Origin of the sequence: Anaerosalibacter sp. Marseille-P3206 (genome assembly GCF_900155565.1) — a bacterium.
Taxonomy (GTDB): domain Bacteria; phylum Bacillota; class Clostridia; order Tissierellales; family Sporanaerobacteraceae; genus FUHM01.
Map to the genome: position 1 here is coordinate 230,686 of NZ_FUHM01000002.1, position 115,343 is coordinate 346,028.

At 29.5% G+C, this 115,343-nt stretch carries 127 protein-coding genes, 1 pseudogene, 2 riboswitches and 2 other annotated features (2 of these 132 only partly in view); of the genes and pseudogenes, 10 read left to right on the plus strand and 118 right to left on the minus strand.

Translation table 11 applies throughout. The annotated features are described in order from the left end of the window. The 34 genes from nusB to aroE all read right to left on the minus strand — a co-directional run. On the minus strand, positions 1 to 21 hold the beginning of the coding sequence (gene nusB, locus BQ9840_RS02370; RefSeq protein ID WP_077367678.1) for a transcription antitermination factor NusB. It extends 393 nt beyond the left edge of the window; 21 of the gene's 414 nt are visible here — the first part of the coding sequence; the start codon lies at positions 19 to 21; the stop codon falls past the left edge of the window. Between the two features lie 49 nt (positions 22 to 70). Beyond that, positions 71 to 304: a DUF2273 domain-containing protein gene (locus BQ9840_RS02375; protein ID WP_200804851.1), complete on the minus strand. Its 234-nt coding sequence runs from the start codon at positions 302 to 304 to the stop codon at positions 71 to 73. A 19-nt stretch (positions 305 to 323) separates the two neighbouring features. Then, a complete protein-coding gene (gene amaP / locus BQ9840_RS02380) occupies positions 324 to 872 on the minus strand; it encodes an alkaline shock response membrane anchor protein AmaP (RefSeq protein WP_077367682.1) in 549 nt (182 codons plus the stop codon). A gap of 62 nt (positions 873 to 934) precedes the next feature. Beyond that, complete coding sequence (locus BQ9840_RS02385; RefSeq protein WP_077367684.1) at positions 935 to 1,324, minus strand: Asp23/Gls24 family envelope stress response protein; 390 nt, start codon at positions 1,322 to 1,324, stop codon at positions 935 to 937. Between the two features lie 72 nt (positions 1,325 to 1,396). Then, on the minus strand, positions 1,397 to 2,053 hold the full coding sequence (locus tag BQ9840_RS02390) for a SpoIIIAH-like family protein (RefSeq protein WP_077367686.1): 657 nt from the start codon (positions 2,051 to 2,053) through the stop codon (positions 1,397 to 1,399). A gap of 12 nt (positions 2,054 to 2,065) precedes the next feature. Continuing rightward, entirely contained in the window at positions 2,066 to 2,650 is a 585-nt protein-coding gene (locus BQ9840_RS02395) for a sporulation stage III protein AG (RefSeq protein WP_077367688.1), read from the minus strand. A 1-nt stretch (position 2,651) separates the two neighbouring features. Continuing rightward, positions 2,652 to 3,284, minus strand: a complete 633-nt coding sequence (gene spoIIIAF, locus BQ9840_RS02400; protein ID WP_077367690.1) for a stage III sporulation protein AF — start codon at positions 3,282 to 3,284, stop codon at positions 2,652 to 2,654. A 14-nt stretch (positions 3,285 to 3,298) separates the two neighbouring features. Further along, positions 3,299 to 4,474 (minus strand): stage III sporulation protein AE, encoded by a 1,176-nt coding sequence (gene spoIIIAE / locus BQ9840_RS02405; RefSeq protein WP_077367692.1) that lies wholly within the window; start codon positions 4,472 to 4,474, stop codon positions 3,299 to 3,301. Positions 4,475 to 4,487: 13 nt separating this feature from the next. Beyond that, positions 4,488 to 4,874, minus strand: a complete 387-nt coding sequence (gene spoIIIAD, locus BQ9840_RS02410) for a stage III sporulation protein AD (protein WP_077367694.1) — start codon at positions 4,872 to 4,874, stop codon at positions 4,488 to 4,490. 23 nt (positions 4,875 to 4,897) lie between these two features. Beyond that, the gene (spoIIIAC, locus tag BQ9840_RS02415; RefSeq protein ID WP_077367696.1) at positions 4,898 to 5,095 is read right to left on the minus strand and encodes a stage III sporulation protein AC; all 198 of its coding nucleotides are present in this window, start codon (positions 5,093 to 5,095) and stop codon (positions 4,898 to 4,900) included. 13 nt (positions 5,096 to 5,108) lie between these two features. Next, a complete protein-coding gene (gene spoIIIAB / locus BQ9840_RS02420) occupies positions 5,109 to 5,633 on the minus strand; it encodes a stage III sporulation protein SpoIIIAB (RefSeq protein ID WP_077370075.1) in 525 nt (174 codons plus the stop codon). Between the two features lie 13 nt (positions 5,634 to 5,646). Then, the gene (spoIIIAA, locus tag BQ9840_RS02425) at positions 5,647 to 6,624 is read right to left on the minus strand and encodes a stage III sporulation protein AA (RefSeq protein WP_077367698.1); all 978 of its coding nucleotides are present in this window, start codon (positions 6,622 to 6,624) and stop codon (positions 5,647 to 5,649) included. 114 nt (positions 6,625 to 6,738) lie between these two features. Further along, positions 6,739 to 7,086 (minus strand): CD1247 N-terminal domain-containing protein, encoded by a 348-nt coding sequence (locus BQ9840_RS02430; RefSeq protein WP_077367700.1) that lies wholly within the window; start codon positions 7,084 to 7,086, stop codon positions 6,739 to 6,741. A 33-nt stretch (positions 7,087 to 7,119) separates the two neighbouring features. After that, positions 7,120 to 7,677, minus strand: coding sequence for an elongation factor P (gene efp, locus BQ9840_RS02435; protein ID WP_077367702.1), 558 nt, complete (start codon positions 7,675 to 7,677; stop codon positions 7,120 to 7,122). A 15-nt stretch (positions 7,678 to 7,692) separates the two neighbouring features. Further along, positions 7,693 to 8,136: a type II 3-dehydroquinate dehydratase gene (gene aroQ, locus BQ9840_RS02440; protein WP_077367704.1), complete on the minus strand. Its 444-nt coding sequence runs from the start codon at positions 8,134 to 8,136 to the stop codon at positions 7,693 to 7,695. 48 nt (positions 8,137 to 8,184) lie between these two features. Beyond that, the gene (locus tag BQ9840_RS02445) at positions 8,185 to 8,715 is read right to left on the minus strand and encodes a shikimate kinase (RefSeq protein WP_077367706.1); all 531 of its coding nucleotides are present in this window, start codon (positions 8,713 to 8,715) and stop codon (positions 8,185 to 8,187) included. Between the two features lies 1 nt (position 8,716). After that, entirely contained in the window at positions 8,717 to 8,992 is a 276-nt protein-coding gene (locus BQ9840_RS02450; protein ID WP_200804852.1) for a late competence development ComFB family protein, read from the minus strand. A gap of 34 nt (positions 8,993 to 9,026) precedes the next feature. After that, positions 9,027 to 10,043, minus strand: a complete 1,017-nt coding sequence (locus BQ9840_RS02455; protein ID WP_143254307.1) for a hypothetical protein — start codon at positions 10,041 to 10,043, stop codon at positions 9,027 to 9,029. Between the two features lie 14 nt (positions 10,044 to 10,057). Further along, a complete protein-coding gene (locus BQ9840_RS02460; RefSeq protein ID WP_077367710.1) occupies positions 10,058 to 10,663 on the minus strand; it encodes a PilW family protein in 606 nt (201 codons plus the stop codon). Next, a complete protein-coding gene (locus BQ9840_RS02465) occupies positions 10,620 to 11,057 on the minus strand; it encodes a hypothetical protein (RefSeq protein ID WP_077367712.1) in 438 nt (145 codons plus the stop codon). Before BQ9840_RS02465 ends, BQ9840_RS02460 begins: the two co-directional genes overlap by 44 nt. After that, complete coding sequence (locus tag BQ9840_RS02470) at positions 11,050 to 11,532, minus strand: prepilin-type N-terminal cleavage/methylation domain-containing protein (RefSeq protein WP_077367714.1); 483 nt, start codon at positions 11,530 to 11,532, stop codon at positions 11,050 to 11,052. Before BQ9840_RS02470 ends, BQ9840_RS02465 begins: the two co-directional genes overlap by 8 nt. A gap of 57 nt (positions 11,533 to 11,589) precedes the next feature. Then, entirely contained in the window at positions 11,590 to 13,587 is a 1,998-nt protein-coding gene (locus BQ9840_RS02475) for an S-layer homology domain-containing protein (RefSeq protein WP_077367716.1), read from the minus strand. 17 nt (positions 13,588 to 13,604) lie between these two features. After that, on the minus strand, positions 13,605 to 15,041 hold the full coding sequence (locus BQ9840_RS02480; protein ID WP_077367718.1) for a LysM peptidoglycan-binding domain-containing protein: 1,437 nt from the start codon (positions 15,039 to 15,041) through the stop codon (positions 13,605 to 13,607). Further along, positions 14,968 to 15,588: a PilN domain-containing protein gene (locus BQ9840_RS02485; protein ID WP_077367720.1), complete on the minus strand. Its 621-nt coding sequence runs from the start codon at positions 15,586 to 15,588 to the stop codon at positions 14,968 to 14,970. The genes BQ9840_RS02480 and BQ9840_RS02485 overlap by 74 nt, the downstream gene beginning before the upstream one ends. Continuing rightward, the gene (pilM, locus tag BQ9840_RS02490; protein WP_077367722.1) at positions 15,585 to 16,679 is read right to left on the minus strand and encodes a pilus assembly protein PilM; all 1,095 of its coding nucleotides are present in this window, start codon (positions 16,677 to 16,679) and stop codon (positions 15,585 to 15,587) included. The genes BQ9840_RS02485 and pilM overlap by 4 nt, the downstream gene beginning before the upstream one ends. Before the next feature lie 3 nt (positions 16,680 to 16,682). Then, positions 16,683 to 18,302: a pilus assembly PilX N-terminal domain-containing protein gene (locus BQ9840_RS02495; protein ID WP_077367723.1), complete on the minus strand. Its 1,620-nt coding sequence runs from the start codon at positions 18,300 to 18,302 to the stop codon at positions 16,683 to 16,685. Positions 18,303 to 18,312: 10 nt separating this feature from the next. Then, positions 18,313 to 18,933, minus strand: a complete 621-nt coding sequence (locus BQ9840_RS02500) for a PulJ/GspJ family protein (protein ID WP_077367725.1) — start codon at positions 18,931 to 18,933, stop codon at positions 18,313 to 18,315. A 6-nt stretch (positions 18,934 to 18,939) separates the two neighbouring features. Continuing rightward, on the minus strand, positions 18,940 to 20,319 hold the full coding sequence (locus tag BQ9840_RS02505) for a type II secretion system protein (RefSeq protein ID WP_077367727.1): 1,380 nt from the start codon (positions 20,317 to 20,319) through the stop codon (positions 18,940 to 18,942). A gap of 24 nt (positions 20,320 to 20,343) precedes the next feature. Next, positions 20,344 to 21,099 (minus strand): prepilin peptidase, encoded by a 756-nt coding sequence (locus tag BQ9840_RS02510; RefSeq protein ID WP_077367729.1) that lies wholly within the window; start codon positions 21,097 to 21,099, stop codon positions 20,344 to 20,346. Positions 21,100 to 21,156: 57 nt separating this feature from the next. Beyond that, complete coding sequence (locus tag BQ9840_RS13010; protein ID WP_077367731.1) at positions 21,157 to 21,615, minus strand: type II secretion system protein; 459 nt, start codon at positions 21,613 to 21,615, stop codon at positions 21,157 to 21,159. Between the two features lie 166 nt (positions 21,616 to 21,781). Next, a riboswitch (cyclic di-GMP riboswitch) is annotated at positions 21,782 to 21,873 on the minus strand. 79 nt (positions 21,874 to 21,952) lie between these two features. Then, positions 21,953 to 23,161, minus strand: coding sequence for a type II secretion system F family protein (locus tag BQ9840_RS02520; protein ID WP_234978603.1), 1,209 nt, complete (start codon positions 23,159 to 23,161; stop codon positions 21,953 to 21,955). A gap of 14 nt (positions 23,162 to 23,175) precedes the next feature. Next, positions 23,176 to 24,228: a type IV pilus twitching motility protein PilT gene (locus BQ9840_RS02525; RefSeq protein ID WP_077367735.1), complete on the minus strand. Its 1,053-nt coding sequence runs from the start codon at positions 24,226 to 24,228 to the stop codon at positions 23,176 to 23,178. Positions 24,229 to 24,238: 10 nt separating this feature from the next. Beyond that, positions 24,239 to 25,918 carry a type II secretion system ATPase GspE gene (gene gspE, locus BQ9840_RS02530; RefSeq protein ID WP_234978604.1) on the minus strand — a complete coding sequence of 560 codons (1,680 nt, stop codon included), beginning with the start codon at positions 25,916 to 25,918 and terminating at the stop codon, positions 24,239 to 24,241. A gap of 28 nt (positions 25,919 to 25,946) precedes the next feature. Then, on the minus strand, positions 25,947 to 26,828 hold the full coding sequence (gene aroE / locus BQ9840_RS02535) for a shikimate dehydrogenase (protein WP_077367739.1): 882 nt from the start codon (positions 26,826 to 26,828) through the stop codon (positions 25,947 to 25,949). 174 nt (positions 26,829 to 27,002) lie between these two features. On the opposite strand from aroE, the gene BQ9840_RS02540 reads away from it, so the two are divergent. Continuing rightward, entirely contained in the window at positions 27,003 to 27,596 is a 594-nt protein-coding gene (locus BQ9840_RS02540) for a YhcN/YlaJ family sporulation lipoprotein (RefSeq protein ID WP_159436060.1), read from the plus strand. A 56-nt stretch (positions 27,597 to 27,652) separates the two neighbouring features. Here the strand turns inward: BQ9840_RS02540 and sigK are convergent, their stop codons facing one another. The 22 genes from sigK to BQ9840_RS02645 all read right to left on the minus strand — a co-directional run bounded on the left by sigK (position 27,653) and on the right by BQ9840_RS02645 (position 49,272). Further along, complete coding sequence (gene sigK, locus BQ9840_RS02545) at positions 27,653 to 28,360, minus strand: RNA polymerase sporulation sigma factor SigK (RefSeq protein WP_077367743.1); 708 nt, start codon at positions 28,358 to 28,360, stop codon at positions 27,653 to 27,655. A 62-nt stretch (positions 28,361 to 28,422) separates the two neighbouring features. Then, entirely contained in the window at positions 28,423 to 30,051 is a 1,629-nt protein-coding gene (locus BQ9840_RS02550; protein ID WP_077367745.1) for a peptidoglycan D,D-transpeptidase FtsI family protein, read from the minus strand. Positions 30,052 to 30,115: 64 nt separating this feature from the next. Further along, on the minus strand, positions 30,116 to 30,736 hold the full coding sequence (udk, locus tag BQ9840_RS02555) for a uridine kinase (RefSeq protein WP_234978605.1): 621 nt from the start codon (positions 30,734 to 30,736) through the stop codon (positions 30,116 to 30,118). A 5-nt stretch (positions 30,737 to 30,741) separates the two neighbouring features. Then, positions 30,742 to 31,971, minus strand: a complete 1,230-nt coding sequence (locus BQ9840_RS02560; RefSeq protein WP_077367749.1) for a peptidase U32 family protein — start codon at positions 31,969 to 31,971, stop codon at positions 30,742 to 30,744. After that, entirely contained in the window at positions 31,972 to 32,625 is a 654-nt protein-coding gene (locus BQ9840_RS02565) for an O-methyltransferase (RefSeq protein ID WP_097677457.1), read from the minus strand. It lies immediately after the preceding gene. Between the two features lie 76 nt (positions 32,626 to 32,701). Further along, on the minus strand, positions 32,702 to 33,748 hold the full coding sequence (gene mltG / locus BQ9840_RS02570; protein ID WP_159436061.1) for an endolytic transglycosylase MltG: 1,047 nt from the start codon (positions 33,746 to 33,748) through the stop codon (positions 32,702 to 32,704). A gap of 176 nt (positions 33,749 to 33,924) precedes the next feature. Beyond that, positions 33,925 to 34,260, minus strand: a complete 336-nt coding sequence (locus BQ9840_RS02575) for a YlbF family regulator (RefSeq protein ID WP_077367752.1) — start codon at positions 34,258 to 34,260, stop codon at positions 33,925 to 33,927. Between the two features lie 93 nt (positions 34,261 to 34,353). Next, the gene (locus BQ9840_RS02580; protein WP_077367754.1) at positions 34,354 to 36,018 is read right to left on the minus strand and encodes a ribonuclease J; all 1,665 of its coding nucleotides are present in this window, start codon (positions 36,016 to 36,018) and stop codon (positions 34,354 to 34,356) included. Between the two features lie 101 nt (positions 36,019 to 36,119). Next, the gene (locus BQ9840_RS02585) at positions 36,120 to 36,557 is read right to left on the minus strand and encodes a Fur family transcriptional regulator (RefSeq protein WP_200804853.1); all 438 of its coding nucleotides are present in this window, start codon (positions 36,555 to 36,557) and stop codon (positions 36,120 to 36,122) included. 73 nt (positions 36,558 to 36,630) lie between these two features. Next, the gene (locus tag BQ9840_RS02590; RefSeq protein WP_077367756.1) at positions 36,631 to 36,882 is read right to left on the minus strand and encodes a DUF1292 domain-containing protein; all 252 of its coding nucleotides are present in this window, start codon (positions 36,880 to 36,882) and stop codon (positions 36,631 to 36,633) included. Continuing rightward, complete coding sequence (gene ruvX, locus BQ9840_RS02595) at positions 36,883 to 37,314, minus strand: Holliday junction resolvase RuvX (RefSeq protein WP_077367758.1); 432 nt, start codon at positions 37,312 to 37,314, stop codon at positions 36,883 to 36,885. 32 nt (positions 37,315 to 37,346) lie between these two features. After that, entirely contained in the window at positions 37,347 to 39,509 is a 2,163-nt protein-coding gene (locus tag BQ9840_RS02600; RefSeq protein ID WP_077367760.1) for a hypothetical protein, read from the minus strand. Between the two features lie 12 nt (positions 39,510 to 39,521). After that, positions 39,522 to 39,767: an IreB family regulatory phosphoprotein gene (locus BQ9840_RS02605; protein ID WP_234978659.1), complete on the minus strand. Its 246-nt coding sequence runs from the start codon at positions 39,765 to 39,767 to the stop codon at positions 39,522 to 39,524. Between the two features lie 127 nt (positions 39,768 to 39,894). Further along, the gene (alaS, locus tag BQ9840_RS02610; protein ID WP_077367764.1) at positions 39,895 to 42,519 is read right to left on the minus strand and encodes an alanine--tRNA ligase; all 2,625 of its coding nucleotides are present in this window, start codon (positions 42,517 to 42,519) and stop codon (positions 39,895 to 39,897) included. A gap of 153 nt (positions 42,520 to 42,672) precedes the next feature. Then, positions 42,673 to 43,845 carry an AI-2E family transporter gene (locus BQ9840_RS02615; protein ID WP_077367766.1) on the minus strand — a complete coding sequence of 391 codons (1,173 nt, stop codon included), beginning with the start codon at positions 43,843 to 43,845 and terminating at the stop codon, positions 42,673 to 42,675. A gap of 41 nt (positions 43,846 to 43,886) precedes the next feature. Further along, entirely contained in the window at positions 43,887 to 44,054 is a 168-nt protein-coding gene (locus BQ9840_RS12475) for a hypothetical protein (RefSeq protein WP_159436062.1), read from the minus strand. Between the two features lie 44 nt (positions 44,055 to 44,098). Continuing rightward, on the minus strand, positions 44,099 to 44,638 hold the full coding sequence (locus BQ9840_RS02620; protein WP_077367768.1) for a PRC-barrel domain-containing protein: 540 nt from the start codon (positions 44,636 to 44,638) through the stop codon (positions 44,099 to 44,101). Between the two features lie 80 nt (positions 44,639 to 44,718). Continuing rightward, on the minus strand, positions 44,719 to 45,153 hold the full coding sequence (gene nifU / locus BQ9840_RS02625) for a Fe-S cluster assembly scaffold protein NifU (protein WP_077367770.1): 435 nt from the start codon (positions 45,151 to 45,153) through the stop codon (positions 44,719 to 44,721). Next, entirely contained in the window at positions 45,135 to 46,331 is a 1,197-nt protein-coding gene (nifS, locus tag BQ9840_RS02630; protein WP_077367772.1) for a cysteine desulfurase NifS, read from the minus strand. The genes nifU and nifS overlap by 19 nt, the downstream gene beginning before the upstream one ends. Before the next feature lie 11 nt (positions 46,332 to 46,342). Further along, positions 46,343 to 46,783, minus strand: coding sequence for an RrF2 family transcriptional regulator (locus BQ9840_RS02635; RefSeq protein ID WP_077367774.1), 441 nt, complete (start codon positions 46,781 to 46,783; stop codon positions 46,343 to 46,345). A gap of 108 nt (positions 46,784 to 46,891) precedes the next feature. Beyond that, on the minus strand, positions 46,892 to 47,515 hold the full coding sequence (locus BQ9840_RS02640) for a hypothetical protein (RefSeq protein ID WP_077367776.1): 624 nt from the start codon (positions 47,513 to 47,515) through the stop codon (positions 46,892 to 46,894). 341 nt (positions 47,516 to 47,856) lie between these two features. Continuing rightward, on the minus strand, positions 47,857 to 49,272 hold the full coding sequence (locus tag BQ9840_RS02645; RefSeq protein ID WP_077367778.1) for a DDE-type integrase/transposase/recombinase: 1,416 nt from the start codon (positions 49,270 to 49,272) through the stop codon (positions 47,857 to 47,859). A 215-nt stretch (positions 49,273 to 49,487) separates the two neighbouring features. Between BQ9840_RS02645 and BQ9840_RS02650 the strand changes: the two genes are divergently transcribed. Next, a complete protein-coding gene (locus BQ9840_RS02650; protein WP_077367780.1) occupies positions 49,488 to 50,762 on the plus strand; it encodes a hypothetical protein in 1,275 nt (424 codons plus the stop codon). Here the strand turns inward: BQ9840_RS02650 and BQ9840_RS02655 are convergent. Further along, positions 50,746 to 51,027 (minus strand): DUF3343 domain-containing protein, encoded by a 282-nt coding sequence (locus tag BQ9840_RS02655; RefSeq protein ID WP_077367782.1) that lies wholly within the window; start codon positions 51,025 to 51,027, stop codon positions 50,746 to 50,748. The genes BQ9840_RS02650 and BQ9840_RS02655 overlap by 17 nt on opposite strands. A 113-nt stretch (positions 51,028 to 51,140) precedes the next feature. Between BQ9840_RS02655 and BQ9840_RS02660 the strand changes: the two genes are divergently transcribed. The 4 genes from BQ9840_RS02660 to BQ9840_RS02675 are packed head-to-tail and all read left to right on the plus strand — an operon-like array spanning position 51,141 to position 55,811. After that, positions 51,141 to 51,920: a glycosyltransferase gene (locus BQ9840_RS02660; RefSeq protein ID WP_077367784.1), complete on the plus strand. Its 780-nt coding sequence runs from the start codon at positions 51,141 to 51,143 to the stop codon at positions 51,918 to 51,920. 45 nt (positions 51,921 to 51,965) lie between these two features. After that, on the plus strand, positions 51,966 to 53,222 hold the full coding sequence (locus BQ9840_RS02665; RefSeq protein ID WP_077367786.1) for a nucleotide sugar dehydrogenase: 1,257 nt from the start codon (positions 51,966 to 51,968) through the stop codon (positions 53,220 to 53,222). 12 nt (positions 53,223 to 53,234) lie between these two features. Further along, complete coding sequence (locus tag BQ9840_RS02670) at positions 53,235 to 54,002, plus strand: glycosyltransferase (RefSeq protein ID WP_077367788.1); 768 nt, start codon at positions 53,235 to 53,237, stop codon at positions 54,000 to 54,002. A 15-nt stretch (positions 54,003 to 54,017) separates the two neighbouring features. Continuing rightward, complete coding sequence (locus BQ9840_RS02675; protein ID WP_077367790.1) at positions 54,018 to 55,811, plus strand: glycosyltransferase family protein; 1,794 nt, start codon at positions 54,018 to 54,020, stop codon at positions 55,809 to 55,811. A 6-nt stretch (positions 55,812 to 55,817) separates the two neighbouring features. On the opposite strand, the gene BQ9840_RS02680 is transcribed toward BQ9840_RS02675, so the two are convergent. The 31 genes from BQ9840_RS02680 to BQ9840_RS02830 form a co-directional block, all read right to left on the minus strand. Then, positions 55,818 to 56,615 carry a polysaccharide deacetylase WbmS family protein gene (locus BQ9840_RS02680; RefSeq protein ID WP_077367793.1) on the minus strand — a complete coding sequence of 266 codons (798 nt, stop codon included), beginning with the start codon at positions 56,613 to 56,615 and terminating at the stop codon, positions 55,818 to 55,820. 112 nt (positions 56,616 to 56,727) lie between these two features. Beyond that, complete coding sequence (locus BQ9840_RS02685; RefSeq protein WP_077367795.1) at positions 56,728 to 57,684, minus strand: L-threonine 3-dehydrogenase; 957 nt, start codon at positions 57,682 to 57,684, stop codon at positions 56,728 to 56,730. Between the two features lie 85 nt (positions 57,685 to 57,769). Then, positions 57,770 to 58,597, minus strand: a complete 828-nt coding sequence (locus BQ9840_RS02690) for a DegV family protein (RefSeq protein WP_077367797.1) — start codon at positions 58,595 to 58,597, stop codon at positions 57,770 to 57,772. Between the two features lie 40 nt (positions 58,598 to 58,637). Continuing rightward, positions 58,638 to 61,049 (minus strand): leucine--tRNA ligase, encoded by a 2,412-nt coding sequence (gene leuS / locus BQ9840_RS02695; RefSeq protein WP_077367799.1) that lies wholly within the window; start codon positions 61,047 to 61,049, stop codon positions 58,638 to 58,640. A gap of 47 nt (positions 61,050 to 61,096) precedes the next feature. Beyond that, positions 61,097 to 61,307, minus strand: a binding site (T-box leader). Positions 61,308 to 61,383: 76 nt separating this feature from the next. Further along, the gene (asnS, locus tag BQ9840_RS02700) at positions 61,384 to 62,775 is read right to left on the minus strand and encodes an asparagine--tRNA ligase (protein WP_077367801.1); all 1,392 of its coding nucleotides are present in this window, start codon (positions 62,773 to 62,775) and stop codon (positions 61,384 to 61,386) included. A gap of 63 nt (positions 62,776 to 62,838) precedes the next feature. Further along, positions 62,839 to 63,072: a binding site (T-box leader), on the minus strand. A 25-nt stretch (positions 63,073 to 63,097) separates the two neighbouring features. Beyond that, positions 63,098 to 64,423, minus strand: coding sequence for a replication-associated recombination protein A (locus tag BQ9840_RS02705; RefSeq protein WP_077367803.1), 1,326 nt, complete (start codon positions 64,421 to 64,423; stop codon positions 63,098 to 63,100). 29 nt (positions 64,424 to 64,452) lie between these two features. Continuing rightward, positions 64,453 to 64,656: a laccase domain-containing protein gene (locus tag BQ9840_RS02710; RefSeq protein WP_077367805.1), complete on the minus strand. Its 204-nt coding sequence runs from the start codon at positions 64,654 to 64,656 to the stop codon at positions 64,453 to 64,455. 38 nt (positions 64,657 to 64,694) lie between these two features. Beyond that, entirely contained in the window at positions 64,695 to 65,150 is a 456-nt protein-coding gene (gene nrdR / locus BQ9840_RS02715; protein WP_077367807.1) for a transcriptional regulator NrdR, read from the minus strand. 71 nt (positions 65,151 to 65,221) lie between these two features. Then, positions 65,222 to 65,464 carry a YlmC/YmxH family sporulation protein gene (locus BQ9840_RS02720; protein ID WP_077367809.1) on the minus strand — a complete coding sequence of 81 codons (243 nt, stop codon included), beginning with the start codon at positions 65,462 to 65,464 and terminating at the stop codon, positions 65,222 to 65,224. Positions 65,465 to 65,551: 87 nt separating this feature from the next. Further along, positions 65,552 to 66,325, minus strand: coding sequence for an RNA polymerase sporulation sigma factor SigG (gene sigG, locus BQ9840_RS02725; protein WP_077367811.1), 774 nt, complete (start codon positions 66,323 to 66,325; stop codon positions 65,552 to 65,554). A 121-nt stretch (positions 66,326 to 66,446) separates the two neighbouring features. Next, positions 66,447 to 67,169 (minus strand): RNA polymerase sporulation sigma factor SigE, encoded by a 723-nt coding sequence (gene sigE / locus BQ9840_RS02730; protein ID WP_077367813.1) that lies wholly within the window; start codon positions 67,167 to 67,169, stop codon positions 66,447 to 66,449. 15 nt (positions 67,170 to 67,184) lie between these two features. Then, the gene (spoIIGA, locus tag BQ9840_RS02735; protein WP_200804854.1) at positions 67,185 to 68,081 is read right to left on the minus strand and encodes a sigma-E processing peptidase SpoIIGA; all 897 of its coding nucleotides are present in this window, start codon (positions 68,079 to 68,081) and stop codon (positions 67,185 to 67,187) included. A 164-nt stretch (positions 68,082 to 68,245) separates the two neighbouring features. Then, on the minus strand, positions 68,246 to 69,316 hold the full coding sequence (gene ftsZ, locus BQ9840_RS02740) for a cell division protein FtsZ (RefSeq protein WP_369800214.1): 1,071 nt from the start codon (positions 69,314 to 69,316) through the stop codon (positions 68,246 to 68,248). A gap of 266 nt (positions 69,317 to 69,582) precedes the next feature. Beyond that, the gene (locus BQ9840_RS02745; RefSeq protein WP_077367819.1) at positions 69,583 to 69,927 is read right to left on the minus strand and encodes a small basic family protein; all 345 of its coding nucleotides are present in this window, start codon (positions 69,925 to 69,927) and stop codon (positions 69,583 to 69,585) included. Position 69,928: 1 nt separating this feature from the next. After that, positions 69,929 to 70,654, minus strand: coding sequence for a DUF881 domain-containing protein (locus BQ9840_RS02750; RefSeq protein WP_159436063.1), 726 nt, complete (start codon positions 70,652 to 70,654; stop codon positions 69,929 to 69,931). Between the two features lie 16 nt (positions 70,655 to 70,670). Then, the gene (locus tag BQ9840_RS02755; RefSeq protein ID WP_077367823.1) at positions 70,671 to 71,402 is read right to left on the minus strand and encodes a DUF881 domain-containing protein; all 732 of its coding nucleotides are present in this window, start codon (positions 71,400 to 71,402) and stop codon (positions 70,671 to 70,673) included. Between the two features lie 10 nt (positions 71,403 to 71,412). Continuing rightward, entirely contained in the window at positions 71,413 to 72,174 is a 762-nt protein-coding gene (locus BQ9840_RS02760) for a cell division protein FtsQ/DivIB (RefSeq protein WP_077367825.1), read from the minus strand. Between the two features lie 57 nt (positions 72,175 to 72,231). Continuing rightward, positions 72,232 to 73,485, minus strand: coding sequence for a UDP-N-acetylglucosamine 1-carboxyvinyltransferase (murA, locus tag BQ9840_RS02765; protein ID WP_077367827.1), 1,254 nt, complete (start codon positions 73,483 to 73,485; stop codon positions 72,232 to 72,234). Between the two features lie 91 nt (positions 73,486 to 73,576). Beyond that, positions 73,577 to 74,680: an undecaprenyldiphospho-muramoylpentapeptide beta-N-acetylglucosaminyltransferase gene (murG, locus tag BQ9840_RS02770; protein ID WP_077367829.1), complete on the minus strand. Its 1,104-nt coding sequence runs from the start codon at positions 74,678 to 74,680 to the stop codon at positions 73,577 to 73,579. A 5-nt stretch (positions 74,681 to 74,685) separates the two neighbouring features. Further along, positions 74,686 to 75,789 (minus strand): putative lipid II flippase FtsW, encoded by a 1,104-nt coding sequence (ftsW, locus tag BQ9840_RS02775; protein ID WP_077367831.1) that lies wholly within the window; start codon positions 75,787 to 75,789, stop codon positions 74,686 to 74,688. 2 nt (positions 75,790 to 75,791) lie between these two features. Next, positions 75,792 to 77,153 carry a UDP-N-acetylmuramoyl-L-alanine--D-glutamate ligase gene (gene murD, locus BQ9840_RS02780; RefSeq protein WP_077367833.1) on the minus strand — a complete coding sequence of 454 codons (1,362 nt, stop codon included), beginning with the start codon at positions 77,151 to 77,153 and terminating at the stop codon, positions 75,792 to 75,794. Positions 77,154 to 77,175: 22 nt separating this feature from the next. After that, a complete protein-coding gene (gene mraY / locus BQ9840_RS02785; protein WP_077367835.1) occupies positions 77,176 to 78,141 on the minus strand; it encodes a phospho-N-acetylmuramoyl-pentapeptide-transferase in 966 nt (321 codons plus the stop codon). 28 nt (positions 78,142 to 78,169) lie between these two features. Next, complete coding sequence (locus BQ9840_RS02790; protein ID WP_077367837.1) at positions 78,170 to 79,633, minus strand: UDP-N-acetylmuramoyl-L-alanyl-D-glutamate--2,6-diaminopimelate ligase; 1,464 nt, start codon at positions 79,631 to 79,633, stop codon at positions 78,170 to 78,172. 61 nt (positions 79,634 to 79,694) lie between these two features. Then, on the minus strand, positions 79,695 to 81,869 hold the full coding sequence (locus BQ9840_RS02795) for a stage V sporulation protein D (protein ID WP_077367839.1): 2,175 nt from the start codon (positions 81,867 to 81,869) through the stop codon (positions 79,695 to 79,697). 12 nt (positions 81,870 to 81,881) lie between these two features. Next, positions 81,882 to 82,337, minus strand: coding sequence for a cell division protein FtsL (locus tag BQ9840_RS02800; RefSeq protein WP_077367841.1), 456 nt, complete (start codon positions 82,335 to 82,337; stop codon positions 81,882 to 81,884). A 30-nt stretch (positions 82,338 to 82,367) separates the two neighbouring features. Beyond that, positions 82,368 to 83,300: a 16S rRNA (cytosine(1402)-N(4))-methyltransferase RsmH gene (rsmH, locus tag BQ9840_RS02805; RefSeq protein WP_077370079.1), complete on the minus strand. Its 933-nt coding sequence runs from the start codon at positions 83,298 to 83,300 to the stop codon at positions 82,368 to 82,370. A gap of 20 nt (positions 83,301 to 83,320) precedes the next feature. After that, positions 83,321 to 83,752 carry a division/cell wall cluster transcriptional repressor MraZ gene (mraZ, locus tag BQ9840_RS02810; RefSeq protein WP_077367843.1) on the minus strand — a complete coding sequence of 144 codons (432 nt, stop codon included), beginning with the start codon at positions 83,750 to 83,752 and terminating at the stop codon, positions 83,321 to 83,323. 223 nt (positions 83,753 to 83,975) lie between these two features. Further along, positions 83,976 to 84,713: a prolipoprotein diacylglyceryl transferase gene (lgt, locus tag BQ9840_RS02815; protein ID WP_077367845.1), complete on the minus strand. Its 738-nt coding sequence runs from the start codon at positions 84,711 to 84,713 to the stop codon at positions 83,976 to 83,978. Positions 84,714 to 84,777: 64 nt separating this feature from the next. Continuing rightward, positions 84,778 to 86,064, minus strand: coding sequence for an EF-P 5-aminopentanol modification-associated protein YfmH (gene yfmH, locus BQ9840_RS02820; RefSeq protein WP_077367847.1), 1,287 nt, complete (start codon positions 86,062 to 86,064; stop codon positions 84,778 to 84,780). A gap of 11 nt (positions 86,065 to 86,075) precedes the next feature. Then, complete coding sequence (yfmF, locus tag BQ9840_RS02825; protein ID WP_077367849.1) at positions 86,076 to 87,359, minus strand: EF-P 5-aminopentanol modification-associated protein YfmF; 1,284 nt, start codon at positions 87,357 to 87,359, stop codon at positions 86,076 to 86,078. A 95-nt stretch (positions 87,360 to 87,454) separates the two neighbouring features. Continuing rightward, positions 87,455 to 87,943, minus strand: a complete 489-nt coding sequence (locus tag BQ9840_RS02830; RefSeq protein WP_077367851.1) for a YhcN/YlaJ family sporulation lipoprotein — start codon at positions 87,941 to 87,943, stop codon at positions 87,455 to 87,457. Positions 87,944 to 88,122: 179 nt separating this feature from the next. On the opposite strand from BQ9840_RS02830, the gene ychF reads away from it, so the two are divergent. Further along, positions 88,123 to 89,217: a redox-regulated ATPase YchF gene (gene ychF, locus BQ9840_RS02835; protein ID WP_077367853.1), complete on the plus strand. Its 1,095-nt coding sequence runs from the start codon at positions 88,123 to 88,125 to the stop codon at positions 89,215 to 89,217. Positions 89,218 to 89,263: 46 nt separating this feature from the next. Here the strand turns inward: ychF and deoC are convergent, their stop codons facing one another. The 13 genes from deoC to cysK form a co-directional block, all read right to left on the minus strand. Next, positions 89,264 to 89,920, minus strand: coding sequence for a deoxyribose-phosphate aldolase (gene deoC / locus BQ9840_RS02840; RefSeq protein ID WP_077367855.1), 657 nt, complete (start codon positions 89,918 to 89,920; stop codon positions 89,264 to 89,266). Between the two features lie 13 nt (positions 89,921 to 89,933). Further along, a complete protein-coding gene (gene pduL / locus BQ9840_RS02845) occupies positions 89,934 to 90,506 on the minus strand; it encodes a phosphate propanoyltransferase (protein ID WP_077367857.1) in 573 nt (190 codons plus the stop codon). A gap of 71 nt (positions 90,507 to 90,577) precedes the next feature. Beyond that, complete coding sequence (gene aroA, locus BQ9840_RS02850; RefSeq protein WP_077367859.1) at positions 90,578 to 91,864, minus strand: 3-phosphoshikimate 1-carboxyvinyltransferase; 1,287 nt, start codon at positions 91,862 to 91,864, stop codon at positions 90,578 to 90,580. Further along, complete coding sequence (aroB, locus tag BQ9840_RS02855; protein WP_159436064.1) at positions 91,861 to 92,910, minus strand: 3-dehydroquinate synthase; 1,050 nt, start codon at positions 92,908 to 92,910, stop codon at positions 91,861 to 91,863. The genes aroA and aroB overlap by 4 nt, the downstream gene beginning before the upstream one ends. A gap of 4 nt (positions 92,911 to 92,914) precedes the next feature. Further along, positions 92,915 to 94,039, minus strand: a complete 1,125-nt coding sequence (aroC, locus tag BQ9840_RS02860) for a chorismate synthase (protein WP_077367863.1) — start codon at positions 94,037 to 94,039, stop codon at positions 92,915 to 92,917. A gap of 49 nt (positions 94,040 to 94,088) precedes the next feature. Continuing rightward, positions 94,089 to 94,682, minus strand: coding sequence for a flavodoxin family protein (locus BQ9840_RS02865; RefSeq protein ID WP_077367865.1), 594 nt, complete (start codon positions 94,680 to 94,682; stop codon positions 94,089 to 94,091). 9 nt (positions 94,683 to 94,691) lie between these two features. Continuing rightward, positions 94,692 to 95,453 carry a folate family ECF transporter S component gene (locus tag BQ9840_RS02870; RefSeq protein WP_077367867.1) on the minus strand — a complete coding sequence of 254 codons (762 nt, stop codon included), beginning with the start codon at positions 95,451 to 95,453 and terminating at the stop codon, positions 94,692 to 94,694. Positions 95,454 to 95,520: 67 nt separating this feature from the next. Further along, a riboswitch (THF riboswitch) is annotated at positions 95,521 to 95,615 on the minus strand. Positions 95,616 to 95,664: 49 nt separating this feature from the next. Then, positions 95,665 to 96,600, minus strand: a complete 936-nt coding sequence (locus BQ9840_RS02875; RefSeq protein ID WP_077367869.1) for a restriction endonuclease — start codon at positions 96,598 to 96,600, stop codon at positions 95,665 to 95,667. Beyond that, the gene (locus tag BQ9840_RS02880) at positions 96,578 to 97,240 is read right to left on the minus strand and encodes a TIGR01906 family membrane protein (protein ID WP_077367871.1); all 663 of its coding nucleotides are present in this window, start codon (positions 97,238 to 97,240) and stop codon (positions 96,578 to 96,580) included. Before BQ9840_RS02880 ends, BQ9840_RS02875 begins: the two co-directional genes overlap by 23 nt. A gap of 60 nt (positions 97,241 to 97,300) precedes the next feature. Next, positions 97,301 to 97,465: a hypothetical protein gene (locus BQ9840_RS12670; RefSeq protein WP_097677458.1), complete on the minus strand. Its 165-nt coding sequence runs from the start codon at positions 97,463 to 97,465 to the stop codon at positions 97,301 to 97,303. Between the two features lie 103 nt (positions 97,466 to 97,568). Then, positions 97,569 to 98,315 (minus strand): YebC/PmpR family DNA-binding transcriptional regulator, encoded by a 747-nt coding sequence (locus tag BQ9840_RS02885; protein WP_077367873.1) that lies wholly within the window; start codon positions 98,313 to 98,315, stop codon positions 97,569 to 97,571. A 92-nt stretch (positions 98,316 to 98,407) separates the two neighbouring features. Next, entirely contained in the window at positions 98,408 to 99,127 is a 720-nt protein-coding gene (nadE, locus tag BQ9840_RS02890; protein ID WP_077367875.1) for an NAD(+) synthase, read from the minus strand. A gap of 18 nt (positions 99,128 to 99,145) precedes the next feature. After that, the gene (gene cysK / locus BQ9840_RS02895) at positions 99,146 to 100,063 is read right to left on the minus strand and encodes a cysteine synthase A (RefSeq protein WP_077367877.1); all 918 of its coding nucleotides are present in this window, start codon (positions 100,061 to 100,063) and stop codon (positions 99,146 to 99,148) included. Between the two features lie 114 nt (positions 100,064 to 100,177). On the opposite strand from cysK, the gene BQ9840_RS02900 reads away from it, so the two are divergent. Next, positions 100,178 to 100,537, plus strand: coding sequence for a sulfite exporter TauE/SafE family protein (locus BQ9840_RS02900; protein ID WP_077367879.1), 360 nt, complete (start codon positions 100,178 to 100,180; stop codon positions 100,535 to 100,537). Continuing rightward, a complete protein-coding gene (locus tag BQ9840_RS02905) occupies positions 100,534 to 100,890 on the plus strand; it encodes a sulfite exporter TauE/SafE family protein (RefSeq protein WP_077367881.1) in 357 nt (118 codons plus the stop codon). The genes BQ9840_RS02900 and BQ9840_RS02905 overlap by 4 nt, the downstream gene beginning before the upstream one ends. Positions 100,891 to 100,915: 25 nt before the next feature. On the opposite strand, the gene BQ9840_RS02910 is transcribed toward BQ9840_RS02905, so the two are convergent. The 5 genes from BQ9840_RS02910 to yunB all read right to left on the minus strand — a co-directional run bounded on the left by BQ9840_RS02910 (position 100,916) and on the right by yunB (position 104,860). After that, positions 100,916 to 101,563: a YigZ family protein gene (locus BQ9840_RS02910; protein WP_077367883.1), complete on the minus strand. Its 648-nt coding sequence runs from the start codon at positions 101,561 to 101,563 to the stop codon at positions 100,916 to 100,918. A 78-nt stretch (positions 101,564 to 101,641) separates the two neighbouring features. Then, entirely contained in the window at positions 101,642 to 102,091 is a 450-nt protein-coding gene (locus BQ9840_RS02915; RefSeq protein ID WP_255371020.1) for an NUDIX domain-containing protein, read from the minus strand. 109 nt (positions 102,092 to 102,200) lie between these two features. Beyond that, positions 102,201 to 102,851: a HEAT repeat domain-containing protein gene (locus tag BQ9840_RS02920; RefSeq protein ID WP_077367887.1), complete on the minus strand. Its 651-nt coding sequence runs from the start codon at positions 102,849 to 102,851 to the stop codon at positions 102,201 to 102,203. A gap of 4 nt (positions 102,852 to 102,855) precedes the next feature. Further along, positions 102,856 to 104,142, minus strand: coding sequence for a GTPase HflX (gene hflX, locus BQ9840_RS02925; RefSeq protein WP_077367889.1), 1,287 nt, complete (start codon positions 104,140 to 104,142; stop codon positions 102,856 to 102,858). 73 nt (positions 104,143 to 104,215) lie between these two features. Beyond that, positions 104,216 to 104,860, minus strand: coding sequence for a sporulation protein YunB (gene yunB, locus BQ9840_RS02930; RefSeq protein WP_077367891.1), 645 nt, complete (start codon positions 104,858 to 104,860; stop codon positions 104,216 to 104,218). 166 nt (positions 104,861 to 105,026) lie between these two features. On the opposite strand from yunB, the gene BQ9840_RS02935 reads away from it, so the two are divergent. Then, positions 105,027 to 108,050 carry a penicillin-binding protein 1A gene (locus BQ9840_RS02935; RefSeq protein ID WP_077367893.1) on the plus strand — a complete coding sequence of 1,008 codons (3,024 nt, stop codon included), beginning with the start codon at positions 105,027 to 105,029 and terminating at the stop codon, positions 108,048 to 108,050. Between the two features lie 14 nt (positions 108,051 to 108,064). On the opposite strand, the gene spoVAE is transcribed toward BQ9840_RS02935, so the two are convergent. The 12 genes and pseudogenes from spoVAE to BQ9840_RS02985 form a co-directional block, all read right to left on the minus strand. Further along, the gene (spoVAE, locus tag BQ9840_RS02940) at positions 108,065 to 108,421 is read right to left on the minus strand and encodes a stage V sporulation protein AE (RefSeq protein ID WP_077367895.1); all 357 of its coding nucleotides are present in this window, start codon (positions 108,419 to 108,421) and stop codon (positions 108,065 to 108,067) included. 10 nt (positions 108,422 to 108,431) lie between these two features. Beyond that, positions 108,432 to 109,451 (minus strand): stage V sporulation protein AD, encoded by a 1,020-nt coding sequence (gene spoVAD / locus BQ9840_RS02945; RefSeq protein ID WP_077367897.1) that lies wholly within the window; start codon positions 109,449 to 109,451, stop codon positions 108,432 to 108,434. 1 nt (position 109,452) lies between these two features. Next, positions 109,453 to 109,899, minus strand: coding sequence for a stage V sporulation protein AC (gene spoVAC / locus BQ9840_RS02950; RefSeq protein ID WP_077367899.1), 447 nt, complete (start codon positions 109,897 to 109,899; stop codon positions 109,453 to 109,455). Between the two features lie 13 nt (positions 109,900 to 109,912). After that, complete coding sequence (locus BQ9840_RS02955) at positions 109,913 to 110,335, minus strand: stage V sporulation protein AB (protein ID WP_159436065.1); 423 nt, start codon at positions 110,333 to 110,335, stop codon at positions 109,913 to 109,915. A 14-nt stretch (positions 110,336 to 110,349) separates the two neighbouring features. Next, a complete protein-coding gene (locus BQ9840_RS12810; protein WP_234978606.1) occupies positions 110,350 to 110,628 on the minus strand; it encodes a hypothetical protein in 279 nt (92 codons plus the stop codon). 90 nt (positions 110,629 to 110,718) lie between these two features. Beyond that, positions 110,719 to 110,979 (minus strand): annotated as a pseudogene (locus BQ9840_RS13040) (stage V sporulation protein AA); the annotation flags it as partial. Beyond that, on the minus strand, positions 110,976 to 111,140 hold the full coding sequence (locus BQ9840_RS12480) for a hypothetical protein (RefSeq protein WP_159436066.1): 165 nt from the start codon (positions 111,138 to 111,140) through the stop codon (positions 110,976 to 110,978). The pseudogene BQ9840_RS13040 and the gene BQ9840_RS12480, both read right to left, overlap by 4 nt. A gap of 77 nt (positions 111,141 to 111,217) precedes the next feature. Continuing rightward, complete coding sequence (gene sigF / locus BQ9840_RS02965; protein WP_077367903.1) at positions 111,218 to 111,982, minus strand: RNA polymerase sporulation sigma factor SigF; 765 nt, start codon at positions 111,980 to 111,982, stop codon at positions 111,218 to 111,220. 5 nt (positions 111,983 to 111,987) lie between these two features. Beyond that, positions 111,988 to 112,410, minus strand: a complete 423-nt coding sequence (spoIIAB, locus tag BQ9840_RS02970) for an anti-sigma F factor (protein WP_304528583.1) — start codon at positions 112,408 to 112,410, stop codon at positions 111,988 to 111,990. A gap of 25 nt (positions 112,411 to 112,435) precedes the next feature. After that, a complete protein-coding gene (locus BQ9840_RS02975) occupies positions 112,436 to 112,780 on the minus strand; it encodes an STAS domain-containing protein (RefSeq protein WP_234978607.1) in 345 nt (114 codons plus the stop codon). 116 nt (positions 112,781 to 112,896) lie between these two features. Then, entirely contained in the window at positions 112,897 to 113,745 is an 849-nt protein-coding gene (locus BQ9840_RS02980) for a bifunctional 5,10-methylenetetrahydrofolate dehydrogenase/5,10-methenyltetrahydrofolate cyclohydrolase (RefSeq protein WP_077367907.1), read from the minus strand. 119 nt (positions 113,746 to 113,864) lie between these two features. Continuing rightward, a protein-coding gene (locus BQ9840_RS02985; RefSeq protein WP_077367909.1) for a Na+/H+ antiporter NhaC family protein crosses the window boundary here: on the minus strand, positions 113,865 to 115,343 show its 3' portion. Its footprint extends 213 nt past the window's final position; only the last 1,479 of its 1,692 coding nucleotides appear in the window; its start codon lies beyond the right edge, outside the window — the gene reads right to left on this strand; its stop codon occupies positions 113,865 to 113,867.

Genomic DNA, 115,343 nt, shown 5'->3' on the forward strand with positions numbered 1-115,343 from the left:
TCTTGCTATCTTTCTACCCATATTTTTCCTCCTTATATCTAATTCAATAATTTTTAAAAAAATAGGATTATTACTCTTTGCTTGGAGGAAGTATTCTTTCAATTATCTCTTTTATGTTCTCTTGATTATCTGATTTTTTACCAATATAATATCCTAGCCAAGTACAAAGGACAATAAATAGTGTTTTAAAAAAACCTATAGTAAGTACTAATATAGCAATAATGAATCCCAATAAAGTACCAATTGTTTTACCTTTATTTTTAATAAGGACTTGTAAAAATTCCATTAATTTTTCCTTAGCCAATTTAAAACACCTCAACATTTCATTTTACAACTCTAGTTGATGCTGTTACGTTGCTAATTTCCACCTGCACTTCGCTTACTTCCACTCCTGTACATTTTTCCACATGTTCTTTTACTTTGTTTTGTAATTCTATAGTAGTTTCAGGAATATTTATTTCAGGAGAAACTTCCCCTTTCAATAAAATAGTTATTATACCTTCAACTATATTTACTGTAGTTTTTATATTTTTAACACCTGAAAACTTTTCTACTACTGACTGAACTAAACCTTCTATTGTCAAAGAAGAAATTTTTAATTCACCATAATTAGTATGTCTTACTAAGTATGTTTCTCTATGTTCTTTTTTTCTTCCTGAAATTGAATATATGAAAAACCTAATACTCACTAATAGAAAAGCAAGTCCTACAATAGTATAAGCATAATTACCTTTTATATGCCATAAATATCCTTGTACACTATCTAAAGACAAAAAATTAAATTGTTCGTATGGAAAAAGCATCAATACTATAGAAAATACAGCTAAACAAAGAGTGTAAATTAATAAAATCAATCTATCTATAATATTCATAAACTCATCCTACCTCCTAAAAAGTAGTAAATTTACCCTCTGAAATTTCAGAGGGTAATGATTTATTTTACTCTTGGTTCCTCTTCTATCTTAGGCTCTTTAGGTATATTAACACCCTGTACATTAACATTTACTTCTACAACATCTAACCCTGTCATCGTTTCAACAGTATTTTTTACATTTTCTTGTATTGAGTTAGCCACTGATGATATCTTTGAACCATATTCTACTATTACAAATATATCTATAGCACATTCTTTTTCTCCTACCTCTACTTTTACACCTTTAGATAGGTTTTTCATTCCAAGCATTTCGGTGATTCCACCAGTGATTCCACCACTCATGCCAGCAACACCTTCAACTTCAGTAGCAGCTAAGCCTGCAATAATAGCAACTACTTCATTTGCTATTTTAACACTTCCATGTTCCATATTGTTGTTAGTATCCGTCATGTTTAGACACCTCCATATATATATAATCTATATGCTTATTATATCAGAAGTGTTTTCTATTTACAAACATTTCTAAAGCTTTTTCATTATTTTAATCTGAGATGTTTCAAAATTTGTCTCGTTTTTTACTACATCTAATATCTTTATTACATCTTGTTCAGTTAACTCATCTACAGACACAACTACTTTGACTTCATCTTCTTTTAAAAATACTAGTGCATCATCAAATCCTTTAGCTTTGATAAGCCCCTCCATATACAACTCACTTTCTGCCAGTTCTCCGATTCGCATTATTTCATTTTGAGCCTTATCTATCATCTCGCTACTACTTTTCTCATTTGTTATTATTTCTTTTAACCTTTCCACTAAATTTCCCCTCATTTTATCCCTAGACAATCTATACTCAACAAAATAGTTAGCACTTTGAAGATTAGTCTCTTTGCTTATAGCCTCTTCAATATTTTCATTTATTTCTTCTGTTAATTGAGAAACATCTTTATTTATTTCCCCTTCAACTATCTCTAGCTCATCTTTATTTTCTGATACGGTTTCTATAGTAGATTTATTTGTATTGTCAATTGCTTTTTCCATTTCCATTTCCTCATGTTTTTGGTAGTCACTTGAAATTCTAGACATAGACTTTTGAGTTAGTTGATGATTAATATACCCAGTTAGCACTAAAAGTACAATCAAAATAGTTATAATAGCAGGTCTCTTTACATTAAACATTAATATACCCCCTTATTTACTAGAATATACTTCAACCCTATTCCCAGATACACCCAAAACAGTTTTTACAGCTTGATATAGTTTTTCTTTTACTTCCATGTCAAAAGCTCCTTCTGCTACTACAATCACACCTTTTACATTAGGTTCTATTTCCTTTAAAACTATTAATGAACCATCACTTCCTTTTGTAGCTATCTCTACATTTGAATCTTCTCTATTTATATCTCTAACACCCCCTTGAGAATCTTTTTCACTTGTTTTTTCATTGCTTTGATTAGAATTAGTTGCAGGAACTTTTTCACTTGTTTCTTCTAATGTTATCATTACCTTTACTTTTCCCGCTCCTTTAATTTCACTTAATATATTCTCCAATCTTCTTTCCAGTAATTGCCCATAATCTTCTGTAAAATTGATGGTACTGGATTTTTCATTTTTATTTTCCCTTTTATTTGTTTCTTTTTCTGATACATTATCATTAAAAATACTGGTAGCAATCAAAATTATTATGCCTACTATAAATATAATGAGAAGATTGTTAATATATTTTTTGTCTGTTATCTTTTTTGATAACTCTTTTAATTTCTCCTTAAAATTCATATTATTCACCTTCCGTTTCTCTATTTAATGAAATCAAAATATTATCTTCTGATAAACTATATTTCTCGCTTATGATCTTTTTTATTTCACTACTTTTTTCAAATTCATCCTCTTTTATAGATTTACTTTTACCACATTTGACATTTACAACTTCAACATCCTCAATATTTACTACTTGATTATCTTTATTTGAAGATATATTTTTTTTATCTATTTCTAACTGTACCTTTTCCACTGTTCCAAAATCTTCACTTTCTATATCATCTTTTATTTCTACATAAGTTCTTAAAACCATAAAATCGGTTTTTTCTTCCACCAAGTTTTTTACATCTTCCTGAAGTTTCATTACATAGGCATTTTTCATTTGCTCTTGTTGTAGATTTAACATTTCTTTGTCAACCTGATACTCACCTACCATTTTTTCTGAAGAAGTAAAAATATTTCTTTCTATATCTATATCTTTAAATATAAATTTTATGAATGGATTTATTATTACTATTATTATTAATAATCCAATAATCATATCTATATATTTTTTCATCTGACCATTGGGTAGAACTATTTCTAGAAGTGATACAAATATAAATGTAGACACTATTTGAATGAGCCATTCTTTCAAGAAACTATTTACCATAATATACCATTCACCTACCTTAACATCATAGTTACATTACCAGCTTGCACAATGATTGTAATTGTAATAAACAATAACATAGACACAGATAACAAACTTGCAAGAACAAGCAATAGTGATTTATTTACTTCTTCTAAACTTTCACAAACTCTTAAACTAGAAATTGGCTGAGTTACTGCTATTATCAATTTATACATAAATATTAATGCTACTATTTTGATAATTGGAGCAATACATATAAACAATAATGCAAATAAACCTAATCCACCAACTGCATTTTTAAGTATAAGAGAACATCCGACAACCGTATCCATAGCATCTGATAAAAACTTACCTACAATAGGTATAAATCTATCTACTGCAAATTTAGCTGTTCTTGCTGTAACTCCATCAACTGTAGAAACTACACCATATATTGACATGATTCCAATAAATATTGTAAGGAACCCCCCTAGTAATGTAACTATTACTTGTCTTATAAGTCCTGCTAGCTTTGAAAACTGAATTCTTTCAGATACTCTACTGATAATTCCAATGATAAAAGAAAAGAAAATCATAGGAAGTATCAAATCTTTGATTAAAATACCTATAATATTTACCGAACCTAAAACCATAGGGTGGAAAAATGTACTGGAATTAAGTCCACCAACTGCAACCAAAAGTGTTAGCAATGTAGGTAAAATTAACTCCATAAATTTCACCATACTGTCTATTGTGTATTTACTTAATTCCATAACTGTATTAAAACTTTTAATAACTAATGTAATAATAAGTAAATATGAAATATAGTATGCAAGCTGGCTTACTGTAGTACTCTCAAAGGAAGTCTGGATATTAGTTAAAATTGCACAAATAATTGTTATAGAAAAAATTTGTATTAGTATTGGAACATTTTCATAGACTTCTCTTAAAAAAATTTTCCCTATACCCTTAAATATTGCTTTACTATCGATAATATTTTCTCCCCTTAATGAAGCAAGTATATATTCTTTTATACTAAACTTTGGAAAGTTTTTTTCTGTTGTATCAATATTGAGTATAGCATTCTCAATTTCATCTATATTCAACATATCATACTGTTCTATTATAAAATCATAGTTATCCCTATCTTCAGTTGAACTATCTCCATAAACTTCAACTGGTAAAACAAATAATAAAATTATAATAATAAGTCCAATTTTTTCTTTCATAATTATATCCACCCTAAGGTATAATATTTAAAATCAAATCCATAAGAGATACTAAAATAGGTATCGCTAAAACCATTATTGTAACCTTACCTCCTAATTCAATTTTAGAAGCAATAGACTCTTCTCCTGCATCCCTTGATATTTGCGATCCAAATTCAACTAAGTATGCAATACCTATTATTTTTAAAATAATAGTATAATAAATAAAATCAACATTGGCTTTTTTAGCTATATCAGTAATAACATCTACAACAAGTACTAATTTATCAATGATTATATAAAAAATAACTATACTAGTAGCAATACTAACCAATATGGCAAATTCAGGCTTGTTCTCTTTTAAAAGAAGAATGATCACTGTAGCCACTATTCCTATACCAATTATCTTAATTACTTCCACTGTATCACTTCCAATCTACTGTATTAATAAAGCCGGAACAATGTTTTTATAGTTTCAAATAATTCGCTTATATACTTTAAAACCACACCTAAAACTATTACAACCCCAAATAGAGTTGCAATAAAACCAAACTCTTCTTTACCTGACTTAGCCAATACTGTATGAAGTACTGCTGTCAATATTCCAATGCTTGCAATTTTAAATAATAAGTCTATATTCATTTTTACCTCTCCCTTACAATAAGATAATGACTATAGCTAAACCTGATAATATCCCTAAACTTTTATACAGCTTTTCATTTTTCTCCTTTGATAATTGAGCCTCAACTTCTAAAGTCTTTATTTGTGTAAGAATTAGTTTGAAGTTTTTTTCTTGATCAAATCTATCAGAAGTGCCAATAGTCCTACCAAGCGTTAAAAATAATTCTATATCCTCATCTTTGAAACATAGTTCATCCCTCGATATATTGACTACAGACTCAAAACATTCATAAACAGTTCCTGATTTATTAACTACAAGTTCATCTGCTATCCTTTCAAAAACATATGAAACCTTTTGATTTCCTTTTCTATATACGTTCATTAAAGCTTCTGGCAAGGGATTGGCAGCATATATAATTTCTGTTTCTAATAATTTAATACAGTTTTCTAATAAAACTAGATTATTAACTCTATCCCTATAACGTATGCCATACATGTAACCCATTAAACTAGAAGATAATATGATTAACAAACTACCAAATATTTTTAAAGTTGTCATGTTTAACCCTCTTTCAATGGAAAATAGACCTAAAAGTATAACCATCTAAAATATCTCTTATAGTACCAACACCTTTTGAATTATCTAAAATAATAATTCTTCTAAAAATTTTTTCTTTAATTATTTGATCTAAATTTTTCTTTGTAAATACATCTTCCAAATCATCACCATGAACTGTTGAAATAAGTTTTACTCCAGTTTTTAAAGCTTCATGTATAGATACAATATCCTCTACACTACCTAGCTCATCAGTAGCAATAACATCAGGTGACATAGCACGTATTAAAATAATGATTCCATCACTTTTAAGACATCCGTCTAATATATCTGTTCTTAAGCCCACATTGTTTTGAGGAATACCATTATAAACCCCAGCTATCTCAGAACGTTCATCTACTAAACCTACTTTTAATCCATTAAAACCATACCTAGGCATACCATCACTAATATTTCTAACTATATCCCTTAAAAGTGTTGTCTTTCCGCATTGAGGAGGTGAGATTATTAAAGTGTTATAAATTGTGTTAGGCTGTTTTAAAATGTATTTCATAATATTATTAGAAACACCAGTTATCTCATGAGCAATTCTTAGATTTAATGAAGATATATTTTTAATAGTTTCTATGCCATTAGGACCATAAACAACCTTACCAGCTAATCCTACTCGATGTCCTCCTTTTAATGTTATAAATCCACTTTTAATTTCTTCTTCAAAAGCATATACAGAGTAATTGCTAATAATTTGAAATGTCTTTTGTAGCTGTTCTTTTGTTATATATACAGATTCCTTATAATCCTTTATGAATTGCCCTGTTTCTGATACAAAATAATCAAATCCATTACAACAAATTATAATTGGCATATTATTTTTTAGTCTTATTTCCTCTATCGCATCTTTTTTTTTGTCTGAAATTTTATATAATATATTACTTATATCTGGAACCAAATATTCTAACAATTTATCAAATACCATTGAATTACATTTTTCCATAACCTGTCCCTCCTTTTATATATAAGTATGTCCACATAAAAATTATATGCTTATTTTTTCAAAAAAAATAAAACCTGAAACATCACTGTTTCAGGTTTTATAATCAATTCAATTTTATTCTTCATCACCAATAAAATCATCTGAACCACAATTGCATTCAGGACATTCAATATCCATTGAATCATAATCTTCATCAAAAAAATCATCTTCATATAGATAATCATCTTCATCATCTAAAAATCCAAAAACTTCTTCTTCAACATCAGCTAAATCCTCATCCATGAAGTCAACATATTCATCTACATCGTCAATTTTTTCATTTAAATCATCAATTGCATCAGCAAAGTCTTCCAATGCATCAATCATGTATAGAAGTAATTTGCCTTCCTTTGATGATTCATCAATTTCTAAACCTTCAGCTAATCCTTGTAGATATGAAACTTTTTGGTATAAATAATCCATATTATCCCTCCTAATATTTTATTTAATTATTCCCTAAACTCTAGATAAATACTCACCAGTTCTGGTATCAATTTTCAATTTATCTCCTTCATTAACAAACAATGGCACATTGATTATTGCACCAGTTTCAAGTGTAGCTGGCTTTGTTGCTCCTGTAGCTGTATCACCTTTAACACCTGGTTCAGTATGAGTTACAACTAACTCAACAAAATTTGGTGGAACAACCTCAAATGGTTTCCCTTGATAAAATCTTATAATTGCAACATCATTTTCTTTTATGTAGATTATTGCTTCTTCTACATCTTCTTTTACTAGTGGTAATTGTTCAAAAGTTTCATTGTCCATGAAATAATATAATTCACCATCATTATATAAGTATTGCATTTCTCTAGTTTCAATATGTGCCTTTGGAAACTTATCATTTGGGTTAAATGCAATCTCTTTACTAGCTCCTGTCATAACACTTTTTATCTTTGTTCTAACAAAAGCTGCTCCTTTACCTGGTTTAACATGTTGAAAATCTACAATTTGATATACATCTCCATCCATTTCAAATGTTACACCTTTTCTAAAATCACTTGCTGAAATCATTTAAAAAACCTCCTACTATATGAAATTTCTTTGTAATAGCACTATTGCCTCTAATGCTAAAATGTAACTAAATGGCCCAAATCCAGTTATTTGTCCTGTACAAACTGGAGCAATAATAGATTTGTTACGAAATTGTTCTCTCTCATAAATATTAGAAAGATGAACTTCTATAACAGGAATTTGTACTGATTCAACAGCATCCCTAATAGCTATACTATAATGGCTATATCCTCCAGGATTGATAATAACTCCTGAATAGTTTGTCTGTAATGTGTACTGTAACTTTGATATTATATCTCCTTCATAATTTGACTGAAATATTTCTACCTGAACATTTAACTCTTTGGCTTTTGATTCAATCATATTATTTACTTCTTCTAGGGTTTTGCTACCATAATATTTTTCATTCCTATAGCCTAATATGTTTAAATTTGGACCATGAATAACAAGTACCTTCATTTTTTGCTCCTTTTATCCTTTATATCAATTCAATTATAACAATCCTTTTTAATTACTACAAGATAAATGTTTCTTATAATAAAATATTATTTCATCAGCTATTTCATTTATTCCTTTACAATCTACGTTAATAATATAGTCTGAACTAGATATGTACAATTCTTTTCTCTCTAAATACATACTTTTTACATTTTCAAAACAGTCTTTATTATTTCCAATCAAAGGTCTTTTATCACTTGAATTCTTTAAATTATTAATTATAGTTTCTATATTACCGAATAACAAAAATATAATTCCATTAGTTCTCAAATTTACAATATTCTCTTTATTTAAAACAACTCCACCACCAGTAGATATAACGATGCTTTTGCTACTTGAAATACCTTTAACGACATTACTCTCCAGTTTTCTAAAATATCCTTCTCCATATTTTTCAAATATTTCACTTATACTAATATTATAAGTACTTTTAATTAAATTATCAGTATCAATATGTTTAAAACCATATTTTTTAGAAATATGTACTCCTATTGTAGTTTTACCTATTCCGCTAGGACCTATTAACACTATATTTTTCATTTTATTCTTGCTTATTATGATGTGGTGAATTTTTAACTATATTTATAGCTTTTGTTACTTCTGTAATAACGTCAACATCGAATTGGTAACTCATATTTTCAACTTTTCCATATAGTTTACCTTTCTCTGTAACAACATATCTCGGTGGCAAAACATTTAAAACAATTGCTGCAATATCTAACTTACATTTGTCACAAGTGCACATATCTTTTCTATCACTTAATAATTTATTAACAGTGTACATAACTTCGTCTTCCATTAAGTTTTTTAAGCCCAAAATAATCACCTTCTTATTTTTGTCACTATCACTATTATTGCTTAATCACATAAATTTCAGGTTTGATAAAATTTGGTAGAAATATACCGTAGTATTCTAAGAAGAATCTATCCTTAGTAAGAGTTATTTTTTCTTCTATACTATCTTCTTCTTTACATTCATTCAATATTAAAAGACCATTGATTTTAGGTTTTGCTTCTGAATATACATTTAATTTACCACCATCAACGCCTATTATACCATTAAAGTTAATATTATCATAGAAATTTAAATCTCCTTGGACATATATTATCCCCATTAACATTTTATCTAACTCATTACCTTCTTGAAAAATTGATAATGAGCAATTGTTTACATCATCATTTTTTATTACTAGAAACATTTCATTTTTTGTTAAATATTTGATCTGTGAAGGTTTATCTTGTCCGTATCTATAAAATTCAATTTTAACTTTATTAGTACTTTTGTCTGTTACATATAGATTTACCATATCATAATTTTTGACTTCTATAATTTCAGCTTTGTTTTCGAAATCTGATAATGTTAAATCACTAAAATCATTAAAGAACTCACTATCATCAATTTTGCTACTTGATATAATAGGCGAACTTACATTGTATATAGGATTGATTACATTGAATACAGCGATAGCAGTTTTATTAACATTTTGATAACAACTATTGGCCTTGATAGATCCTTTTAAAATTCCATTTTCCCTAAATATTTCTAAATCTAAAATATTCAAAGAATCCCACGTTTCTAAATCCTTTTTATCTAATACAATTTTATTTTTATTAATATGATTGCTAAACCTTTTATATTTTATATAATGTTTTAATCTAGGTATTAAATCATCATCAAAATATTTCTTGTCTCCAAAACAAAGATTTATTTTGTCCTCAGCACTGTAAGAAGCCTGAACCTTTTTAATGCTTGTATTCATTATTTTATTATCCAATGTTGAAGAATAAAGTAAATATGTAGCTAATGTCATAATTACACTGCCTAGAATCAATGAAAAGACAATAACGGAACCCCTTTGGTTTCTCAATATAAACACCTCGATTAATTGTTAATTGGTGCTCTAATGCCTATTTCCGTATTAAACTCTAATTCTTCACTCCACTCTCCATTAAAAATCAAACTAATAACTATTATTTTCCTATCAAAATCTGTATATGATTTATCAATAGATTTTATATTTCCCACAATTGTATTATTTCCTTCAAATTCACTCTGATAAGGCAAATTTTCCGTTTTCTTTGTTGCTACATCTCTTCTAAGATAATTCTCATTAATATAATAAATAATGTATTTATTTTCATATTCCCTTTCAATAACACCTTTTTTATCAGTTCCAATCTCAATTTTTTTCTTTATTACAAATCCAAAATTTTTACTATATTTTTTATTATAATTTTCAATTTTTTCTATAGATATTATTTCATCTGCCGATTTTATTTCATTTTTAATATATTCAATTGCGTACCTTCCATTAAGTATTCTATCTTCTTTTTCTTCTGATATTCGGCTAGAATTTATGCAATAACTATATACTGAATAAAAAGATACAATTAATATTGAACAAATAGATATTCCCACTAATAATTCAATTAATGTGAAACCATTATTGCTTATACGGTTTTTGTAATAACGACTTAAAGCACACATTTTTTAGCCTCTCAGAATTATTTTTTGATATAATTGTAATCTCAACATCCCATAGCTTCTCACATCTATTTTTCTTTTCTATTTTTACACAATAATCAAATTCACTATCTCCTGAGATAGGAAGTGATATATCTACATAATCTTCTTCATTGAACATATCAATAATATCTACCATAGACATGTCTAATACATACTCTTCACTATCATTAAAATAATCAAACGCTTTAAATCTCTCCATAATTGTTTCACCATAATACTTCATATCATTTTTAGCCTTAAGTAAATAAAAATTATAATTGGTATAAGTAAATATAGGTAGAAAAGTAACAGTAATCAAAGCTAATATTGCTAATCCTAATAATGTCTCAATTAATAAGTGACCTGATTTATTCATCCTGTTTTTCTCCATCAATATAAGTATTTACCTTGCCTGTAGCTACTTCTATTGTCAACTTAATATTTTGACACTTACTGTTTTTCAACTGTATATTTCCTCCCATACTAGGCGCTCCAGTTATGCTAAAGAGTAATTGTCCAAACTCATTATTGTTAGAACCATTAAAATTAACAAAAATTATTTTTAAATTGCTTTCAAATACCTTCTTCTTTATTCGACTTATTTGTTTTTCATTGTCATGTTTGTTAATATAATAATATCCTTTTTTCGGGTATACTTCTAAGCTATAACGCTTTACATCCATTATTGACATATTTCTTGCATATAATATATCTCTCTTAAGCTCCATTAAATCTTTTCTTTCTTTAAAATTTAAAGCAATAGTAGTTTTTGGTAATGCAATTAAAAAAATTATAGACATTATGGCAATTACAGTAATCAACTCAATAAATGTCATACCCTTTTTATCCATTTATATCATCCCTAGATTAAATTCTACATAAATTTCGTTTTTCCTTCTTTTTATTTGTTAATTTTTCCATTCATTTAATAAATATAACATATATATTGCTTCGGATCTAGTAATTTTGTTATTATAACTATTGAAACTTTTGCATCTAACACCTTTTTTATATAGTATTTTATTTGATGTATTGCTCCACTTAAAATTGTTACTCTTAGTTACCTTCCTCATAAGAGCTTCAACTTCTTTATAAGTAATAGGTGAATCTAAATTCAATTTATTCTTATTATCAGCTTTAATGTATCCATTGTTTAAACTATATTGAACAACCTTTTGATAATTTTTAAATTGATTATAATCTTTATATTTTTTAACGCTAGATACATCCTCTGGTAAATCCCATTTGTATACTTTATTTAACACCATTAGTAATTGCCCTTTTGTCATATAACTATTAGGCTTGAAAGTATTATCTTTATAAGCAGAAATATGTTTTCTTCTTAAATAAGTATTTATTTCATCTTTCGCCCAATGACCTCTTATATCATGAATCTTATGTGCGCTTTTATCTATAAATACTGCATAATCAGAACCCTCTTCTTTTATTGAACCTGGTACAACAAAGGTTTTAATTACCCCTTCTTCAATTATACTTGGCATATAAAGCCATTCTCCATTTACAAATTTATATATTCCTCCATTATCAGGTCCATGGTATTCAAAGGAAAGTTCAATTAAATTTTCTTTATTATATTCTTTTATCTTATTATGAATTGAAATGTTAAAAATTTCAGATATCCTTTTTATATTTTTAGTAGTACTTCTATATTTATCATCGTTTAAACTGCTAATTTTAACAATTATCTCATCATAATATGTGCCACTTAGTACATTAACTTTAAGTTCATTATCTCGAAACTCAAACTCGCCACCACTTGACGGTACTAAAAATGACTCTTCTTTTTTTATAGCTACTTCTTTGTTTAATTCTTGGAATCTCTTAATATATCCTTCAGCAAAACCATCCCTAAAACCGGTAATAAACCCATCCTTATATCTATTATTATCTAAGTATAAATTATAATCATTTATTATTTGGGAATTTGAAAGATAATGTCTGGAAATATCAGCACTCTTTCTTAAATAATAGTCTATTTCCGCAAAATTATTTCCTCTATTTAAACCAACATCATTCCCATCATTAAAACCATTTTCACTTTTAATTAAATTTAATTCTTTATTCCCTTCCCGAAAGCCTTTTTTATACGATTCTTCGTATGCTTTTTTGAATCCTGTAAAAAAACCATCCTCATATTTATTATAATCACTATTTAACCCGAATTCACTTCGCAATTTTACTTCAGTAGGAAAATTTCTTTCCCAATTACTAATTTTCCCTTCAAAATAATCTTTTCTGCCATCATTTTCTCCAAATAATTTTCCAAAGACTTCACCATCTTTTAATCCATCCTCGTAGGAAATTTTTTTTGGTTCAAAATTAGCTTTTCTATAGGATTCTTCATAAGATTTTTGAAATGAATGTTTAAAAGCATTCAAAAATTCATTCCTATAACTAGATGTCTCTATACTTAAATTAAAAATACTAATTATTGTTTTATCAGTTGGCTTTGCTTTAGACCAATTATTTTTATTCCCTTTGTAAAAATCTCTTCTTCCATATACTTCACCTAATATTAAGCCAAAAGCTTCTCCATAATTTGATTCTTCCTTTTTCCCTTCCTTATTATCAGGCAGTACTTCTAAATAATACCCTTCTATATAACCCTTTACATAACCAGCTTTATAGCTATTTAATATCTTTAGCTTTATCTCGTTATCTTTATTATATTCTTCATACTTTTTCTCTACTGTTACAGTATCTATTTTATTAATATTTATAGGATAATCTCTATTTTTATCTAAATAACCTTCTGTTTTGCCTATGTTATATCCGTATTCAAAAACTTCATCTAATAATTTATCAATATTTTTATCAGCAAATATGGGAACTGAAGTTAATAATATACTTATAATTAAAATAATAAAAGCACTAATCTTTTTCATTATTTTCACCTCTTTCTTTATCTCGGTACAACTAATATCTTTCCAGGTTTTAAATCCTTATTTCCTGATATATAATTTTGATCCATAATCAATTTTTTCTTTGATGATTTTCCATAGTGTTTTATAGCTATAGATTCAAGAGTATCTCCTTGTTTTACAATATAAAAAGAATAGTTAACTTTTGTATTATCACTATCGGTTTCATTTTGAGGATATACACATTGCAATCCATCTAAAAGTATTACACCAAAATCTTCTCTACCTTCACTAAGTTCTAAATAAAGTTTATCAATTTTAATTGGGTATACAGAAATATCAGCAGGTGGTTTTGCCTCTATATATCTCCATCCTTGCCAATTGATTCCCTTCGAAGCCTCTGCATCATATATTTCACCCATTTGATCTATAAATCTTAATCCTATTGTGATAGGTGAATAATCATAAGAATAAATCCAAAGTCCAATGCTATCTGGTGGATACTTAATCGCTATATTTTTTTCTTTTATATCAACATACGCTCTATTTTCTTCTTCTACAGCTAAAATATTGTATTCAAATCTTAAAGAATATTTTCCTTCTTTAGATTTTGTAGCTCTTGAAATATTGCCTTTTACATTTAAGCTGGAAGGCATAAAATATGTTTTTCCAGATTCAAATCCTTCAATCAATTGACCTTTAATTGTTTCTTCAGATACAGAATTTAAATCCTCAGAATATCCATTAATATTATTTGTATTATTATCTAATGATTCATCTTCAACTTTTTCTGCATATTCTTCAAATGGAGCAAAAGGATTTTGTTTTTCAATATTAATGACTGTATCTATAGCAACAACGTCCCCTTCATCATCAAATATTCCCTCTAAACTATGTACTTTAATTCGTATTTGACCTAGAATACTATCATTTTTGTCATTGTAATCCATTATTAAATTTGTTACTAAAAGCTTTCTAGGACTAGTTCTCAACTTACTTAAAAAATCTATTAACTCATCATATTTACCTTCATATGGCAGTGTAATATCCATAGTTTTCATAGGAATTCCTAAAATGTCTTCTATCTGTGGTTCACTAAAATCTAAATTAAGTATTTTTAAATTAGAACTATCAATAATATCATTTAACAAATAAATTATTTGTGCTTGATCTATTTTAGGAAAATACTCTAATAATAATTTGTCTTTTTGTCTATTTAAATTAAGATAATCTTCATGAATACTACTTTCGTTAGCTAATATAGCATCTATTCTAATCTTCTCTTCCTCATAATAAATTTTCTTTTCTTCAAGACTATTTATTTTATCTCTCTGAGGTAAAAAAATAAATCTATTAAACAACCAAAACATTATTATTACTGCTAATAAAATCAAAAGAATCTTCTCATTCTTCGTCAGTTTTATTTGATTCTTCAGATTGAACTTCTTCTTCTGTTTCAATTTGGTCTCCGTAATCATTCTCGTCACCCCTAAACTTAATATTTAAAGAAAAATTATAATAACTATTATCTAAATATATATTTGAAATAAAGGTTTCAAGAAAACCTTCAGTGTCTTTTAAACTATATTCGAATTCAGCTATAGAATACTTATCTCTTGAAGTTCCTTGAATTGATATAGAACTAGTATCTATATCAACTGAATTCAAAAAAATATTTTCTGGGGTTCTAGATGTAATAGTTTGAAGAAGAAACTCATTTATAATATCATTTTCTGTAATATACTCATCTACTCTTTTTAAATTTTCCACCTTTTCTTTTAAATAATTAATATCATCTTCTTGTGACTTTAAAACTTCTAGTTTTTTCATTTTTTCTTCATCTTCAACTTCAGCCTTTAAATTGGAAACACTTTTATTTAATCTACTAATTTTTATTTGATTTGAAATACTAAAAACTACAATAATAAAGACAAATATTGCCCCTAATGACAATAATACAATTTCCTTATTTATATGAAATTCTTTTTTCTCTATATAGGGTTCAAAAAAGTTTAAATCTTTCATTTTCTTTGCTCCTCTATTCTTATTAATGAACCAATGCAATTTATATATTTATTTAAATCTTCACTTAAAAATATTTTATCTAGCTTGTCTATTTTTACTGTAGTGATATTGTAATAATTTGAAAAAAGGTTATCTATACCATTGATATTAGATAATCCTCCATATAATAATATCATCTGGATATCATTGCCTTTTTCCCTTGAGTTGTAATATCTAAATATTGTATCGGTTTTGTCCATAATTCCTTTAATACTAGTCTTTGCAATGTTAAGAAATCTGTTATCTTCTGTATAATCCTCTTCAATTCTATTGATGTTATCAATGCTTTTTTTCTTTTCTTCTATTTGTGTTTTACTATATTCAAAGAAATTTAGAATATTTTTGTCTAAATCATCTCCACCACCATCGACAGTACGACTCACTTGTATAAAACCATTTTTTGCAATAGTGACATTTGTATTATAAAATCCTAAGTCAATAGCAGCAATTGTACTATCTTCAGTTTTATATCTTCCGTTTATAAGAAAATTATAATTTAAAAGCTTAGCAACTCCATTAGATTGAAAGTCTAATACGGAGGGCTTCAATTCTAAATCCTTTAGTAACTTAAAATGACTTTCCACAATTTCCTTAGGAATAGCAATCAATAGTACATTAAGTTTAGCAATTCCATCCTCTTCAATTTTGCCAATAGTTCTATGTTGCACTACATAATCCTTAGGATCAACAGGTAAATACTCATCTATTTGAAACCTCAATATACCTTCAATTTCATCATCACCAACAGCTGGAAGTACTACTTCTCTGGTAATAATTGCAGAACTCTTAATGCTAATGTATCCAATATCTGATGTTACCTTGTTTTTCTTTAGTTCTTCCTTAAGGATATAGTATAAAAGCTCTTTGTCTACTATATAGCCATTTTCATAGGAACCTTCTGGAGTAAAAAAAGAAAAATGCTTGTCTATAACTATTCCGTTGTTGGTTAATTTTGCTTCAATTATTTTCGTTTCATAAGAACCTATGTCAATGGAAACTATTTTTTTTGGTATTAAAGTTGGCAATTTCATAATTGGCATTTTTATATTCATAGTTTAATCTTCCACCTCCTCATTTATATTTATTTCTTTCCACTCTATAACTTCCCAACCAACATTAGTTGGTTCAAGTATGTGAGGTGGATAATCATAGAACATTCGTGGGTCATGAGCATATCTTTTTTTGTAACCAGTTCTATTGTTTCCACTATTTATGTCAAATGTCCCCACTTCTTTTCTTTCCCTTTGTGTTATGTTTCCCCATAACGTTATATTTCCCTTTTTAACTCCACTTCTATATTGCTCAAATCCAAATCCTCCATTAACTGCAAATACTGCTGCATGTATTGTAATGTTTTCGGGAGCTACATTAATTTTGTAAGGTACTTTAACCCATCTGTGCCCAAAAAAATAGTATTCCTTCTTCCAATGGTAAAGAAAAGGTTCATCATTAGGATCATTTTCATTTTTATACTTAAACCATCCATAATGCATCACCATAATATCATTGTTTGCAACTAATCCTAACATATCTTTACCATCAGCTCCTGTTTCCCCATTTCGCATAGCATATCTAGTATAAATTCCTTTTTCTCTGTCCAAAGCTGACATTTCTTCATCCCCTGTTCCAGTACTATCTTTTTTACCATTAAATTTGGTACCATAGTATTCAATACCTTTAGCTGTGTATTGACTCGGTACATCCCATATTGTAGGATCACTTGCTGTAATATATATATTGTTTTTTGCAGCTATTGTCAACCTGCCCTTTAAAGTACCAGATATAAAGACATTGCCATAATTCAAATCAAACTTTTCATAAAAATTTCTATATTCACTTTTTTCTTCTTTTCCTTCAACATAGATAACACCATTTTTTATATCATTAGATATACTATACAACATTACTTTTTCTGAATTACCATTTCTGATTTCAACTTTATCCCCATCTAAATATATACATGTTCTCCCTTGAAAAACCATATTATCTTTTGCAGCCCACTCTTTTAAATCCTCATTGTTCATTGGAAATTCTAATTTTTCAACTTCTTTAGGATCCCCTGCTTTATATACATATTTTTTATCACCTTTTATCTTATTATCGTCAATACCACTTGAATATGTGACAGTATCAAAAAATTGGGGGTTTTTTTGAACCCTTAAGGTACCATTAGTATGATAAGGTCCATGACATTCGTCTCCTGTTGTCCACCAAATATTAGATCCATCACTATCACTAACATAAACTTGATGGACAAATTGTTTTTTTCTTATTTTAGCAACCACAGTTCGCTTATTGGATGGATCTGTTTTAGTCCAACCAGTAGAAGTAATTTTCACATATCTATCTGTATCTGATGGCTTTTCAGCATTTACTTTATAAAAGCCATCTCTAAATTCTATATCTTCTCCATTTACAAGTGCTCTTGTATCTTCATCTAATTTATCAGTATCAATACTGTAAAAGTTCACATCATCATTTAAATGCCAAAGATATGCATTGTATCCTGCTTCAGCATATTGTAATGCTTTTTTTGATTCTTCATCTCTTTTATTTAGTTTTGTTTCATTATCAGTTGTATTTATCATGGAAAAACCTAGAATAAGCATAATTGAAAAAACAATAACTACAATAGGAAGTACTATACCTTTCTCGTTTTTATAATTGTTTTTCATATTCTCTCACCTACTCAAACTCAACTTTACTTTTTGTAAAAAGATAATGTTTATAAACTTTATTTTTTATCATAAAATTTAGATTCACACTTTTTCTTGTTTCTTCATATTCCTGCCAATTATTAGATTCTTTTTCTATGAATTTTATATTATCAAATATATCCTCTAATTTTTGTCCTTCATCTAAATTTCTCAATACTACTTTAGGATAAGTGAAATCTTTAAAGTTTTCATAGGGATATGCTAAATCAGTAGTTGCAGATTGTCTTCTAACTAAATTACCATCTTTCAAATAATACTGTACTAATTCTGGTTTGCCATCATTGTTTAAATCTACATATATACTAAACTTTCCATCTTCCATAAATATTGGTCCTGCTTTTCCCTTTGCTTTTTTCCCATCAATATATAAGTCATTAGCTTTTCTAGCTTGACTTATCTCTTTTTGAATAGTAACTAAAAAAATACGAACCTCTCTATTTATTTCAACATCATTAGATATGTTATAATAATTCTTTGTTGAAATGAAAAACATATTATAGATAATCAATAAAACTACTCCTATCAATGAAATTGTAATTAATAATTCTACAAGGGTTATCCCTTTATTGTTTCTAAGTAGTCTTTTCAAGTCTAACTACTCCCTATTTATAATTTTTAAAGATGATTTATTTAAACTTTTTGCAAGTTTTATACCGTACTTGTCCACCAACACCTCAGGATTTTTAATTTCTATTGTACTATTATCATCTATTATTAGATTATTTGCTTCATCACTAAATTTAATGATAATTTTTTTAGAATAACCATCATTATAAATGTTCTGGATTTCATATTCATTTTCTATTGGACCATCATTAATACTAAACTGAAGTTCACCTATCAATTTTACTGGTGCTGAAAATTCTAATCCCATAACAATTTGTCTATCCCCATTCAAGTTTAATATTTCCACTTCAGTTTCAGGATTTAGACCCAAGCCAAGATTAACCACCTTAACATTATTTTCATCTCTAGGCTCTTCAAAAGAACCATCCCATAATTCATTAGATTCTTTATCAAGTAAAAAATATTTGTTATCAGTATTCTGTTGATAAACCTCATATTTATATTCCCATTTCCACCATAATTTGGTATTGTTAATACTAGTTAAAGGCTTTGTAATTTTCATATAATCATCTATCTCTTCAGGAAGTATATTATCAGGTGGTGTTATTGAATTTTCATCTGGCTGTAACCAAATATATATATCTTGAAAATTTTCATTGATATTTAGAAATACTGGATATTCCCCATAGAATTTTTCTTCTCTGCTATCTTTTTTTATACTTACTATTGTACTTGTAAAATAATTGTTATCTATTACTTCTGTTGGCTCAAACATTATATCGTCTTTTGCTTCTGGAATAATTGTATATTCACCATCTCCCAAATCTCCAAAGGTAGCTAGTCCTTCCCTATCGGTAAGTCTTTTTTTATTAGAATTTTCTAGTTTTATGTTTAAACCAGGTACTGGATTATCATTGTTTTTCATAAATACATATACATATACATTACCTGGTTTTTGAGGCTCTCCTTCATGCTCATATGTAATTAATGTATCTAGTGCAGCACATTCATCATTGTTGTTTTTTAAATATACTGTAACCTCTACTTTCTTTGTAGCCTCTCCTATTTCCCCCTGAAGAAGTGATGTAGCTTTTTGCCATGTTACATTTGTATTTATGGTATATTCTATGCCGTTTAATTGTATTGTCTCACTTTTGTTCATATACTTATTTTCTTCAATTATTCCATTAGGACTACAACCAATATCATCATATTTTAACCCCTTTATCCATTCCATTTGACTATATGCTATATTCATTGCATTCATTTTTACTTCATTTCTCTTATTTGATCTAGTAGATAGCACAAACATAGGTAATAATGATATGGATATTATCCCTATGAGAGCAATAGCTACTATAACTTCAACTAATGTCATTCCTCTTTTGTTGTTGTATTTTAATTTCAATTAAAACTCCTCCATATTAAAATACTAAATATTATTTAAATACCAAAATATAATATTCTCTCCACATATTGTAACTATCATAAAAGCTATACATATAAATGGTCCAAAGGGGATGGGGTCTTTTCTTCCCTTTATTTTGAATAATAATAAAAATATTGATATTATTGCACCAAGAATGAATGATAAAAATATGTTTAATAATGAAAATTTAATACCTAAAATAAATCCAAGTACACCAATGAGTTTTATATCTCCCCCACCCATTCCACCTTTTGATAATATAGCTATGAGTAAAAATAGTCCACCTGAAATAATTAGTCCTAGTATACTATTGAAAATGTTTGGAGATATATCATACAATGTATATTGAAGTATTTTAAATATAATAGCAAAAATAAGTATGAGTATATTAAGTGAATCTGGAATGATTTGAAACTTAAAATCTATGAAACTTATAACTAATAAAATACTGAAAATAATCGAATAAAATATAAAATCTATACTAAGTCCAAAAGAATAATATAGCAATAAATATATGAAACCATTTAATAATTCAACAGTAGGATACTGTAGGGAGATTTTCTCCCCACAGTAGCTACATTTTGCCCTTTGATAAATATAACTAAATATAGGTATCAAATTGTACCACTTTAAAGGAGTACCACAGCTTGTACAATGTGAAGATGGAAAAACTACAGACTTTTTCCTTGGTATTCTATATATACATACGTTTAAAAATGAACCTATGATTGTGCCTATTATGAATATGAGTATAGACATATGTAGCCTCCTTTGTTATATAATTCAAGTGGGATCTGTTAAGTTATTCTTGTTTAGCTATTTTGTTTTGTTGATAATTTTTCCAGTTTTGGTACTTCCAGTTTGAACTTCAATTGTACCATTTTTATAAATTATAACTTTATAATTTTGATTAATTGTAATCCCAACTGTATCATCTTCAGATTTTAACCATGTTTTGCCTACTAATGATTCGGGAACAGTTGGCCATTCTTGAATATAATCTTCCCATTTATAAGCTTCACCCGATGTTTTAGTACCACCCCATGTGATATCTGTTTTAGGTTTACCTTCTTCTGCAATACACATACTTGCAGCACTTTCAAGAGTTCTAACATTTGCGTTATGTGCACTAACTGCTGCTTTATCCGTTGTGCCAGCTAATTTAGGTACTGCTATAAAAGCTAAAATTGCTAATATAGCAATAACTACTACCAACTCAATAAGTGTAAATCCCCTATTATCCTTACACAACTTCTTTACAAACCATTCAAACATCTTTTCTTCCCCCTTATTTCATGTTTTTATAATCTTAATTATTAGTGCTGAGCATATATTTTTTAACATCACCTCTTTTCATCGTTTATAATGTGAAGACTTTAATGCTTATTAAATATTTTTATTTTAAAAAAAGCTGCATAAACATATACAATACATATATAATTTATGCAGCCGAACGATCATAGCTATTAATATTCATAGCTTTAGACTCAGACTTTGCGTCACTATCTTTCAATAGCTTTGCCCTGATATTTATTATTTTTAATATTAATTAAATCATTTTAATCATATTAACACATTTCGCCTTTTTTTTCTATGCTTTTTTTTGAAAATTCTACATTTCTATTGTATTAACCATATCAAACATAGGCATTGCCATAGCTATAACTATAAAGCCAATAATAAAAGCCATTATTACTATTAATATTGGTTCTAACATTGTAGTCATCTTTTCTAATGATGTCTCTACCTCTTCATCATAGAAATCTGCAGTTTTTAGAAGTATTTCATCAAGAGAACCGGATTCTTCTCCAACATTTATCATAGAATATACCATAGGTGGAAATACTCCTATTGCTCTAATGGTACTTGAAAGGGATACTCCCTTTTTGATATCCTCAATTCCCCTCTCCAATCCCTTTGCCACGATTACATTTCCTACTACTCTACTTACAACTTCTAGTGATTGTATAAGAGGTATACCACTTGATAACAATGTTGAAAGCGTTCTAGTAAATCTTGAAGTTATTATCTTAATATTGGTCTTCTTTAAGCCTGGTAATTTGATTTTAAGTGAATCAAAAAGCATTTTTCCTGATGGTGATTTTGCATAAAATGCAATTCCTGCAATTACTAAAGGTATAACTATTGCATATATAAACCAATAATTCTCAAGTCTTTCGCTCATATTCAAAAGGTATCTAGTTGGACCTGGAAGTGCTGATCCACTACTTTCAAACATACCTATGAAGGTAGGCATTACTTTAGTCAATAAAAATATTACCACAGCTACTGACACAATGATGAGTATTATTGGATATGTAAATGCAGACTTTACTTTGTTCTCAATTTTATTTTCTTTTTCATAATGTATTGCCATTCTGTCCATTATGATATCAAGATTTCCACTAACCTCTCCAGCTTCTACCATATTAACTAATAGTATAGGAAAAATCTTTTTGTGTTTTTTCATAGCTTCTGACAATGTCATTCCCTTTTGTACATCTTCATATGATTTTCCTATTGCTTTTTTCAATAGCTTGTTTTCTGTTTGCTTTTCTAGTATATCTAGACAATTCACTATACTTATACCTGCATTAAGCATAAAATAGAATTGTCTACAAAACACTGCCATATCCTTTTTCTTAACATTCGTTCCTAAAGTTATTCCACTGTTTACTTCTCTTTCATTTAGCTCTTCAACTGAAATAGGTAGGTAATTATTTCCTCTTAACATAGATATAACTTCATCAGTATTCTGTCCCTCAAAAGTTCCCTCTAGAGTTTCCCCTGTATCAGTTACTGCTTTGTATTTAAAAATCAATATATCTCACCGCCTTATAGGATATATCTCTTCATTAACTCAGAATTAAAAGCTTGGTTTAAAGCTGTATCTCTAGAAATCAATCTCTTTTTATACAACTCCAATATTGAATTGTCCATTGCTTCCATTCCAAACTTTCTACCGGTTTGTATTGCAGTGTCAATTTGATGGCTTTTTTCTTCTCTAATTAAATTTCTGATTGCAGGAGTTGAAACCATAATTTCAAAAGCTGCAACTCTCCCACTTTCATCACTCTTAGACAATAATTGTTGAGATATTATTCCCTGTATAACTGAAGCAAATTGAATTCTTATCTGCTGTTGTTGATGGGGAGGGAAAACATCAATTACCCTATCTATTGTTTTAGATGCTCCTAATGTATGGAGTGTAGACAATACTAGATGACCTGTTTCTGCCGCTGTTAAAGCTATACTTATGGTTTCCAAATCTCTCATTTCACCAACTAATATTACATCTGGATCCTGTCTCAATGCTGCTCTAAGTGCATTTGAAAAATTAATTGAATCAATACCAATTTCTCTTTGATTTACTACACTTTTATTGTGACTATGTAGGTATTCTATTGGATCTTCTAGAGTTAATATATGGCAACTTCTTTCACTGTTTATCAAATCAATTATAGAAGCTAGTGTAGTAGACTTACCACTTCCTGTAGGACCTGTTACTAGTATAAGTCCACGAGGTACTCTTGCTAATTCTTTAACTATTTGAGGCAATCCTAACTCATCAATAGTGGGTATTCTAAGTGGAATAATCCTTAGTGCCATACAGTAACTACCTCTTTGTTTATATGCATTGACACGAAATCTACCTACTCCTGGGCTAGAGAAAGATGTGTCTACTTCACCTTTTTCATTTAATTCTATTAGTTGTTTTTCTTCTAATACAGCTTCAACAAGTTTTTTTGTATCATCTGGTCTTAAACTTTCTTCTCCATATTCATGTAATTCTCCATTTATCCTAAAAACAGGAGGTACTCCAACTGTTATATGAATATCAGAAGCATTCTTACTAGTACCTGTTCTTATCAAATCAATAAGCTCCATTTTTATCCTCCTATCCTAATGTATATCCTACCCTTAAGACTTCATCAATAGTAGTTGTTCCATCCAAAGCTAGTTGATTAACTTTATCTAATAAAGTTGTCATTCCCTTTTTTATAGCTGTATTTTTGATTTCATCAGTAGTTGCTCTTCTATCAATTAGCTCCCTTATTTCTTCATCTATTGGCATTACTTCATGAATAGCAGTTCTACCCTTATAGCCATTATTACAATTATTACAACCTTTTCCTTTATATAATACTAAGTTTTCATTAGTATTTATGCCTAATATTGCTTTTTCTGTACTGTTAGCCTCATAAGGAATCTTGCAATTATTGCAAAGTCTTTTTACAAGTCTCTGGGACAATATTCCAATTACTGCAGAAGATATTAAATATGGTTCAATCCCCATATCTACAAGCCTAGCAATACTTGAAGCAGTATCATTAGTATGAAGTGTAGATAATACTAAATGCCCTGTTATGGCTGCTCTTACAGCTATCTGAGCTGTTTCTGAATCCCTTATTTCTCCAACCATTATGATGTCTGGGTCTTGTCTCAATATTGATCTAAGTCCACTTGCAAAGGTTAACCCAGCTTTATTATTTACTTGAACTTGATTGATTCCTTGAAGTTTATACTCTACAGGATCTTCAACTGTGATAATGTTTTTTTCTGGACTATTTAATTCTCTTAATACAGTATACAATGTTGTAGTTTTTCCACTTCCTGTTGGACCTGTCACTAGAATTATCCCATAAGGTTGTTTCATGATCTTATTTACTATTTTTAAATCTGAAGGAACAAAACCTAATTCCTCTTTTGAATACATAAAACTACTTCTGTCTAATAATCTGATTACTATTTTCTCTCCATATACTGTAGGTAATGTGGAAATACGCATGTCTATTTCCTTTCCTTGAATAATGCTTTCTATTCTACCATCCTGAGGGACTCTCTTCTCAGCAATATCCATTTTACCCATTATCTTAACCCTAGTAATTATAGCAGATAAGCTTTTTTTAGGTAATATCATTATTTCTTGTAAATCTCCATCAATTCTAAATCTTACTTTTATTTCATTGGCAAAAGGTTCTATATGTATATCGCTAGATTTCATTTTTACAGCTTGACTAATAATTGAATTAACCAACTTTACAACAGGCGCACTATTGACATCAAGTAACTCCTCTTCTGCAATTTCTTCTATTTCAGATGTATAGTAGGAGTCTTCAAACTCTTCAAGTAGTTTTTTAGTGGTTTCTTCTTTATAATATTTCTCGATAGCATTTATAATATATTTTTTATCTGATATAACAGGTTGAATTTCATAGCCAGTAGATATTTTGATATCATCTATTGCAAATATATTTAATGGATCTACCATAGCTACTATTAAATAATCTCTTTTTTTATCTAAGGCAATTAACTCATATCTTCTAGCTAAATTTTCTGGTATCATTTTAGCAATATTAGGATCTATACTATATTTTTCTAAATCTACATGAGGTATTCCAAGTTGAAACTCCAATACTTCGATAATATCTTTTTCAGTTACAAATCCCTTATTAACTAATACTTCTCCTAATCTTTTATAAGATTTTTTTTGTTCATTTAAACTCTCTTTTAACTGTTCATCTGTAATTTTCCCAGCATAAACCAGTAAATCTCCTAATTTCATATTATTATTCATCATTTTTTCACCTTTATATTAATAAATTTTATAATAATTTATTTACAATATCTTCTACATTACTGTCTAAAAATCCTTCTATTTTTTTAAAATTTTTTGAATAATTTTCTACATCATTTAACCAAATCTGCTGACTTAAAATAGCTTGATTTATAAGCATTGAAATACCACCAATAGTCTTTAATTTATTTCTTTTAGCATCTTTTAAAAATTTTGTCTCAATAGGTTTATAAATAATATCATAAATAACTGTATCTTCATTTAATATTGTAGAATCTATGGGAGATATATCTTCATTTGGATACATCCCAGCTGAAGTACAATTTACAACAATATCACTATCAAGATATTTAACTACATTGTCTAAAGAATCCCAAGTAACTTGTGTATTTTCAAATTTATCTTTAATATTTTTGCCTAGTACTTCGGCCTTTTTTATAGTTCTATTCAGAATAACTATTTTTTTTGCTCCTTCTATAGCTAACTTTGTAGAAATAGCATGACTTGCACCACCAGCACCTAATATTAAAAAATTTCTATCCTCAATTTTTATTCCTTCTTCAGTTAATGATCTAGCAAATCCTAAACCATCAGTATTATAGCCTATCAGCTTTCCATTTACATTTTTTACAGTATTGACTGCTCCTAATAATCTAGCTTCTTTTTCTATTTCATCTAAATGATCCATTATTTTTATTTTATATGGTATTGTCACATTAAATCCTTTAATATTTAGTGCTTTAAAGCTATTTATAATAGCTTTAAAATCTCTATCTTCTACTTTGAAAGCTAAATAAATACAATTTTTATTATTAAATTCAAAAATATAATTATGAATTCTAGGTGATAAACTTTTACTTACTGGATTTCCAATAAGACAATAGATATCAGTATTCCAATCAATATTCATTTTTTCACTCCTTATTCTTTTAAGTTAGTAATAGTATATCATTTTTAATTTAAAAATAAATATATCAATTATGATAACATCCATTATGATATATATGTGCAAATACATATTTGAAAAAAATCCCTTCATAAAAAAAATATTATTTGAAACAATAATCATTAGGAGGTGAAAAATTTGAAAAATAAAAAAATAGCTATTTTTGCGGTTTTTGTTTTAGTTTTTACTTTAGTTGGAGCTGCTTGTCAAACTAGAACATCTCAAAAACCTAATGTTGGAAATGAAAGGATTCAAAACAGACTTGCAAGAGATAATAACAGAACAAGAAATAACAATAGACTCAATACCAATATTGATAATGACTTAAATAATGACTTAAATAATGATTTAGATAATGACATTAGAAATGACAATATGACTAGAAACACAAGATTTAACACAGCATCAAATAGAGCAGAAAAAATAGCTAAAAAAGTTTCAAATTTAAATGAAGTAAATAGTGCTACTGTTGTACTCTCTGGCAACACAGCTTTGGTAGGAATTAATATGAAAAATAACTTAGAAGGAAAAATGACAAATAATCTAAAAAATAAAGTAGAAAAAATAGTTAAAGACACTGATAATAATATTAAGACAGTAAGTGTAACAGCAGACGCAGATTTATATAAAAGATTAAGCAATATGGCAAGGGACATACGTACTGGAAAACCTGTTTCAGGATTTGCTAGGGAAATTCAAGAAATACTTCGTAGAATAACACCAAGTATGTAATATGCACTAACAAGTCCTCCTATATATTTAAATAAAATCCGGCATTGCCGGATTTTTTATATATTTGGGTTTTCAAAAGCTTTGCTCAATTTTTTAATAGCTCTTTTTTCAATCCTTGATACATATGATCTAGATATTCCTAATAATTCAGCTATTTCTCTCTGTGTCTTATTTCCTCCATCTACCAACCCATACCTTAGTTCTATTATTATTTTTTCTCTTCCCTTTAATACCTTATTAATCTTAGAATATAGTTTTTTTACTTGCAATTTTAAATTTACTTCATCAATAACATCATCTACATCTGTACCTAAAATATCTATTAAAGATATTTCATTGCCTTCCTTATCAACCCCAATTGGTTCTTGAAGAGATACTTCAACTTTTGATTTCTTGTCTGCCCTAATAGTCATCAAGATTTCGTTGTCAATACATCTAGCTGCATATGTGGCTAATCTTGTGCCTTTGGTTCTGTCAAAAGTTGATATAGCTTTTATAAGTCCAATAGTACCAATGGAAATCAAATCATCTACATCTTTACCAATATTATTGTATTTTTTAACTATATGGGCGACAAGTCTTAAATTTCTTTCAATAAGGATGTTTCTAGCTTCTTCATCTCCTGCTTCAAATAGCTCTAAATACTTTTCTTCTTCTTCTTTTGTAAGTGGCATTGGAAAAGAATTTGTACTTGAAATATATCCTGAAAATATTAAAAAGGGTTTTATAAACCCTCCCAAGGATAACAACAATGTCATATCCATAAAGGCACCTCCACTTTCCCCATACTAAAGTATATGAAGAAAGCCGAGTATTCGTGCCAGTCCTATCTATTTTTTTGTGAAATCTCTTTTACTATATTTTCAAAAATGGGAACTGCCGACATAGAACCTGAATTAACTTGTTCAGCAAAAACTGTTATTACATATTTAGGATTATTCTCAGGAAAATATCCAGAAAACCACCCATGAATTGTTTTTTCTCCATTTAATACTGCTTGTGCAGAACCAGTTTTTCCACAAGCTCCTCCTACATCCTCTAAGTCCATACTTCTACCAGTACCTGTTTTTACTACTTTACCCATTAGATCATCTAAAATTTTTGCATTTTTAGCAGATATTATCCTCTCTTCACTATCTTTTCTAAACTCCTTAACCATATATCCATCTTCTGTTACTATGCCTTTAATTATTGATAATTTCTTATTAATCCCTTCATTTGCTAAGGTTAACATCATATTAGTTACTTGAAGAGGCGTTACTTCAATCTTCCCCTGTCCTATGGATATATTTCCAATGGAAGGACCTAATAGTTCTTTACCACTTGGTAGATTCCCTTCAGTTTCTTCAAATAGTCCAATATTTATTTTCTCACCAAATCCTAGTCTATAAGCCATATCTATAATTTTTTTACTTCCTATTCTTTGACCAATTTGAATAAAAGTTGAATTACAAGACTTAGAAAATGCTTCACTTAAAGAAATATATCCATGTCCTTCTTCTTTGTTACATTTTATGATTACATCATTTATCTTTTCATAACCATTGCAATAAAATATTTCATTGACTATACTTGGTTCTTCTTCAAGAGCAGTAAGCAGCACAACTATTTTAAATAACGATCCCGGTGGATAAGAAACCTGTATTGCCTTATTATATAATTCCATATTATCCTTATTAAAATAAGCATCAATATTATCTTGATCAAAGTTTGGTCTACTAGCCATAGCTACTATCTCACCAGTCTCTACATCTGCTACAATCACAGCGCCCTTTATTTTTCTCTTATCCATTTCATTTTCTACAATTTTTTGTATATGATAATCTATCGTAAGTTGTACACTATTAGGAAAACTTGATTTCTCGTCTTTTACTACAGCATAACCCCCTCCTGGAATTATTCTTCTTTTATTGTCTACTTCAAAGAAAATAGAATTTAATTTATGGTTTTTTAAAACTTCATCAAATACTTTTTCTATACCACTTTCTCCTCTATTTTCACTTTTTTTAATATAACCTATTACATGAGACAATAAATTATTTTTATCATACCTTAAAGTCTTATCATATACATAAGCACCTTTAGGCAGTTCTTCCTCATTTATCTCTTTTTCTAATTCAATACTTTTTATCTTATTATTGTTTTTATCTTTTTCTTTTGTATATGTATTATTATTCCTTAAGTATTCATCGAAGGAACTATCATCTGTAAAATAGACTGTAGACACTCTATCCCTATTAGTTAGAGGAATAAGATTTCGATCATATATAATTCCCCTATCTGGATAAAGTTTTACTTCTTTTCCTCTTTGCTTTAGTGCAGCCAATTTATATTCATCACTCTTAATCACTTGAAACCAAAACAATCTTCCAACTAATAACATTACAGTACAAAATACTACTAAGGAAAATTTAATTATTCTATTTTTCAATGGGTTCTTCCTATTTCTTCTCATAAAAAAACCTCCATAATATTGGTCAATATTAGTATTGCCAAATAATAATAGAGGTATAAGTTTATTATTTATTTAATATTGAATTTATCTTAGCAACCATTATATCAATAGCTACCTTATTATACCCTCCTTCAGGTATAATGATATCTGCATACTTTTTAGTAGGTTCAACAAATTGCATATGAGCTGGTCTTACTGTAGTCATATATTGATCAATAACAGAATCCAAGCTCCTTCCCCTATCCTTAATATCCCTAGTAATACGTCTAATAACCCTAACATCAGAATCCGTATCTACAAATATTTTTATATCTAGTAAATTCCTTATTCTCTCGTCATTAAGTATCAATATACCTTCAAGAATAATAATTTCCTTTGGATTAACAGTTATAGTTTCTTTTCTTCTATTGTGATTTTCAAAATCATATATAGGTTTTTCTATAATTTTTCCTTCTAATAGCATATTTAAATGTTCTATGAGCAAATCATTATCAAAAGCAAAAGGATGATCATAATTTGTCTTCTTTCTTTCTTCAAATGTTAAATGACTTTGATCTTTATAATATGAATCTTGCTCAATAATCACAACATTACTTTCATCAATGGAGCTAAAAATCTCCTTGGAAACAGTACTTTTTCCTGAACCTGTCCCTCCTGTAATTCCGATGACAATAGGTTTTTGCAATAGTATCATTCCTTTCTAGCTTTTCTTATAATATCCCAATTTCCTACGGGTTGAGTCATTTTCATCTTGATAATCTGTTGTGGATGAGGTGCTACATTTATTTCTTCCCCATCTTCATTCCACATCATATCAATCTTTTGAGTGAAAAACTCTTTATTTGGGCCAAATATCTCTATTTCATCTCCAACAAACATTCTATTTCTCTGTTCAATTGTAGCTATTTTTGTTTCACTGTCATAATCTAAAACAAGACCTACAAAATCATATTCACGAATATATGAACTATTAGTATATACTTGCTCATTACCTGTTGGCTTATCAAAATAAAAACCAGTAGTAAAGTCCCTATAACTAGCTTTCTTTATTTCGTCAAGCCATTCTTCTTTATATTGATATTTTTCACCTTTCTCAAAATACTCATCAATTGCCATTCTATAAGATCTTACAACTGTAGCTACATAGTATTGACTCTTTACTCTACCCTCTATCTTAAAACTTGATATACCTGCTTCAACTAAATCTGGAATATGGTCTATCATACATAAATCTTTTGAATTAAAAATAAATGTACCTTTTTCTGTCTCATATATAGGATAGTACTCTCCAGGCCTTTTCTCTTCCATCAAATAATATTTCCATCTGCATGGATGAGCACATTCTCCCCTATTTGAATCACGACCTGCCATATAATTGCTTAATAAACATCTTCCTGAATAGGAAATACACATAGCTCCATGAACAAAAGCTTCTATCTCTAAATCCTCAGGTAGCTTTTCCTTTATTTCTATAATTTCCTTCAAAGATAACTCTCTAGCTACAACTATACGTCTAATACCTAAGTCGTACCAAAATCTAATTGTTTCATAATTTGTTGCACTCGCCTGTGTACTTAAATGAATAGGCATATTTGGCGCAACTCTCTTCACAACAGAAATAACTCCTGGGTCTGCTACTATTACTCCATCAATACCTAAGTTATCTAATTTAACTACGTACTCATCTAATCCTTCTAAATCTTCATTATGAGGAATAATATTTAATGTAACATATACTTTTCTTCCTCTATCATGGGCAAAGTTCACCCCTTCTTCTATTTCCTCTATGGTAAAATTCTTAGAAGCCTTTCTAAGACCAAACTCTTCTCCTCCAAGATAAACAGCATCCGCACCATATACTACAGCCATTTTTAACTTTTCTAAATCTCCTGCTGGTGCTAACAACTCTGGTTTGTTCATCTAATTCACTCCTTCCTTATAAGTAATAGCTACTCCATCCCCTAATGGCAAAACACAAGATGAAAAACCCTTTAAATTTGAAATATATTTTAAATATTGTCTCATTCTCTTTACTATAGTTTTCTTTCTTCTTATTACCAATTCATCACTTGCAACCATGCCTTTATAAAGTACATTATCAGAAACTATGATGCCTCCACTATTTAATATATTGGAACAGGATTTAAAAAAATCTAAGTAGTGGCCTTTTGCAGCATCTAAAAAAATAAAATCATATTTTTCTTTTAAATTAGGTAGTATTTCCTCTGCATTGCCTGGCATTATTTTTATTCTATCTTTATATATTGAATCACTTATGTTTTTATTTGCAATTTGAATCATATCTTCTCTTTTTTCTATAGTATAAATTTCTGTATCATTATTTGTTGAATAAGCCATAACCATTGCTGAATATCCTATAGCAGTGCCAACTTCCAGAATTCTTAGTGGCCTTTTCATTTTGAGCATAACCATTAAAAATTGAGCAACTTCTGGATGAATAATAGGTACATGATTTTCATGAGCATAACTTTCCATTTCCAACATGAAATCTGGCCTCTTAGGTAGTATGCTTCTTATATATTCTTCAACATATTCTTCATTTATATTATTCAAATGTATCTCTCCTTTACTTCCTTACATAAATAATACGTGGAAATATACCACGTATTATATCATTTATTCAAAAATACTAATGATTGTTTTTATTCTTTGCATCAAGATGGTCTTTAAAATTTGTCGTAAATGTATGAGTTCCATCTCCATTTGAAACAAAAAATAGATAATCTACATTAGCAGGATTTATTGCTGCTTCAATTGATTTTAATCCAGGAGATGCTATAGGTCCAGGAGGCAAGCCTTTATGTTTATAAGTATTATAATCTGACTCTATTTTTAAATCATCAAAAGTCAATTTTTCCTTTCTCTCTCCAAGTGCATATTGTACAGTAGCACAAGATTCTAAAGGTTTTCCCTGTTTTATCCTATTGTAAAATACAGCAGCTATCAATGGTCTTTCCTCATCTACTTTTCCTTCACGTTCTACTATAGAAGCCAGTGCAACAAGTTCATTTAAAGACAATCCAGTATCTTTAATACCATTCTTAATAGTAGTCTTATATATTTCCCCAAAAGTGTTAAGCATTTTTTCAATAATCACTTCTTCACTAGCACCACTTTCTACATCATAAGTTGATGGGAAAAGATAACCTTCCAAACTACTACCTTCAGGCGCTTCTTTGAGAAAATCATACTTGTCCGCAAATTTACTAGCATCTTCAGTAAGATTAATAAATCTCTCTTCATCTACTAGGCCATTTTCAGATAATCTTCTTGCTATTTGTTTTAATTCATATCCTTCTGGTATTGTAAATTTAACTATATTTGTGTTTTTGCCACCTTTTGAAAGACTTTCAACAATTTCTTCTACATTCATTCCAGAATTCAAAGTATATTGTCCAGCCTTTAACTTACCATCCAAGGCATCTTTTCTAACTATATATTTAAATATAAGTTTACTATTGATGAGCCCATTACTTTCTAAAATATCACTCACCTTTGATGTAGAACTTCCCATAGGTATTTCAAAACTTACCTCTACTGGGTTTTCTAGTGATACTGGCCCAATTCCTCTTTTATAATGAGCTCTACCAAATAAAATGATTAAACATATTAAACACAAAATTCCTATTCTATTTTTCTTTTTATTTGCTTTTTTTTTCTTTGCAGTTTCAACCACAAAATCTCCACCTTTAACTGATATTTACTTATTTCATTATACAATTATTATCAGTTTTATACAAGAATAATGTCTAATATACTCTGATTTTAATTACTCTTAAAAACAAAGTGATATGTTATATAAGTATAATATTCCCAAAAATAGTGATATATATTGATTTATAATAGATAATATTATTTTTCAGATACATTTATAGCTCCATCAAGAATCTTATATACATCCGTTATCATCTGGGAAAACCTCATCTCAGAAATGAAAAAATCTTTTATATCAGGATTTAGCATCAATATATCTTGTAGTTTTCTCAATTGCTCTAGCTTTTCTTCAGATACCTCTTTACCTGATAATTGTTCCATCTGAACTTCCATAGCTTTTTCCCTAAAATCATCTACCATTTTTTGATTTCTTTCATCTGCCATTATTTTCCCATGTCTATCAATATACTCCTTGTATTCTTCAGAATCCTTTATAGCTTTTGCCAATCTATGTGCTTCATCATATACGTTCATATTATCTCCTCCAGTTTAAAATTTTATCATATAATGAAGTATTTATTTATTATTATACTATAAAAACCGTAGTTTCTCTACGGTTTTTATTAATTAAACTTCCATAATAATAGGAAGAATCATAGGATTTCTCTTTATCTTCTCATAAATAAATCCTCTAAGTGCTTCTCGTATATTTGATTTTAAAGTTGCCCAATCTGTAATATGATTCTTAACACATTCATCAAGGGCTTCTTTAACCACCTGTCTAGATTCCTCCATTAAATCTTCTGACTCTCTAACATATACGAAACCTCTAGAAATAATATCTGGACCAGCCATAACAGTTCCATCTTGTTTACTTATAGTAACTACAACAACTATTAAACCATCCTCTGAAAGGTGTTTTCTATCCCTTAATACTATATTTCCCACATCTCCTATGCCAAGCCCATCAACTAATATCCTTCCGGAAGGTACACTTGGACCAAAAGAAGCAGAATTCTTAGTAAACTCTACTGTAGAACCATTTTGTGCAATAAAGATACTATCTTTATCCATTCCTAGACTTTCAGCTAATTCTGCATGTCTCTTAAGATGTCTGTATTCCCCATGAACAGGTATAAAATATTTTGGCTTAACAAGAGTATGAATTAATTTAAGTTCTTCCTGACAAGCATGCCCAGAAACATGGACATCTGCAAGAGCTTCATAAATAACATTTGCACCTTTTGCCATCAATTGATTAATAACTCTTGAAACAGTTTTTTCATTTCCAGGAATAGGTGATGCAGAAATAACTACTAAATCTCCAGGTATCAACTCTATTTTTCTATGTTCTGAGTAAGCCATTCTAGTCAACGCTGACATTGGCTCGCCTTGACTGCCTGTAGTAATAATTACAGTTTTATCATAAGGGTAATTATCCATTTCATTTATATCAATAAGAGTTCCCTCTGGAATATTTAAATATCCTAATTCTAAAGCCACATTGATAACATTTATCATGCTTCTTCCAGAAACCACCACTTTTCTGTCTACCAAAACAGCCGAATCTATAATCTGTTGCAATCTGTGTATATTTGAAGCAAAAGTTGCTACTATTATTCTTTGTTTTGCTTTTTGGAAAATATCATTGAATGTATCTCCAACCGTTCTCTCAGACATAGTGTACCCAGGTCTTTCTACATTTGTACTATCTGCCATCAATGCTAATACACCTTTACTGCCTAATTCCGCAAATTTGTATAAATCAATAACATTATCATTGATTGGCGTATAGTCAATTTTAAAATCACCAGTATGAACAATTATACCTACAGGTGTATGAATAGCCAATGCTACAGAATCTGGTATACTATGACCAGTTTTAATGAATTCAACTGTAAAACATCCTAATTTTACTGAATCATTTGGTTTTACAACATTTTGTATTATATTCTGCATATTATGTTCTTTTAATTTATTTTCTACTAATCCTAAAGTCAATTTTGTTCCGTAAATTGGCACATTTATTTTTTTAAGAATATAAGGTAATGCACCAATATGATCTTCATGACCATGTGTTAACACAATAGCTCTTATTTTTTCTTTATTTTTTATAAGATAGGATATATCAGGTATAACTATATCTATACCTAACATTTCATCTTCAGGAAATATGAGACCACAATCTATAATTATAATATCATCATTATACTCTATTACTGTAATGTTTTTTCCTACTTCTCCTAATCCTCCAAGAGGAATTATTTTTAACTTATTCGGTTTTCTTGCCAAACTTTATCATCTCCTTCATATATTAATCTCTCCAATTCTTCTTATTATTAGTATGGATGAATGTAATAATATTAAACAAAAAAATATCCCCTAAAGGGGATCTATTCTTGACAATCACTACAATATCCAAAAAATTTTACGTTGTGATCAACTATCTTAAACTTCCCTTCCTTTTCTATTTCCTGTTCAAGGCTCTCCAATAAATCCAATTTTACTTCAATGACTTTTCCGCAATTTAAACAAATTAAATGATGATGGTGGTGATCACCAGAATTGCTATTTAACTCATATCTATTACATCCGTCATCAAAATTCAATTTACACACTATTTTCAACTGTTCAAAAAGTTGTAGTGTTCTATAAACCGTAGCCAATCCAATCTCTGGATACCTTTCCTTGACTAAGTCATAAATCTCCTCTGGACTTAAGTGGCTTCCCCTATTCTCTACAATTGTATCTAGTATTGCTCTTCTCTGAAATGTTAATTTATATCCCTCTTCCTTTAAAATATCTTTTATGCTATCAACATTTATATCCATCTCTTCACCTGCTCACACATTCTATATATAGAATACAGACATATACAATAAAAGTCAACTATTCAAATGCTTTTTATTCATTTTCTTCTTTAATAAAAGTCTCATAAGTAAAAATTACATCTTCTAATTCTTGTTCATCATCTATTCCAGTTAATATCATCTCCCCTTTATCATCATATTCTATTTTAAGAATAAATGCATCTCCTTCCACATGATCTATTGGGAAAAGAACTGCATATTTACTCTCATCTAATCCAAAAGTTGCTGAAACTTCGAATTCTACTTCATCACCATTTTCATCTAACAATAAAATTGTATCCTTCATTTATTGTTCACCTTCTTTTTTCTGATTTTTATCTAAATACGCTTGGAGTATATAAGTAGCAGCTACTTTATCAATAATTTCTTTTCTTTTTTTTCTACTCACATCTCCCTCAATTAACATTCTTTCTGCCGATACAGTAGTTAATCTTTCATCTTGTAATATTATATCCATTTTAAACTTATTTTCTATCTTTTTTACAAACTTCAAAACCTTTTCACCCTGAGGTCCAATAGTATTATTCATGTTCTTTGGAAGTCCCACAACTATTTTATTAACACTATATTCATCAATTAATCCTTCTAACTCTTCTAAATCTTTTTTTATTCCTATTCTTCGAATAGTTGTCACTCCTTGTGCTGTAATTCCAAGAGGATCACTTACAGCAACTCCAATAGTCTTATCACCTACATCTAGTCCCATTATTCTATTCATAATTTTCTCTCTCCATTTTAAATTACTTTATACTAAATCTGATATTCCTTCAATATATGATCTATCAATGTATATATGAAAAACAATGTAATAAATACCATAGCAATAGAAGCTAGTATAATCCCAGAATCATTAGCTAAAAATCCCATAATACTTCCCACTACTCCACTTGATAGTCCAATATATACATATTTTTTATCTTTAAATATTTGCCTTAAAGAATCTCCCCAAGTTATGAGAATAAGTCCTTGACTAAACATATTAACAAATAATACCTTTGTCCAAATAGAAGAACCAACTAGCTTAATATTCATCAATATTTTCCTTATAATAATATTGTTTGCTATACTTTTACCTTCACTATTCATTTCCAAAATCATTCTCCCTAAATGAGTAGGATTTGGATTAAATCTAATATCTATAAATGCCATAATAAGTATAAAAACAATTACTCCTATGCCTATTCCAAATATTTTTCGCAAATTAATATCTATATCCATACTCTCAACAATAAAATATAGTATAGCAAATAATATAGCTATGGAACCTCCAACATTTGCTCCTAGCTTAGGATATCCAACCAATATTCCAGACAAAATAAGCAATAAATATGAAAGGCTTTTTTTCCCTGTTTTATTAATAATCATGCTAGTAAAAATAACAGTTACTCCCAAAAATAGCCCTACTAGTTCATTTCCCAATCCAAAATATCTAGCTCCAATAGCTGGGTCATGGCCTAGTGCAGAATATCTAATTAGATTTCCACCTGTCATAACATCTACAACAATTAAAGTATAAATTGCTCCTGAAATTAATAATACTGTATACGTATTCCTCAACTTATAAAAAATAAATACTAATATTACTGAAAGTAATATTATAGTTATAATATTACTAATATAACTTTCCCATTTAAACAATGAAGACAATATAAAAGAAATAGGTAATATTCCAATGACAATTAAAAAGAATTTTAATATTCTATACAAATTACCTTTTATTTTTATTTTTAAAGCTAATAGCATAGTAGCAAATATTATCCCAATAATAATTATTATACTATATATGGTCAAAATATTAAAACGGCTATTAGATACTATATTTATTCTATTTAAAATTGATGTAATATAATTAAAGCTATCTTCTTTAGTAATATAAACTAAAGAATTTCCAGACATATGCTCTTTTGAAGCTCCTAAATATTCTAAAATCGTTGGCCCAATATCTATATTTGCTACAACACCATCTCTTTTAGTAGTAGCCGAAGTACATATACCCTTGTCTACACCTTCTCCCCAACATACTAAAGGTGTTAATTTGCTTTTATCTATTCTTTCCTCACATCTATTTGGACTTAATATTATTAGAAGTGAATTATCTTTATCAATATTTCTCTTCAACTCTCCAAAGAATCCATCTATTTTCTCTATAATATTATGCCTATGCTTTTCAAACATTTCATCAGTTAGTTCACTACTATAACTACTTAATCTATCTAAATCGCCAGTATCAATAACTATTAAAGAAGCGTCTTCTTTTACTGCATTTACTTCTTCAATTAACTTTTCATAATCTGTTCTAAATCCAAATGGATATTTGTTGACATCAATTAATGTATCTTGGACATTTCCAAAGTCAATCAATCCTTTAGAGTCCATAGGTATTAAACTACTATACCTTGATATTTTATCAACTATATCTGCATTTCCAAAAACAGCTGTTTTTAAGTTTGCATTATGTAAATTGTCTCCTAGCGCTCCTATATATGGTTTATAGCTATTATTCTCGTTGTGTTTAATAATCTTGCTTAAATCTAAGTTTGCAATACTAAATTCCCCATATATTTTTCCAAATCTTCTTTCATATACTTTCATGCTATTTTGATTTAGATTATAAAACTCTGCACCTTCTGTAGTAGTGAAAGCTTTTTTTGAAGAATTGATTGTAAGATAACTTTCAGGCCCACTATAACTATAAAGGCCTCTAGTATTCATAAGTCCTATACTACCTTCTTCTATTATTTTCTTTAAATTAGGCATCTTATCGATATCTTCTAATGTATATTTGTTTACAACAATTAAATAAGCAGTCTTATCCTTTGCATTAGTCGCAAAGGATAAATTCACTTGACCAAAAATTTGAGCAAAAATAACTAGTAGTATTGTAAGACTGATTAAAAGCTTTGGTTTGTTCAAGTCAACTCTCTCCTACTTCTCTTTATTTTCATTTTCTAAATAGCTTCTAAGTAATTCTTCTATAAGTTCATCACGTTCTAACTTTCTTATTAAACTTCTAGCATTTTTATGGCTTGTTATATAAGTTGGATCTCCAGACAATATATAACCAATCATTTGATTAATTGCATTATAGTCTTTTTCCCTTAAAGCATCATATACAGTAAAAAGTATTTTCTTAGCTTCGTTCTCGTTATCTTTTGGTGGTTCAAATTTCATTGTCTCATTGTAACAGTTGTTCACATAAAACACCTCCTTATATATATATACCATAAACATACCATTATATACACATGTTAAACAAAATATTAGCCAAATATTTGGCTAATATTTTGTTTTATATATATTATATTAATTTGTCAACTAATTCTAAAGCTTCATTAACCTTTTTAGGGTCTTTTCCTCCAGCTTGTGCCATATCTGGACGACCACCACCTTTGCCTCCTGTAACAGCAGATACTTCTTTTATTATTTTCCCTGCATGATAACCACTATCAACTAAATCCTTAGTAACCATTGTCACAAAAGATACTTTGTCATCTGACACAGAAGCTAATACTATAATTCCTGATTCTAAAGAATTCTTAACTTCATCACCTAGATTTCTTAGTTCATTCATATCCATATTTTGAACACTATAAGTTACAACATTTATTCCATTAATTACTCTTTTTTCATTTATAATCTCATCTGCTAAAGAAGAAGCCATCTTACCTTTGTAAGACTCTATTTCTTTTTCCTTTTCCTTTAATTCCTCAGTTAAATCCTTCGCTTTTTCAACTACATCTTTTCTATTTGTTTTCAATACTTTTGATACACAATCTATTTGTCCTTCTGTTTCTAATAAATATCCATACACAGCTCTACCAGTTATCGCTTCAATTCTTCTTACACCTGAAGCTATGCCTGACTCACTAAGTATTTTAAACAATCCTATTTTCCCAGTATTGTCAATATGTGTTCCTCCACATAGTTCCATACTGTAGTCATCCATTTTTACAACTCGTACTTTTCCACCATATTTTTCATCAAATAGAGCTGTAGCTCCCATTTTTTTAGCTTCTTCAAGTGTTGTCTCAATAGTAGATACTTCTAGCTGTTCAAGTATTTTTTCATTTACAATTTGTTCAATTTTAGCTAGATCATTTTCATTTATCCCTTCAAAATGAGTAAAGTCAAATCTCAATCTATTAGGTAATACTATTGAACCAGCTTGATTTACATGATCTCCTAATACATCTTTTAATGCCTTGTGTAGTAAATGAGTTGCAGAGTGATTTCTTGCTATATCATTTCGCCTACTTATATCTACTTGAGAAACTGCTTCTTTTCCATCTTCTATCTCTCCACTTAGAACTTTTACAAAGTGGAAAATAACATTGTCCTTAGTCTTTTTTGTATCTAAAACCAATGCTTCAAAATTATCTCCTTTAATTGTACCAGTATCTCCTACTTGGCCTCCTCCTTCACCATAAAAAGGAGTTTCATTTAAAAGAATAATTCCCTCTTCACCTTCACTTATTTTAGATACCTTTTCATCTTCTAGAAATATACCAAGGACCTCTGAGCTAAGTTTTATATCTTCATATCCTCTAAAAGTAGTATTGAAGGATTTAAATCTATGGGAAAAATCATCCTTACTCCAAGCACCGTTTCCAACACCTTCCCTAGCTTTTCTTGCTCTATTCCTCTGTTCTTCCATTTCTATATTAAATTCATTTTCATCAACTTTTAAGTTCTTTTCTTCTAAAATTTCTCTAGTTAAATCCAATGGGAATCCATAAGTATCATATAATTTAAATGCTTTATCACCGCTTAAAACAACTTCACCTTTTTCTTTCGTCTCTTTTATATAAGCATCAAGTATATTTATACCTTGATCTATAGTTTCTTGAAACTTTTCTTCTTCAACCTTTATAACTTTCTTTATTTTTACCTCATTTTCCCTTAATTCAGGATAGTCTTCACTCCACAATTTTATAATGAACGAAGAAAGTTCAGATAAAAAAGCTCCCTCTATACCAAGAAGTTTTCCATGTCTAGCAGCTCTTCTAATAAGCCTTCTAAGTACATATCCCCTACCTTCATTGCTTGGTAGTACTCCATCAGATATTAAAAAAGTCATGGCACGTATATGATCTGTTACAACTCTTATAGATTCATCTGTCTTTTTATCTTTTCCATAAGAAATACCTGTTGTCCTTTCAACTTCACTAATAACTTTTTTAATTTCTCCTACTTCAAAAATATTATCTGCTCCTTCAAGAACAGCAGCCATTCTCTCAAGACCCATACCAGTATCAATGTTTTTATTAGTTAGATTGTTGTAATTACCATTTTCATCTTTATCAAATTGTGAAAAAACTAAATTCCAAACTTCAACATATCTATCACATTCACAACCTGGTTTACATGTTTCCTTACCACAACCATGTTTTTCGCCTCTATCTATATATATTTCAGAACAAGGTCCACAAGGCCCTACTTCTAGTTCCCAGAAGTTATCTTCTTTGCCTAGTCTTACTATTTTTTTGTCTTCAATTCCGATTTTCTCATTCCAAATCTTAAATGATTCATCATCATCTTCAAAAATAGTTACCCAAATCTTATCCTTTGGTACTTCAAGCCTTTCAGTCATAAACTCCCAAGCAAACTCTATTGCCTCTTCCTTGAAATAATCCCCAAAGGAAAAATTACCTAACATCTCAAAGAATGTTGCATGTCTATCTGTTTTTCCTACATTTTCAATATCACCTGTCCTTACACATTTCTGGCAGGTAGCCATTCTCCTTCTTGGTGGCTCTACTTCTCCTGTAAAATAAGGCTTTAATGGTGCCATTCCAGCATTTATCAACAACAAGCTCTTGTCATTTTTAGGAACAAGAGAAAAACTTTTCTCAACTAAATGGTCTTTTTCTTTAAAAAAATCTAGAAATTCTTTTTTTACTTCATGTAGACCTAATTTTTTCATATTATCCGCACCTTTCTTTTAGGTTAAACTGTTTATATATATTTAAACATTCTCATTCGTTAGTTTATAAAAAAACCGTCCCATCATAAAAAGGACGAGTATATTTCACACTATAACTAGGATTATAATTGAAAAACAGCTAATTGTCAATATTTAACCCCTGTTTATGTTTTCTATTAAATATGAATATAACACCTTTAAAATGCCTACAACTGGGATTGCGAGAATCATTCCTGTAACTCCAAAAAAACCTCCTCCTATTATCAAAGATAATATTACTGTTACTGGATGAATGCCCACACTTTCTCCAACAATTTTAGGTGTTATAATATTGCTTTCAATTTGCTGAATAATAGTAAATATAATAATTACCCATAGCGCTCTAATAGGACTCTTTAGTAGCGCAAAAAAAACCGCAGGTATTATACCTATTACAGGGCCAAAATAAGGTATAATATCAGCTATACCAGCCATCAATCCAATAATTAAGGCAAAATCAATTCTCAAAAAAAACAATGATATAGTAGTAGTAATGCCAACGAACATTGCAACAAGAACTCTTCCTTTAATAAATTGACTAATAACTTTATTGACATCTTTAGACAATTTTAACACATGATTTCTATAATCCTTTGGAATACAAAAATATATTTTCTTTTTAAAATACTCTTTATCATTTAAAAAATAAAACGATAGAATTGGGATAAGTACTATTGTAAATATCTTTGAAAATATATCAATAGTCTTATCTGTAAATTTTTTAATCCATTTAGTAACTATTTTTTCAATTTCACTAACATTATCTTTGAATATTCCTTTAACTCCATCTAATTGTGGTGGAATGTTGTCAATATTTTTAATATATTTATCATAAATTGAATCAAAATATCCAAAGACTCTATCTAAATACCTAGGTAGAATAGAACCTAAATTCTTAAACTCCTTCATGATATTTGGCCCAAAAACAAATATTAGTAAAAAGATTATTACTGCGAGTATAAGATATATTAACACTACACTTAAAAATCTAGATAAACCTTTCTTTTCAAAATAATTGACTATAGGATTTAAAAGATAAGAAAATATTATTGCCATAAAAATAGCATAAATTGATTCTGATAAAAAAGAATACTTTTTTATTATAAAAAAAAATAAGAATACAAATATTAAAAAACCAAGTGTTTTGAAGGTCTTGGTATTATCTATTTTTATTTTTTTTCTTTCTTCTACATATTTATTTCCAATATTTATTATATAATAGATGATGACTATAATTAATATCACCATTAACAATTGTATTATTTTACCAAGATTTGTCCAAACCATTTCATGTCTCCTTTAAAACAAAGTAAGGCAGCTAAAGCTGCCTATCCCCAAAGTGAAGTTACACCATTTTTTATATTTGAGAAAGCTCTTCTAGTATTTCTCATCATCTTTCTTTTTTGTCTTGGATCCATCCTTGATGTTGCAAAAATACCAACACTAGCTCCTAGTATACTACCCATTAAAGCACCTTTTCTAAACCAACTATTCATATAAATCATCTCCTTTTTAAGGTTTCTATTTATATTCTGCCACTTTAACCATCCTCTAATTCTAGAAGTTTTTTGTAATATTCTTTATTTTTAACAATTTGGTCCATTATCATGTCATTCATAACTATATTTTCTCCACCAATTTGAATATTTTCCATATTGGGTATGAAACTTCTACCATTAAATATTTCTTCAAATATTCCCTCTGTCATAATAAATCCTATAAGTATGCCATTTGAAGGATTTATTATGACATCTTTAACGTAACCTATTAGTTCTCCATCTTCTTTCAATACACCTTTTTCTATAATATTTACATCTTCTCCGATAATTAATTTCTCTATATTTAATTTTTCCATATTCAAACATTTATCCTTGCAAACTAAAATTTTATCATCATCAACTGAAACTATTGTCTCAAAAGGTATTAAACATTTATCCTTTATCAATTTTCCACTTTCAACTATTATATTGGTAATTTTATGTAAATCATTTGAAAATACTAAATCAGCAACTTTTCCAAGTTCCTCACCTTCATTTTTATCTAAAATACTGCATTTTAACAATTTTGTATATCTAATCATATAATTACCTCTCTTTTTCTTTTACTTATATTTATTATTCCTCAAATTAATATAAAAAAAACTGCTGAATTTTTCAGCAGTTATTCTTCAATTTCATGATCGTGTGGATCTTCTTCAGGATCAAATCCTTCAAGTCCAGATATATGAACATTATTTTTCTTTGAATAATCTAATAGTGCAGATTTTATAGCTTGTTCTGCAAGCACTGAACAGTGCATTTTTACAGGTGGCAATCCATCTAATGCCTCAGCAACAGCTTTATTAGTAACACTCATCGCTTCTTGAATAGTTTTTCCTTTTACCATTTCTGTTGCCATACTTGATGAAGCTATAGCAGAACCACAACCAAAAGTCTTAAACTTTACATCCACAATAACTCCATCCTCTATTTTTAAATACATCTTCATGATATCTCCACATTTTGGATTACCTACTTCACCAATTCCATCTGCATCAGGTATTTCACCAACATTTCTAGGATTTCTAAAATGATCCATTACTTTTTCTGAGTACATTTTTCTTCCCCCTTTACATTTTCATATAGTGGTGACATAGCTCTAAGTCTATCTACAATCTCCACAAGTTTCTCTACTACATAATCAACTTCCTCTTCAGTATTAAAATCGCCCAATGAAAGTCTAAGTGAACCATGAGCTATTTCATGGGGAAGTCCAATGGCTAACAATACATGTGATGGATCTAAAGAACCTGAAGTACAAGCTGAACCACTCGATCCTGCTATTCCTTCTATGTCTAAACTTAGTAACAAAGATTCCCCTTCTATAAATCTAAAACAAAAGTTTGCATTCCCTGGCAATCTATTAGTTGGATGACCATTTAATCTCACATAGCCAATATTATCCATCACCTTATTTATAAGTCTGTTTCTTAACTTTTCAAGTTTTGCATTGTGATCATCAATATTTTCATAAGCAAGTTCAATAGCTTTTCCAAGTCCAACTATTGCTGGAACATTTTCTGTCCCCGCTCTTTTATTTCTTTCTTGAGCTCCACCTTCAATTAAATTGTGCATCTTAACCCCTTGTCTAATATATAATGCACCTATTCCCTTTGGTCCATACAATTTATGAGCTGAAAGAGATAATAAATCTATATTTAATTCATTTACATCTATTTTTACATTTCCTATAGCTTGAACTGCATCTGTGTGGAAATATATTCCCTTTTCTTTTGCTATCTTTCCTATTTCCTTTATGGGTTGGATAGTTCCTATTTCATTGTTAGCAAACATTATAGAAATGAGAATAGTTTCATCTGTTATTGAATTTTTAAGCTGTTCTAGATCTACTGTACCGTATTCATCTACATCAAGATAAGTAATCTTGAAACCTTGCCTCTCTAAATATTCACATGTGTGAAGTATTGCATGATGCTCTATTTTTGAAGTAATAATATGATTACCTTTATTTTTATTTGCAAAAGCTACTCCTTTGATTGCCCAGTTATCAGCTTCTGAACCACCGCTAGTAAAAAAAATCTCCTTTGGATTTGCTCCAAGTGCATTTGCTACCCTTTCTCTAGCTTTATCTACTGCAATTTTTGACTGTCCACCTAAAGAATATATACTCGATGGATTTCCATACTTTTCATTGAAATATGGTAACATTTCTTCTAGTACTTCTGATTTAACTGGAGTTGTAGCTGAATTATCCATATAAATGTATTTTCTCATAGTTTTTCCTCCTAAATTAGTGATTTTTTCGCCATTATAGTATTGTGCTCATCTACCATATCTTGTAATGTAATAGAGTCTACTACATCATTTATGCTATCTCTTATCTTGGTCCAAACAAGTTTTGTAACACAATACTCGGCTCTTTCACAATTAGTATCATCACTATCTATAACACAATCTGCAGGCGCCATATTGCCTTCCAAAACCCTCAAGATATTGCCTACAGTTATTTCACTAGGTGATTTAGCTAGGTAATAACCACCTTGAGCTCCCCTTACACTTTCTAGCAATCCATTCTTTTTTAGTGTGGCAACAAGTTGCTCAAGATAATTCTCTGAAATTTTCTGTTCTTCAGCCACATTATTTAATGGAATAGGACCTTCTCCATAATGTAATGCTAACTCAAACATTGCTTTTAGTCCGTATCTTCCTTTTGTTGACAGCCTCATTTTTTCACCTCTTTTAATCCCAACCAAATCACTTGGTTTTCTTTTATAAGTATATTATACCCTAGCGTTTTTGTCAACATTAAAAAAAGAAGAGCTTTTAGCTCCTCTTTAGTCATCAAATGCGTCTTCATACTGTGGTGGGAAAAAGTCTGGGAATGGTTCATATTCAAAGTTTTCACAAACATCTTTTGGTGAGAAATCCTCACACTCAATAGGTTCTGGACAGAATCCAAATGTAGGAATCAAAAGTTGAACTCTTCCAACAACCTTAACTATTACAAATATTCCTACTGCAAAAGAAACTTTACCATTAGTAACTATAGGCATACCTAAAGTTCTTGAAGATGTTTCTATAACAATTTCAAAAGTAAATTCATCCCTTGCATCAGGAATGAAAAGTACAATATCCTTAAGTATATCAGGTAAAAATTTCTCTTCACTAGTACCATCAGTGTATATAATGTCGTAAGGAATCCTTAAAGTAAACATAACTCTTCTAAACTGTGGCCTATTCTCTATATCTGTTATCGCCAATGTGCCAGGAACTATAAAACCAGGTTTAAAACGTATTTCTTTAAAAGTCTTACCACTTGCAATGCTTACTTCAACTTTTGGTATACAATGTCTTTGAGAACAACTAGCATATACTTTATCTACTATTATACAATCGACTTCTACAGAATCAACTTCTCCTATTTTGTTTAAATCCAATTCATTATATTCTTCATTCACAAAATCTCACTCCTTTTTTAATAATTTCACTTTTACTATCATATTATGAATCAAGGAACATTTTGTGATATTTATTCTGTTGGTAATGTAAAAAGTTTTATGAAAAAATAAAAGTCAAAAATAATACTTTTCAATTAAATTTTGAGTGGGATCTCCCGCCACCCTTGACAAAAAATAAGAAAATGCTTAGTTAAAACTAACAAGGGCGAGGGGAACTCAAAAACAAGACAACGCAAATAAGCCCTTGAAATGTTCATTATAGCATTTTCTTAAATATTTTTGTCAAGGGCAAGCCTACGGTGGCTAGTGCTGCTGGGCTCAAAGAATCTAAAAACAAGACTTTAAGCACAAGAAGATATGTATTCTTCAGACAGTTGTATTAATTTAATCCATCTTGCAGGCATATTGGGTAAATCCTCAAGTTCAGGAATAACAACAGGTACACTAGCTTCCAATGAAGCATGAGGTCTTAAAAAGTTGAAATAAACAGCAAACAATGTAACAAAAGTAACAGAACCATGCTGGGCACCAAATCCATGAGAGGATTTGTAATTGCCTTTAAAAGTGCGATTAAGACGTTCGATAACTTGCTTAAGTGGTCTAAATTCTTTTGAAACAGGATCATCATTAGTAAGACCAATGACCTGTGAAACATCAAAAAATATATCATGTTGGGCAAAAAAATGTTGAGCAAGAAGGTAAATAGGATTACCATCAACAATGATATTAAGATTCTTTGGAATTTCCTTAAATTTAGACAAAACATCATCTAAAGCAATAATAGCTGAAGGAGTGTCACGATTAGGAGAAACATGGTAAGACAAAATAATCTTCTTAACAGCATCAAAGAAAAAGAAGATATAATGCCATTTACCATTAACCCTAATATAAGTTTCATCACCACAAATAGAGTCAGATAGCTCATAAGGGTAATTGTCAACAAATGGCTTAGTAATAACACTTACAGTGTTAGCATAATTAAGAACAGTTTGATGAGAAATATCAACCTGATGAATATCTTTCATGATAGCAGCAGTCTTTCTAGCACTTAGGCCATAATTAACATAATAAGTTAAAACAAGACCTAAAACATGATTGGAAGCATAAATCCTTGGCAAAGAAACAGAACCTTTAACAGGAGAAGTTCTAGATAAAGGCTTAAAGTTAATATTAAAAGCTCTGTAAATATAATGCATTTTAAAAGAATGAGGCTTAATCTCAAACAGCTCCTTTTGTTCTTTAGATAAAGAATTTTTGTTTTTAAGATAAAAAGAGCACTCATTGTTTTTACACTTGTAGATAATAAAGAATTTACGATCCTTAATAGGCTCAAGAGCCTTGTTACAATGAGGACATCTTAAAATAACAGACTTGGAAAATTGATTTTTTCGGCTAAAAGTTGATTCACAAACCTTGCATTTAAATTGGCCTCTGCCACCGTTGTTATCGTATATGTAAATGTGAGGAGCACCACAACAAGGACAAGAAATAGATTCAGGAACAGGAACTTTAGAGTTAACAGGTTTAAGCTCTTTTCCTTTATCCAACAAATAATTCTTTAAAAGAACTTTGTGATCATATTTCTTAACCTTATCAAAGATAGGCATTTCGTCGACTTTCAGTTTACGATAAGGCTTATCAATGGGTTCATCAGGTAGCTTCGAAGCTTTAATAGCACCTAAACAAAATAGAAGATATAAAATAATGTTATTTTGGACTTGAATAAAGTATAGTAAATAAGTTATAATATCGAACATGGATGACAATTCCTTTCTAGTTAGATTTGTTTGACGACGATATTATAACTAATGAATGGATATTTGTCATCCATTTTTGTATATAAAAACAAAAAATATTTAGCTCTCTTTAGGGGGTAAATATTTTTATTAAGATAAATGTTTGAAAATCAAGGATTGTCAGAGATGTATATTAATATTTTTGACAATACCATTCTGTTAAAAGGAGTGAGATTATGAATAAAATAATTAGAAATGGAAACATTGTAATAAATTCAGAAGGATATTATTATAACTTTTATAAAGATGAACAAGAAAACTTAAATATGGTTAAGTTCAATAATAATGGACTCTTAGTCGATTCTATAGTGTTGGAATATAAAAAAGTTTTGAATTTCTCTGTAAATATAGACAAAGAAGATACTATTCATCTTATATGCTTATTAAAAAATGGAAATTTAGTTTACTCAACATTTAAAAATGAGGAATGGTCAAACAACTATATTGGAAATCTAGATACGAAATCTAATATTTATAAACAATTATATATATATATTATTAACAATGAAATTTATACATTTTATGCTTATTGCAATCTAGTCAATAAAAACATTTGCACTTTAGAATTAATTACTGGTACTAATGTTAATTGGACAAGAAAAAGAATAATTAATATAGTTACAAATGATTTTGATAATCCATTCTCTATTAACCATGACTCTTTGGGTAATATACATTTCGCCTATAAATCACAAGAAAAAAATCACAGCCATATTTACTACGTTTTTTATAATATTTATACACAAAGTTGGAGTAAAACACCTATGAAAATTTCTAATGCGCCTGTTGAAAACGCAAATCCATATCTTTTTGTAGACACTAAAGATAATGTTCACATACTATGGTATTCACTTGAAAATATGGATTTTATACTTCATTATAAAAGACTAGCAGCTTCAGGACAAGATAAATATAGATGGGTAGAGGTAAAATTACCACTTATAAAAAATATTGATACTCCTACTATTATGTTTGAAATAGATAATATTTTAAAAATTACTTACTTTGATAATAATAGCTTAGGATTCTTATCCTCAAAAGATCAAGGTCTCACTTGGGTAGATAATAATAAACTCAAATTAGATACAGAATCAATCTTTTTTATAAAATGCTCCTCAAATTATTCTAAAACTCATTTCCTAGAAAAAGCTAGTGATTGTTATTGTCAAATTGGTGATGAAATATTATGCTATTTATATGATAGTTCTAATAAAAAAGATATAACAAATTCAAAAAAAAACGTATCTACTTCAAATGTAGATACTCAATCCCCTTCTAATATTTCAAAAGTAGAAGAAGAATTAAAAAACTTAAAAAGAAATGTTGAAGAATTATTATTATACAAAGATAAAACTGACAATGAAATTTCAAAACTTAAAGATAGCTTTGAACAAAATAAAAATATTTCATTTTTAAATAAATTGTCAAGTTTGTTTAAATCAAATAATTAAGATTCTTAATTGTTTTACTTCCATTTTTTCTTTCTATACAATATAGACTTTCTATGTTTGTATTTAAAGATCTTGCTTCTCTTTTTAAAATGTCTAGTTGTCTCATTTCTTTAAATTTTATAGAATAACCACATCCAGCTTGAATCTGACATGGAGTTGAAACAAGCTGGAAATTTTTATACCCCAAATTTTCCAGAATATAGTTTATTTGTATTGCATAGCTTTTTGATTTAAAGATAGCTATATAATATTTATCTTCTATCATTTCTTACACCTCTCTTCTAATATAATATATTTCCAAAAAATGCTTTCGTTACTGCAATTTTTAGATTAAAAATCATAATATGAAATAAAGGAACAATATTATGGAGGTAAAAAGTGAATATTTTATATCCAGTTAATAAATGTACTAAAATTAAAATAAATCCATCATTATATGAAAATATAAATACTGATATTGGTGTATCCGTAATTACTTGTACAAATAAAAAAAATAAATATCAAAGCATATTAAATAATTATAATAGACAAGTCTATCAAAAAAAAGAATTAATCATCATACTAAATGATAATTCATTAGAAATAGATAAATATAAAATTGATAAACAAAGTAATGTAAAGATTTTTCAACTAAATCAAAAAATAACCCTTGGTGAATGTTTAAACTTTGCGGTAGATAAAAGTAAATATCCTATTATTTCTAAATTTGACGATGATGACTACTATGCCCCAAAATATTTGTCTGATTCTATTAAAGCATTAGGATACACCAATGCTGACATAGTTGGAAAATCTAGTACTTTTGTATATTTTGAAAAAGATAATACTTTAGCAATAAAAAATAATAATAGAGATAATAGATACGTTTATAGAGTTGAAGGTTCAACCTTAATTTTTAGAAAAGAAATATTAGATGATATACGTTTTAAACCTAAAAATTTAGGAGAAGATTTAGAGTTTTGTAAAGATGCTATAAAAAAAGGTTACAAAATCTATTCATCCAATATTCATCACTACCTTTATATTAGAAACTCAAATAACAACCATAGCTGGAAAATTCCAAATGAATATTTGATTAAATATTGTAAAATTATATGTAAAGAAAAAAGCATCAACTATATCCTAAATAATTACATTGATGTAACAAGTCATAAATAGACTCATATTATAAAAACAGGAATAAGTAAAATTTGAGGTGATAATATGAAAGTATGTGTTGTTGGACTAGGATATATTGGACTTCCTACTGCATGTATATTAGCTTTAAATGGTCATAATGTTGTTGGAATTGATATAAATGAGTCGGTAGTTGATATGATAAATAAAGGCCTTGTTCCTATAAATGAAAACAAATTAGACTCCACATTAAAAACTTTAATTTCCCAAAATAAAATTATAGCAAAAACTACAGCTGAAAGTGCTGATGCTTATATTATATGTGTACCAACCCCCTTAGACGACAATTTCTCTTGTAATATGCATTATGTATCTAATGCAATGGAATCCATATTACCTTGTGTTTGTCCAGGTAATATGATAATTATTGAATCAACAGTACCACCTGGTACAATTAAAAATATAATCAAACCAGCAATAGAAAATAGAGGATTTAATATAGGAGAAGATATTTATTTAGCCTACTGCCCAGAAAGAGTTTTGCCAGGAAATATTTTTAATGAAATAGTTTACAATGACCGAATAATAGGCGGAGTTACAGATAAATGTGAAAAAGTAGTTTCAACTTTTTATAAAACTTTCGTTAAAGGAAATATTTTTATAACAGATTCAAAAACAGCTGAAATGACCAAAATAGCAGAAAATATTTACAGGGATGTTAATATTGCCCTTGCAAATCAACTCTCTATTCTATGTAACGAACTTGAAATAAACAGTTTAAAAGTCTTCAATCTAGCAAACAAACATCCTAGAGTTAATTTCTTATCACCAGGCCCTGGAGTTGGAGGACATTGTTTACCAGTAGACCCTTACTTTGTATTAAAGGATAAAAATGATTCTTCTAGTATAATTGTCCTTTCAAGAAAAATAAATGAAAACATGCCTAACTATATAGCTTCATTAGCAAAAAAAATAATAAATTATATTCCATCTCCTAAAGTGACCCTTTGGGGTGTCGCCTATAAAGGTAATATCGATGATACTAGAAATAGTCCTTCTATTCAAATAATAAATAAATTAAAAGAACTTAATTGTGATTTTCAAGTTTATGATCCTGTTGTTAAAAACTGCTGTATTGAAACTAAAGAAGAGTCATTAAAAGATTCTAATCTACTAATTATACTAACAGATCACGATGAGTTTAAAAGTTTAGATCCTAAACTTGTTTTAAGAACAATGAGAAATCCAATAATACTCGATTCAAAAAACATATTAGATTCAATTTCTTTTATGCTAAATGGAATAATCGTATATAATTTTGGTAATTTTCATTTGTTAAATTAGGTAGGTGACAATATGAGTAAAGTAGTTAATACATGTCTAAAAAATTTTATAAATAAAAAAAATAAAAAGCTTAAAGAATCTAAAAGCTTAAGAGGTGTTTCTGTTATTACATGTACTAATAATCCAAACGCACTTAAAAATATCATAGAAAATTATGAAAGACAAAACTTTACTGAAAAAGAGTTGATTATCATAATAAATAACAATCATATAAATATAGAAGATTGGAAATCAAAAATAGGTGAAATAAATAATATAAATATATTTAAACTTGATGAAAAAATTTCTCTAGGAAAATGTCTTAATTATGGTGTATCAAAATCAAAATATGATTATATTGCAAAATTTGATGATGACGATTATTATGGGCCAAAATATTTATCTGAAGCAATTAGTGGTTTTAAAGTTTCAAGAGCTAGTGTGGTTGGTAAAGGTACTACTATTGTGTATTTTGTTAAATCAAATACACTTGCTTTAAGGGACCCTGGATTAGAAAAAAGATTTGTTAACTTTGTAAATGGCTCTACATTAGTTGCCAAAAAAAGTGTTTTTAACAAAATAAAATTTAGAGATATGTCTGCAGCTGAAGATGTGAATTTCTGTAGAGACTGTTTACAAAGTGGAATAAGGATATATTCTACTAGCAAATATAATCATGTATATATGAGATATCCTTCAAAAAATAAACACACTTGGAAAATTAGTGATGATGAGCTTTTGAAAAGATATTGTAACGTTGTAGGAAATACCAAAGACTATATAAAATATGCAAATAATTAAAGTAAGGTGTTTAATATGAATGCTAAAAGTATTACAAATAAAAAAATAAGAATTCGTGGTAAATTTAAAGAAACTAAAAGTCCAGTTGTAAATAAAACTATTAGAAATATTTCTAAACTAAAAGATTTTAATATTAATAATAATATTAATGTAGCTTGCATCCTTGATGAATTTAGTTATGAATGTTTTAAATATGAATGTAATCTTGTTCAATTAGGTATAAATAATTGGAAGAATACTATAAAACAACTAAAACCTCAATTTTTATTTGTTGAATCTGCTTGGCTTGGATTTAATGGTGAATGGGCTGGTAAAATAGCAAATATTAATATGTATAATAACAAATATATAAAAGAATTAACTGAATGGTGTAATGAACATAAAATACCAACTGTATTTTGGGCAAAAGAGGATCCTAATGATTTTGATATTTTTATTGACTCTGCAAAATATTTTGATTATGTATTTACAACAGATTTTAATTGTATGCCTAAATACAAAAAAATATTAAATCACAACAACATTTATCTATTACCCTTTGCTGCACAGCCAAGAATACACAATCCAGTAAACAAAGATCTTGAAAAAAAAGGTGATATTTTATTTGCTGGAGGCTGGTATAAAAAATTTAATAAAAGAAAAGATTATATAAATATGTTGTTAATACCAGCAATGAAATATGATTTAAATATTTATGATAGATTTTACAGGCAAAATGGTGATTTAAACAAGTTTCCTGAAATTTTTAAACCTTATATAAAAGATAGTCTGCCATATAACAAAATTGTTGAGGAATATAAAAAATATAAATTACTACTAAATGTAAATTCTGTAGATGAAAGTCCAACTACCTTTTCTAGAAGAGTTTTTGAAGTATTGGCAAGTGGAATTCCAATTGTTAGTAGCTATTCATTGGGGATTAAAAATTATTTTGACAATATCGTCTTATTATGTAAAACTAAACAGGATGTATATAAAAACATCGAACTCATTTTAAAAGACAAAGAATCATCTGATAAGATATCACTGCTTGGTCAAAGAAAGGTTTTTGAAAATCACACTTATAAACAAAGATTTGAAAAAATATTAAATACATTAAAAATTAATTATGATAAAAAAGCTGAAGGAGTTAGCGTGATTACATGTACGAAACGAACTGAAAATATGGAAAATGTTTTTAATAATTTTCTATCTCAATCATATTCAAAAAAAGAGCTTATTGTAATACTCAATAATGACTCAATGAATATTGATAAATGGATTGAAAAAGCAAAAAAATATAAAAACATAAAGATTTTTCAATTACCTGAAAAAAAACCACTAGGTAGCTGTTTAAATTTTGCTGTAGATAATTCTAAATATGAATGTATATCAAAATTTGATGATGATGATTATTATGCTCCTAATTATTTAGTTGATATGTTAAATGCATTTAAATATACTAACGCTCACATACTAGGAAAATATAGTCTATATGCATATCTAGAGGATAAAAAACTACTAACTTTAAGATATCCTAATATGGATAATAGATTTATTGATTATGTTGCAGGCTCAACTTTAACCTTTAAAAAAGAAGTGTTTGAAAAAGTTAGATTTAGAGATTTAAACAAAAGCGAAGATACCAATTTCCTTAATGATTCTATAAAAAAAGGATTTAAAATTTATGCTACTGATAGATTTAATCATGTTGTATGTAGAAGAAATGATTTAAATGACCACTCATGGAAAATCAGTGAGACAGAGTTTCTGAAAAATTGTAAAATAATAACTAAAACTAACGATTATAAAACTTATGTAACAGTTTAATCTAGTTCAAATTTTTGAACTAGATTTAATTGTTATTTCATATATTTGTTTTAGATTATAAACTTTAAATCTGTTTAATCTTATATAATCGAAAATATCAATTATATAATCTTTTATTCCTCTCCCCTTATATTGCATTTCCTCTAACTCAATTCTAGATAAATTATTCCATTCTTCTCTTGACTTACTGTCTTTTATTTTTCTTGAATATATAAAATTTGGACTATTTAGAACCATATGCATTGGGTGAATGTTTATAACCATAAGACCAGGCTTAGAAAAAAGCTCTTTATAAGCCTTATTGAAATCTAAATCACCATTATGATAAAGATAAGCACCATCTTCAAAATATACTGGAAATCTAATAATTCCAGATCTATGAACAAATGGATCTATACTTTCAGTAAATGTACATAGATTTGAATCATATAGAAAACCTTCGTTATATAAAATTTCAGTAATATCGTTGACATCAAAATACCTATGACAACGAAAACATATAGCTTTAGGAAGTATAGCTTTAGGAAGTATAGCTTTACAGTATTCTATAATTTCTTTATAAGAACTTCCTTGACTACTCCCCTTTAAAAAATTCGGATGTATTCCTACATCAATATTTCTTTTATTTATTATATTTACAATTAATGGACTTGAATGAGTTAAAAACATAGTCAATGGAATATTGTAATCTTTAACAATATCTAAAAACATTTCTAAAGCATCATCAGATGCCCAATCAATATCACAAGTAATACAAAATATTGGCTCATAATGCCATGGAAAATCTTTTTCTTTTAATAACATTTTTCTCCCTTCTTTATAGACTTAATTAGTAAACCTAATATATTATATTTAAAAAGTATAATTTGGTTTACTAAAAAACTCCCATACTTTTACGTATAGGAGTTTTTTTAATTTATTTATTTAATTTTACTTTTAATTTTTCTAACATATCTGTAGTCATGCTAGCTAAATCATATTTTGGATCCCAACCCCATTCTTCTCTTGCAGCAGAGTCATCAAGGGAGTTTGGCCATGATTCAGCAATTGATTGTCTTACAGGATCTACATCATAATCCATTTCAAATTCAGGGATATGTTTTTTAATTTCAGCAGCTATATCTTCTGGTTCAAAACTCATAGCTGAAATATTGAATGCATTTCTATGGATTAATTTGTCTGGATTTGCTTCCATTAAAGTAACAATTGAGTTCAATGCATCAGGCATGTACATCATATCCATATAAGTACCTTTGTCTATAAAGCTTGTATACTTTCCTTGTTTTATTGCATCATAATAAATATGAACAGCGTAGTCAGTTGTTCCTCCACCTGGCAATGTTGCATATGAAATAAGACCTGGGAAACGAACCCCTCTAGTATCTACACCAAATTTTTTGAAATAATAATCACATAGTACTTCTCCTGCTACCTTTGTAACACCATACATAGTTCCTGGACGCTGAATAGTATCTTGTGGTGTTTTGTCTTTTGGTGTTGAAGGTCCAAATGCTGCGATGGAACTAGGAGTAAATACTGAGCAATTTTCTTCTCTTGCTACTTCTAATACATTGTACAAGCCATTCATATTTATGTCCCATGCTTGTTGTGGCTTTTGTTCTCCTACAGCTGAAAGTAGAGCTGCTAAGTGAATGATAGTATTCACCTTATGTTTTTGTACTACTTCTGCCATTTGTTTTGCATTTGTAACTTCAACTATTTCAAATGGACCTGATTCAATTACTTCTTTTTGTTCTTCTTTTTTTCTTCTACTACTTGCAATAACATTATCTGTACCGTATATCTTTCTCAACTCAAGAGTCAGTTCAGATCCAATTTGACCAAGAGCTCCTGTAACTAATATTTTTCTCATTTACGAGCACCTCCAAATTATAGATAGTTACACAATTAACAACTTAATTATATCATACTTTCTCTATTTTAAAATATAATTTATCTTAATATTTAAAACAAACACCTATACCTTTGGGACCTAAATGGCCTCCTATAACTGGCCCTATTTCATCTATTGTTACTATAGCATTCGTACATCTCTCTTCAACAATCTTCTTGAACTCTAGTGCTTCTTCTTCGTTAAATATATGAGAAATGCTTATCCTCTTAGCATAGGAAGGTACTTTGTCTATAATCATATTTAAAGCTTTTTTCTTTCCTCTAACATTTTCTAACAATTGAAGCCTACCATCTTTTAATTCTATTATTGGCTTTATATTTAAAATTGTGCCAATTGCTGATTTTATATTACTTAGTCTCCCACCTCGTCTTAGATATTCTAATGTATCAACAGTAAGATATATCTCCATTTTTTCCTTTTGGGATTCAATAGATTGCACTATTTCTTCCATTTTTAGGCCTTTCTTTGCCATCATTACAGCATCTTCAACCAAAAATTTTAAATTTCCTACTGCTTGTTCTGTATCAATCACAGTTATCCTATCCTTATCAACCATTTCTTTTGCCATGAGAGCGCTATTAAAAGTCCCACTTAATTTTGAAGAAAAGGTTAAAACTAATACTTCGTCATAGTCAGTTAGAGCTTTTTCATATTCTTCAACAAAAGTACCTACTGATGGTTGAGATGTTGTTGGGAAGGATGTTGTTTTGCTTAACGTATCGAAGAATTCATCGAACTGTCCTGGAAAACCTTCCATTTTTGTTTCTCCGCCAAAAGTATAACTAAGCTGAACTACAGATATATCATTATCTTTAGCATATTCTTTAGTAATATAGCTTGTGCTATCAGTAATTATCTTTATTTTGCTCATAACCATACCCCCATATTGTAAATGGAGGATAATCCTCCATTTACTTAACTACTATATTATATATTTTTCCTGGTACATATATTTCTTTAATAATATTTTTTCCTTCAATATGGTTTCTGACTACTTCGTTTTTAAGAATCTTTTCTTTAACATCTTCCTTGCTATCATTAATAGATATCATTTCTTTTGCTCTAACTTTACCATTTACTTGAACTGCTATCTCTACTACATCCTCTACAGTTTTTTCTTCATCCCACTCTGGCCAAGTAGTATCATGTAGCATTCCACCTAATTCTAATCTGTCCCAAATCTCTTCAGTTATATGTGGTGCTACTGGATTTAACAATATTAAGAAAGTCTTCATCTCACTCTTATTAACTCTACCTAAGTCATTAAATTCATTTAATAATGACATCAAAGTTGCTATAGCTGTATTAAACTTCAAGGATTCATAGTCTTCAGATACCTTCTTTATTGCCTTATGGATACTAGTTTCTAACTCTTTTGTATAATTGTCTCCTTCAACAACTATATCTTGAAGTCTCCAAACTCTATCTAAGAATCTCTTACAACCTTTAACTCCATTTTCAGACCATGGCACACTTTTTTCAAAGTCACCTATAAACATTTCATATGTTCTTAAAGTATCTGCACCATATTCATTAACTATGTCATCAGGATTTATTACATTACCTCTTGATTTAGACATTTTTTCATTATTTCCACCCAAAATCATACCATGAGAAGTTCTCTTCTTATATGGTTCAGGACAATTAACAACTCCTATATCATATAAGAATTTATGCCAAAATCTTGAATATAGTAAGTGTAGAGTTGTATGTTCCATTCCTCCATTGTACCAATCAACAGGAAGCCAATAATCAAGTTCTTCCTTGCTTGCTATTTCATTTTCATTATGTGGATCTATATATCTTAGGAAGTACCATGATGACCCTGCCCATTGAGGCATTGTATCAGTTTCCCTTGTAGCTTTTCCACCACATTTAGGACAAGTAGTCTCTACCCAGTCTGTAATCTTAGCTAGTGGTGATTCTCCATTATCAGTTGGTTCATAGTTTTCAACTTCTGGTAACATTAATGGAAGTTCATTTTCTGGTATAGGTACCCAACCACATTTATCACAATAAACTAGAGGAATTGGTTCTCCCCAATATCTTTGGCGTGAAAACACCCAGTCTCTTAATTTATAATTAGTTTTTCTTTTACCTAATCCTTCTTCTTCTAACCAATTGCTTATTTTTTCCTTTGCCCTATCTACTTCCAACCCATCCAAGAAACCAGAATTTACTAATATACCAGTTTGAGTATCGGTATAAGCTTCCTCTTCTACGTTTCCTCCTCTTACCACTTCTACAATTGGTAAATTAAATTTCTTTGCAAATTCCCAATCTCTACTATCATGAGCTGGTACAGCCATTATTGCTCCTGTTCCATAACTCATAAGAACATAATCAGATGTCCAAATAGGTATTTCTTTACCTGTAGCTGGATTTATTGCTTTTAATCCACTTATCTCTACTCCCGTTTTTTCCTTAACTAATTCTGTTCTTTCAAAATCGGATTTTTTACTACTTGCCTCTTGATACCTTCTTATTTCTTCCATATTTGATATTCTATCACTATACTCATTGATAAGAGGATGTTCAGGAGATATTACCATATAAGTAGAACCAAAAAGTGTATCTGGACGTGTAGTAAATACCCTCAACTTTTTATCAGTACCACTTATTTGAAAATCCACTTCCATTCCCTTAGATCTACCAATCCAGTTTATTTGCTGCGCTTTAACTCTTTCTATATAATCAACCATTTCTAAGTCATTTATAAGTCTATCAGCGTATTCTGTAATTTTAAGCATCCATTGGTTTTTTACCTTATGAACTACTTCTCCTCCACAACGCTCACATACACCATTTACAACTTCTTCATTAGCTAATCCAACTTTACAAGATGTACACCAATTTATTGGCATCTCTTGCTTATATGCTAGGCCTTTTTCAAACATCTTTAAAAATATCCACTGAGTCCACTTATAATATCCAGGATCTGTTGTATTCATCTCCTTTGACCAATCAAAAGAAAAACCTATTGATTTAAGTTGACTCTTAAATCTAGCCACATTTTTTTCTGTAACTACTTTTGGATGTATTTTATTCTTAATAGCAAAATTTTCAGTTGGCAAACCAAAAGCATCCCAACCCATAGGATATAATACATTGTATCCTTGAAATCTTCTCTTCCTTGACACAACATCAAGAGCTGTATAAGGTCTTGGATGACCTACATGAAGACCTTGACCTGATGGATAAGGAAACTCTATTAATGCATAAAACTTTGGCTTTGACTTATCATTACTTGTTTTAAATACTTCTTTTTCATCCCAAATATCGTGCCACTTTTTTTCAATCTGCTTTGGATTATACTCTGTCATTTCATAACCTCCTTCAATTTTTTAAATAAAAAAACCTTCATCTCAAATATAGAGACGAAGGCAATCTTCGCGGTACCACACTAATTGGTAGACAATATATCTACCCACTCATAATTTTAACGGTTTCAACCGGCTAAGGCTACGTACAATTCACCTTAACAGCTCAAGGACGAGTTCAGCTTTACTTCTACTGCTTTTCACCAACCAGCAGCTCTCTGTATGAAGATGGGGCTTACTACTTCCTTTCAAAGCATTACTATTATATTACAAATTTCAATAAGTCAATTTGAAACGTATTATAACAGATATAAAATATTAAATCAAGGTACATTTATTAAAATTCAGCTGACCCTACAGTCCTTGGGAAAGGTATTACATCTCTAATATTACTCATACCAGTTATATACATAATAGCTCTTTCAAAACCTAAGCCAAATCCAGCATGTTTAGTACCACCATATTTTCTAAGCTCTAAATACCACCAATAGTTTTCCTTATCCATACCTAGTTCTTCTAATCTCTTTTCAAGTATATCTAATCTTTCTTCCCTTTGACTTCCCCCGATTATTTCTCCAACTCCTGGTACTAATAAGTCCATAGCTGCTACAGTCTTTCCATCATCATTTAATCTCATATAAAAAGCTTTTATATCCTTTGGATAATCAGTTACAAACACTGGTTTTTTAAATATTTTTTCAGTTATATATCTTTCATGCTCAGTTTGTAAGTCTATTCCCCATTTAACAGGATATTGGAATTTCTCTTTTGATTTTAAAAGTAATTCAACTGCTTCAGTATAAGTTATACGTTCAAAATCAGAATTTACTACATTATCAAGTCTATCAAATAAGCCTTTATCTACAAAAGAGTTGAAAAACTCCATTTCTTCCCTTGCATTTTCCATTACATAATTAATGATATACTTCATCATATCTTCTGCCAGTTCCATGTCATCTCTTAAATCAGCAAAAGCAATTTCTGGTTCCACCATCCAAAATTCTGCTGCATGTCTTGCTGTATTAGAATTTTCAGCTCTAAAAGTTGGCCCAAATGTGTATACATTTCTAAAAGCTAGTGCATAGGCTTCTGCTTCTAATTGTCCACTTACAGTTAAATTTGTCTCTTTTTCAAAGAAATCTTCACTAAAATCAATTTTATTGTCTTCATCAAGTGGTAATTTATTTAAATCTAATGTTGTAAGCCTAAACATTTCTCCAGCACCCTCAGCATCACTAGAAGTAATAATTGGGGTATGAACATAAACAAAGCCTCTCTCTTGGAAAAACTTGTGTATTGCATAGGCAACTAATGATCTTATTCTAAATACTGCTGAAAAAGCATTACTTCTTGGTCTTAAATGAGCTATAGTTCTTAAATATTCAAAACTATGTCTTTTCTTTTGAAGTGGAAAATCTGGTGAAGAATATCCCTCAACTTTTATATTTGTAGCTTTTATTTCAAAAGGCTGTTTTGCCTCTGGAGTAGGATCTAAAACTCCTTCTACCACTATAGACGAACTAATAGGTAATTTTGTTATTTCCTTAAAGTTATCTAACTTCTCATCAAAAACAACTTGAAGATTTTTAAAAAAAGTTCCATCATTAACTTCGATAAAACCAAAAGCTTTAGAGGATCTTAATGTTCTAATCCAACCTTCTATTCGTATTTCTTTATTTAAATATTTATCTGTCTCTCTAAAAATCTTTTTAATGTCTACCCTATCCATAAATATTCTCCTTTCTTAAAATCATTATTTTATTTCAAAAAAATAAAAGACCTTTCATCCTTATAAAGGGACGAAAGGTTCGTGGTACCACCCTAATTGCTATGTAAATAGCCACTCATTTTAGTACATTTCATACCTATCACTAATAACGGCGTGAATCCGTCTAAGCCTACTTTCACTTAAGATTTCGGTTAGAAACTCTAGGATGTTCTTCAGTATAAGTTAGGTATTGGTCTTACACTATCACCAACTCGCTAAAACTTCCCTTATACATACTCTTCCCTTCACTGTCTTTAACTTATTATTTACTATTATAGTTTTATTAATCCTTTTTGTCAAACAATTCTTTAAGTCTTTCACTAATTATCTTTTCATATCCATTGCTCGTAGGGTTATAATACTTTTTACCTATATATTCATCTGGTAAGTATTGTTGCTTTACATAGCTATTTGGGTAATCATGCGGGTATTTATACCCAATACCATGGCCAAATTTTTTTGCTCCCTTATAGCTAGCATCTTTTAAATATTTTGGAATATCGCCAATTTCATTATTTCTAATGTCTTCTAATGCACTATTAATTCCTACATATGAAGCATTACTCTTTGGTGCACAAGCCACATACACCGCCGCCTGAGCTAATGGAATTCTACCTTCAGGCATACCTATTATATCTATTGCCTTAAACGCAGATACAGCAATAGTAAGAGCTTGGGGATCAGCATTGCCTACATCTTCAGAAGCACATATGATAATACGCCTTGCTATAAACTTTAGGTCCTCCCCACCTTCAATCATCTTAGCTAACCAATAAAGTGTTGCATCTGGATCTGAACCTCTCATAGACTTAATAAATGCCGATACAGTATCATAGTGCTCATCTCCACTACTATCATACTTAATACCCTTAGTCTGAATGCAATCCTTAATTATATCACTATCTATATAAATAACTCCATCTTCACTCTTAGGAGTAGTTAGTACTGCTAATTCCAGCGCATTTAAAACAATTCTAGCATCACCATCACCAACAGTAATAAGACACTCAATAGCATCTTCGCTTACTTTTAAAAAATAATTTCCCAGTCCTTTTTCTTTATCAGTTAAAGCTTTATTAATAAGAACTTTTAAATCATCTCTAGTTAATGATTCAAGTCTAATAACTACAGATCTAGAAAGAAGAGCTTTATTAACTTCAAAATATGGATTTTCCGTAGTTGCTCCTATAAGTACTAGTATTCCCCTTTCAACAAAAGGTAATAGTGCATCTTGTTGAGATTTATTAAATCTATGAATTTCATCAATAAATAGTATAGTTCTATTTCCGTACAATTTTAACTCTTCTTCTGCATTTTCTGTTACTTTTCTAATATCCTTAACACCAGATGTAACTGCACTTAACTTCTCAAATTTCATCTTCGTTGTGTTAGCAATAATCATAGCTAAACTAGTCTTTCCTGTACCAGGAGGACCATAAAAAATCATAGATGCTAATCTATCGCCTACAATAGATCTTCTCAAAAACTTTCCATCACCTAATACATGCTCTTGTCCTACAAATTCCTCTAAAGTAGAAGGTCTCATTCTCTCAGCTAGGGGTGCATCTTTTTTCAATTGTCTTTCCATACTATATTCAAATAAATCCATTCAATCACCTTTTTTCTGTTTTTTAAATATTAACCAACTAGCTTAATTGCGGCAACCATTCTTTCCTTAGTTCCTTTTTCTTTTCTATAAGAATAAAATTTATCAACATTACAACTTGTGCAGATTCTACTTACAGTTATATTCTCCTTTGGTACTCCATTAAATATAAGTATATTTTTATTTGCCTGCCATAAATTTAAATACCACTTATCATTGCCTTTACTGTAGAACACTTTATTTAATGGAAATGGGACTCTACAGTGTAAAGTCCCTACTCTTCATCTAATAATTTCTTCAATTCATCCATAAAAGTATTAATATCTTTAAATTGTCTGTATACAGAAGCAAATCTCACATAGGATACTTCATCAATATTCTTTAAATAATCCATTACCATTTCACCTATATGCTGGCTTGTTACTTCCTTTTCCATTGAATTGTATAATGTTTTTTCAATATTATTTACTATTTCTTCGATAGTTTTTATTGACACTGGACGTTTTTCACAAGCCTTCATAATACCATTAAGGAGTTTATTTCTATTGTAAGTTTGTCTATTACCATCCTTTTTTACAACAATTAGGGGTATTTCTTCTATCTTTTCATAAGTTGTAAATCTCTTATTACATTTAACACATTCTCTCCTTCTTCTAATAGCCTGTCCTTCATCAGTAGGTCTAGAATCAATAACTTTAGTCTCATAATAATCACAAAAAGGACACTTCATCATCTCACCCCTTCTAGAAAGTATATATATAGGTATTATAATATATAGTTTATAAATTGTCTAACAATAACTTATTCATCTCCCTTAAGATCTATTAGTATAATATCAGTTCCTATCTTAATAATATCCTTCCATTCAATTACAAAATCTTGATTTTTACTAAATAAACTAAATAATTTCCCTGGACTAGGTATAATAATAGCCCTTACTATTCCAGCAGTTAAATCCAATTCAACATCATCGATAATTCCAACTATAGATCCATCTCTTACATTTACAACTTCTTTTTCCTTTAATTCAGATATTTTAACCATTACCTCACCACCTAATTTTGTACTTAGTTTATATATATTTTTAACACTGATGAAAATATTACTAATATGGTAAGGTAATGGTTTTATTTATATCAGTTTTTTCATATGTTTTAAGGCATTTTTTTCAAGTCTTGAAACTTGAGCCTGTGATATACCTATTTCTTCTGCTACTTCCATTTGAGTTTTTCCTTCAAAAAACCTTAAATTAAGTATATGTTGCTCTCTTTCATTTAATTTATCTAATGCTTCTCTAAGTGCTATTTCTTGTAACCAGACCTCATCTTCACTTTTTTCATCTTTTACTTGATCCATTACATATATAGCATCACCACTATCATGATATATTGGCTCAAATAGCGATATCGGCTCTTGTATAGAATCTAATGCAAAAACCACATCTTCCTTTGGCATATTTAATTCTTCAGCTATTTCTGTAATAGTAGGTTCTTTTGAATTTTTATTGATAAATTGATCTCTAGCTTGTAATGCTCTGTATGCAATATCCCTAAGAGATCTACTTACCCTTATAGAATTATTGTCCCTTAAATACCTTCTTATTTCTCCTATTATCATAGGAACTGCATAAGTGGAAAATCTAACATTTTGACTTAAATCAAAATTATCAATTGCCTTTATAAGCCCAATACAACCAACTTGAAAAAGATCATCTACATGTTCTCCTCTTTTATTAAATCTCTGAATTATACTTAACACCAATCTAAGATTGCCGTTAATAAACTCCTCCCTTGCCTTCATATCACCTTTTTTAATTTTTACAAATAATGCTTGCATTTGGGCATTAGTTAAAACAGGTAATTTAGATGTGTTAACACCACAAATTTCCACTTTATTGTTTCGCATTAATCCTTCATTCCTTTCGCGATTTTTTGCCCCTTTTGTAATAAAATTATTACCTTTAATCTATTTTTTATTCAATATAAGAATAAATACTAAGTAAAAAGCTACTAGAACTATCTAGTAGCTAAACCATTTTACTCATTTCTTTTTTAAGTCTTTTTATGATTCTCTTTTCAAGTCTAGATATATAAGATTGAGAAATACCCAATATATCTGCAACTTCCTTTTGCGTTTTTTCATTTCCATTTTTTAAACCAAATCTTAATTCAACTATTTTTTGTTCCCTTCCTGATAATTTATCTATAGCTTGGTTCAGAAGTTCTTTATCTACTTCTTCCTCTAAATACTTAAAAACAGTATCACTATCAGTTCCTAATATATCAGACAATAGCAATTCATTTCCATCCCAATCCACATTCAATGGTTCATCAAAAGATATTTCACCTTTATATTTGCTACTTCTTCTTAAATACATTAGTATTTCATTCTCAATACATTTAGAAGCATATGTTGCTAGTTTGATATTCTTATCTGGATTGAAAGTATTTACTGCCTTAATAAGACCTATAGTTCCAATAGATATTAGATCTTCTACCAATACACCTGTGTTTTCAAATTTTCTAGCTATATAGACAACTAGTCTCAAATTTCTCTCTATCAGTACACCTTTAACAGATTCATCTTCTCTAAGCTTAGAAATTAGAGATATTTCTTCTTCTGGCTTTAATGGTGGAGGCAATACTTCTCCACTTCCAATATAGAATATTTCTTTAAAAATTCCAACTTTACTACCTAACTTAAATAATACCGAACTTATTTTTAATCTTATCTTTATAATTCCCTTCATATTCTCGCCTTCCTCTTAATATAAAATTTCAGGATGGAGTAAGCATTTATATTTATCATCTGCGGACAATTTATCATTGTAAATACCTACTACCACATCTTCTCTTACCTTTTTATCAAACTTCTCATCGTTAATAGATATTTCATCAGGTTTAAAACCTATTAACATTCCATTAGACTTACCCAAAGATTTAAAAGGAATAATTCTTAATTTAACTTCGTCACTTATTTCAAACATAACTTCTGCAACAGTATCTAATTGTATATCTCCATCGATAGTAAAAAGCTTTTCAATCTTTTGAGGTAAAATATCTTTAATTGCAAAATATTCTACTATCATAACAGGCTTTTGAGTTAAAGGTTCTTTCAGTGAATTTCCTGTATCAACTAAGGCATCCAATTGAACTTTTTTCTCGTTCAAATTAATGGTTACCTTTGTCAATATATCTTTTTTCCCTAGTTTAACCTGTATAAAATTAATAAAATACTTTGCCAAAACAATCGAAATAACTACAGCTAATACCAATATCTCTACTGGAAAATCCACAATATAAAAGTTTCCATTAGATATACCTGAATCTGATTTTAAAAAATAAAAAAGTCCTAAGCTAGCACCTGCAAATAAAAAAGATGTTACATAAAAAATTATTATCAGCTTTAAAAATGTCCCTAATTTTTCTGGATTAAATGCCAATACTATTATTAATACAGATATAGAAATCTTGATGCTAAACTTTGTCATGAAATGAAGTGAAGGGAAAAAAAATACTAATGTATATAGTGAACTTATAACTGCAGATAATAGCATCCTTAATTTTGTAGTGTCAGTTCTACTAATTTTTTTAGTAACATATAGTATAATATAGTTAATAATTGCATTCTCTAATATTAAGTATTCTACATAGACATACAAAAATAACCCCCCTTTTTTTAATTCATCTACTTTACTTTTATTCATAGTAATTCTGATTTATGTCTATTATATAATATAATTCTAGAAAATTTTGTCATTTCTTATATGTAAAAAAACGTTTCTTATTGATTAAAGAAACGTTTTTTGTCAAATATATTATTTTTTTATCTATCTTTTTTTCTTAAAAAAGTTGGAATATCTAAATCTTCTATGTCAAATTTAGTACTAGCCACTTCTTCCCTAGCTTTTAATCTATCTTCACTTTCAGTTTTTTGAGATTTTTCGAAAACTCTACTAGGTCTTTTCTCTCCAAAACCTGTAGCTATAACAGTTATCTTTATCTCATCTTTTAGATTTTCATCAATACCTGCTCCAAAGATAATATTCGCATCTTGATCTACCGCTTGTCTAATCAAATCAGCAGCTTCATTTACTTCAAATATACCTAAGTCACCACCACCGGTAATATTTAATAGTACTGCCTTAGCCCCTTCAATAGAAGTCTCCAATAGAGGACTTTGAATAGCTTGTCTTGCAGCATCTTGTGATCTATTTTCACCAGATGCAGTTCCTATACCCATATGAGCAATACCTTGATCTTTCATAATAGTCTTAACGTCAGCAAAATCTAAATTAATAAGTGCAGGAACTGCTATTAAATCAGAAATACCCTGAATACCTTGTTTTAAAACTTCATCTGCCATTAAGAAAGCTTCTACTATAGTGGTTCTCTTTTCTGCTACTTGTAATAATCTATCATTAGGTATAGTAACTAATGTATCAACTTTTTCTTTTAACTCTTCTATACCCATTTCAGCATGAACCATCCTTCTCTTTCCTTCAAAAGTAAATGGTTTAGTAACTACACCAACAGTTAAAATTCCATTTTCCTTTGCTACTTCAGCAACTACTGGCGCAGCTCCTGTACCTGTGCCCCCGCCCATTCCAGCAGTAATAAAAATCATATCAGCACCTTTAAGGGCATCTGAAATTTCGTTCTTGCTTTCTTCAGCCGCTTTCATACCTATTTCTGGATTAGCACCGGCACCCAATCCTTTAGTAAGTTTTTCTCCTATTTGCAGTTTAACTTCTGCTTTAGACGAATGCAATGCTTGTCTGTCGGTATTAACAGCTATAAATTCAACGCCTTTTACTCCTGATTCAATCATTCTGTTAATAGCATTGTTTCCTCCTCCACCAACACCAATAACCTTAATATGTGCGAATTGTTCCATTTCTACATCAAAGTCAAACACATTACTGACCTCCTTCACTATTAGCTAAAATTATTCCTCCCATATTTCTATAATAATATGTTATTACCAAAACTTTTGTTATTATTTTATATTTTATCACATTATTATATTCGACATAGCATTTGAATTCCCTTTTTAATTGAATAATTAATTAATATAAAAATTCGACTTTCCAACTTTTATATTAATTAAAATACCTCATCCACCCCCCGTTAAAACTATTGTTAAAATATTCTACTAAAATACTACTTTTTCGTCAGTTTTTTGTTTAACAATAATCTTCTTATTGTTGCAAAGTTTTCAAATAACCTTCCACCAAAAGTAAATATAGCAGCATAATACAATGGAACTCCTAGTCTATCACCCATATATGCTAAAAAAGCAGCTAATATTGCATTACCAAAAAAACCAGATACAAATATTTTGGCATCAAATTTATCTTCTAAATTTGCTCTTATACCTCCAAATACTGAGTCAAGACAAGCTAATATAGCAACAGAAACATAAAGTGCATAAGTAGGACTATAAGTTACAGGTAAAAGTAGCCCTATAACTACACCTATTAAAGTACCAATAATTGCGAAAAACATATTAATCACCCTCTTTTATAGGATTTGCATTTCTAAATATAAAATTTCCAGAATATGATGAAATCTTAATTTTATCCTCAATACTTGTTTCTATGTTTATTTGATATAAGTTTTTTAATTTATATCCATAAGTACTAGGAGCATTCACAGATGCATAAAGTGTTTTAGGATTACCAATTGCTTTAATTACGAAAGGAGTTGCCAAACTTTTACCATTGATTTTTATATTAGGACCACCACATTTTATCTCTGACATTGGCATGATTCTTTGCCCATTAATACTGATAGCTTCAGCTCCTGCGATCCTTAAATCATTTAAAATATTTAAAATATCTATATCATGAATCACATCATCACTTATATCATAACCTACAATCTCTGCCGCTTGATTGTCCTGCATTACAATAACTATTCCTGGGCCTTCCATATCGCAAAATCCAGAAGCAACCTTGGTCTTATATAATTCTTCATTTAAGATGCTATATGCACTACTTTCATCTTTTGTATCCTCAATGCGCTTTATTTCATCTTTCTTTTCTTCAATGAGTATTCCTATATCTTCTATCTCTTTTGTAATATTTGCAATTTCATTTTTTGATACTTGAATTGTTCTCAATGTAACTAGATTATAGCTTTCTACATTTTGTTTCAATTGAATAATGACCATAAATCCTAATAAAATGCTAAAAGTTAACAATATAATATTAACCTTTTTAACTTTTTCCATATCCATCCCCCTAAGGTTAATTGACTAATTCAGGTACTGGCTTGGCGAAAGTGAATTCTTTTATCTTTCTATATTTAGGGATATTGATGCTTTTCTCCTGTCTAAGTTGAACAATATAATCAGTATAATATTCTAAATGCCATAATATACCACCCTTTAAAGATAGAGATGACTCTAATAATGATGAATCACCTATTGCTTTAATGACTATAGGTGGACCTACTGATACTCCATTTATCTCAATATGATTACCCGCTCTAACTATTTCAGTATAAGAAGTATATCTTTGATCATTAATTGAAATAGCCTCAGCCTCAGAAGCATTTAATACGCTAATAATCTGTAAAATCATATCTAATTCATCTACAATACTAGACTCTTCACCAAATTGAATATCCATAGGTGGATCATTAATTTCTAAAACTATACCAGGACCTTCAACATCTAGATTCCCAGCAAACATTCTATACTTCTCTAAGTCCTTATAAAGATTTTCAGTATAGATATTCTTATCTGCCTCTCCTTTTTCATATAGTTTAATTTTGCCTTCTAATTCATCAAGCTCCTTTTTAAGGGCTTCTCTTTCATCTTGAAGTTTCTTCAATTCAGAAGCTAACTGTTGAGCTCTCTGAGTAGGCAATAACCCTTCTCCCACAGTTTTATTTACAGTTTTTATTTGAATAGCTACTATAATTCCTAAAAAAACACAAATAATCATTATAGCTATCTGCCCTTTGTTATTTTTCATTTAAATCCCCCTAATTATTATCTATAACGATAACAGGATTATCTCCTCTATTTAAATAAATATATTTACAAAGAATATTTTTTTCTTCTACATCTTTTAATATTTCATTAATATAGCTTAATTTATATTCTACATTATTTAAGGGCCCAAAATCAACAATAATACCATCATTAAGTTGAATAGTAATATCCTCCATGTCAGAAAAGTCCATTTGACCCATTTTTTCTAGTAATTTTAGCTTAATACTTATATCCACAAAGTCCAACACATCATCAATGTACTTACTTTGATTGCTTGTAATCTTATCACCTATTATATGACTATCTGTACTTATACCCTTAATGATGGGGATTTTCTCATCTTTTGATAAAGGTTCAATCTTTAATACAAAACCTTCCTCATCTAAATAGATACCAGAACTTGCATATACAAGAATAACCCTCTCTTGTCTTTCTGTAATATCTACTATCAATTTATTAGGAATCCTTCTTTTTATAATTGATGTTTTAATATATGGGTGTTTTTGTAAGTTGTTTATCATATCTTTTTTATTTACTCTAAAGATATTTTCACCATTAGGATTTCCAATTGCCTTAACAACTTTATCTGTAGTTACTTTTTTGTTGCCATGAACTTCAATCTTTGAAATGGTGAATAATGAAGTTTTAAAAGCTACTATGAAAAAAATCACCATAACTAATAATAGAGTGAAAAATAATACTCTCCTTCTCTTCCGTTTGATTTTTCTATTGACTTTTTTTATATCATTCATATATACACCACCTAAAAGCTTGTCCTTATATTATATATTAAAAGCAGCAATTCGCTGCTAATCTACTTTTTTAATATCCGCTCCCAATTCTTTTAATTTTAAATCAAAATCTTCGTATCCTCTTTCAATATGATGGATATTATCTACCTCAGTACTACCTTTTGCAGCAAGGCCTGCTAACACGAGACTTGCTCCTCCCCTTAAGTCTTTAGACTTAACCTTCGCACCTGTTAACTCTTTTACACCTTTAATTACTGCAACTCTTCCAATGATCTTTATATTTGCTCCCATCCTAGTTAATTCTTCAGCATGCTTAAACCTATTTTCAAATACAGTTTCAGAAATGATACTTGTACCATTTGCTATACTTAATAATGCCATCATTTGTGCTTGCATATCTGTTGGAAATCCAGGATATGGTAACGTCTGAATCATTTCAATTGAATTCACCTTTCTAGGTCCTACAATTTTAATAGATGAAGAATCGTTATATATTAGAGATCCAGATTCTCTTAACTTTGCAGTTATAGCTTGAAGATGATCTGTCTCAATATTTTTTATAACTACTTCTCCTCCAGTAATTGCTGAAGCTACCATAAATGTTCCTGCTTCTATTCTGTCTGAAATCACAGTATGTTTGACATCATTAAATTTTTCTACCCCTTCAATTTTTATAATACTAGTTCCCGCACCAGATACTCTTGCACCACATTTGTTTAAATAATTTTGTAACTCTACTATCTCTGGCTCTCTAGCCGCATTGCGTATAATAGTAGTCCCTTCCGCAAACACAGCTGCTAATATGGTGTTCTCCGTTGCACCAACACTTGGATAGTCTAACTGAATATCACAGCCTTTTAAACCATCTGTTTTACAATGTAAAAATCCATGGGATTCTTCAATTTCTGTACCTAAATCTTTTAGGGCTTTTAAATGTAAATCAATTGGTCTAGGCCCGATTTCACATCCGCCTGGATAACTAATTAAAACTTCTTTACATCTTGAAAGCATAGCTCCCATAAGTATAATAGAGGAACGCATTTCTCTAACTAAATCATCTGGTATAATAAAACTATTTAATGGCCTTGAATCTACATACATTATATTGTCTATTTTTTCAACTATACAGCCAACAGAAATAAGTATTTTTTTCATTATTTCTACATCTCTTAAATTAGGAGTATTATATATTGTACTTTGATTGTTTCCTATAACTGTAGCTGCTAGTATAGGCAATACTGCATTTTTTGCACCAAAAATACTGACTTCGCCTGTTAATCTTTTATCTCCATTAATAATATACTTTCCCATTCTCACACCTCCAGAATATGCAACAGCTTATGTAAGCCTATGTATATATATTTATATAGTATGCATATTCTAAAAAAGGTGTTACTATTAATTATCTTACTAAAGAATCTATAATATCTACTATATCATTTACAGCCTTTATTTTACCTAAACTTTTACTTTTTTTTGCCATAGTCTTAAGTTTATTGCTATCTTTTAATAGTTTTAATATTGTATCATTTAGTACCTTTCCACTTAAGTCCTTCTCTAAAATCATAACACCTGCACCTTTTTCTTGTAATGCCCTAGCATTGTATTCTTGATGATTTTCAGCTGTATAAGCTTTTGGTATTATAATACTTGGTACTCCTACAACAGTTACCTCTGCAAGTGTTATAGCACCAGCACTAGTAATAACTAAATCTGCAATATTTAAAGCATCAGGGATATTGAAAAGGTATGGTATTATCTGTATATTGCTTTTGAGTTTAATACCACTACTATTCATATCTTCTATAAAACTTTCAAAAAATCTCTTTCCTGTTACATGAAGAATTTGAATATTTGGGTTATTGGCATTTTCTTTTATAACATATGCCATACTTTCATTTAATCTCTTTTGTCCTCCACTTCCTCCAAAAGAAAGTATCATAGGGATATTAGGGTCTATATTGAGGCTTTTGTAAGCTTTTTCTATATTTACAGTAGCTAAACTCTTTCTAACTGGATTCCCTGTTAAGATAACTTTCTCAGGGTACTTAAAATATTTCTTTGACTCTTCGAAACTTGCAGCAATCTTATCAACATATCTAGAAAGGATTTTATTTGTAATGCCAGGAAAAGCATTTTGTTCATGAATGATGGTAGGTGTTTTTTTTCTGCTAGCCATATATACTACTGGGCCACAAACATATCCACCAGTACCTATAACTACATCTGGACGAAATTCTTTAATTATTTTTTTTGCATCATTAAGTCCTAAGAATAATTCTTTTATTGTTGAAAATGCTTCTATGGAAATTTTCCTAGGAAATCCTTTAACTCTAATAGTTTTAAAATCAAATCCTTCTTTTGGAACTAATTCACTTTCCAAGCCTTTCTCCGTTCCAACATACAATATATCTGCATCACTGTATCTTTCTTTAATCTCATTGGCAATGGCTAGTGCAGGATAAATATGTCCACCTGTCCCTCCACCGGTTATCATAAATTTCATATATTTCAACTCCTATCTAATTCAGCATGTCTTGAAATATTTAGTAGTATTCCAATCGAACCCATATACAGTATTAAAGATGTACCACCGAAACTAATAAGTGGTAGTGGTATCCCTGTAGTAGGAATAGATGATGTAACTACTGCTATGTGGATTAGTGTTTGAATAGTTATAAGCGCAGTAATACCTGAAGCCAAAAGACAACCAAATAGATCATCTGTATTTAAAGCAATCTTTATCCCTCTCCATATCAATAGTAAATAAAGCATCATAACTGTTAAAGAACCTAGAAAACCCAACTCTTCACCAATTATAGAGAATATAAAATCATTGTATGGTTCTGGAATATAAAAAAACTTTTGTCTACTTTTTCCTAAACCCAAACCAAAAAGACCACCTGATCCAAGAGCATATAAAGATTGAACTGGTTGCCATCCAAAGGTATCTTTATACGCAAATGGATCTAAAAAAGCTTTAAATCTCATTGCCCTAAATTCTTCTCCCGATATAGCCTTATACATTCCCAATCCACCTATAGCTCCTAGTACTATTAAATGACTCCATCTCATACCAGCAATAAAAAGCATACTAATAAGCGTCAATCCTAAAGTTATGGTTGTACCAAGGTCATCTTGTAATATAATTAAGCCACAAGAAACCCCTATAATTAAAAGACATGGTAGTAAACCTTTAGCAAAATTTGTAACATCCGTTTTCCTCTTTGATAAATAATAAGCCAAAAATATAATAGAACCAATTTTAATCAAATCTGAAGGCATAAATGTTGTAATACCTATATCTACCCACCTTCTAGCTCCATTAAATTCTACACCAAGTGGAGTAAATATAAGTCCCCCAGAACCTAATGCTATAAAAAATATGAATTTAGCCATTTTTTTTAGGTTCTTGTAATTAAAATTCATGAAAAATAAAAGAGCAAATAATCCTATTATACTTGCAAATAACTGTTTCTTTAAAAAATGGTATCCATCCTCCATTTTATATATAGCATCAGGCCAACTTGAACTAAAAACCATTATTATTCCAATGAAAACCAATAGCATAGTTGATAAGAGCAAAGTAAAATCGCCAGCTCTTTTTTTTGCCATCATCAATCCTCCTTTAAGCTATAAACAGCTTCTTTAAAAACTCTACCCCTTTCTTCAAAACTCTTATACATATCCCAACTTGCACATGCTGGGGAAAGTAATACTTCATCTCCCACTTCTGATACTTTATAACTTTTCTCAACTGCTTCTTTCATACTATCTACTATATATATATTATTGAATCCATATTTATTTGCAGTTTCTTTTATTTTATTTGCAGTTTCACCTAATAGAATTAATTGTTTAACCTTACCATTAAAAGATTTGATAAAATCATCGAAACTAGTTCCCTTATCCATTCCACCTGCTATTAAAATTATTGGACCTTCTAAAGCCTCTATTGCTTTAATACTAGCATCAGAATTGGTCCCTTTTGAATCGTTAAAAAACTTCACATCATTAATAGAAGTTACATACTCTATTCTGTGCTCTACCCCTTCAAAAGTTCTCAATACATCTGCCATTATAGATGTATCTATACCTAATGACCAAGCAATGGCAATACTAGCCAAAGCATTTTCTAAATTGTGTTTTCCTGGAATCTTTACATCCTTAAAAGGTAATATTTCTATTAATTTTTCTCCATCATTTATAACGATATATTCATCCTTTATATATACACCTTTATTTAGCTCATTATTTACACTAAACCATATTATATTTGAAATTATTTCATCTTCTGCATTTCTTAATATTTCATCATCATAATTTAGTATAGCAAAGTCTTCATTATCTTGATTTCTAAATACTTTCTTCTTAGCATTAATATAATTGTCATATGTTTTATGCCAATTCAAATGATCTGGTGTTATGTTTATAATCACGCTCACTTTTGGCTTAAAATTTATAGTACTATCTAATTGAAAGCTACTAGTCTCTATGACAAATATATCTTCCTTATCAGAGTTAATAGCTTCCCAAAGTATTCCTATGCCTATATTGCCCGTCACATGACAATTATATCCAGCTTTATTTATTATTTCTCCTGTCAGTGTGGTAGTTGTGGTTTTCCCATTAGTACCTGTAATAGCTATAAACTTATTTTCAGGGATTAGCCTATATGCTAATTCTATATCTGTTATTACTTCAATATTTTTAGCCTTTGCTTCATTTATGATTGGTATTTCAAGTGGTATCCCAGGACTTTTTACTATTAAATCAATATTGTCTAATGGTAAACAATTAGTTCCAAGATATAATTTGACTGGATAATTGCTTATCTCTGATAGAAAATCCTTTAGTTCTTCTTCTTTTTTTAAATCACTTAATACAATATTTGCTCCCAATCTATTTAACGTCTTTACTGTTGATACTCCACTAATTCCTAAGCCTAATATTAGTACATTTTTTTCTTTTAAATTCAAAGAAATCACCTGACTTTCTCTTTTAGTTAATACTTACAATTCCAATTAAGCAAAATATAACCGTTGCAATCCAAAATACTGCGACAACTCTAGTTTCTGGCCATCCTTTTTGTTCAAAATGATGATGTAGAGGTGCCATTAAAAAGACTCTTTTGCCCGTCAATTTAAAAGACAATACTTGGATTATTACAGATATTGCTTCAATAAAATATATAAATCCAACTATCGGTATTACTAATGGTAGATTTAGAAGTATGGCTATGGCTGATACAGCTCCTCCTAAAGCCAAAGAACCAGTATCTCCCATAAAAACCCTAGCAGGATAAGAATTATAAATTAAAAAACCTAAGCAAGCTCCAGTCATTGCAGCAGAAAAAATAGAAATACTTGACATTCCCCAATTAAGTCCCACTAATCCGAAAAAAGCCATAATTATTAGGGTAACTCCTGAAGCTAAGCCATCTAAACCATCTGTTAAATTGACACTATTTACAGTGCCAACAACAACAAATGCTATAAATGGTACATAAAAAGGACCTAAATCAAGGAATTTTCCTTCTACAAATGGTATTATTATCTTAGTTCCTAAAACTGAAGTATTTGACTGATAAACTGCAAGGAAAACTGCCAATATAACTTGACCAATTATCTTTTGATATGGTTTTAAGCCCAGTGATCTTTCTTTCTTAACTTTTATGTAATCATCAACAAAGCCAATTAATCCAAAACCAAAAGTAGATATAAGTAAAATGAACATATCTTTGTTAATCTTTCCAAATGTAAGTACTGTTATTAAAAGTGCAATTAACATTATAACTCCACCCATTGTTGGAGTCCCACTTTTTTTCAAATGAGTTTTTGGACCATTATCTCTTACATTTTGACCAATTTTTAGCTTTCTTAATAAAGGTATCAAAATAGGACCCAATATAATGGTTATTGCAAAAGAAATAAGAATAGTCCTTATTGCATCTGTGTATTCAACCATTGTTCTTTCTCCTCTCTAGTAAGTGAAACTAATTTTCCATGTCTTTTAGTATATCAAGGACAATTTGTCTTTCATCAAATGGCAATACTTCGTCTTTAATGATTGTATATGTTTCATGTCCTTTTCCAGCTAATAATATAATATCTTTTGGCTTAGCATTTTCAATAGCATATCTAATTGCTTCTCTCCTATCAACAATAGATATATAATTTTTGCTTACCTTTTCTACACCTTCGATTATATCTTCTATTATTTTTGCTGGATCTTCATTCCTAGGATTGTCTGAAGTAACAATTGAAAAATCAGCATGCTTAGCAACTGTTTCACCCATAATCGGTCTCTTTGTCTTATCTCTATTCCCACCTGCTCCAAATAATGTAACTACTCTTCCTTCTGCAAACTGTTCAATAGTAGTCAATACCTTTTCAAGTCCATCTGGAGTATGAGCAAAATCTATAATAACAGTAAAATCTCTATTTGTAGGAACAATTTCAAATCTACCCTTTACACCTTCGACCATTTCTAAGCCATCTCTAATATCCTCTAGACCAATATCATAAACATAACCACAACTAGCTGCAGCTAATGCATTATAGACACTAAATTCTCCTGGTATATTTAGATGAATATCTATTTTTCCCTTAGGTGTATTTAAAGTAAATTTTACTCCTTCTAAGTGGTAGTCAATATTTGTAGCAAAAATATCAGATTCTTTTTCAATTCCATAAGTAATAGTAGGAGTGTTTAAATTAGCAATTCTATTTACGATTTCAGCACCATAACTGTCATCATTATTGATAATATTTGCTCTTTTAGTCATAAAGAAAAGTTTTAATTTTGCCTCAAAATAATTTTCTAAGGTTTCATGATAGTCTAAATGATCTCTACTTAAGTTTGTAAAAACGCCTACATCAAAATTACAATCTTCAACTCTTTTTAAATCCAACGAATGAGATGATACTTCCATTACACAACTATCAACATTTGCATCTACCATATCTCTTAAGCTTTTTTGAATAATTGTAGATTCTGGAGTAGTATTTTCTGTCTTAATAAGTTCACCGTCTATAATATTGCCAATAGTACCTATTATACCCGTTCTTTTACTACTCTTCTCAAATATACTCTTTATTAAATAAGTAATAGTAGTCTTTCCATTAGTTCCTGTTATTCCAATCATATCCATATATTTAGAAGGATTTCCATAAAAATTTGCACTTACTTTAGATAAACTAGCCCTACTATCCTTTAACTTAATAATAGTAATATCCTCTTTAACTTTTACATCATTTTCCACTATAATAGCTGTGGCACCTTTATTTATAACTTGTTCAATATAATCATGTCCATCTGATTTAAATCCCTTAATAGCTACAAATAAATAGTCATTAGATACAACTCTTGAATCAAATGCAACACCTGATATTTCTTTTTCTAATGATCCTTTTATTTCTTCAATTTCAAGTCCATTCAAGACTTCTTTCAATATCATGTTTTTCACCTCTGTAAATAAAATTAATTAAAAGGCAACTGATTAGTCGCCCTTTAATATATTACTCTTTAATATCTGATAATTCAACTTCAATTATAATATTTTCTTCTAATTCAGTACCTGGATTAGGAAACTGCTTAGTAACAATACCATTTCCATTAATATTATATTTTAATTTTAAACCATCTAATGTTTTTATCACTTCATCTTTCTTTTTACCCATTATATCAGGCATCAAATTAACTTCCTTTTCATTCCTCTTCATATTTAAGTATAAATCTATAATAGAGCCTTTATTCACTTCTGCACCAGGTAGTGGAAACTGGTCAATTACAACTGATTCCGATGTAATTTCAGTAGTTTCAGTATTATACTTAAAGCCAAGATCTGTCAACAACTTTCCAGCCTCAGCAATATTTTTATCTCTAACATCAGGAACAGAAACTTTTTTGTTATATTCCTCTAGCTCTTTTTCTGTATACTCTGGTTCTACATTTAAATATTCAAGACTTTCTTTAATTAACCCACCTGTTACAGGACCTGCAACTAATCCTCCATAATAAGCTCCATTACTTGGCTCGTCTATAATTACCAATACAGCAAGCTTAGGATCATTTGCTGGAGCAACTGCTGCAAAAGAAGCAATATATTTTCCTTGTGCATATCTTCCATCAATAACCTTTTGAGCAGTTCCTGTTTTTCCTGCAACTCTATATCCCGGTACATATGCTTTACTACCTGTTCCATCAGAAACAACTGATTCTAATATACCCATTAAAGTCTTAGAAGTATCTGGTGAAATAACTTTTCTTCTAATCTCTGGTTCAAAAGTATGAACAGTATTTCCCTCATTATCTATCAATTCTTTTACCAATCTAGGTTTCATCAAGTTACCACCATTAGCAACTGATGAAATCGCTGTTATCAATTGAATTGGTGTTACTGCAATTCCTTGACCATAAGATATAGTTGCTAAATTAACTTCCTTAATATTTTTAGGATTTGATGGTATAATACCTGCCTGTTCTCCAGTTAAATCTATACCTGTATTCTCACCAAATCCAAAAGCCTTTATATACTTAAGCATTCTTTCAGCACCTATACGCCTTCCCAAATTTACAAAAACTACGTTACATGAATTTTGTACTCCTTGAGTAAATGTTTGTTCACCATGTGGATTGTAATATCTCCAACATTTAAGCTTTGCACCTGGTATATCTTTTATGTATCCACCACAATAGAAATGACTATCTGGAGTTACCACATTTTCTTCTAAACCTATTGCAGATGTTATTATCTTAAATGTAGAACCAGGTTCATATGAATCATTTATTGCAAAATTTCTCCACATATTATACCATTCTTTTTCTAATTCCTCTTGTGATAAACCTTCCCAACGCTCTTTTGTGCTTTCATCTAATGGCTCTCTAGGATTGTTCGGGTCAAAATCAGGTTTTGAAGCCATAGCTAATACATCCCCTGTACTAGGTTCCATTACTATTATGGACACATTCTTAGCTTTGTTTTTTACAAGAGCTTCCATTGCAGCTTTTTCTGCAAAATGTTGTATAGTCTCATCTAATGTCAAAACTGCATTTAACCCATTTGTAGCCTCGTACAATTTTTCACCACCATATGGAAGTTGCATTCCCTTAGCATCAGTTGTTTTTACCCACTTGCCAGGTGTCCCATTTAAATATTTGTCAAAAGTCTTCTCAATTCCATATAAACCTTTGTTATCAATATCAGTAAAACCTATTATATGACTTGCAAAGCTACCATATGGATAATATCTCTTATTGTCATCAACTATTTCAATCCCTTTTAAATTTGCTTTTCTAAGTTCATTTGCCTCCTCTTTGGTAATCCACTGCTTTATTTTTTCTACCCTTCTTCTTTTGGTTATTTTCTCATAGACTTTAGCTTCATCAATATCTAATATCTCTGCTACTACTTTTGCTGTTTTTTCTGCATCTTTTATATCAGCTGGACTACACCAAACAGTATAAGAACTAATACTAACAGCTAATTTTTTACCATTCCTATCATATATTATACCTCTTTTAGCTTTCACTTCAATATCCTTTGTCCACTGCTCTAAAGCACCTTTTTTATACTCTTCACCTTTTACTATTTGAATATATCCTAATCTAAGTGTTAACCCAAATGTTATAAAAGATACCATAAAAAAAATAATAACTAATCTTTTTTTCATCTTATTGCTAGGTGATGACATTAAACTACCCTCCTAGAAAATTTTTAGTACTATATTAACAATGTCTTTGAAATATTTTACAATTAGAAGTTCTTCTTCTGCTACTTCCTCATCACCAATGTTACTATTTACTGATACATAAACAATTTGGTCTTTCGTTGGATAATCCATTCCAAGTTTTGTCCTTGCATCTTCCTCTATTTTTATTGAATTCTTTACTCTATCTAATTCCGTTATCATATCTTCTTTTTCTTTTACTAATTTAACTTTTTCATTCTCTAGTTTTGTTATCTCTAATCTAGTCTTAGTAATACTTGCATATTTTAAAAGTACTAACATACATAGTAATAAAACTATAATTGCAGATGTGAAAAGTTTCAACTTGTTTTTTACTTTACTTTTATTTTTGTTTTTAACTACCTTTTTCCTTTTAACTTTATTTTTATTTCGACTATAATCATAACATTCCTCTTTTCTAGCTACTAACAAATTTATTCACACCTCCTTAAATTTAGAACACTAAACTTTTTCACCAATTCTAAGCTTCGAACTTCTTGAACGAGGATTATTCTCTATTTCTTCTTTGCTTGGTAAAATCGGTTTTCTTGTTACAATCTTAAGCTCTCTTTTCTTGTCGCACATACAAACTGGAAACTCCTTAGGACAAATGCAATCTTTGTTTAATTCTCTAAAAGTTTCCTTTACTATCCTATCCTCTAAAGAATGAAAAGTAATAATACAAATTCTACCACCTTTTTTCAATCTACTATTCGCTTTAATAATTGCCTCTTTTAAAATCTCTAACTCCCTATTTACTTCTATTCTAATTGCTTGAAATGTCTTTTTTGCTGGATGGTGACCTGTCTGACGAGCTCCCTTAGGTATAGCTTTCTTTATAACAGTTACTAATTCAAAAGTTGTATCAATTGGACTTAATTTTCTCTCATTTACAATAAATTGTGCAATTCTCTTTGCCCATTTTTCTTCTCCATAATCCCATAGTATTCTCTCTAGCTCCCTCTCATCGTATCTATTGACTACATCCCATGCTGATATATCTTGAGTCCTATCCATTCTCATATCAAGAGTTGCATCTGTTTGATAAGAAAACCCTCTTTCACCTTCATCTAACTGATGTGACGAAACACCTAAATCTAAAAGTACCCCATCAATTTCTTCAATATCTAATCTGTCAAGAACAGATACTAGGTTTATAAAATTATCGTGAACTATAGTAACTCTATCTTCGAAAGGAGCCAATTCAGCCTTAGCCTTTTTTATTGCATTTAAATCTTGATCTATGCCAATAAGTTTTCCATCTTTTAGTCTCTTCACTATTTGTTTAGAATGACCTGCTCCACCTAGTGTACCGTCTACATATATTCCATTTTCTTTAATCTTTAATCCCTCTATAACTTCATCAAGTAATACAGGAATGTGTTCAAAATTCAAATTATCATCTCCTGACACTTCTATATTCCTAATTCTGCCATCTTCTCGGCAATACTTTCATAACTTAAACTATCATCTTCATTGTACATATCCCATTCAGTCTTACTCCATATCTCAACTCTTGTAGAAACTCCTATTATTACGGCCTCTTTTTCTAGTTTTGAATGCTCTCTTAAATTTGCAGGTATCAATATTCTTCCTTGTTTATCTAACTCACATTCAGTTGCACCTGCAAAAAAGAACCTTACAAAAGCCCTAGCATCTCTATTGGTTAGTGGAAGTGATTTTAACTTTTCTTCTAATACATTCCATTCTTTTTGGGGATAAATAAACAAACAATTATCTAGCCCTTTTGTCATTATAAAAGCTGGACCTAAGCCATCTCTAAATTTAGATGGAATTATAATTCTTCCCTTAGTATCAAGACTATGTTGATATTCCCCGATAAACATACCACTCACCCCAAAAGTGTTTCACATTTTACCACTTCTCACCACTTTACACCACATATACTCTATTCTATATTAGTTTTTAAAATCCTTCTATTATTTTAATTTTTTTTAAACTTTTTATAGTCCTTTATTACTATTTTTCGACATTTTTATTATATATAAAGTTTTTTATGTCGCATTAATATTAGGCAAAAAAATAAAGTAGAAAATTTCTACTTTATTTTTATATAGTATTAGCTTTTTTTCTTCTATAAATAAATACTAATATTGCACCAATTATACTAAGTATGCTTATCAATTGAGCAATACGGATAGGCCCTAACATTAAACTATCTGTTCTCAAACCCTCTATAAAAAACCTTCCTAATGAATATAGTGCTAAATATAGTAAGAATGTCTCTCCACTTACTTTTGACTTGTTTTTTCTATACCACATTAGATAAATAAAAACTCCAAGATCCCATATAGATTCATATAAAAAAGTTGGATGAACCTTTACACCGTCTATAATAATCCCCCAAGGAAGATCCGTTGGAGTACCATGTGCTTCTTGATTAATGTAATTTCCCCATCTTCCAATGGCCTGCCCTAGTATTAAACTGGGAGCACATATATCTGTAATTGTCCAAAAATCTAGTTTTCTCTTCTTGCTAAATATTATAACTGTGATAACTGCAGCAATGATTGCTCCATGTATGGCTAAGCCTCCTCCTCTAAAATGAAGGATATATTTAGGATTTTGGCTAAAATAATCCCAAGTAAAAGCAACATAATATAATCTAGCACCCAAAACAGAAAGTGGTATAGCAAAAAGTAGTGCATCAATTAAATCTTCTTCATCAAATCCTATCCTTCTAGCTTCTTTAAAGGCTAAAAAAGCACCTATGATTATGCCTGTGGAAATAATTATTCCGTACCATCTTACATCTAATCCAAATATAGTGAAGGCTACTGGATTCATATTAGCCCCCCTTTCTCAATTTATACAATATAATATAGCACAAAACTTAGTATTTTTAAAGTAATTAAACTGGTTTTACAACTGATAGTACATAATTATCACCGTTAAAATGCGTATGCAATCTACTTAAAACATCTTCATAAGTAATTTTTTCGAAAACATCTAAGTAATTTAAAAATAGAAAATCAATAAAATAATAATTCACAAAATTGTTAGCAATATATTCCACTGAATTAAACCCCATTAAATTAGAACCTATGCTTTTCTTTTTAATTCTGTAGAAATCTTCCTTTGACAATCCACTATTTTTCAAAGTTTTAATATATGAAATTATTTTTTCTGTTACAACTTCTGGCTTATTAGATTGACCAGATATAATCGAATGCCCATAATGCTTATATCCAGAATATTGTCCTCCAAAACTACCATCAATCAACCCTTCATTGTATAATTCTTGATAAAACTCTGAACTCTGACCAAATAACATATCTAATAGTATATCTGTTTCTATTTCTTTCTTGATAAATTCTTCTCCAACACAGTTGATATTCTCATCTTTAAAACCTATTGCAAATAGTGGCATTGATGTAATCAATCTTTCTTCTATATAGTTTTCTAATACACCTTTCTTTTCCTCGGGATATATACGAATTATTTTTTCTTCACTATCAAAATCTTTTCTCTCTACACTCTCTATCGCATCTATTGACTTCTCATAGGATACATCTCCAACAAGTACCAATACCATGTTATTCGGATTGTAAAATGTATTATAACATTTGTATAATGTTTCCTTATCAATATTATGTATAGTTTCAATAGTTCCTGCTATGTCTATTTTAACTGGATGTTCAAAGTACATTCCCCTTAAAGTGTTAAAAAACACTCTCCATCCAGGATCATCTTCATACATTTTTATTTCTTGAGCAATAATTCCCTTTTCCTTTTCCACATTTTCATCAGTAAAATATGGTTTTTGTACAAACTTTATTAATAGTTTTAGGCTATCATAAAAATTATCAGTACATGAAAAAAGATATGATGTCTGATTAAAGGTTGTATAAGCATTTACATCAGTTCCAAGCTTGGAAAACTGATCAAATATATTCCCCTCTGGTTCCTCAAACAATTTATGTTCTAAAAAATGAGCTATACCTTCTGGCACTTGAATTACTTCTTTCTCATTTATAGGAATAAACTTATTATCATTAGAACCATAGTTAGTTGCAAAAATAGCATGTTTTTTATTATAACCTTTCTTTTGAAGAATATATACTTTAAGTCCACTGTCTAGTTGCGTAAAAACTGCTTCTTCCTTAATCTTATCGTTTTTATAAACCCTTTTATCCAAAATTTTACCTCCTATCCCTCTAGCTTTTTATTTCGTAAAAAATATATAGTATCTAAACTTAAACTATTTGAAGCATTGACAATATCCTCTTTATTAACTTTTAATAGTTCTTCTATATCTTCTTCTAAAGATTTATTATCATTGGATAAAACTTTACTTAGGAAAAACTCTCCTATTAAATAGTTGCTATCTACAATAGATTTCATTGGATTTATTAAGCCTTTTTTGGAAATTTCTATATCTTCATCGGAAAAATCACCATTTTTCATATCATCAATTTCTTTTCTAATCAACTCAATAGTCTTCTCAAAATTAATACTGTCAATTCCTGCATCAATTATCATTATAGATTTATATTTATATACTTTAGAATTAATATAATATGCTAAACTTTCTTTTTCTCTAATAGTTCTAAATAGCTTTCCATTAGGCCCTCCTCCTAATATATGATTAGAAATCAATACTGAATTATAAAGAGGATCTTCATGTGCAACACTAGACCTATAACCAATTACCATTTTCCCTTGATTTACATCCATTTCCTCAAAAACCATATTTTTAGTTTGAATATCACTTGCTATTTTTTCTCTTTGTATATCTAAAATAGTTTTCCTATCAACTGCAAAAATATCTTTAAGTTCTCCAATAAAGCGGTCCTCATATTCACCTACATAAAATATTTCAATTGGTGATGTATCCAAAATTGTTTTATAACGATCATACAAACTAAATTCATCTATGCTTTTTAAATCCTCAATATATCCATATTCATAAACACTGTACTTTTCATTTTTGCACATTTCTTCTATACATCTATCAACAGCATATAATCTTTTATCATTTATCTTTCCTTCAATAGCCCTTTTTAATATTTCCTTTTCTTGTTCTACGTATTTGTGACTAAATGAACCATCTTCAAGATGTGGATTATATATAAGCTCTTTTAGAAATTTAACCACTTCTAAAAAATAATCTTTATCACTTACAAAACCTCCCTTAGGGCTTTCAATTGTAAATCTTAAAACATGCCTTTCTCCTCTCTTGTTAATATTGATATTTAAGTTTGAACCATATAATTCTTCAAGTTTTCTTTCAATATCCAATTTAGTTTTTAGTTTACTTGTTCCCCTCTTTAAAACTAATGGGATTAAAGCATTCATAGTAGCTTCTTTTCTATTTAAAGGCATAATCAAGTAAATACTAATTAAATTTGATTTGAATTTATTGGATTTGATTAGATTTAAATTCATGCCTTTCCCTATACTGATTCTGTCACTATACAACAATGCATTCATACCTCCTTAATCATATTTATCATTATTTTACCCATATTATCTAAAAACATAGGTTACTAATAATTATATGAAAAAATCCAGTCCTAAGACCGGATTTAGTCATCTTTCTCATCCTTTGTTGCTTTTTTTAATATTTTATCAATTTCGCGAGAATATTCTTTTATATCCTTTCCTTTGATTAGATCTTGAGCTATAGTATCAAGCTTTTCAAATGATTTTTCATCATTTAAAATATAAACGCCTTTTGCTTCAGGTTCAATTTGTAACACTACATTTTTTATCATATCTTTCATCTCATGAGAAAATTCAACATCCTCACTCAGCTTAACAGCAACAATAACCTGTTCATTGTATATGATTGCTGTTGCATCTTCCACTCCTAATAAATCAACTACGTCATCAGCAATACTTTCTGCTCTTTCTACTAATTCATTGCTAGCTTTTGTCGGCATATTTGCTGTTACATTTTGCCCTATTTCTTCCTCTTCATTTTCAGTGTTTTCTTTTTTACACCCACAAATTGTCAAAGTTAATACTAATACCATTAAAATCGAAAAAATAATTTTAATATTTTTCTTCTCCATTCTGATACCTCCTTATAAAATGTATTATTCCTTATTTTAGAAAAATTATAAAACTTATTTATTATATATAGAATTAATCTAAGTTTATTGTTAAAATGTTATTGTCATTGAATAAACAATTTTGATAATGTATAATTGTTTTGTGATAAAGATTATTTAAGTTTGAAAGGAAGATTGAAATGAAACTAGGTATCGTAGGACTACCAAATGTAGGAAAAAGTACTCTTTTTAATGCCCTTACAGCTGCAAAAGCAGATGCAGAAAATTACCCATTTTGCACAATTGAACCTAATGTCGGCATAGTAGCAGTACCAGATAATAGATTAGATGAATTAGCAGAACTTGTTAATCCTGAAAAAATCACTCCTGCCACTGTTGAATTTTTTGACATTGCAGGTCTTGTAAAAGGTGCAAGTAGTGGAGAAGGACTAGGAAACAAATTTCTTTCACATATTCGTGAAGTTGAAGCTATCGTTCATGTAGTTAGATGTTTCCAAGATGAAAATGTAACCCATGTTGAAGGTGGTATAGATCCAATTAGAGATATTGATATTATTAACATTGAACTTATGTTAGCTGATTTAGATATTATAAGCAAAAGAATGACGAAAGTAGAAAAAAACATAAAAGCTGACAAAAGTTATATAACAGAATATGAATTGTTAAAGAAAATAGAAAAGTCTATTTCTGATGGGAAATCACCAAGAAATCTAGAGCTTTCTGATGATGAATTAAGTATACTAAGAGATTTACATCTTCTATCTTTTAAACCTGTATTGTATGTATGTAATGTTTCTGAAGATGACTTAGTAGATAAGAACATGAACAATCCTCAAGTAAATAGGGTTAAGGAACATGCTAAACAAGAAAATTCAGAAGCTATTGTAGTTTCTGCAAAAATAGAATCAGAAATATCTCAACTTGATAAAGATGAAAAAGAAATGTTTTTAGAAGAATTAAACCTTGAGGAATCTGGTTTAGATAAACTAATAAAAGCTAGTTACAATCTGTTAGGCTTAATGAGTTTCTTAACTGCTGGTCCAAAAGAAGTAAGAGCATGGACTATCAAAATAGGAACTAAAGCTCCTCAGGCTGCAGGCAAAATCCATACTGATATGGAACGAGGCTTCATAAGAGCAGAAGTCATTAATTATAAAGATTTGATCCAATGTGGTGGACATGTACACGCTAAAGAAAAAGGACTTATTCGTTCAGAAGGAAAAGATTATATTATGCAAGATGGAGATGTAGTAGTATTTAGATTTAATGTATAAAAGCCTAGGGTATCCTAGGCTTTTATATTAAAAAATGTCTATAGTTTTATTTGTCAATTGATTGTACTATTTTAACGGAAGCACTAGCTCCAAGTCTACTTGCTCCAGCTTCAATCATTTTTATAGCTGTATCATAATCTCTTATCCCACCTGAAGCCTTGACTCCTAATCTATCTCCAACTGTTTTTCTCATCAATTTTACATCTTCTACAGTAGCACCACCTGTACTAAATCCTGTAGAAGTCTTCACAAAATCTGCTCCAGCTTCTTTTGAAAATTCACAGGCTTTTACTTTTTCGTCATTATCTAAAAGACAAGTCTCAATAATAACTTTTACTAAAGCTTTTCCTTTAGCTACATCAACTACTGCCTTTATATCTTCTTTAACTACATCATATTTTTTACTCTTTAATGCACCAACATTTATAACCATGTCAAGTTCATCAGCACCATTTTTTATGGCTTCCATAGCTTCAAAAGCTTTTACTTCCTTTGGAGTACTTCCCAATGGGAAACCTATAACAGTAGCAATTTTAACATTGCTTCCCTCCAATTGTTCTTTAGCTAAATCTACATAATATGGATTTACACAAACTGAGTAAAAATCATTTTCCTTTGCCTCTATGCAAAGAGTTTTAATCCCTTCTTCTGTAGCATCTGGTTTTAAAAGAGTATGGTCTATCATTCTATTTAAATTTTTCATCAAAATACCTCCACTACTTAATTATTTCTACAATATTTCCATTCTTTAAGCCAGCAGCATTACCTTCTTCAATATCTACATGCATTTCTAATTTGTGTGCATCACCAACTCTTACTAATACATTTTGATAAGTTAAACCTCTGAATCCATCAACTTTTACACTTACTATATCTTGATCTTTAACTCCAAATTCTACCGCTTCATCTGTATGCATATGGATATGTCTAGCTGCAACTATAACACCTTCTTTTAATTCTACTTCACCCTTAGGACCTATAATCTTAACACCTGGTGTTCCCTTTATATCTCCAGAATTTCTAACTACTGGGTCAACACCTAATGTAAATGCATCTGATACTGAAATTTCAACTTGAGTGCTCTTTCTAACTGGGCCTAACACTCTTATTCCTTCTATACTTCTTTTAGGTCCTACTATATCTACTTTTTCTTCTGCTGCAAATTGACCTGGTTGTGCTAAATCTTTCTTTTTAACTAACTTGTAATCATTGCCAAACAGTATATTTAAATCTTCTTGAGATAAATGAATATGTCTGTTTGATATTCCTATTGGTAATTTTGTTTTCATGAAAACTCCTCCCTTGTACCTATGCACATTTTATGTGTCTTAATATTTTCTAAATAAATTATATGACTTTATCAACTAAAAATCAAACTATTATAAAGAGTTTGGTAAAATCCTGGAAAAGATATATTGACACAATCAGCATTATTTATTTGAGATTTTCCTTTTCCATTTAATGCAGCAATAGATAATGCCATAGCAATTCTATGATCCATATGACTATCTAAAATAGCTGGTTTTAAGCTTTCTCTGCCTTCTATTATTAATCCATCATCTAATTCGTCAATACCAACTCCCATTTTTCTTAACTCCGTTCTTATAGCTTTCAACCTATTAGTTTCTTTGTACTTTAACTCTTCTGCATTTCTTATTACAGTAGTGCCATCAGCAAGGGAAGCTGCAACGGCAAGTGCAGGTATTTCATCAATCAAACTGCTTATAATATCACCACCCACCTCTACAGCTTTTAACTTTGAGTACCTCACATTTATATCGCCAACTAACTCATTATTAAAACTCTTTAAATTTTCAACTTCAATATATCCACCCATTTTTTTTAGTACTTTTAAAAGCCCAATTCTTCCATCATTAAGACCTACATCTTTTAATTTGATTTGTGAATTTTTCAAGGTAAGAGCAGCGATTATAAAATAAGCTGCTGAAGAAAAATCATTTGGTACAAAAACTCTCTTACCTTCTAATCTTTGAACATCGTTAATAAAAATAATACTGTCTTTTTTATTAATATTTGCTCCAAAGTATTCAAGCATTCTCTCTGTATGATCCCTTGAAAATGCCTTTTCTACAATAGCTGTCTCGCCCTTTGAATAAAGAGAAGCAAAAAGAATTGCAGACTTTACCTGAGCACTAGATATAGGCATTTGATAGTGAATTCCACTTAAAATTTGGGTAGGATGTATTTGAAGAGGAGGATATTCATCTTTTATACCTTCTATAAGTCCGCCCATTTTTCTAAGTGGTTCTATTATTCTCTTCATTGGCCTTTTATTTAAAGAATCATCTCCTAAAAGAGTAGAAGAAAAATCTTGACCAATAAGTATTCCGCTTATAAGTCTCATAGTAGTTCCTGAATTACCACAATATAATGGCTTTTGGGAAGGTTTAAGACCATTTAATCCTACACCTTTCACTTCTATCATTCCATTTTTCGAAGTGATATTTACTCCCATATTTTTAAAACAATCTATAGTCGCCCAAGTATCTTCTGAAAAAAGAAAATTATCAATTTCAGTAATTCCCTCAGCTATTGAACCTATCATAATACTTCTATGAGATATTGATTTATCTCCTGGAACCACTATTTCACCCTTTAAACATGCATTTCTACCTTCAATAATCATAACCAATCACCCTTTAGTGAATTCTTTATTAAGCCAATATCTATATCATCAAAAATTTCAACTTCTCCCCGTCCAACTGGTAAAACAAATACTATATTACCATCTACGTTTTTCTTATCATGGGAAATAATATTTATGATTCGAGACAAGGAACTGTCCCCTGTCTCTATATTAGGTTTGTTTGGCATTAAATTGATTAAGTTGATTATTATTTCATTGAAATATTCATCATCTATTAAACCCATTTCTTTAGAGATATAAGTTTCATACATCATTCCCAATATTACAGCTTCACCATGATTATAAGTATTAAATCCAAATAAAGATTCGATACCATGGCCTATTGTATGTCCAAAGTTTAAGATTCTTCTGATTCCCAAATCTCTTTCATCCTTATTTACAACCTGGGATTTTATAGATACTGATTTTTTTACTATATTTAATAATACATCTTCATCACAATCATAAATTCTTCTTGTATTTTTAGTAACATATTTTAAAAAATCATAATCTTTTATGATTCCATATTTAATAATTTCCCCTAATCCCGATGTCAATTCTCTTTTATCTAATGTATTTAATAATTTAACATCTATAAAGTTTGCAATTGGAAAATAAAATGAACCAATCATATTTTTATATTTACCAAAGTCTAAACCAACTTTACCACCAATGCTACTATCAACTTGTGCTAAAAGTGTAGTTGGTATTTGAATATAGTCTACTCCTCTTAAATATGTTGAAGCAACAAATCCTGAAATATCGCCAACTACGCCTCCTCCTAAACTGAGAATAGTTGTAGATCTGTCATATTTGTTTTCAATAAGATCCTCATATATATCTTCAACTATATCTAATGACTTACTTTTCTCACCTGGTTTTAATACATATACTCTCACATGGAAAGTGGATAAGTAAGAAATAAGGCTTTTTAAATGAATTTTAGCTACATTTTCATCTGTAATAATATAAATACTTTTTTTATTGTATTTGTTTAGAAATTTTTGTAATTTTGAAAACAAATCTTTTCCTACTATTATTTCCACATTATCACCTACTAAAAATATATTTCATATAGCTTTCATAGTTTTTCTTAACTTCTTCAATGCTATCTCCACCAAACTTATATAGAAATTCCTTAGCTAAGGTAAATGCCAACATACTTTCACCTACTATACTTGCTGAAGGTACTGCACATACATCAGATCTTTCTACACGTGCTAATGAAGTTTCTTTTGTATCTATATCTATACTATTAAGTGGCTTTTTCAAAGTAGGTATTGGTTTCATTGTTGCTCTTACTACAATGTTTTCTCCATTAGAAATTCCTGCTTCTATTCCTCCAGCACTATTTGTCTTTCTAGTATATTTTTTCCCATCATGAAATATTTCATCATGAACCTCTGAGCCATACAATTTCCCACACTCAAAACCTTTACCTATTTCTATACCTTTAATCCCAGGTATACTCATTATTGACTGAGCAATTTTACCATCAAGCCTATTGTCCCAACTAATGTGACTACCTAAACCCACTGGCATATTAGTAGCTACTATCTCAAAAGTTCCACCAATAGTATCCCCTAATTCAATAGTTTCTTTAATTTTATCTACAATCTTCTTTTCTATATTCTGCTGTATAACTCTTACTGATGAATCATCTGCTTTCCTAAGTTCATCTATTGTAGCACCATCATATATTGTATAGTTAGACTCTATACCACCTATTTCAATTACATGACTATATATATTTATATCAAAATTCTTTAAAAACAATTTGCAAATACTACCTATAGCAACTCTCATAGCTGTTTCCCTAGCACTAGCTCTTTCCAATATATTTCTTACATCAGATTGATTGTACTTAAGAACACCTGCTAAATCCCCATGACCTGGTCTAGGTCTTTTAATTTCATCTAATTCCTTTACATATCCTCTATTACTAAGCTCTATACTTATTGGATTTCCTGTAGTCAATCCCTTGTTTACTCCTGACAATAGAACAATTTCATCACTTTCCATCTTCATTCTTTCACTTCTGCCAAATCCTTGTTGTCTCCTCTTAAGTTCATTGTTTATGTACTCTTCATCAAATACTAAATTTGCAGGAATTCCTTCAAGAATACCCAATAGTTTTTGTCCATGGGATTCTCCAGCAGTTAAAAACCGAATCATAAGCATCCTCCTAAATTAAATCTACTGTAAGCATTATACCAAAAAACTTCTACCTATGAAGGTAGAAGTTTGAAAGTTTATCTATATTTTTACCTATATTGTATACTTCTTTTAATACATCATCTCTATCCCAAACTGGATTTTTATCACTTCCAGAGACAAAGTAGTTACCAAGATACTTAGCATCTATAGATTTAAAGAAAAAATCCATAGTTCCTATACAGCTATTGAAATGATCATGGGAATAAGGTGCTCCACCAACAGATATAAATATTCCTGTCCTATTTTGGCCTTTTCTATATACTTCATTTAAAGAATATTTAAGAGAAAAGTATTTTTGACATCTATCAATAACCATTTTAGTAAAACTACTAACAGTATTAAAATATAATGGTGAAGCAATAACAAATATATCTCCTTCATCAAATAAACTATATATTTCATCCATGTCATCTTTTATTATACACTTTCCTGTCTTTTCACAATAGCCACATGCCACACAAGGAGATATTTTCTTTTCTATTAAATTTATCTTCTCTACTGAATATCCATTTTCTAGAACTCCATTAGTAAACGTATCTAGCAACATATCTGTATTTTTATTTTTTCTAGGACTTCCCATAATAGAAATTACCTTTTTCATAATAAACTCCTATTCTCTAACTGCATATTTGAAGTATTTCATAAATATAGAAATAATCATAGAATGCATTGGTATACTCACTATACTGCTTAGTAGCCTTCCAGGGAATAATATTAAAAATCCTTTTTTAAACATAATTGAAAGCCATAAAGTATTTAAGCCTAATGATACTATTATATATGAAATACTTACCATTAAAACTATCTTATCAAATGAAAAATAGCTTTTATTATTTAATTTTCCCCTAAGGAATATTGGTAATAAGACTAATACTACAAATACTCCTATATATAACACCATGATTGGTATTGACAATAGATTGTCATACAAGTAAATACTTCCTTCCTTGATTGACAAAATATCTTGCGAAAAAAAACCTTTTATTAACCCACATATTAATAAGAATATGAGTAAAGAATTCGTAATACTATAATCTCTCTCATTATCTACCTTTTTGAAATACATTGATATAAATCCTGGTATAACTCCCCACAAAATCGAACTTAGAGTAAAGCCAGGAAAATATGCTCCTTGTGGATTTACAACTACTCCTATTAAATCAGCAGCTAGTCCAGTTAATCCTCCTAATAATGGCCCAAACAACACGCCACTAAGCATAATAGGAGATTCACCAAAGCTAAGTCTCAAAGCTGGTAAACCTGCTAATGGTACCATTAAAAATAAAAATCTTGTAAAAATTATACTTAAAGCTGTTAAGAAACTAGCCATTACAAGTTTTCTTGTAGTAATATTACCTTTGTACTTTTCCATATTTACACCTCCCCCCTCTTACAGTGACAGTAACTGTCACACTAAAGAGAAGTTAGGCTCTTTAATGTACAGCGGACGCAGTATAAAGTCGCAGATATTGTATCTTTCGTTTAAGGGCAACTTCCCATCCCTTAACACTTAACGCTTTATACCTACTCTGTCTTTATTCTCATATGCATTATATATGATTCCTAAAACTTTGTAAACTATTTCAATCTCTCATCCTCATATTTAAAATATTAAATACTGTAATAGTAAAAGATATAAGTCCCAATAACAATGCAATAATAGCCATTACTAAATAATATAATCTATATGTTGTTATTTTTGACAACATAAACATGCATAAGCTTAAAAGTAAATAATTTTTTATTTTATTGCTTTTAAATATTCTCTCTTTTGATTTTAATAGTTTTCTTTTATTTTCAGCATGCCTGCTAAGTATATGTTCTTCTATTTCCTCTTTAGTCGGAAACAGATTTACCTCTTTTATTATATTTATCAAGTCATCAAAATCAAACAATATAATATTATTTACTGTTTGAAGTTTTATTTCATCTGCAAAATATGAACTAGTTAAAAATATTCCATTCTTAAGATTAGCTTTTTCTAAACTATGCTTAAAACTTTTAATATCTCTTTTTGTTACTCTTTCATCTTGTGAAAGTCTTATACATTTTATTCCTATCCCTTTTCCATTTAGCTCACCCACAAAATCTATATCGCTACTATCTAAGTAAGCAAGTTTTAGGGAATAATACGTTTCTAATATACTTTTAATATATTGAGCAAACTCATAATTAGTTTGGCAACTTATTTCTTTAATAATTCTCTTTTTACCCAAATCATCATTTATCTCTATTATTTTAGTCATAAATCTATGTTTTTTAATATGATAACTAATATAAAGCAATCCAACAAAAACAAATATAGATAATATAATTGCAACTGAGACTTTTTTAAATACAAAATAAGTAAATAAAAAGAAAAATAAAGTAAAAATAATTTTTACAAATACATTATCTATTAAAACTGCATTATAACTTTTTCCATTCTTCATTTTTTTTAAATAATAATCTTTAATATTTTTATCTCTTCTGTTTTTATCCAAAGCACTTTTAATTTTAATCAAAGTATTTGTTTCCAATTTTCTTTGCCACCCTTTCTTTCGATATATTTGTAATTATTACTATTGTTGCCATAAAAAATATAAATAATAATATTATTTTTTTAAATATATTGATAAAAAAGGGTTCTGGCATCATCTGAAGCATTAAATCGGTATTAGGATCTAAAAGCCAAAGATCATTATCAAAAAAGATTAAATGGAAATAAGTAAAGTATTTATTAAAATCAATTTTTATCAGTAAAAGAAATATTCCAATCATTATAAAAGTAATTACCGAAGTATAATTTATGATCTTCCTAATACTATCTGGAGTTTCAAAAAACAAATAAACAAATAGTACTATCAATAAAGTTAGAAAGACGTATCTTATTGTAAATCCCATTTTGAATAAATGCCTTACATCTTTTAAATGTAACATCTCTTTTTCATTAAAATAGTTTTTTAAATATGATTCATTTGTATTTCCTTTAAGATTAGATAATAATTCTCTCGTTACTTCCATTAACTCATTAATATTTAATTTTGTAGTAGAAACCACATCATATTTAATATAGCTTTCCTCATAATTTTTATCATTGAAAGTTTCTATTCCAAAAGCAAAAAACAAAACTGTTATTGGTAAAAATATACCAAAAAGAATTGATAAAAACTTGTTCATTACTACACCTACTTTAATTTTAAAGTATATTTGAAAATTTTGAAGACCCGAAAATCGGGTCTATGACATTGCCTGTTCTAGTTTATCTAAATATTTTATAGGAAACATTCTAAGAAGTTCTTTGTATTGTTCTACCGTTAAGCCTTGTACTGAAGTATAAATCTGAATTTTCTCATCAACATCTGCATTTTTAAATCTTTCTTTTATGCCTTCAAAATTTTCCATAAAATCCTCCTTCTCAATTTTGATATATTTTTAGTATGTTTAATGGAGAATTTTTTATTCAAAAAAACTGACTCTATATAGAGTCAGTTTTTTCACTTTAATATTATTCAATTTCTAAATCATCAGGGATTTCCCAATTATGGTAAACGTCTTGGACATCATCATTATCTTCAAGGATATCTATAAGTTTTACCATGTTTTTTATGTCTTTTTCTTCTTTTAATTCTATTGTATTTTGTGGAATATTAGAAACTTCGGCTGTTACGAAATTGAATCCTTTTTCTTTTAATGAATCTCTGATATTATTGAAATCTTCTGGTGCAGTGATTATTTCATATCCTTCATCTTCAACAGAAAAATCTTCCGCTCCAAAATCAATAGCTTGCAACATCAATTCTTCTTCATCAATTTTTTCATCTTTTTCAATAGCAAGTATACCTTTTCTATCAAACATAAATGAAACACAACCAGTTTGTCCTAAGTTTCCTCCAAATTTGTCAAAAGCATGCCTTACATCTGAAGCAGTTCTATTTCTATTATCTGTTAAGCATGAAACTAGTACTGCTATTCCACCCGGGCCATATCCTTCATAAAGAATCTCTTCATAATTTTGAGAATCCATATCTCCTGCTGCTTTCTTAATAGCTCTTTCTATATTATCGTTTGGCAAGTTTTCTGCTTTTGCCTTTTCAATAGCAGCTTTAAGTGCAGTATTATATTCAGGATCAGGGCCTCCTTCACGAACAGCCACCGTTATATATCGTGTCATCTTTGTAAACACTTTAGCTCTTTGTGCATCTTCTTTTCCCTTTTTATGTTTTATATTTGACCATTTAGAATGTCCTGACATATCTATTTCAAACCTCCTTAAATATTAGCATTATTATTGTAACATATACTTTAATCCATTTCACCACATTTTTTAAATTTTATTATAAATACTTACAAAGTAAAAATAGGTGGATATTTTCTCTTGTGTTCACTTCGTGAATTCATTTTTTCAATTTTTTCTACGATTTCCTTTTTACCTTTTCCCGTTTTAATATACTCATCCAATACTTCATAGGAAAAACCCATTTCTTTTTCATCAGTTTGATTTTCCCAAAGACCTGCTGTAGGAGGTTTAGTTATAATAATTTCCGGAATATTTAAATACTTTGCTAACTCTACTATTTCACTTTTAACAAAAGAAGCTAAAGGCAATAAATCAACTCCACTATCACCATACTTTGTAAAATACCCAACAGTAAGCTCACTTTTATTACTTGGACCAGCAACTAGATAATTGTTAAGTTGTGCAAAATAGTATAAAGTTGTCATTCTAAGCCTTGGTTTTACATTAGACTCAGCTAATCTATTCTCTTTATTATCTTTTACATTTCTCATAAACAAATCATAGTTCTCTGTCAAATCAACCTTAATAGTATCCAATCCTAAAGCATTAGCTACTAAAAGACCATGTTCTTCATCAATAGAATGACTATGACAAGGCATAATAACGCCTAAACTATTGTCTGGAAAAGCCTTCTTAGCAAGGCCTGCCATAACAGCTGAATCTATTCCACCACTTAGTCCAAAGATTACACCTTTTGCTCCTGATTTATTTACTATATCTTGCATCCAACTAACTACTTTTTCACATACCTTATCTATATTTTCCATAATTAACCTCCTTATAACTTAATCATAAATGCCTGTGCTCAAATATCTTTCTCCACTATCTGGTGCAATAGCTACAATTCGCTTCCCACTTCCCAATTCTTTTGTTTTTTTAAGGGCAGCAAAAACAGCAGCTCCTGAAGATATACCCACTAGAAGTCCTTCTTCAAATGCTAATCTTCTAGTTGTATCTATAGCTTCCTCATCTTCTACCTGTAGAACTTCATCAAGAACATCTAAATCTAATATATCAGGTATAAAATTAGCACCTATACCTTGAATTTTGTGAATACCTGATTTACCTTTTGATATAACAGGAGAAGATGCTGGCTCTACCCCAATTATCTTTACATTCGGCAATTCTTCTTTCAGTATTCTTCCAATTCCTGTAACAGTTCCTCCTGTTCCTATTCCAGAAACAAACATATCAATATGACCATCCATTTGTTTTATCAACTCTTTAGCTGTAGTCATTTCATGAGATTTGGGATTGTTTAAGTTTGCGAATTGATTTGGCATAAAATAGTTGTCGTTTTCACTTATCAATTTTTCTGCAACTTCAATTGAACCTGCCATTCCTTTGTCTCCTGGTGTCAAGATCAACTCGGCTCCGTAAGCTTTAAGGAGATTTCTTCTTTCTATGCTCATAGTTTCTGGCATTGTAAGAATAACCTTATATCCTTTGGAACGTCCAACCATCGCGAGACCAATTCCTGTATTCCCGCTAGTTGGTTCTACTATTACAGAACCCTTTTTCAGTTTACCTTCTTTTTCTGCTTCTTCTATCATATATAAAGCTGGTCTATCCTTTATACTACCTGCTGGATTGTAATATTCTAACTTTAAATATATATCCGCACAGTTTTCTTTAGTTAAATTAGATAGCTTTATTATTGGAGTATCTCCAATTAATTCTATAATACTACTTACAACTCTCATATAATACCTCCAAAAAATAATTATTGTATAAGTATCACGGTATTAGGCAAAATAAAATTAGTAAGCTTTTAATTATACTTTATTATATCATATCTTGATAAAAAGGAGATAAATATGGACAAAAGCAAATTTAAAATAATTGGATTAGGAATGATTACCGGACTTATAAACGGACTCTTTGGTTCTGGTGGTGGAACAATAATCGTACCCACTATGGTATTCCTATTAGGTGTTGACGATTACAAAGCTCATGCAACGGCTATAGCAGTCATTCTTCCTCTAAGTATTATTAGTACCATTATATATACTAAATACAATGTAATAAACTATCCTATAGCCTTTAAAATTGCTATAGGCGGAGTTATTGGTAGTTTCTTTGGTGCAAAACTACTGAATAAGATTCCTATAAATATTTTAAGAAAAGTATTTGGTGGTTTAATAATATTTGCCTCGATAAGGTTGTTGTTAAAATGAAACTATTAATTATAGGATTTTTATCTGGAATTATTGGTGGAATGGGCATAGGTGGAGGAACAATTCTCATACCATCTTTAATTCTATTTACAACTTTGACTCAACAAGAAGCACAAGGAATCAATCTAATAGTATTTATACCTGTATCAATAGTTGCACTAATAACACATTTTATTAATAAAAATGTAGAAATAAAATTAGCTTCACTTCTAATATTTGGGGGAATTATAGGTTCAGCTATTGGTTCTATGATTGCTATCAATATTAACTCAGGAGTATTAAGAAAGCTTTTTAGTATATTACTATTAATTATAGGTATATATGAATTATTCAGCAAAAAAGATAGGCCATAAAGTCTATCTTTTTCTTAAGCAATTCTTAATCCAATTTTTTCCCATCTTTTATCAACAAATATTCTTCACCTATATCATCAATAATTGCAGTAGCTCTGGTTAAATCTTCCATAATGTCTATGAATGAATTGAATCCCTCATAGTCTATATAAACTATAATATTTACTGCATCGTCATAGATAGTATCTTCAATGATGATGCCTTTATTTTGTAAATAATTTTCTATCTTCCCATATAGTGTATAGTCAACTCTAATCTTTACTTTTCTAAAAAGAACTTTATCAACGATAATTCCTGACTCTAAGCCTATTTTTGCTCCCTTTGTATAAGCTCTTATAAGTCCTCCAGTACCTAGCTTAATACCACCAAAATATCTAGTAACTACAACTACAACATTTCTCAAATCTTCTTTTTTTATCACTTCTAAAACTGGTATTCCAGCTGTTCCACTAGGTTCTCCATCATCACTATACCTTTGGATGCTATTGTCATCACCTACCACATAACCATAAACATTATGAGTTGCGTCCCTATGTAATGTTTTTATCTCTTCTATAAATTTCAGTGCATCTTCTTCACTATCTATAGGCATAGAATAACCAATAAATCTTGATTTATTTATTATTATTTCATCTATCCCTTTTTTATAAATAGTTCTATATCTTGTAATCATAAGAATCCCCTTTCAAATTATCACTTTATCAATTATATCATTAAAAGGTAAAAAAAATAAAGGGTAGAAATCTACCCTCTAAACATATACTTCTTCTAATTCTTCAAATTCTTTTAATACTAAATATTTTTTGAAGGAAAGGTTAACTAGAGATTTGTCTTGGCTGTAAGTTATCTTTTGTAATGCTTCTTTTATAGAGAAAAAACCCCCATCTAAAAAACCCTCTTCACTATTTACTTTGAACTTTCCTTTAGGATCCTCCATAATGTACCAATTAATAACATTACATACTGGTTGTTTTCTTGATAAAGAATAAAATTCGTAACTAGTCTCTCCTGCAGTAGAAATAATTCTAGCATCTATACCACCTTCATATTTTACTCTATACAAGGCAGTTTCTGTAGGTAGAGAGTCATTACGAATTTTACCCTTTGGCAATACCCATTCGCCCTTTTCATTTTTCAAAATAAACACTTTGTTTTTGTGAAATACTACTCCTCCTGCACAATTCCTAACTATCATTGGCATTCGCCTCCTTTTCCTTCTTATATATAATGATACATTACCCAAAACAGAATTTCAACACTTTTCTGAAAATTATCTCTTTATTTATACTATGCAAAAATAACAATATTAATCATAATTCTAATCTTTTTTGAATTATTTCTATTGATTCCAATGCATTTCTTCTTAAATAAGCTTTCTTTTCCTTTATAGCTATATATTTTAATTTTTCAATTGTTTTATCATCTCCAATATGAGACAGCGCTTTTATAGCATACTGCCTCACTTGAGGATTCTCATCAGATATCATGTCTTCTAACCATTCTTTTGTATCTACATTCTTTATCTTACCTAATGCAGAACATGAAAGTCTTCTGTAATTAACATTATTGCTACTAAGTTCCATCTTTAAAAAAGGAAGCAGCTTTTTAGATTTTAATTCTCCTATTAACCATATTAGTATCATTCTATCTTCTGGGTTTTTAAAACTTATATATCTCTTATATATCTCTTCCTCTAAATTAGCCTTTTCTGCTTCTGTTAAGTTTCTTATATAACTTAATCTTTGATTCTTAGGTAAACTTATAATTTCAACTAATTTATCCTTACTCTCAATATTATTCTTTAAAGCAAGTTTACTTTTAATTATTTCCTTTTCCACTTCAGCTTTAGTCTTTCTTCTAATTATACTAATTGCTTCAATAGATTTTCCTTCCCTATATAGAAGATAAGTTATAAAATAATCCTCCATATTACATATATTGTTCCAAATATTTTTGTCCATATTATCACCTATCTATAACATACTCAAAATACTTTTCGTAATCAATCATATTTAAATCGACAACTATTCTAGTTCCATTTTCCTCATGTTTCATTTCATCTACTACATAATTATCTAATATATTAGAAAGTAATGATTGACTGCTATAGGGTATTAACATTGTTACTTTTTTGTACTCTACTGGCAAACTATCTTGAATCATCTCAAAAAGTACATCCATATTAGTCCCATCTTTAGCAGAAATAAATACCTTCTTATTTACGAATTTATTATCATAAATCAATTGTTCTACATCTATCATATCCATCTTATTAAATACTGTTATTATTGGCTTATCTAATACCTCCATCTCTTCTAAAATATCGATAGTGGTTTTAAGTTGCAAATCTAAGTCCAAATTTGATGAATCTACAACATGAAGTAAAACATCTGCAAACTTTATTTCTTCTAAAGTACCTTTAAAAGCCTCAACTAACTTAGTAGGAAGCTTACTAACAAATCCAACCGTATCAGTTACCAAGAAATCTTGACCATTTGGTAATTGAGCTTTTCTCAAAGATGTATCTAGTGTTGCAAACAACATATCATAGACATATACTTTTTTAGAAGAATCATAGTCTTCTCTGCATTCTATTATTTTATTTAACAATGTGGATTTTCCAGCATTTGTGTATCCCACAAGTGCAACAACTGGTAAATTTGAATCAAGTCTTTGTTTTCTCTTTACTTTTCTTACCTTTTCCATTCCTTTTAGCTGTGCTTCTATTCTGTCAATTTCTCTCAATATATGACGTCTATCTGTTTCTAACTTCATTTCTCCAGGGCCTCTAGTACCTATACCCCCACCCTCTCTAGATAAATACTTTCTCATACCAACTAATCTAGGAAGACGATACTTTAATTGTGCAAGTTTAACTTGAAGCTTTCCTTCTTTACTAGTAGCTCTTTTAGCAAATATATCTAATATTAAATTTGTTCTATCAATTATTTTTCTTTCAATAATATCTTCTAAATTTCTAATCTGAGCAGGTGACAATTCATCATTAAAAACAACTGTATCAATATCTAATTCAAAGCAATAATTCTTTATTTCTACTGCCTTACCTTTTCCTATATAATTCGCAGCATCTATGCTATATCTTTTTTGTATTACTCTTTCTATAACATGTCCATTTGCAGCCTTTATTAACTCTTCTAATTCATCCATAGAACTTTCAATATCAAAATCAGTGTTCCCTAGATCAACTCCTACTGTCAAAATTCTTTCTTCATATTCCCTTGTTTCATTCAAGTTATGTACCCCCTCCATTTGCTTTATTATTATATTATACTAATTATAATATATATTTGTAGTTTTTCCTATATTATTCAACAATATTTAGTATCCCTTCCTTAGGAACATTAACATATTGAGAAGGAACTTCACCAACAATAATAGTTTCAGCTATTGGAATATTTGATGTAACCTTAATATTTTCAGAAATCAATGGAACAATCATTTTTATTTCTGCCTCTACTATTAAGTATATCCTATGTCTTGTTTGATTAATACCAGATTCCTCAAATTCTGTTGCAAAATCTACACTTACAGCTCCTTGAGGAATCATTTTTAACTTAATACTTGGCAAAGTCATTATTTGAATATCAAAAGCATTGTTAAGAGGTATTTTTATATCTGATTGGGCAATTTTTTTCATTTGATTCTGTACTTCGTTTGCCACTTCTGAAGCCATGCTATTCATAAGTATTGTATTGGCTTGCATTAAAACAACTCTTCCTGTTTCATCATACTTAACAAATATTAAATCAGTGTAGTCAATATCATCAAATAACTTTGAACTTACTGAATCATTAATAGCTTGAGTCGCTACTGACTTAACTCTTATTTCAGAGACTGCTAATATCGTAGGTTTTATATTTTTATTAATAAATATAAAAATGTATATTAAAAATATTATTATTGAAACTAATGATAGTATAAGCTTTTTTCCCCTAAATTTATGTTTCAAAACAACCCCCCCTCGTATATAATATATGCATGAAAATATTTAAGTGTACAAATTTGGTATTTATATTATAATAATAGAGAATGGTCTATTAGTTAACAAGGGAATATTAATGTGGTATAATTAATTTGTTATTCTACCTTTTTCTCTATTAAGGAGGTTTTTTATAATGTCTGAAGACAATAAGAAAAAGTCAGATGAGACTAGAAAAAAGAAAACAAAGAAGAAAAAAAATGGACTGAAAATATTTTTATTGATCTTATTAATGGTTATTGTAATAGGAATTGGTGCAGTAGTTGGTATGGTAATAGCCATCGCAAAAGATGCACCAGATATTGATCCAACTAATATTGAATCTTTACTAACTCAAACTTCATTTATACTTGATGAAAATGGGAATGTAATTGAAAAGATTCAATCTGAAAAAAACGAGTATAGAACAATAGTTGAATTAAGCAAAATGCCAAAACATTTACAAAATGCCTTTATTGCTATTGAAGATGAACGATTTAGGACTCATATTGGAGTTGATCCAAAGGGAATAATTAAGTCAACAATAGACAATGTAAAAGCAGGGCATATTGTTAGAGGTGCTAGTACAATAACTCAACAATTAGCTAAAAACTTATATCTAACTAACGAAAAGAAACTAGACAGAAAAATCAAAGAAGCGTATTTATCTTTACAGATTGAAAAAGTATTAACAAAAGATCAAATTTTAGAAGCATACTTAAATAGGATATATTTAGGACAAGGGGCATATGGAGTTCAAGCTGCTGCACAAACATACTTTTCAAAGAATGTAGATGAATTAACTGTTGCAGAAAGTGCTTTACTTGCTGGAATCATAAAAAGCCCTAGTAGGTATTCTCCATATCAAACTATAAAACCAGATGACTTTAATAGTGATACACATGCAGAAATTGGACAAATAGATATATTAGGAGAAAAATATATTGCAATTTATAATGATGAATCTATAAAAAGACAAAAGCTAGTATTAAACAAAATGAAAGAATTAGGTATGATAACTGAAGTAGAATATAATGAAGCACTAAATCAAAATATTAAAGAGAGTTTAAAACCTGGTGAAAAAAAGATTACAGGAATTTCTTCCTATTTTACTGACTTTGTAAAATATCAAGCTATAAATGAAATGGTTAATCAATTAGGATATACAAGAGAACAAGCTGAAGAAGAACTCTATACAGGTGGATTAAAAATTTACTCTACTATGGATGTAAATATGCAACATAAAATTGAAGGAATATATAATAATTTTACAGAAGTATTGCTTGGAAATCCTGAAAAGATCAATGCTCCAGCTCTAGTAAGTTGGCGACTGGATAAATCCGGTAATATAATTGACGATAGAAACAATATAGTTTTCTACAAACAAGAAAACTTATTTGATGAAAACTACAATTTATTAGTAGAAAAAGGTACTTTTGAATTAATAGATAGTAACTTAGTATTAAAGAACAAAAAGTTCACTCCTTATAAAAACAATATAGATATTGGTGATTACTATACTATTGATGGCAAAAAGAACCTAGTTACACATTCAGTAGGCTCTTTAACACTATCAGAAAATGCCTTTACACTTGGAGAAAATAAAGAAATAATCATTTCAAGCAAATTTCTATCAGAAAAAAGTGACTTTTATTCTATTGACGGAAATGGTAATTTACTTATTAAATCAGATTATTTCTTTAGAAGCAAAGATGGTATAGTTCAACCTCAATCAGCAACTGTAGTTATGGATTATAGAACTGGGCATATTAAAGCACTTGTTGGTGGAAGAGATATTAAAGGAAACAAACTATTAAATAGAGCAACTTCATCCCAAAGACAGCCTGGTTCATCTATAAAGCCAATAGCAGTTTATCTTCCAGCTCTAGACAATGGCTTTACTGCAGCTACACCTATTGATGATATACCATTTCATAATGAAGCTGGAGAAATATGGCCAAAGAACTGGAACAAGAGTTATGCTGGAATAACTTCCTTAAGAAGGTCAGTAGAACAATCTGTAAATGTAAACTCTGTAAAAACATTGGAAGCTATCGGAATAAATACTTCCATGGAATATCTATCAAGGCTAGGTATTATCGATCCTGACCATCCAGAAAATGATAGTTTTGTATCAAGATCAGAAAATAAAGTAAATAATGATGAAAACTTGTCCGCTCTCGGACTTGGTGGTATGACAAAAGGTTTAACACCACTTGAAATGACTGCCGCTTATGGTGCTATTGCAAATAGCGGAACTTATATAGAACCAATTGCTTTTACAAAGATATTAGATAAGAATGGCAACACACTACTTGAAAATACACCAAATAAGAATAAGGTAGTATCTCCTGAAATAGCATTTGTTATGTCTGATATACTAAGAACTACAGTAACAAATGGTCTAGCAGGAAGAGCAAAAATGCCTAATATGCCTGTTGCAGGTAAAACTGGTACCACTCAAGACCAAGCAGATATTTGGTTTGTAGGATATACACCATATTATGTAACTGGTGTTTGGATTGGAAATGACTCTCCAAAGATAAAATTATCACAAGGTAGTAGAAAAGCAGTGGAATTTTGGAAAACAATTATGACTGATATACATGAAAACTTAGAAACTAAGAATTTTGAAAGACCAGAAAATATAGTATCTGTAAGTGTATGTAGTCAATCAGGTAAGATTCCTTCAGACCTTTGTAGTAAAGATCCTAGAGGTAGTACAATTATTACTGAGATCTTCGCAAAAGGTACTGAACCTAAAGAAAAGTGTGATGTTCATATTGAACTAACCATTGATAAAGAAACTAACAAAATTGCCAACGAATATTGTCCTGAAGATTCTGTAGAATCAAGAGTTTTCATCAAGAGAAATCCACCATATAATCCTGAAAATCATGGTGGAATAGTACCAAAAGATTATATTTATACTGCTCCTACTAAAACTTGCGATGTTCACAATCAAGAAAACACAATAAATGATTGGTTAGATAATTTGCTTGACGACGAAGATGAAAATAAAGATAAAAATGAAGATGGAGAAGAGCAAGACATGAATATGCCTCCAAATAACGGAATCGATGATTTGATACCTGATGACGATACACAAAATTCTGGAAGACAAGAAGAAAATAAAAAAGATAATAATAAAAACAATAATTCTCAAAACAATGGAAACTAAGGAAGATTTCTTCCTTAGTTTTTCGTTTTTGGCTTAGAAACTACTGCCATAATATATCCAAATATAATAGCTGCTGCAATACCTCCTGCTGTAGCTTGAAGACCTCCCGTAAATGCTCCTATCAATCCATATTTTTCAACCCCTTTAAAAACCCCTTTACATAGAGCATATCCAAAACCAGTTAGTGGTACAGAAGCTCCTGCACCTCCAAACTTGATAAGTGGTTCATATATTCCTAAAGCAGTTAATACTACTCCTGATGTTACATATATTACTAAAATATGTGCAGGTGTAAGTTTTGTATTGTCCATAATAATTTGAGCAACTACACATAGTAATCCACCAACTACAAAAGCTCTTAAATATTCCATATTATGCCTCCTACTCTTTTACATTTGTTATAGTCACAGCATGTGCTATTCCCGGTATTGACTCTCCTTGCTGCATAGTAATGGGTGAATGGAGAGCTCCAGTAGATATGAGCAATACCCTTTTAAAACTCCCGTTTAAAAGTTGATTGTATACAAAACCATTAAAAACTACTGCAGAACAACCACAACCACTTCCTCCAGCATGAGTATCTTGAGCTTCATTATCAAATATTCTTACACCACAATCATCATAAACTTTCGATAGATCATAGCCTTCTTTTCCCATCAAATCTATAACTATACTCTTACCAATTGCACCTAAATCACCTGTAATGATTAAATCATAATCATCAGGATTATAGCCTGTATCTATAAAATGTTTTGAAATAGTATCTATAGCCGCAGGTGCCATTGCTGCCCCCATATTGTTAACATCTACAATACCAGGATCTATTACTCTTCCTGTTGTAACATATGTAATATATGGTCCATTGCCTTCTGATGACAATATACTAGCTCCTGCACCAGTTACTGTCCACTGAGCAGAGAATGTTCTTTGATTACCATACTCTAATGGATATCTGTATTGTCTTTCAGCTGTACTAAAATGGCTAGAAGTACAGCATGCAACTTTGTCAGCAAAACCACCATCTATAATCATCGCACCTAAGCTTAAGGATTCACTCATAGTAGAACATGCTCCATATAACCCAAAGTAAGGAATAGATAACTGTCTAGCTGAATAAGACGATACAACAATTTGATTTAGTAAATCTCCTGAAAAAAGATAATCCATATTTCCTTCAGATAGATTTGCTTTTGTTAAAGCCATTTTTAAAACTTCTTCTTGCATTTTGCTTTCACTTTTCTCCCAAGATTCTTGTTGCCACAAATCATCTTCCAGTATTAAATCAAAATAATCTTTTAGAGGTCCCTCCCCTTCTTTTGGTCCTACAATAGTAGCTGTACTAATAATAGAAGGAGGATTTGCCATCTTTACAGTTTGTGATCCAATTCTCTTAATAGCCATTTTATTTACCTCCTAATAAAAGGTATATAATCCCTACAATGATAGAACTTCCCACTCCATACACTAGTACTGGTCCTGCAATCACAAACATCTTAGCTGCAACACCAAATATATATCCTTCTCTCTTATACTCCATAGCAGGTGAAACTATAGAATTGGCAAAGCCTGTGATAGGTACAGCAGAACCTGCCCCTCCAAATTTAGCTATTTTATCATAAACCCCAATTCCTGTTAAAAAAGAACCAAGAAAAACTAATAATATTGAAGTTCCAGCTGCTACCTGTTCTTCATTCAATCCTCTAGATATTAGCCAATTTCTAATTAATTGCCCTAATGTACATATAAGACCACCTACAACAAAGGCCCAAATAATATTTTTTAAATAAGTTGGTTTTGGAATTTTACCTTTAGCAAAATTCTCATAATCTTTTTTATTTAACTTATCCATTTGAAACCCCTTTCTATTTTATCTTAACTAAAACTAACCAATTCATTAATGAACCTGAAACCTTACCTAAACCTATTGCTATTAATAAATAGAATACATAATCTTCTAATTCTAACTTTTTTGTAAGTACTGGTATTACATTTAATACTTCTGCTAATGCAGATGAAAAAATACCTATAAAAGCCCCAAAAAATATACCTAATATCACTGTAAAATAAATAGGTAACTTCAAGGAAAAGTTTGTAAAATATGCTAAGCTAAATAAAGTCATACTTAATATCAAAGTTCTTTCATACCATTTTATATATAGTAATGTATCTGAATTTTGAATAAGCCTAGGTATTATTTGTAACAATGTAATAAAAGCTGCAACTGCATTTCCAACTATAACACCTGCAGATGTCCCAATAGCAATTAAGACTATACTTTTTAACAATATACCACCACCATTTAAAGAGGTTTATTTGTGTTTTTTATTATATTTAATATTGAATCATCTACATCCTTATTGAAAAGATCCATTTCCACTTCCATTGGCCCTGGTTCTTTTCTTCTAGATTTATTACTAAAAGCAGAGCTGAAAAAAGCAATCATTCCTATACCAATCCCTAAGGAATATGGAATTAATAATATTAATGGATTATCCTTTTTAGTGCCAGTAATCAAATAATATATATTTTCCATTGATTGTTTCATGTTTACATCTACATGAAAATTTATAATAGCCAATCCCGCTCCTAAAAATAAAGTTATGCATATAATAATTACCTTTAAGTACTTAAAAACAATATTTTTCTTTTCCCCTCCCTTAATCTCTATCAGAATCTCTGGTTTACCTATTATATTTACATTTACATTATCTCTTTCATTTTCAATTTTGTTTATTATATCTATAGCAGATACAAAATCACAAATTTCTTTTTCTTTGGCATTATAAATTTTTAAACCTTCTAAGTACTTTTGTAAACTTGCATTTTTACAATATATTTCTGCAACATCAGTTAAATAAACGCTACTATTAGGTTCAGTTGTGTATCTTGATTCTAGTTTTATATAAATTTCTTCTTTTTCGATTTTTATCCCCCCATCTCATCATTATTTAGCATTCTTACAAACTTAGCTTTTTTAGGTGTTGTTTTTTCAGAGTTAATGTTGCTATAAAATAGTATCCCTAAGGAAATTGAAATTATCACTACAAAAACTATTAATATTTTTATTTTAGTATTAATTTTTATTCTCATAAAATCACTCCATCTTTTATAACTATATTTAGTATTTACTAGAATTGAATTTTAATGCAAAAAAATAAGGCATAATATTATGCCTTAGCTAACATTTTTTTTAAATCTTCTAATATCCTCTTCTCTATTCTTGAAACCTGCACTTGAGAAATGTTTAGTAATTTAGCTACTTCAACTTGAGTTTTATCTTTAAAATACCTAAGAATAATGATTTGCCTATCTCTAGGCTTTAAATTATTGAGTACCTCTTTTAATAAAATTGTATCTAATATATCTTCTTCTCCTTCACCACCATCATCCTTTATTTTATCTATAAGAAAAAGTGGCGAACCATCTTTTTCATGTATGACATCATACAAGTATTCAGGTTGATAATTTGAATCTATCGCCATAACTATTTCTTCTTTATCTACATCTATTTCATCTGCAATTTCTTGAATAGTAGGTTCTCTATCTAACTCGTTTATTAATTTTTCTTTTGCATATTTAACCTTTAAGCAAGTTTGTTTAAGAGACCTACTTACTTTAATCATTCCGTCATCCCTTAAAAACCTCTTTATTTCACCTATAATCATTGGAACAGCATATGTTGAAAATTTAACATCATAAGAAGTATCAAATTTATCAATAGCTTTAATGAGTCCAATACAACCTAATTGAAATATATCATCTGCTTCATATCCCCTATTGGTAAATCTCTTAAGAATACATTTTACAAGGCCAATATTACAGCTAACTAACCTTTCTCTTGCCAATTCATCGCCTGATTGAGCTTTAACTATTAAATCCATAGTTTCTTCATGATCAAGCAAATTGCTTTCACTAGATTCTCTATACCCCATAATATCTACTCCCCAGTAGAAAGACTTTCAAATTTTTTAGTCATTTTAACCACTGTGCCCTTACCCACTTCACTTGTTACTTCTAATCCGTCCATAAAGGTTTCCATAACAGTAAAGCCCATACCAGACCTTTCAAGTTCAGGCTTTGATGTATAAAAAGGTTCCATTGCTGTTTTTAAATCGTCTATTCCCCTGCCTGAATCTTTAATTATTATTTGTATTTCATTTCCTTGTATAATAGCTTCAATAGTTACTATACCTTCTCCATTTTCATAGCCATGTATAACTGCGTTGGTAACTGCCTCTGAAACAGCTGTTTTTATATCAGATATTTCTTCTATAGTAGGATCTAATTGAGAAGCAAAGGCTGCAACAGCTACTCTTGCAAAAGATTCATTTGTAGACTTACTAGAAAATTCAAGCTTCATATAATTCCTCTCACCCATTTAAGTATCACTCCCCTATACTATTTTTTAATGCATCATCAATAGAACTATAAACATCTATGATTTTTAAAATTCCTGACATTCTTAGTATTCTTTGTATATTTTGATTGTCATTTACAATTAAAACCTTTCCACCATTTTCACTGCACATCTTATATCTTGCCATTAAAAGTCCAATACCAGAACTATCCATAAAATTTAGTTCTCTTAAATCAAATATAATATTCTTTTTTAGCTTGTCATAATACCATTCATCTATTTTTTCTCTAGATGCTTCTGAACTATGGTGATCTAACTCCCCCTTAAATTTAACTATCAAATTTTCATCAATAGTATCTAATATTAATTGCAAAAAATCCCCTCCCATCTTGAGCATTATCTATATATTCTCCAATCCAGCTTAATATTCCTTCATAGAAAAGTGACTAGTTTTGTTGAAAAAAGAAAAATAGAGTCTTATGAAAGACTCTATTTCAAATTATTTATAGCAACTATTACATGGCTTAAAAGAATTGATGTTGTTACACTTCCTACTCCTCCTGGAACAGGAGTTACATTTTTGGCTATATTAGATACAATTTCAGTGTTTACATCTCCACATATTTTACCTTGTTCATCTAAACTAATTCCTACATCAATAACTGTGGAATTTTCATTAAAATATTCTTCATCAAAAAATTTTGCTCTACCTAATGCAGTAACAACTATATCTGCTTCATTAGTTAGTTTACTAAGGTTCTTTGTCCTTGAATGACAAATAGTAACTGTAGCATTTTTGCTTAAAAGCATCATAGAAAGTGGCTTTCCAACAACCATACTTCTATTAACAACTACGGCATTTGCACCTTCAAGTGGTATATCATAGTATTCCAAAATCTTCATAGCAGCTTTTGGTGTACAAGGTGCAAACCCATCAGTGTTTCCTTCAAATATCTTCTCTAGGTTTAGCGGATTCATACAATCGACATCTTTTAATGGGTTTATTGTGTTACTTATCAACTTTTCATCTATATGCTTTGGAAGAGGTCTAAAAATTAGTATTCCATGGATATTTGCATCATTATTGAGAATATTTAATTTATTTACTAATTCTTCAGTAGTAATATCCTCTTTTACTTCATATACAACTCCATTTATCCCAACATTTTCGCAATTCTTTAAAATACTTCTTTCATAGGCTATATCATCGGGATTTTTCCCAACTCTTAGTATTCCCAATGTTGGACTTATTCCTTCTGCTTTTAGCTTTAAAACATTTTCCTTTATATTTTCTTTTATACTATCAGCAACAACCTTACCTTTTAAAATATTAGCCATAAAAAATCCTCCCATATTTACGTATTTTATTTAATTATATCATTCCTTTCATATTCATACTATATTAAGCTTTATTTTTTGGCAAAAATATAGCGGAGAATCAATCTCCGCTAATTGTTTTAACTATTTGTTACTTCTTTTTTTAAATCTTCTTCTTTTACTGATTTACCTAAGAAGCGAATCATTCCAAGCAAAATTGCAATTCCAATCAATAATATTAACCATTGATTAGCTCCTGTAAATCCAGCTATTAGATAACATATACCTGATACAATTCCTACAGATAAAGCATAGGACATTTGGGTCTTAACATGGTGTAAGTGGTCAGCGCCAGAAGACATAGAAGACATAATGGTGGTATCTGATATAGGTGAACAGTGGTCACCAAATATTGCACCAGACATTACAGTACCCAAAGTAATTACTAATAAACTTGGATCTGCACCACCATTTAGTATAAATCCTTCAGCTAGTGGTACAGCAAGTGGAATAACTATAGCCATTGTTCCCCAAGCAGTTCCAGTAGCAAAAGAAATAATACCAGAAATAATAAATACAATTATAGGCAAAATTCCATATGGTATCTTGTTAGATACAACTCCTACTAAGAAATTAGCTGTTCCTACTGATTTTGTAACACTACCTAGAGACCAAGCTAATACAAGTATCATACAAGCCATAGACATTGATTTTGCTCCATCTACCCACGCATCAAATACTTCGTTCATATCTAAAATCTTTTGTACTAATGCCATGATTATCGCCACAACACTTGAAGCAAAAGAAGCCCAAAGAAGTACAATACTAGAATCAGCTTCTCCAAAACAAGCCCTCATACCTTCTGCAGTAAATGGGTCTACTCCACCTTCTAGTGCAAGATAACCATTGTACCAAAGTCCAACAAAAGCTACTATAACTAATGTCAAAATAGGAACTATAGCATTAGAAGCCTTTAATTTCATACCCTTTTTTATTTCCATCTTAGTTATCTCATCACTAGACATAGGTTTTGCATTATCTGCAAGAACTTTTCCAGTAAGTCTTGCCCTTTTTTCCGCTTGATACATAGGACCATAATCTCTCTGGAAGAATATCAATAATAATACAAATAAAACTGAAAAAACACAATAATAATTATAAGGAATAGTTTTTAAGAATACTTGATAATAATTTGCTTCAATACCTAAGGTTTGATATACATTTCTTATAACTCCAATTTCATATCCAACCCACGTAGAAATAAGTGCTATACCTACTACAGGGGCAGATGTAGAGTCAATAATATAAGAAAGTTTTTCTTTTGATACATTCATCTTATCTGTCAGTGGTCTCATAGTTGGACCAACTATAAGTGTATTTGCATAATCATCAAAGAAAACTAGTACCCCTAGAAGCCAAGTGAATAATTGGGCTGTTCTAGGATTTTTAATCTTTTTGCTTAAAGATTCAGCAATTGCAGTAGTACCACCCATCTTGTTAACTATTCCTACCATACCACCAATTGTCAACAAGAAAATAATAATAGCAGCGTTCCATGAATCTGCTAATGAACCAACTATAAATTCGTCTAAGCTTCTTAGGAACCCAAAGAAAGGATT

Excerpts from the sequence above, each read along its gene's own strand:
- amaP (WP_077367682.1), bottom strand. The coding sequence starts at position 872 with ATGAATATTATAGATAGATTGATTTTATTAATTTACACTCTTTGTTTA.
- BQ9840_RS02385 (WP_077367684.1), bottom strand. The coding sequence starts at position 1,324 with ATGACGGATACTAACAACAATATGGAACATGGAAGTGTTAAAATAGCA.
- BQ9840_RS02390 (WP_077367686.1), bottom strand. The coding sequence starts at position 2,053 with ATGTTTAATGTAAAGAGACCTGCTATTATAACTATTTTGATTGTACTT.
- BQ9840_RS02395 (WP_077367688.1), bottom strand. The coding sequence starts at position 2,650 with ATGAATTTTAAGGAGAAATTAAAAGAGTTATCAAAAAAGATAACAGAC.
- spoIIIAF (WP_077367690.1), bottom strand. The coding sequence starts at position 3,284 with ATGGTAAATAGTTTCTTGAAAGAATGGCTCATTCAAATAGTGTCTACA.
- spoIIIAE (WP_077367692.1), bottom strand. The coding sequence starts at position 4,474 with ATGAAAGAAAAAATTGGACTTATTATTATAATTTTATTATTTGTTTTA.
- spoIIIAC (WP_077367696.1), bottom strand. The coding sequence starts at position 5,095 with ATGAATATAGACTTATTATTTAAAATTGCAAGCATTGGAATATTGACA.
- spoIIIAB (WP_077370075.1), bottom strand. The coding sequence starts at position 5,633 with ATGACAACTTTAAAAATATTTGGTAGTTTGTTAATCATATTATCTTCT.
- spoIIIAA (WP_077367698.1), bottom strand. The coding sequence starts at position 6,624 with ATGGAAAAATGTAATTCAATGGTATTTGATAAATTGTTAGAATATTTG.
- BQ9840_RS02430 (WP_077367700.1), bottom strand. The coding sequence starts at position 7,086 with ATGGATTATTTATACCAAAAAGTTTCATATCTACAAGGATTAGCTGAA.
- efp (WP_077367702.1), bottom strand. The coding sequence starts at position 7,677 with ATGATTTCAGCAAGTGATTTTAGAAAAGGTGTAACATTTGAAATGGAT.
- aroQ (WP_077367704.1), bottom strand. The coding sequence starts at position 8,136 with ATGAAGGTACTTGTTATTCATGGTCCAAATTTAAACATATTAGGCTAT.
- BQ9840_RS02445 (WP_077367706.1), bottom strand. The coding sequence starts at position 8,715 with ATGAAAAATATAGTGTTAATAGGTCCTAGCGGAATAGGTAAAACTACA.
- BQ9840_RS02460 (WP_077367710.1), bottom strand. The coding sequence starts at position 10,663 with ATGTGTGCTTTAAGTCGTTATTACAAAAACCGTATAAGCAATAATGGT.
- BQ9840_RS02465 (WP_077367712.1), bottom strand. The coding sequence starts at position 11,057 with ATGAATAAATCAGGTCACTTATTAATTGAGACATTATTAGGATTAGCA.
- BQ9840_RS02470 (WP_077367714.1), bottom strand. The coding sequence starts at position 11,532 with ATGGATAAAAAGGGTATGACATTTATTGAGTTGATTACTGTAATTGCC.
- BQ9840_RS02475 (WP_077367716.1), bottom strand. The coding sequence starts at position 13,587 with ATGAAAAAGATTAGTGCTTTTATTATTTTAATTATAAGTATATTATTA.
- BQ9840_RS02480 (WP_077367718.1), bottom strand. The coding sequence starts at position 15,041 with ATGATTACGGAGACCAAATTGAAACAGAAGAAGAAGTTCAATCTGAAG.
- BQ9840_RS02485 (WP_077367720.1), bottom strand. The coding sequence starts at position 15,588 with ATGAAAGATTTAAACTTTTTTGAACCCTATATAGAGAAAAAAGAATTT.
- pilM (WP_077367722.1), bottom strand. The coding sequence starts at position 16,679 with ATGAATATAAAAATGCCAATTATGAAATTGCCAACTTTAATACCAAAA.
- BQ9840_RS02495 (WP_077367723.1), bottom strand. The coding sequence starts at position 18,302 with ATGAAAAACAATTATAAAAACGAGAAAGGTATAGTACTTCCTATTGTA.
- BQ9840_RS02510 (WP_077367729.1), bottom strand. The coding sequence starts at position 21,099 with ATGTCTATACTCATATTCATAATAGGCACAATCATAGGTTCATTTTTA.
- BQ9840_RS13010 (WP_077367731.1), bottom strand. The coding sequence starts at position 21,615 with ATGTTTGAATGGTTTGTAAAGAAGTTGTGTAAGGATAATAGGGGATTT.
- BQ9840_RS02525 (WP_077367735.1), bottom strand. The coding sequence starts at position 24,228 with ATGGAGCTTATTGATTTGATAAGAACAGGTACTAGTAAGAATGCTTCT.
- gspE (WP_234978604.1), bottom strand. The coding sequence starts at position 25,918 with ATGAATAATAATATGAAATTAGGAGATTTACTGGTTTATGCTGGGAAA.
- aroE (WP_077367739.1), bottom strand. The coding sequence starts at position 26,828 with ATGAATATTGATTGGAATACTGATATCTATTGTCTTATTGGAAATCCA.
- sigK (WP_077367743.1), bottom strand. The coding sequence starts at position 28,360 with ATGGATATGACATTGTTGTTATCCTTGGGAGGGTTTATAAAACCCTTT.
- BQ9840_RS02550 (WP_077367745.1), bottom strand. The coding sequence starts at position 30,051 with ATGAGAAGAAATAGGAAGAACCCATTGAAAAATAGAATAATTAAATTT.
- BQ9840_RS02560 (WP_077367749.1), bottom strand. The coding sequence starts at position 31,971 with ATGAACAAACCAGAGTTGTTAGCACCAGCAGGAGATTTAGAAAAGTTA.
- BQ9840_RS02575 (WP_077367752.1), bottom strand. The coding sequence starts at position 34,260 with ATGAACGTATATGATGAAGCACATAGATTGGCAAAAGCTATAAAGGAT.
- BQ9840_RS02585 (WP_200804853.1), bottom strand. The coding sequence starts at position 36,557 with ATGGATATAAATGTTGATAGCATAAAAGATATTTTAAAGGAAGAGGGA.
- BQ9840_RS02590 (WP_077367756.1), bottom strand. The coding sequence starts at position 36,882 with ATGAAGGATACAATTTTATTGTTAGATGAAAATGGTGATGAAGTAGAA.
- ruvX (WP_077367758.1), bottom strand. The coding sequence starts at position 37,314 with ATGAATAGAATAATGGGACTAGATGTAGGTGATAAGACTATTGGAGTT.
- BQ9840_RS02605 (WP_234978659.1), bottom strand. The coding sequence starts at position 39,767 with ATGAAATTTGAACCACCAAAAGATAACGAGAACGAAGCTAAGAAAATA.
- alaS (WP_077367764.1), bottom strand. The coding sequence starts at position 42,519 with ATGAAAAAATTAGGTCTACATGAAGTAAAAAAAGAATTTCTAGATTTT.
- BQ9840_RS02615 (WP_077367766.1), bottom strand. The coding sequence starts at position 43,845 with ATGGTTTGGACAAATCTTGGTAAAATAATACAATTGTTAATGGTGATA.
- BQ9840_RS12475 (WP_159436062.1), bottom strand. The coding sequence starts at position 44,054 with ATGAATAGTTGGTTTAGAAAAGGTGCTTTAATGGGTAGTATACTAGGA.
- BQ9840_RS02620 (WP_077367768.1), bottom strand. The coding sequence starts at position 44,638 with ATGATTAGATATACAAAATTGTTAAAATGCAGTATTTTAGATAAAAAT.
- nifU (WP_077367770.1), bottom strand. The coding sequence starts at position 45,153 with ATGTACTCAGAAAAAGTAATGGATCATTTTAGAAATCCTAGAAATGTT.
- nifS (WP_077367772.1), bottom strand. The coding sequence starts at position 46,331 with ATGAGAAAATACATTTATATGGATAATTCAGCTACAACTCCAGTTAAA.
- BQ9840_RS02635 (WP_077367774.1), bottom strand. The coding sequence starts at position 46,783 with ATGAGGCTGTCAACAAAAGGAAGATACGGACTAAAAGCAATGTTTGAG.
- BQ9840_RS02645 (WP_077367778.1), bottom strand. The coding sequence starts at position 49,272 with ATGTTCGATATTATAACTTATTTACTATACTTTATTCAAGTCCAAAAT.
- BQ9840_RS02650 (WP_077367780.1), top strand. The coding sequence starts at position 49,488 with ATGAATAAAATAATTAGAAATGGAAACATTGTAATAAATTCAGAAGGA.
- BQ9840_RS02655 (WP_077367782.1), bottom strand. The coding sequence starts at position 51,027 with ATGATAGAAGATAAATATTATATAGCTATCTTTAAATCAAAAAGCTAT.
- BQ9840_RS02665 (WP_077367786.1), top strand. The coding sequence starts at position 51,966 with ATGAAAGTATGTGTTGTTGGACTAGGATATATTGGACTTCCTACTGCA.
- BQ9840_RS02670 (WP_077367788.1), top strand. The coding sequence starts at position 53,235 with ATGAGTAAAGTAGTTAATACATGTCTAAAAAATTTTATAAATAAAAAA.
- BQ9840_RS02675 (WP_077367790.1), top strand. The coding sequence starts at position 54,018 with ATGAATGCTAAAAGTATTACAAATAAAAAAATAAGAATTCGTGGTAAA.
- BQ9840_RS02680 (WP_077367793.1), bottom strand. The coding sequence starts at position 56,615 with ATGTTATTAAAAGAAAAAGATTTTCCATGGCATTATGAGCCAATATTT.
- BQ9840_RS02685 (WP_077367795.1), bottom strand. The coding sequence starts at position 57,684 with ATGAGAAAAATATTAGTTACAGGAGCTCTTGGTCAAATTGGATCTGAA.
- BQ9840_RS02690 (WP_077367797.1), bottom strand. The coding sequence starts at position 58,597 with ATGAGCAAAATAAAGATAATTACTGATAGCACAAGCTATATTACTAAA.
- leuS (WP_077367799.1), bottom strand. The coding sequence starts at position 61,049 with ATGACAGAGTATAATCCAAAGCAGATTGAAAAAAAGTGGCACGATATT.
- asnS (WP_077367801.1), bottom strand. The coding sequence starts at position 62,775 with ATGGATAGGGTAGACATTAAAAAGATTTTTAGAGAGACAGATAAATAT.
- BQ9840_RS02705 (WP_077367803.1), bottom strand. The coding sequence starts at position 64,423 with ATGGATTTATTTGAATATAGTATGGAAAGACAATTGAAAAAAGATGCA.
- nrdR (WP_077367807.1), bottom strand. The coding sequence starts at position 65,150 with ATGAAGTGTCCTTTTTGTGATTATTATGAGACTAAAGTTATTGATTCT.
- BQ9840_RS02720 (WP_077367809.1), bottom strand. The coding sequence starts at position 65,464 with ATGGTTAAAATATCTGAATTAAAGGAAAAAGAAGTTGTAAATGTAAGA.
- sigG (WP_077367811.1), bottom strand. The coding sequence starts at position 66,325 with ATGCGAAACAATAAAGTGGAAATTTGTGGTGTTAACACATCTAAATTA.
- sigE (WP_077367813.1), bottom strand. The coding sequence starts at position 67,169 with ATGAAGGGAATTATAAAGATAAGATTAAAAATAAGTTCGGTATTATTT.
- ftsZ (WP_369800214.1), bottom strand. The coding sequence starts at position 69,316 with ATGGAACAATTCGCACATATTAAGGTTATTGGTGTTGGTGGAGGAGGA.
- BQ9840_RS02745 (WP_077367819.1), bottom strand. The coding sequence starts at position 69,927 with ATGTTTTTCGCAATTATTGGTACTTTAATAGGTGTAGTTATAGGGCTA.
- BQ9840_RS02750 (WP_159436063.1), bottom strand. The coding sequence starts at position 70,654 with ATGGAAAAAGTTAAAAAGGTTAATATTATATTGTTAACTTTTAGCATT.
- BQ9840_RS02755 (WP_077367823.1), bottom strand. The coding sequence starts at position 71,402 with ATGAAAAATAACAAAGGGCAGATAGCTATAATGATTATTTGTGTTTTT.
- BQ9840_RS02760 (WP_077367825.1), bottom strand. The coding sequence starts at position 72,174 with ATGAATGATATAAAAAAAGTCAATAGAAAAATCAAACGGAAGAGAAGG.
- murA (WP_077367827.1), bottom strand. The coding sequence starts at position 73,485 with ATGGGAAAGTATATTATTAATGGAGATAAAAGATTAACAGGCGAAGTC.
- murG (WP_077367829.1), bottom strand. The coding sequence starts at position 74,680 with ATGAAATTTATGATAACCGGTGGAGGGACAGGTGGACATATTTATCCT.
- ftsW (WP_077367831.1), bottom strand. The coding sequence starts at position 75,789 with ATGGCAAAAAAAAGAGCTGGCGATTTTACTTTGCTCTTATCAACTATG.
- mraY (WP_077367835.1), bottom strand. The coding sequence starts at position 78,141 with ATGGTTGAATACACAGATGCAATAAGGACTATTCTTATTTCTTTTGCA.
- BQ9840_RS02790 (WP_077367837.1), bottom strand. The coding sequence starts at position 79,633 with ATGATATTGAAAGAAGTCTTGAATGGACTTGAAATTGAAGAAATAAAA.
- BQ9840_RS02795 (WP_077367839.1), bottom strand. The coding sequence starts at position 81,869 with ATGTCATCACCTAGCAATAAGATGAAAAAAAGATTAGTTATTATTTTT.
- mraZ (WP_077367843.1), bottom strand. The coding sequence starts at position 83,752 with ATGTTTATCGGGGAATATCAACATAGTCTTGATACTAAGGGAAGAATT.
- lgt (WP_077367845.1), bottom strand. The coding sequence starts at position 84,713 with ATGAATCCAGTAGCCTTCACTATATTTGGATTAGATGTAAGATGGTAC.
- yfmF (WP_077367849.1), bottom strand. The coding sequence starts at position 87,359 with ATGAATGCATTGTTGTATAGTGACAGAATCAGTATAGGGAAAGGCATG.
- BQ9840_RS02830 (WP_077367851.1), bottom strand. The coding sequence starts at position 87,943 with ATGGAGAAGAAAAATATTAAAATTATTTTTTCGATTTTAATGGTATTA.
- ychF (WP_077367853.1), top strand. The coding sequence starts at position 88,123 with ATGAAACTAGGTATCGTAGGACTACCAAATGTAGGAAAAAGTACTCTT.
- deoC (WP_077367855.1), bottom strand. The coding sequence starts at position 89,920 with ATGAAAAATTTAAATAGAATGATAGACCATACTCTTTTAAAACCAGAT.
- pduL (WP_077367857.1), bottom strand. The coding sequence starts at position 90,506 with ATGAAAACAAAATTACCAATAGGAATATCAAACAGACATATTCATTTA.
- aroA (WP_077367859.1), bottom strand. The coding sequence starts at position 91,864 with ATGATTATTGAAGGTAGAAATGCATGTTTAAAGGGTGAAATAGTGGTT.
- aroC (WP_077367863.1), bottom strand. The coding sequence starts at position 94,039 with ATGATTCGGTTTTTAACTGCTGGAGAATCCCATGGACAAAAACTATTG.
- BQ9840_RS02865 (WP_077367865.1), bottom strand. The coding sequence starts at position 94,682 with ATGAAAAAGGTAATTTCTATTATGGGAAGTCCTAGAAAAAATAAAAAT.
- BQ9840_RS02870 (WP_077367867.1), bottom strand. The coding sequence starts at position 95,453 with ATGGAAAAGTACAAAGGTAATATTACTACAAGAAAACTTGTAATGGCT.
- BQ9840_RS02880 (WP_077367871.1), bottom strand. The coding sequence starts at position 97,240 with ATGAACAAGTTTTTATCAATTCTTTTTGGTATATTTTTACCAATAACA.
- BQ9840_RS12670 (WP_097677458.1), bottom strand. The coding sequence starts at position 97,465 with ATGGAAAATTTTGAAGGCATAAAAGAAAGATTTAAAAATGCAGATGTT.
- BQ9840_RS02885 (WP_077367873.1), bottom strand. The coding sequence starts at position 98,315 with ATGTCAGGACATTCTAAATGGTCAAATATAAAACATAAAAAGGGAAAA.
- nadE (WP_077367875.1), bottom strand. The coding sequence starts at position 99,127 with ATGGAAAATATAGATAAGGTATGTGAAAAAGTAGTTAGTTGGATGCAA.
- cysK (WP_077367877.1), bottom strand. The coding sequence starts at position 100,063 with ATGAGAGTTGTAAGTAGTATTATAGAATTAATTGGAGATACTCCAATA.
- BQ9840_RS02900 (WP_077367879.1), top strand. The coding sequence starts at position 100,178 with ATGGACAAAAGCAAATTTAAAATAATTGGATTAGGAATGATTACCGGA.
- BQ9840_RS02905 (WP_077367881.1), top strand. The coding sequence starts at position 100,534 with ATGAAACTATTAATTATAGGATTTTTATCTGGAATTATTGGTGGAATG.
- BQ9840_RS02910 (WP_077367883.1), bottom strand. The coding sequence starts at position 101,563 with ATGATTACAAGATATAGAACTATTTATAAAAAAGGGATAGATGAAATA.
- BQ9840_RS02915 (WP_255371020.1), bottom strand. The coding sequence starts at position 102,091 with ATGCCAATGATAGTTAGGAATTGTGCAGGAGGAGTAGTATTTCACAAA.
- BQ9840_RS02920 (WP_077367887.1), bottom strand. The coding sequence starts at position 102,851 with ATGGACAAAAATATTTGGAACAATATATGTAATATGGAGGATTATTTT.
- BQ9840_RS02935 (WP_077367893.1), top strand. The coding sequence starts at position 105,027 with ATGTCTGAAGACAATAAGAAAAAGTCAGATGAGACTAGAAAAAAGAAA.
- spoVAE (WP_077367895.1), bottom strand. The coding sequence starts at position 108,421 with ATGGAATATTTAAGAGCTTTTGTAGTTGGTGGATTACTATGTGTAGTT.
- spoVAD (WP_077367897.1), bottom strand. The coding sequence starts at position 109,451 with ATGGCTATTAAGAGAATTGGATCACAAACTGTAAAGATGGCAAATCCT.
- spoVAC (WP_077367899.1), bottom strand. The coding sequence starts at position 109,899 with ATGGATAAGTTAAATAAAAAAGATTATGAGAATTTTGCTAAAGGTAAA.
- BQ9840_RS12480 (WP_159436066.1), bottom strand. The coding sequence starts at position 111,140 with ATGAGAATAAAAATTAATACTAAAATAAAAATATTAATAGTTTTTGTA.
- sigF (WP_077367903.1), bottom strand. The coding sequence starts at position 111,982 with ATGGGGTATAGAGAATCTAGTGAAAGCAATTTGCTTGATCATGAAGAA.
- spoIIAB (WP_304528583.1), bottom strand. The coding sequence starts at position 112,410 with ATGAAGCTTGAATTTTCTAGTAAGTCTACAAATGAATCTTTTGCAAGA.
- BQ9840_RS02980 (WP_077367907.1), bottom strand. The coding sequence starts at position 113,745 with ATGGCTAATATTTTAAAAGGTAAGGTTGTTGCTGATAGTATAAAAGAA.